The following is a 115,343-nucleotide window of genomic DNA, read 5'->3' as shown; positions in this document are numbered from 1 at the left end:
AGCAACCCAACACAATGTCATCAGCGAAGTGCAACGCGTTACCGGTAGCAGCGAAGTAAGAGAACAATTCACCAAAGCGCTTAATGGTTTTTCAATGACCATGACTCAAGAGCAAGCTAAACAAGTTGCTAGTATGGGTAATGTTGCTCATGTTCAACGTTCAAAGCTCTATAATTTATTATCAGATCAAGGGCCAAAACAAATTGGCGCTGATCAAGTTTGGACAGGTACTGCTACTGTTGATCAGATGGAATACAAGGGTGAAGGTCAAATCATTGCCGTAATTGATACCGGTGTAAACAGTGATCACCCTTCGTTTGCAGATATTGGTGATGATGGTTACGATCACGTCAACCCATGGGGCACAGGTAATTACGTCGGGAATTGTGCTGATGACAAACTGAAAGAGTTTATTAGCTGTAATGATAAATTAATCGGTATACGTACTTATAAATCTGTTACTGATGTTCATAAAGAATTTCGTGCCGACTGGCCAGCAATTGGTGAAGATTACCAAGGCCATGGCTCTCACACCGCATCAACGGCTGCTGGTAACGTATTACACGACGTCGATTTCGTTAAAACGCAAATTGCGGGTGCTGATGGTAAAGCTGACGGAGACTTAGTTAAAGCTGATCTATTTCCAGTTATCTCTGGTGTTGCGCCACATGCAAACATTATTGCGTACCAAGTATGTGTTGGTAACAACGATGAAAATAAACAAGGCTGTCCGGGTGAAGCGCTAGTTTCTAGTATTGAAGATGCTATTACTGATGGTGTAGATGTTATAAACTTTTCTATTGGTGGCCAAGATAAAAATGTTTGGGCTGATGATGTCCAGCTGGCCTTTTTATCTGCCCGTGAAGCAGGAATCAACGTAGCTGCTGCTGCCGGTAATGGTGGCCAAAATTGTGGCTATGACGAATGTATGGGCGCTGTTGACAATTCTTCACCTTGGTTAGCACAAGTTGCTGCAACCACACATGATAGAGAAATAGTCATTGAAACTTCGGTTGAATATAATGGCTTTATTGACCCTGCTTTAGGTAGCGAAATTCCACCGGGTATCGACCATCCAGTTTTAGGTGGTTCAATCAACACCACAGAATTAAGTGGTGTGGTAGTGTGGGCAAAAGACTATGTTGACTCTAGTGGTGCACAAGATTGGAGTGGTTACTGTGTCGATAGTTACCCTGCCGGTACTTTTGACTTCTTTAAAGATGGTACGGCAATTCCAGGAGCCGCTGACGGTTCAACTAATGTCATCGTTGTATGTCAACGCCATTATCCAACGGATGCCGCCGCTAACGCGAGAACGGCAAAAGCTGAAAATGTTCAAGCTGGTGGTGCAGACGGTTTTATCTTATACAATGCCGATCCAACGCAAGGCACAGTTGCCGATAGCTATGTTATCCCATCAGTGCATTTTACTAGTGAGCAATTTCACGGTAAAGATTTTGGTTGGCAAGATCCAAACAACACCGATGGTATTGCTGACTGGATCGATTCTTATGATGAAATGGGTCACCAAATCACCATTAAAGCGACGGTTGTAGAGCGTAGAATCGACGAAGAAAATGGCGACTGGTTAGCAGATTTCTCATCGCGTGGCCCGTCATATCGCAATATCGAAACACTGGCACCAACATTAGCAGCGCCAGGTGTTGATGTTTATGCCGCTTATTCTGATGAAAATCCATTCCTAACAACCCCTTTTGGTACCGACTATATTGCGATTAGTGGTACGTCAATGGCCTCTCCGCACGTTGCCGGTTCAATGGCATTAATACGTCAAGCAAATCCAACATGGACCGCTGCAGAAGTACAGTCAGCGTTAGCAATGACAGCTGACAATGTTGTGCAGTACCACCGCTTAAACGATGAGAATGATGTAATAGGCAAAGCTGAAATTTATCGCGCAGGCTCAGGTCGTATTAATGTTGCAAATGCCGTACAAGCCGGTTTAGTGATGAACGAAACCGCTGAAAACTTTAAGTTAGCAGACCCTTATAACGGTGGTACTCCGCATAAACTTAATATGCCAAACCTTGTTGATTTTAGCTGTTCACCAGAGTGTTCATGGATAAGAACGGTAAAAGCAACACGTGACGGTACGTGGACAGTTTCAAATGAAGCCGTTCGCAGTTGGGCGTTCGATATGAACATCCAAACTGATGAACAAGGTATCACTATTGAAGCGTCACCATCAACATTTACCTTAAAAGCGGGTGAAACTCAAACGATTGTGGTTAAAGCGTCTGTTGCAGCTGCACAAGGTATTTGGGGCAATGGTGAAGGTGAACTACATTCAGCGTTAGTATTAACAGCTGAAGATGACAGTATTCCTGATTCTCGTTGGCCAATGGCATTTAGTTACGATGCCGGTGAATTGCCATCTCGTGTTTCAGCTAGTGCCCATCGTGACGAAAGTTCTTATCGTATCAGCGGTATTCGCGTACCAAAATCAGATAACCCTGTTGGTCGCGTTTATACACCAGTAAAAGCAGAAGTTGAAAGTATTGTTCTACACAAAGACGATGACAATATCGAGCCGTGGATGATCAATAGACCAGATCCTGAAGATATAACAAAATTTGCTATTGATGAAGACGCAACCTTCACTAAGCTTATCGAAGTTCCAGCGAACACTAAGCGCTTAGTTATTGAAACGTTAGGCCTAACTGAGTCAGAAGCAAAAGGTACGTTCGAACAAGGTAATGTTAGGCTTTACATGGGTAAAGATTATGACGGCGATGGCAAAATTGAGCCAGCAACGGAAATCCTATGTTTATCAAACTCACCAAGTCATGATAATTTCTGTAACTTAAATGATCCTGAGCCAGGTACATATTGGGCGATACTTCACAACCCAAATAATATGTATGGTGAATTTCCGTTAATTCCAGAAACATTTACCTTAGCAACGGCAGTTGTTCCAAATGAAGTTGCGAGCAACATGACCGCGGAATTACCTGCAAGTGACGGTACAGATACCGTTGACTTAGATGTTAACTGGAACATGGCAATGGCCGAAGGTGACATGTACTACACAGCTGTTGATGTTGGTACTTCAGAAGCAAATGCTGGAAACTTAGGTACTATCGGCTTTATGCTAACACGTGGTGTTAATGACGTTAGCATGACAAGTACTCAAAGCGCTGGTAAAGCGGGTGATAACATAGCAGTTAGTTTCAATGTTCTAGCTAACAAGTCAGGTGCTGACCGTGATTTCACCATCACAACAACATTACCTGAAGGTGTAGTATTAACCGATAATGACTTAGCTAAATCAAATGCTGATGCTGCAACGCTTAGCGTTGAAGGCAACATCTTAACCATTTCAGGTACGCAACCTGATACCGGTACCGTTGTTCCTCATTACGACATTACCACTAATGACACTAACGCAATGTGTATGGTTCCTGATGTTGGCAACAGTAACCCAGGTGGTTATATCAACTTAGAGGATTTTGGTATTTATCCGGCTTTTGCTGGTTTAGACGAAAACGGTAACAACACCAATGTTGGCTTTAGATGGGCAAATACTAATGTACTTGAAACATCAGTCCTTTTCGGCGGCTACACAGACTCATTTCACCTTTACAATAACGATGAAAGCTACGCGGCTGACGTAGTTAAAATTGGTGGTAATGGCGCAATCATGTTTGACCAACGTCCTATGTTTTGGGATTTCTACTTCCCACTACCATTTGATGGTTTCCCAGACGAAATTATTGCACCACTATGGCGTGCAGGTAATCCAATCACTAACAGAGAATCATTTAATACTGAGTTAGATTGGAATTCAGGTGTGTCAATGGCCTTTACCGGTGACGGTTGGGCAATTATTGAGTGGGATAACGCAAGTGATTACGCCTATGCGGGCCAAGATTGGGCAGCAGGTAAAACACTTTGGGATCGTCGTGACAACAGCTTTGATTTTGAAGTGCTTATCAACGCTAACGTTCGCCATAATGACGGTCAATATGAATTAATCATGGCTTACGACAATATCGACTTTGGTAGCACTGACGGTCGTGGTTCAATCGGTATTAAAGGCTATTCTGGTAAATTTGATGCTTACGGCCCATTAACTGGCTACAAAGGTGAACAGTTTGCGTGGGATAACTTAGATGAAGTCATTAAAGATGATTTAATCGTTTGTTATGACTATGTTGGTCCAGAATCTTCACAATTTACCGTGACGTTAGACTTTGATATTACTGAAGACTTTTCAGGTCGTAACCTTGAATTTTCTGCAGTTTCTAGCATTGAAGGCATGGCAGACATTAACATGAGTAAAACCATTGCCATTAACAGCAACATTACCGTTGCAGCGTTAAATGATATGGAAATTGATGAAAATGCTAACTTTGATATTAATGTTGTATTTGTTGATGACCTAAACACGGCAAATACCGTATCGGTATCTGGCGATGCAATTGCTAGCTTTACTTCAGTAGACACCGCAGCAGGAGCAACCTTAACGGTTACACCTAAAGCAAATTACCACGGTGAATCAGAAGTAACAGTAACCGTAACTGATGTAGATGTGGCAACAGATAAAGCAACAACTAGCTTTATGCTGATGGTTAAGTCTGATGGCATTGAATTAGGTTGTACCGATAGTTCAGCAACAAACTTTGATTCAGCAGCGAACCAAGACAACGGAAGTTGTGTATTTGAAGAAGAGAAGAAGAAATCTTCAGGTTCATTCGGCTGGTTAACGCTAGGTTTAGTTGCATGCTTTGGCTTACGTAGAAAAAGCAAAACTATAGCGTAATCAGTAGTTAGATTATTTAATATTTATGAAAAGAAACAAGGCAAGCAGTCTCCCCACTGCTTGCCTTATTTATCTACAACGTTTAAAAACAACCCAATTTCAAAAACATCTTCATTGTCGTTAAGCCTAATATTTAACTTCTATAACTTTTCTCAACTTGTCCAAGCAAACAACGACATCGGCCTTATTTTCCATGGTTACTAAGGCATGTTCAGTTAGTCGCTGAAACAACAGACTAAACTGCTGTACCTGCTCTGCAGACATCATATCATCAGTAACAACACCGTTATTTTTCTCAATCAGGCTTTGTTCTTGCTGCCAACGCCATTGCTCAACACAGTCAAACGAAGGAGCTTGTAAAAAAAGCCAATAACTCATCATCTCGTACAAGGGCTGATAATTTATGGTTAATTGTTGATTTACGTATTCACGCCAAACCCGTTCTTTGTCATCATTTATCTCCATTGAGTTACAAGGTTTGATTAACTGGCTCGCACTCTGCCCTTCAACACCCCAGCACCAACCTTCCATCAGCACAATTTCAACTGGCAGCTCAGCGAATTCAGCCTTGCTCGGGTTATCCGTAATTTTAGAGAATCTCGGTAAGCTAATCTTTCCATGATTGCATTTCAACGAATGTAAAACTTGTGCTAATTGCTCAGTATTATGCGTTCCTGGCACGCCACGAGTTTTTAACAATGGGTGAATTGTTTGTGCTAATTGCTTACGTGATTGTTGATTTAAATAAAAATCATCCAGTGAAAGAGTAACGACTTTGACCTTATAGTGTAGCGTTAAATAGTGAGCGATAAATGCCGCTAAAGTGGACTTTCCTGAGCCTTGGCAGCCATTAATGCCAACAAATAAAGGTTGTGAGCACCTTGACGGTTGCTGCATTATCATTTTAGCAAGTGGTATAAAGTGCTTCTCAGCAACATATCTAAAATCATCGCTTAAGCGATGATTTTAGATAAATTTATCAATAAACGTCATATCTTTCCAAGTTTCCCTCTAAGAATCTCACGTTAATGACTTATTAACCTGAACTCGAGATGAAGAGAGTAACAAAGCAAGCAGTTAAATGCTTATAGTTTCACCTCATGGCTGATCAGCAAGAAAAGTTTAGTCGGCGATAAAAAATATATATTTTCACACTCGGTTAGATTATTAATTAACAGCCGAATATACGGACTGATGAAAGTAACAATATAGATGACTAAAACTTATTGTTTTAGGTAAGCAAACACTTATGGCGAACAATAACAATGGCCCGAAAAAGTATTTAAATAGGCAAAGAAATAATCACTTCAACACCGTTTTTTTCACTTCTATTTTGTATTTTAATATGACCATGGTGACTAAACATTATTTGTCGACATAAGGCCAAGCCAATGCCGCTCCCTTGTGTTTTCGTGGTATAAAATGGCACAAATAAATTATCAATATTGGCCACGCCACAGCCATAATCGCTAATAACAATTTGTTGCCATTGTTGTTGCGCTCGGCAATGTATTTCTATTAATTTTCGTTCATTTTCTACCATCGCATCAATGGCATTTTTAAATAAGTTTATTAGGACTTGCTCAAGCTGTTTATTATCGACCATCAGCTTGATATTGGTGCTATCGGCAATTTTAAAATCACAGCTAGGGAATAACTTTGCCAGCTTTTCAATCAATGTTCGTAAGCGAGTAAGTTTAAATATCGGTTTAGGTAAATGTGCTAATTGGCTATAGCTGGCGATAAAACCACTCAATGAATCCGCCCGCTCATTGATGATATTCATACCATCAACTAAACCTTGTCGACTAAAAGCAATATCGCTATCAATACTGCGCTGCAGCTTAGCTTGTACTGATTGACTAATCGTTGAGATTGGCGTTAAAGAATTATTAATTTCATGGCTAAGTACCCGTAAAACACTTTGCCAAGCATTACGTTCTTTTTCCATGAGTAAACGTTCTGCGTTGGTCAATAAATAAAGTTTATGCGGCTGTCCATCGCGTAAAAAGCTTTCTTTATGCAGAAAAAAATCACCTTCAAAAGCTAACGATGACTCTGCGTTATCATTGACCGCCGACGTAAACTCGATAATTCCTGATTCAGCATCTTGCAGCTTCTTTCCCAGCATTAAATCACCCAGTGATATTCCGGCAATATTCTCGATGTTATTTAGCAACAAAGCTTTAGCAGACGCATTTGCCATAACCAACTTACCATCAGGATCTGTCGCTAAAACCATGGCGTCCATTTGTTCAACAATCAGTTCAAGTAAAATTCGCGACTCGGTTGCCGACACCTTATGTTGCGCCAGTGTCTCTGATAAATTATTAATTAATAGCAACAATTCATGAAATGCTTGATTACCCTTAAGTCGACCACGCAGTGAGTAGTCTCCATCAATCATAGATTCAATTAAATTGGCTAACGTTCTTATTTGATAGTGGGCCAAGTTTCGAGTGGCAATGAAAACATAGCTAGATAACAAGCTCAGACAAACTAAAATAAAAGCAATTAAGTAGGGTGAGGCATTAGTCGACAATAACGAGAATATTGTGATCAACACACAAGGAAAAATGATTAACAAAATAAGTTTATCTTGTTGACCGATTTGATATTGCTTAAGGTTTATTTTGACAGCTTGCCAGTGCTTATTAATCCAACTCATATTTAGCCATTCTTCGGTAATAACCACTACGACTTAACCCTAGCGACTTAGCTGTTTCTGTCGCATTATTGTTATGTAATCGCAACCGCTCAACCATCGTATTTTTTTCAACCTGTTCAAGGGTTAATTGACCATTGTCTAACGCTGAGTTTTGGCTGTTACTTTGTTCAGGCATAGTTAAACTAATATTTTCAGCTTTAATAATTTCTTGTGTACAAGTAAATAACAGCCTTTCCATTGTATGGCTTAATTCACGAATATTCCCTGGCCAGTGATAGCTTTGCAGCTTCATCAATGCTTCTTTTGACAATAAGGGACAATTTTTATGGTATTTACCACTAAACACTTTAAGAAAATGCTGGGCTAGATCTGGAATATCGTCGATACGCTCAGCTAACGACGGTACTCTCAATTCAATGGTATTCAGGCGAAAGTAAAGATCTTGTCTGAATCGATTTTCAGTAATATCATTTTGCAAATCGCTATTTGTCGCGGATATCACCCTAACATTAGCATGTAATGACTTATTGCTGCCCACCGCTTCAAACTTCTGTTCTTCTAGTACTCTTAAGAGTTTGGCCTGCTGGGCCAGCGGAATATTTGCTAATTCATCAAGAAACAAGGTACCATTTTCCGCCATCTCGAAACGACCAATGCGATTTTCTTTCGCATCAGTAAACGCGCCTTTAACATGACCAAACATTTCACTTTCAAATAAACTAGCAGGAATAGCCCCCATATTCACTGGCACAAAAGAGTATTTAGCTCGCGCTGACACCTTATGAACATATGCTGCAAGCATACTTTTGCCAGTGCCATTATCGCCGGTGAGTAAAATACTCATATCACTCTGAGCCAAGCTTTCTAAACTATTAAGAAGTTCTTGCATAGCAGCTGAGTTAGCAATAATGCCAGCTCTATCATTCGGGTGAGCTTGCGATGTCAATATTTGGTTCTGTTGACTAAGACGCTGCACCGAACGTCCAGAGCTGGCCAGTGCAATTTGTGTTTCAATAGCACTGACAATGCGTTCATTTTGCCAAGGCTTTTGAACAAAATCTTTGGCGCCAGCTTGCATTGCCTCAACTGCAATATCTATGGTGGCCCAGCCTGTCATCACCACAATTGGAATACCTAAGCCTGTTGCCGATATTTTCTTTACTAACTCAATACCTTCTTGCCCAGAAGTGGTATCTTGCTGAAAATTCATATCCAATAAAATTAAGTCTATTGACTGTTTTTCAACACTTTCTAACGCCGCTTGTGGCGTGGTTACCGTTAAGGTCTCATAACCATAGTCAGCTAAAAGAAACTTCAGACCTGCGATTATATTTATATCGTCATCAGCTATTAAAATTCTTTTCATATTTACCGCATAACTCGCAAATTTATCCACTTTATCTAAATGAGTATTGATATACCCTAAAATATATAGGATATATCTTTTTTATAAAGCTTATTCGTAACGTAGCGCCATACTTGGCTCCATAGTCACAGATTTTTTGCTCGGCATATATATCGCAAACATCACCACTAAGCTTAAACCAACAACCACGGTCAGTGCCTGAGTAAAGTAAATGTAAATAGGGAATATGCCTTCAGTCAGCTTATGAAAGCCAAATGCAATAACCGTAAAAATACTCAAAGCTAGGCCTAAGCCAATAAACAGTTGCTTAGCGCCCTGTGTAAGAAACATGGTCAATATATTAGCATCGCTGGCACCTACAGCACGCCTAATACCAACCTCATGAGTGCGCTGCGCAACAGAATTTGCTGTTAAACCATAAATTCCCACCATAGCAAGTAACAGTGCAAAAAAACCAGTGCCAAAGGTAATGTTCGACATTAACCCCATTGATTCACGCATTTTATTACGATTTTCACTGGCTGGTTGCACGGCATAAAGAAGCTCGATATTTCTATCGGTGGCAAACATAGCCTGATAAAATATTTCTTCAGCTTGCTGAGTATTTGGCTGTGTTTTATAAAGCAACACTTGAAATGGATCGACAAACTGCAGCCCAGATAAATAAATTTCATCGGCACTATCTAGGCTGCCAAACATGGCACTTGCGTTCATGCGATTTGACACAACCCCAACAATAAAAACTTGTTCATCAACACCATCAACATTGACGATAAAACTTTTTTCAAGTACCGATTCTCCTGGCCAATAACGCTTTGCCATTGACTGGCTAATGATGGCCGTTTTACGATTTCCAACTTTGTCTAAATGAGTAAATTGTCGCCCTGCAACTAAGTCAATACCCACAGTGCCGCTATCGCCAATAATGGCAACAACATCAATATTTAGCTTGTCTTCTTCCGTTAAATATTCATGCCCCTCTAACATCACTTTTGAGGCACCAATCCAGTTGTGGCTAATAACGTCAACCAAATTAGGCTGCTGCTTTAATTCACTAATCAACGAATTCAACAACCCTAATTGCTGCTGTTGATCAGGATATTTATTTTCCGGAATGGTAAAACGAGCAGTCATTACATTGGTATAATCATCTCCCATGTCTAAGTTAATAAGCTTATGTGCAATAAAAGCAGTGATTGAACCAATTAACATCAGCAACGCGACTAAAAAGACTTGTGTTGTCACTAATATGCGAGAAACTTTACCAGCTTTTTTACTTTGTGCGCCGCGAGTACCGTCTCTTAAGGTGATATTAATATCTTGGTGTGCCGAACGCCAAGCCGGTAGAAAAGCAGACAGCATAATAGTTACCAAAGTAAACACCACAGCCATCAACAAAGTGGCACTGTCCATACCATAATGCCACCAAAACGAACCACCATCAGGCAACCAAGAGTGAATAGCGACCTCAGTGTAATCGAGTGCCGCGCCCACTAACAAAACAGACAACAAACCACCAACACTGGCAATGATCACACCTTCCCACAATAATTGACTCACTAACCGCGTTGTACTTGCCCCTAATGCCGCTCTTATTGCCGTTTCTTTTTGGCGCTCAATTGATCGCGCCAATAATAAATTGCCAACATTGATACAGGCTAGCAGCAGAATTAGCATTGAAATGGTCATTAAACCAGCAAAGGCGATGCCACCATCATTACCCGTTTGTGCCATTTGAAACGTTAATAACTTAACGTTTTTTTGTACTTTAGGTAGGTCAAATAAACTGACATTTTGTTGATACACTTGGTTGATAAGCTGCGTTAATTCTTGTTCGGCTTGTTTGATTTCAACATCATCTTTAAGTCGACCAAAACCATATAAATAAGCACTGTATTTAGGGCTTTCCATTAACACAGTATCTGGCATTGGCAGCCAAATTTTTGATGCATTAGGAAAACGATAATCCTTTGGCATTACCCCAACAATATCGGCTAATTCACCATCAATTCTTACACTTTCCTTTAAAATATCGACATTGCCGTTAAATTCATTCTGCCAAACATCATAACTAATAACAGCAACTGACGGTGCGCCAGCTCGGGTATCTTCAGCATTAATCACCCGACCTAATATCGGCTGAATCCGGCTAAATTCAAAAAAACCAGCACGTACATAACTGCCGTAATAGCTTTTGCCCGACTCTTTCACATTAATACGTATATCGGCATTATCATAAACACCAAATTCCGCAAAGCTGGAAATATTATCTTTAATAGCTTGATATTCAAAACTACGAATATAGCGATACTTGCCATCTTCAAACACGGCAACGGCTTTGGCTGTATCGCCTTCAGGGATCGGTAAAGGTTTATAAATGGTGCTATACAGAAATGAAAAGGTGAATAAGCTAATAGACAAGCCACCAACCAAAACGCAAAGCGTCATCGCGGTAAATTTAGGCGCACTAAACAACAAGCGCAACGCATATTTAATATCGAGCCAAACCGACATAATTATTACCCCGCTGCCATTTCGATACTAGATACTGAAACAGGGCTATCTGATTTATTCTGAGTATCTTTAATTAAGCGACCATCAAACATCTCTAAACATCTGCTGGCTCGTTTCGCGGAAGCTGGATCATGAGTCACCATACAAATAGTTGCTCCTTCACGGTGCAGCTGTTCAAACAACTGTAATACTGACTCAGCATTTTTCGAGTCTAAATTCCCAGTAGGCTCATCAGCTAAAATTATTTTCGGGTCATTTACTAAAGCTCTAGCAACCGCTACGCGCTGCTGTTGGCCACCTGAAAGTTGTGATGGAAAATGATTTTTACGATGTCCCATTTCAACTTTGTCTAACACTGCTTTGGCTTTGTTCTCAATAACCGTTTTAGACAAACCTGACTGATAGGTTAGCGGTAGCATCACATTTTCTAAAACCGTTAAATCAGAAATTAGATTAAATGATTGAAATACAAACCCAATTTCTTTACTCCTAATACCCGCTCTTTGATTCCGACTCAGCGACGAAACATCATTTTCTGCCAATAAATACTGACCCGATGTTGTCGAATCAAGCAAACCGAGTAAAGACAATAATGTCGATTTACCACAACCTGATTGTCCACTTAACGCGACATATTCACCTTGATGTATTTCTAGACTAATATCGTTTAGTGCTCTGGTTTCAATTTCTTCCGTTAAAAATGTTTTACTAACATGGTGCAAACTTATGAGTGCTTTCATAGAACGTCCTTAGTTGCCGTTATTTTTATCATAATTAATTTAGTAATACTTGTTGGTGTTCTTGCCAGCCGCTGGTATCTGAAATAATAATTTCATCGCCAGCCACAAGCCCTGATAACACCTGAATTTTGTTAATTGAACTTTGCCCTAAACTGACTTGTTTCTTAAAAGCAAATTGCTGATCTTCAGTTATTTTATACAAGCCTACTTGGCTATCTCTTGGTGCATAAACGGGTCGCTTAACATATAACGCATTTTCGATATTGCTGATTTCAATTAAGCCATCAACCGTTAGCTCTGGACGAGCTTCTGCAGGCAAGTTGCCGATAATATTAACATCGACTTGCACCATGCCATTTTTAACAGCGGGGTCAATTCGACTTACTTTTCCTAATATTTCACTCGTACGAGTATCAATACTCACCATTTGCCCTAGCACAATGTCCTTAACCCTAACTTCTTGAACTTGTAACTCAGCAAATAAAGAACGCTGATCAGCAATTAGCGCGACACTACTACCAACTTGAGTTCGCTCACCAAGCTCTAACGACACTTGCTGAACAATGCCAGTTGTAGAAGCAACAACGGATAAGGCTTCAACCTGCGCCAATACACGCTGATAATTGTTCTCCATTAACCCTAACCGAGCTTGCTGTGCTTCTTTAGTTGCCGCCATGGTTAATTTCATTTTTGCTACTTTTTGTTGTTGTGCCAACCAATATTGTTTTTGCTGCTTAACCGCTAACTGACTTTTTTGATAATCTAATGCAGACACTGTTGCATTACCCTGCTCCATTAGGGCCGTTTCAGCATCAAGCTTTAACTTGGCAGACAAATAGTTATATTCTGCCGCAACCACTGAGTTTTCAATATCAACCAACTGAGACTCTAACGAGACATAAGCCGCATTATTTTCAGCCTTATTAGCTTGTAATTCCCAACGCGCTTTTTCTAACTCTCTTTCAAGTTCCGGGTTACTCAGTGTAACGAGCACATCTCCTGCGCTTACTTTTGCGCCCGCTTTAACAAAAACTTGCTCAATACGGCCAGAAACTTGTGCAGATACCCAGCGAATATTTTCTGGTTTTAAAACCCCTGTTGCGCGAACATTTACTTGGAAAACACCCTGTTCAACTTTCGCAGTCACCAGTTTTTCGTGTTCAACCATATAGGATGCATCACCAAAAAATTGTGTGAATTTCCAACTTAAAACACAGAAAATAAATAGTGGCAATAAATACCAATATTTTCTCCAAAATGCTTGCTTGGGTTTTATCCTTTGTGTGTCCATTTTTACCTCAACAAGGTGCTAATTATTTCGCTTTACTATGGCTTACTATTACAAGTTAAATGCCAACTTCACAAAAAGCCTAAGCAATTGTTTTCAAAAGAATTAAAGCAAACACTTTAATAACTTCAATAACATGGTGTTTCGAAAATGAGACACTACGTTTATAGATATGTCTCATATGCGGTACAAGATGTAGCAAGTAAAAATGGGAAGGTGATTGCAGGGAAATATTAAATATCATAAGTAATAGATGCAATTAACAGCGTCTAGAACACGGCTAAAATCACTCTTTTACTGCTGAGATAACTAATTTTTCACTAGATAGAGTAAAGGACAGAAACATTAAACCACCGTGCTGACAGCGATCCACTAACGCTTATTGCCAACACTCTGAATAGTTTAGTTTTGTCTTGCAAGGAGGAACAAAGACGGAGCTTGATAAAAATAGTGAGTATTGCCAATAAAACGCTATTTCAAGCTAAGCAAAACGCAAGAAAGCAAGCCACTTACCTTAATGAAAGCGTCACTAACTAGAAGCCTCCTATCAATGATGGTGAAGGCTTAATTTCTTGCGGTTATGATGATAAAACTCCCCGTAAAAAGTCGATGGGCTACAACAATTAGCCAAGTTCCTTTAACTCTTTAAGAAAGGCTTGGTAAACGCCATTTGTCCAGCCGAACCCTTCCTGAACATCATATTCGCCACCACCAGCGGTACATGCTTGATCGCAAACATTGTATTTTTCCATTAACTTTCCTGTTTGCTCAAAGTATAGATTGACGGTATCAAGCCAACGCAGCATGATCTGCTTGGCAAGTGGCTGTTGCTGATAATTAAGAAGGCCTTTAACGGCAAACCATTGTAAAGGTGCCCAGCCGTTAGGTGCGTCCCACTGTTGAGAGCTTTCGATATTAGTTGTTACTAAACCACCAACTTTTAAAAACGTTTCTGAAATTTCTTTTGTAATAAGCGCCGACTGTTCTTCACTGGCGAGTTCCACAAACAATGGTATTACTCCCGCCAACGACTTTATCGGGCTTTGTGTGTTTTCATCGAGATCAAAGTCCATAAAATAATGATCATCTTCAGACCATAAATATTGCTTTATTGCACTTTTACGCTCCAGCGCATAATTAGCAAACTTATTGCTTTGCACTTTGTCATCAATAATTAGGGAAAACTCAGCGACTAAACACTCCATTTTATAAATTAGGCTGTTTAAATCAATTGGCACGATGCGAGTAGTTCTTATACTCGTCAGTGAATTTTGCTTCTGCATCCATCGCGAGCTAAAGTCCCAACCAGACTCACACGCCGCTCTAATGTTTCGGAAAAACTCACTGGCCTCTGTTGTTGATAAACCTGCAGCTAATTCAATATCTTCATTAAATGATTCAGGTCGTGGCGTCGCTTCATTGTCCCAATAACGATTTAATATACTGCCATTTGGCATTCGGACCACACGCTTACACTCAACATGCTGTGAATTTAATAGCTCATGGCCATCCATCCAAAAGTCATACTCCCTAATCACGGCCGTAATTGTTTTAAGGATAAATTTTTCGGGCTCAACCTGATATGGCAATAGCAGCTCAACTAACATGGCTAATATCGGCGGCTGCGATCGAGATAAATAGTAGCTACGATTACCATTAGGAATACAACCATACTGGCTTTGCAGCTCAATAAAGTTTTCTAGCATTGACTCAGCGACTGACACCTTGCCTGATTCAATCAGTCCTAATGCGGTAAAATAACTGTCCCAATAGTAAATTTCTCTAAACCTACCACCCGGCACTATATAATGTGAGCTCAGCGGTAACAATGAGCCGCTGCGATTTTTATCAGCTTGTCGCCCTAAGTGGCGCCATAAGCTTTTGATCTGCAATTCAATATTAATATGCAGGTTTGCTGAGTCCGACTCTTGCTGGCTTGGAAGCTCAAAATAACGTTCAATAAATCTTAGAAGTGACGCGTTATTTTCAGCCGGGTTGTTAAGCTCGAATTGAGTTAAAATATGCTCATAGTTATTTTTAGGCACAGCATCGGCGAAAATTTTACTATCAGAAAAAATTCCGCTGGTTTGCACCACTTTAAAAAGCTCACTGCTAAAAAAAGCTAAATTTTCATTAGCTCTGTGCTGTAGACTGTCAGATTGTGTCATTTAAATACCTGTTAAGTCCGCTATTTATGCGAATTTTTTTGCGTTGTTAGGTTAAAGAAATAAAGGCTAATGAGGATAAGTAACATAGGAATAAGCAACAAATAGAACGCATCTTGCCCGCCTAGTTTTTCAAAAGAAAAGCCAGTAATGATTGATCCTGTGGTGCCACCAAGTGCGGAAAAAACCACAATAAGACCAGTCATAGCAGCATGCTTAGACTGCGCTAAGCTACTCAGCATCACGGAATTTAGTACCGGATAAATTGGTGCCATCATTAAACCAATAAGCGGCAACAGGTAAGCAATCGCAGGCGCATCGAGCACACTCTCAACCGGCCCATTGATGACAACATCAGTTTGTGGCAACAGCACTAAAATAATAACGGCCATGGAAACAACACAAATATTTAAAAAATAATACCAACTCATATAACGTAAAATTTGCCCCGCCAACAACCTTCCTAGCGCCAGTGCGGCCGCAAATATACTGGTCATTTGAATGCTGACATCACTAGGTAAGCCAATAACTTCACTATTAAATGTTGGCAACCAAGTCCCTATTCCTTGCTCTATAAGCACATACAAGAAAACCGACAGCACAAATATCAATACCAATTTTTGATAACTCATTTTCAGCATATCGATAAAATCGCTAATGATACTGTGTTGCGGGCCTTGTGCTTGGCTGTTATCAATTTTCGAAAAAACCACCAAAACAGCAGCGAATACAACTAAACCGGCTAATGGGTAATACACATCAAGCCATGCGGTTAATTCTGTTGCATTGGGCTTGACATAGAAACTAAATAGCCAATAACCTGACAGGCTACCGAGCATGAAGATACCTTCAATGGTATTCAATAATGAAGAATGTGATTTTACCGTAGATGAGAGTTGACCAATAATCGAATAGACTGAAACTTTAACTAAGGCAAAAGAAACACCGATACAGGCAAACAACAATTTTATTATCAGAAAATTTGCGACAAGCGGCGTTGCGATACAAGCCAGCGTTACTAAAACTAAGGCTATAAGCAATACCAATTTATAGCCTATTCTCGGAATAATTGAAGCAACAAAAAACGACACTAACGCAATAGAAAGGTCTTTAAAACCTTCTAATGTGCTTGCTTGTGTTTTACTAACATCAAAACTATGAATAGATTGTAAGATGACGGTGCCAACACTGTTAAGTAAAATAGCAAAAACAAAATAGCAAACTGCAATTGCAGTTATGGTCATCGTTCTAGACATCAAATCACTCACTTTTCATTATCATTTCTCTTAGTCTATAGTCTACTCTGTAAAAATGCAAACGTTTGCATTTTTACAGAGTATTTAACAATGAAAAGTAAAGTATCGCTGATTAACGGGAAGATTTACGTTTTATTAATTCAATATCAACCACGGCTGAATCAGCATTTTCGCCATTAAATTGCTTTAAAAGTTGTGCAACCATTATTTTCGCGGCCGTTTTGGTGTCTTGTTTAACGGTCGTTAAAGCGGGATGAAAAAGTTCGGCCATGGCAATATCATCAAAACCGACAATACCAACATCATTAGGAATATTTATATATCGCTCTTTCAGTGCTTTCAATGCGCCTAATGCTACCATGTCACTGGTGGCAACTATGCCATCAAAAAATAAACCTTGCTCTAAAATTGCAACATCAATTGCCTCGTATGCCGCCTTACTAGTAATATCGCACGATAGCGTTAATTCGGTACTGTCAGCTAAATTCGCACCTTTTATCGCACGACTATAACCCTTATAACGCTCACTCATTTCGGCATGCTCAGGATCACCCAAAAATAAAATCCGTTTACAACCACCATCAATTAAGTGTTGTGTCGCCAAGTAACTGCCTAAGTCATTATTACTGCCAACAACGGCATAGCTTGCTTCAACTTTAGGATCTCCCCAAACCACCAAGGGCGCGCCAGATTTAGCTACTTTTTCTACGTTATCGGTATTTTTGCCTTGTCCAATAACGATAATGCCGTCAGCGCGACTACTGCTAATAAAGTAATTTGCCCAATCTTCATTGGCCATTAAAGAATTAGATAGCAGCAATTCATAGCCTTGTTGATTCAGTGCTTGGTTTAAATCACCAACCACTTTGAGTAGAAAGGGGTCGCTAATACTCTGATCGGTATCATCGACAAGATTCAAAATAACCGCAACCACATTAGTTTTTTGTGTGCGTAAACGACTTGCCGCATGATTTAAACTGAAGTTGTATTGCTTGGCCAATGACTGCAAATTTTCACGAGTTTCTTTTTTTATTAATGGGTTATCTTTTAACGCTCGAGAAACGGTAGATGTCGACACCCCCGCCAGTTTTGCCAATCCTGCTAATGTTAATTTATTTTCATTGCTCAATGCTAAATACACCTTAAAGTACATTTCAATTAAATCATCAGGAATTATTACATACTGGGGGGGTATTGCAATTTAAAACAGAAAAATGCAAACGTTTGCAAAAATAAATTGCAAACGTTTGCATTCAGATCTATATTGATTGTGGGGAAGAAAATATGAACAATCATAATTATTATCTGGTAAAGCAAACGCTTCTATCGGAATAGAGGACATATAACATGAGACAGACATTCAAGCTATCTTCTATAGCCATTGCGTTGGCACTAACCTGCCAAGCAAATGCTAGCTTGGCAGCAGAACAAGCCAACGATGAAAATATAGAAAAAATTATTGTTACCGGCACCTTTAGTGGCAAAGCAGTAGCCAAGGAAGAAGCAAGTTTTGCCATAAGTTCATTCTCAGAAGACGACATTAAAAAATTGGCACCTAAAAGCACCGCAGATTTATTTAAAGCAGTGCCTGGCGTTTGGTCTGAAAGTTCAGGCGGCGTATCTGGTGCTAACGTCTTTGTTCGAGGCTTCCCTGGTGGTGGAGATGCACCTTTCTTAACCGTTCAATTGCAAGGTGCGCCAATATTTCCACCACCAACCCTTTCTTTCTTAGAAAACTCAACCTTATTCCGCTTAGATGAAACGGTCGAGTTTATGGAGGCTTTGCGTGGCGGCCCAAACCCGGTGGTTTCCAATGGTCAGCCCGGCTTAACCACAAACTTTTTGCTAAAAGAAGGCTCTGACGATACCGAAGGCTTAGTAAAATATTCAACATCAAATTATGGCCTACAGCGTATTGATGGCGTATTAAGCGGCAGCTTAGCTGATGACTTATATTTTATGATTGGTGGTTACATTAAAAGCTCGCCGGGGGTTCGTGATGCTGGCTTTAATGCTGAAGAAGGTAATCAGTTCACTATTAACATCACCAAAAATTTAGATAATGGCAAAATAAATTTATATACCCGTCAAACTGATGACCATGGCGTTTGGTACTTACCATCACCGATAAATGTTGCTGGTGTTGATAATGAATACACCCAAATCGGCACAAATAATCGTCACGCAACCATTCAATATGGTCCGGACGATAATAAAACTACGGAAACCGTTGATTTTGGCAAAGGCCGAGGCTGGGATGGCTCAGTTTCAGGCGGTAGTATTGATCTTGATTTAGACAATGGTTGGGGTTTAGTTAACCGCTTTATTTATACCAAAGGTGATGCCGATACATATGGCTTGGTACCAAACGGCGACCCTACCGCTCTTTCGTTGGTGGCTGACAATGGTTCAAGTGCAACCGGCGCCGTAACAGGAAAAGAATATGATGGCTCAACCGTTGTTCAACAAATAGGCCGCTGGGTGGTTAAAAAACAAATTGAAGCATTCACCAATGACTTCACCCTGACTAAAACTTTGGAAAAAGGCTCAGTCACCGCTGGTTTCTATAATTCCACCTTTGAAGCTAAAGATTGGTGGGCACTAGGGAATCATGCCTACCACGTAGTTGAATCAGGTGGTGAGATGCTAACCGATATTGATTGTAATGATAATGCCGACAGTTGTGGCTGGAATTACGATATCAATAGTATTGGCGATGGCTCAACAAAGGCTTTTTATGCCGCGGCGTCATATGAAATTACCCCAACACTTACCATTGACGGTGGTGTTCGAAGAGAGAACCACCAAATTGAATATACTGTTTACGAAGGTTTAGACGGTGTCATAACCAAAGCGGTTTCGTACGATGAAGATAGTACCGCCTGGACTATCGGAGCTAATTGGATGTTTGCTGAAAAACAAGGGATATTCGCCCGCATAAGTGACGGTAGTAAAATGCCCTTTTTTGATGACTTTCGTGACAACTTTAGCGCTTACCAAAACGGTGAAGATCTCATTAAAGAAGTAAGCCAGTTTGAACTAGGTTATAAAATATCTCACGATTATTATGACTTATTTGCCACCGCATTCTTTAACGAAGTCAAAGGAGATACTTTTGTTGCTCAGCCCGGAGATCCTGCAGAAGTGCTAACCAACGAAGCCTACGGCGTCGAAATTGACTTCAATTACTATAATGATAACGGTTTTACATTGCGTTTAAATTCAACAATTCAAGAAACTGAAATTACCGAAAGCCCAACGAATGTTGGTAACGAAGCGCAAAGACAACCAAGTTGGCAAGTTCGAGTTACACCAAGTTATGATATTGAGTTTTCAAATGGCATGTTCGCCACCGTTTACGGCACGCTATCTGCCGTTGGAGATAGATTCGCCAATAACGAAAACACGGTGACTTTAGACGGTTATGAAAAAATTGATCTTGGTATGATTCTAAATCTTTCTGATGAAGTACAGATGCAATTATCGGTGAATAATTTAACTGATGAAGAAGCACTGACCGAAGGAGATCCTCGTGACTCCCTTTCTTCAAATGGTCGCTATATATTACCAAGAACAATTGATTTCAGTATTAGTTATCAATTTTAATTCTGATTGAAAGCAACTAGCTTCAGGTAAAAGCATTGGCCAATTATTCGTAATTGGCCATTTTTCTTAAAACAAACTAATCCACAGCTGAATTAATTAAAAGCCAACATTAAACATGGCAAGCACCATATCCCCATCATCATGCATATGATGATAAGTAAAGTCGAAAGTCATGCTGTTGCAAAAATGAGACAAAAGCTGTTATTCGCATAACAGAACTAAAAGTTCGTAATTTTTTGCGCTAGGCTCCGGTCTCATAGCTTTAACGAAGTAAAGTCCCTTCTTGAGATATCAAGACCCATACATTTGTGCTTTACTATTGATATGACTAAATTTTATTGCAGTATTTTTTAATCAGTAGCGAATGACATATTCTCAAACTAAAGTGATTGCAGTTTTTACATTGCTCTTTATGTTAATGGCAATAGTGTCGCTTATTGCCATTAAAAAACTACAGTATTCTGCGTCTACAGCACTAGCCGCGCGTACCGCAGCAGTTTTAGTTTCAACAATTAATCAAGCCAGAACTTCATATAGCCAAAATGCCGTGGCTAAATTGCGCGCACATCCTGATATATCAATACAATCACAATACCATCAAAAGCAATATGCTGTGCCTAACCCTGCGACATTTGCGATAGAATTAGGCGAAGCGATATCAGCACCAGAAAAAGGGCTTATTCTGCACACTTATAGTAATCACCCTTTTGTCAGTCGCAGCACAAATGGCGGCCCCCAAGATGATTTTCAAAAAGTCGCATTAGCAAAACTAACTCTGCAAAATCCAGTATTTGAACGCGTAGAAATGATAGGCGATAAAAATGTACTTCGTCATGCTGAAGCTATTTTTATGGAAGAAAGCTGTATTGACTGCCACAACAAGCATCCGGCAAGCCCTAAAAAAGATTGGAGAGTCGGTGATTTACGTGGCGCTGTTGATATCAGTATTCCATTAAGTGGTGATGATGAAGACATTACTAAAACAGTACAATATGCGTACGTGATATTTATCGCCTTCTCAATGCTAGGTTTTGTTAGCATGCTAGTGACTTTGCGACGAGCAGGCAACTTATCGAATGAGCTTGAATTAAAAGTTCAGCAAAGAACCAATACCCTAAACCAGCTAGCGCGCACTGACGCGTTAACGCTGATTGCCAACCGTCGACATTTTGAAGAATTTGGCATGCAAGTGTTTAATGCTAACACTAGCATCAATTGGCCAATGGCATTGTTAATCTATGACTTAGACCATTTTAAAAATATTAATGATACCTATGGGCATGATGCAGGAGATGAGTGTTTAAGAGCTGTAGCAAGTGCAGTCAATGATGCCCTGCGTGATAACAATGACTTTCATGCACGAATAGGCGGAGAGGAATTTGCGGTAATTTTACCGAATGTGACAAAAACAGAGCTTGAAAAAGTCATGGCTCGCATTTTAGCTAATGTCCGTCAGGTTTCTTTACCCTGTAATGCTAATTTACAAATAACCTGCAGCATAGGCGCAACTTTAATAGAATTTAGCAGCACTATCACCTTAAAAGAGGTCATGAGTACCGCCGACAAAGCACTATATCAAGCGAAACAAAATGGTCGAAATCAGGCTTGCTTTATTGAAGAATAAAACAAGCTTTGATTTAACTCTTCGCGCTTAAAAGCCAACATTAAACATGGCAAGCACCATATCCCCATCATCATGCATATGATGATAAGTAAAGTCGAACGCCATATCGTTGCCAAAGTCATAGCTGATCAGTAAATCAGTTTCATCTTCACCTTCATCAAAATCAACATGTGCTAGGCCAATAGTTACGTTATCAATGCCGGTATAATCAATGCCAACTCTAAGTGCTTTTTGATCAATAACACCATCAATCGTATGATCTTCTGCATTACTAAAAAATGGGCCGCCACCAAAGCCATTAATGATAGTGCCAGAAACATGATTGTATGCTGAACTAAAAGTAAAATCATTTAACGTATAGCTTGCTGTTATGCCGTAAACATCACCGTCAGGGCCTGTGTTATCATCACTATTATCTGATTGCTTAGCGTATTGTACGCCAATTGAAAATTGCTCAACTTCAACCATAGCTTCAAGATAAATTAAATCAGCTAAATCGTTAATATTGTAATACCAGCTTTGCAAAGCAACATTTTCAATGCCTTCGTAAACAGCGCCAAATACATTAACACCATCACTGTTATTCATATCAGTAAAGTCTTCTGGTTTATCCGAATCAACACCAGACCATTTATCTAAATGCGCCAAATATACAGTTGTGTCACTAAGGTCATTATTAGTGACTAAAATACCAGAAAAGGTATTAGGCACCATGCGAATATCATCCATATCGGCATGAGGCGAGTCAAAGCCAAAACGACCAACTTTCACCTCGGTTTCGCCCATATTGGCTTGTAAATAGGCTTGACCGAAAATGGCATAACTATCACCGTCTGATGCAAAAAAATCACCATTATCGTCATTAAACAATTTCTGGCTGGTATACAAAGTGCCCGTTGCACTAATCCCGTTCCAACTTGCACTGCTATAGCTTAACTCACCAGCAATTGCCGAACTTTCAACGCTATCGCCATTGCTATCTTCTGTTGAAATATAACCAAGTCGAAAATTACCTGAAAACTTACCTGCTGATATTGCACTACTTGCATCTTGCTGCTGGTTAGCATTTTCAAAAGCAAAGATAGAGCTTGAAAAAATACCGGCTATCGCAACAGCGACTATGGTGAGTTTTTTGTTAAAAAAGATCATGTTTAAAATTCGTTTTCAGGATAAAAGTGGCGCAAATATAAAGAGCAATTTCTCATCATTCAATAGCAAAAATGCCATTTTAAATGATAACTCAGCTAACCTTGATCTAGATTAATAAATACAAATAAGAATTACTCTCATTTCTTTTATTGATAAAATAAATGCGCTACCATGGCGGCATTATTTAGTATTAGTCTCGATTACCCAGTGTAAATTAAGGATAACTTGTGAAGAAATCTCTTGTAAGTCTCGCGATAATGGCATCATTACTTTCAGGGGCAGTAACGGCTGCTCAAACAAATATTGTTGATAAAACCCATTACCCTGCAAGTAACTTTTTAGCTTATACCGAGTTTGAATTATCTGGCGAGCCTTTAGCAGAAGCATTAGGTTTAGACTTAGATATCCTTGATGCAACAACAGCTAATACGCCAACCGCATTTGATTTTGCTGCAGGTATTGAAAGTTATGAATACTCAGAAGAAGCTATGTATGCGCTAAATTATCAATCAACCATGGGGCCACATTTAGCAAACGGGCCATTAAATAAAAAACGTGGTGGCAGTATTGAACAACTTAGCAAGCGTATCAACATCATGGCTGGCGCAGTAGGTTTAAGCCAAAGCGAAATCCCAAGTAATGTTTACCCATTATCCATGCCTTACACTTCAGGTAACCCTGAATTTGTTGCAAAGCCTGATACCACTGCTGGTGACGCCGAAACTTTCGATATCACCACAGCAAAAGGTGAAGACAAAACCATTATCTCGGTTACCCCTGCTTATGTTCACGATTACAAATCACTGGCATGGGATAGCAAAAGTTTTGATAAAAGTTTTAACCCTGCCGCGATTGGCGCTATTTTTCTAAAAGAAGTGATGTGGTCACAAGACTTTTTAGGCGGCATGCATGTCACCGAAACTGACGAAGAAGTTGAAGCAGAATCAGCGACCATGGACCAAGACGGTGTGCACAGTTTAGGTGTTTCTGCCGCTGATGGCTTTAACGGCATGATGCTGACCGAAATGTCGATTGATAAATTAATTATTATGCAGAACCAGCTTGGTTTTAATGGCAAGCAACTTGGCACTGCCTTTGGTCTTGATTATTCACCAAAAAATGGCGCTGTTTGGTTCCCACATAAAGTGCAAGTTAATGAAGGCGATATCAATGGCGTGAATAGTATTAAGTCATTAAAAGTTACTGATGCACGTTCAACCTTGCGTGACACCTGGCAAATGTTGTGGCCATTAGCAGAATTCTACGCATTTACTGATCAACGTATTGCCAATACAGGGCAAAACCCAGCAATGTTAGCGGTATTTGACGGCGCACCATTTGCAGCCGCGCCGAAAGTAAATACCGACAATAATCCGAATAATGACATTGTTAGTGATGATGCCTTTTCATTAGCCAACAACATTTCTAACTTAGTGTTTAAAAACTTGAGCGCTTTGCATTTTAATAAAACTCACGGCAGTTTTGTTAACGATTATCAAGTAAAGCAAGGTAGCTATGTAAATAGTTATGACGCCGCTTACACCATCGTTGCCTTATCAATTTATCAACGCGCTAAAGATGCCCTGCCAGTTGGTTATGCTGCCGCAGAAACTAGCGCTGTAAACCTAAAAACAACCGCAGGTAAACAAGCTCTTAGCATGGTAAAAGCACAGGCTGACTTTATTGTTAAACACTTGATCAATGATAAAGGTTTAGTTGTTGATGGTGCTAATATTGGCAAAGGTGTTAAAGCAGATAATTCAACATCATTAAAGAACCAGTTTGCTGCTATTCGTGGTTTAGTGGCGGCATTTTTAGCTACTAAAGATGATAGTTACAAAGCTGCTGCGCGCAGTATTTACCTTGCTGTTGAAAAGCACATGTTTGATAAAAACCTCAATACATGGGCCACAATTCCGGGTAAAGCGACAGTACATACGCCATACACAGAGGCTGCTATTTCTGGTGGCTTACGTGAAACCATTTTACATTTGCAAAATGAAGAAGGTGAACATAATCCAGCCTTTGAATTAGCAACATTAACCGCACGTTATGTTAGCTGGTTCAGTACGGTAATTAATGGTGCGATGCAGTTAGCAGAGCCAATTGGTGATACTGGTGAGTTGGTGATTAAAAATAGCAACAATGCTGATACCGACCAAGATGGCGTAAAACAAATTATTGCGGCAGGCGGAAAGTATGGCACAGCGCCAGTGATGGCGAATACAGTCAGCATTAAATAGTTGCTATAACTTAGTAAGGTTAAGCTCAGTGAAGCAATGAGTGAAGTTACTCAACTTAATCACTAAAAAAGAAAATAAAGCAGCAATAATGTCATTGCTGCTTTTGCCGTTATCCAGGATGCCAAAAAAAAGAAGATTAAAGATATGATGAACCTAGATAATTCAACAATGGTTAGCACCCCTACTGCGATGACTTCATCATGGTGGCAGCAACTTGCTTACCGTCACAAGTCAGCAGAGTTTTTGTTGTATCTTATGTTTATCAGTGGTGTATTGCTGTGGGATAAAATAGCGCTGAGTTGGCAAATATCACGCTGGTTATTACCTCTTCATATGATCATCGGTGTAACCTTATTCAGCATTATTGTTGGCACTTTTTGGAGTTCGCATCGTAAACTGATCACCAAAAGCAAAAAAACGTTTCTTCGCCAAACAGGTACGTTAATCGAATGGTTATTAGTCGTTTGCACCTTAAGTGGCTTTTATCTATTTTTTTACGGTAATACCGGAAATAACATCAGCCAACTCATACAAGACCTACATTTTTATTCTTCATGGTTATTAGCACCGGTTGTTTTTAGGCATGCGTTACGTTGGAGTATTTTAAATTTCCGCAAGTAACTCAATAGCTATTACTAAAGTCTCGTTATCGAGAATAATTTTTCAATTTTATAAGTTCGGAACAGCAATGCTTAAACGCCTAAAGTGGCCACTACTGCTAGTAGCAATCTCACTTCTTCAACTATTAAGTGCCAGCGCATCGGCGTCAGAAAAAAGTGCCTCAGTGCTTTTTAATAACGATAAAAGCAAAATATTTAGTGCCAACTTTGATGCCGGTAGCGTCAGCATTATTAATCGCGATAATGGCAAAATAATTAATGAACAAACGATAGGCCGAGACATACGCCGAATCGCTTATGCTGAAAAACAACAATTACTGCTGGCTAGCGACTTTCAAAACAACAAAGCAATTCTACTTGATGCAAAAACATTAGCGGTTAAAACAACGTTAGACGTGCCCGCTCGCCCTTTTGGCGTAATTTTCGATAATAAAAATCAACAGTTTTACCTCACTAGTTTCAAAGAAAATAAACTACTAACCGTTTCATTAACAGGTGAAATAACCCATACCATCAATACCGAGCAAACGCCTCGTGGTTTAGCGTTAACAGATGATGGTCGCTTATTGGTTAGTCACAGCTTATCAGGACAAGTATCGATTTATGATGTGAACGCCGAGCAGCCAGCACTGAAAAATATAATTCAGTTAATCGACACCCCAAGTAATAAAACTAAATCAGTGCCACAAGGTAAGCCGAGATTGCTCGACAATATCGCCATTAGCCCCGATGGTACAAAAGCTTGGCTACCGCATGTGTTATGGTCGTTTGGTCATGACTTTCAGTTTCAATCAAGTGTTTTCCCAACAGTTTCAATTATCGATTTAACGCCAGATAACGAGCACGAAATTACCGAGCAACGTAAGCAACTATTTAAGCAAATTAATATAATTGAAAGTGGCAATAAAGTTCGCATTGTTTCGAACCCACACGATGTACTTTTTAGTGAAAACGGCAAAAAGGTACTTATTTCATTGGCTGGCTCAGAAGACTTAATGGTCTTTGATTTATCACGAGAAGCGAGTGCAAATAAAAAAGCTAAAAAAAGAAAAGGCAAAAAACGCCATCGCCGGAAAAAGTTTCAAGGTGGCGCAAAAGTCACGCAAATTTACCGCAACGTACCGGGTGATAACCCAAAAGGCTTGCTGATAGATGGCCAAGAATTGTTTGTGCAAAATGCTATGTCATTAACCCTTGCTCACTTTGATACCGGCGCTGCTGGCCCTTTTGCAAAACTTAAATTAACGCAAGGTAACTTTGCTAATTTAGTTAACCACGACCCATTACCAGCACAAGTTCGTTTAGGGAAAACCTTATTCAATCAAGCCAACAGTGAAAAAAATAAAGACCACCCAATGGCGGGTGATTTTTGGATGAGTTGTAACTCTTGCCATTTCGACGGTTTTAATTTCACTAACAAACAATTAATGAAAGACGCGACAAAAGATAAATTCTCCAATGCTATTACAGGTCATGTTGATACCTATAAAATGATCGCTGGCGATCCTGTCGCCGCCTATATTGATATTATTCAAAAAACCCAGGGCGGTATGGGCGCAGATCCTGCTACTTCAGAAACCTTAACCGCCATTGATATGCTAAACCCACCTGTTGCTGTCGCTAAAATGATGGGCGCGTTAAATAGCTATGTACGCACACAAGAAAACCTACCTTACCTTTCTACTTGGTTAAAACTTGATGACGATAAAAAATACGCCCATCCAAAAGAATGGTTAAGCTCAGCGCAATGTAAAGACTGTCATAGCACCATTTACGACCAATGGGCTGATTCAAATCATGGCATGAACATGGATCATCCTTACTATCGTTATCAAGAAAATGTAGCAGCAGAGCTTGAAGGTGAAGAGTTTCGAGTACTGTGTAGAGGTTGTCATACACCACAAATGGTCATCAACAATGATAATTCAGCGTTAAGTGAGTTTGGCGATATGTGGGAAAAGAACGCCGAATCCTTAAATGCTGCTTATCAGCATGGCACGCCAGTTAATGAGCGTGGTACAGGTTGCGTATTCTGTCATCGTATTACTGAAGCGGAAGACGCAGGTGGTAATACCGATTTAACCGTCAATATTAAAGACCGTACTAGCTATATTTTTGAAGACAGCAATAATCAATTTTTACAGTGGTTAGCTAAAAAACAAATTAACGCTGCGCCGAAAGCACATAAAGCCTCTTATTCAAAGCCTGAGCTTTACCAAAGCTCGCTTTACTGTGCTACTTGCCATAACGAATTCACTACTGGTCCTGGCGCGAAAATAAATGACAACTTCGGCGAGTGGTTAGCATCACCATTTAATTCACCTGACGACCCTAGCCAACACAAAACCTGTATTGATTGTCATATGACCCAAGATGTGACTAATTTTGACAACAAAGTTGCTGGTCAATCAACTGACGACGGACCGATAAAAAGTAATATGCGCTCACATCATTTTGCTGGCGGTAATTATTACTTCACTGGTATGCGTAACCCTGAACATAAAAAGTTAAGCATCGACATTCTAAAAACAGCATTAACGCTATCGGTTGAGAAACAAGGTAATACCTTCACCGCGAATGTCACCAACGTCAACTCAGGACATGATATGCCCGGCGGCGCTAGACGCCAAGTTTGGCTGGAAGTTATCGCGACCGATGCTAGCGGTAAAGAAGTGTTTAGCTCAGGCGTAATGAACAATGGCTACATTCCAAAAGATGCTCGACGCTTTATTAAAATTGGTGTCGATAAAGACGATAAGCCAGTAGGTTTACGCTTTTGGCGTTATGTAAAACTCAGCCAAGACACTCGTATTAAGTCAGGTCAAACCCGGCAAGAAAGCTATGAATTGCCAAGTAATATTCAATATCCACTGACAGTAAAAACACGCGTGCTATATCAAGTGTTTGCCAAAGGCTTAACCGAAAAAGTTCGTGCTGCTTTTCCTAAGGAAAATATTCCTGAGCCAGAAGTTATTGAATTGATTAATGTTAAAAAAGAGTATTTTGAATAAATCACCTTTAACTAATGCCTGTGATGTTGGGTCACTACTCGAAATTAATTAGCGCTGCAAAACACCGTTCGCAGCGCTTTTAATCTGTCATAGTGCAAACTTAATCAGACATTTTAAAATTTAGAGGTTTTAATCAGACGTTACAGTAGCGATAGTTACCATAGCAGTCGTTCAGTGTTCATTTTGTAACGCTCATTTTTTGCGTATAAAAGGTGTTAGCTATTGGTTGTTCTTTAGGTCAACTATTCGCTAAATAGCGGGCAAAGATATATCTAAAGATGTGAATAGTAATACAGTGCTAATCTTGGTAAACAATTAAATATTTTTCTCGTGTCTAAGCATAAGAGATAAATACCATGTCGGATTAGTTTTTATAGAATTAGAGTCAGCACTTTGGATCACTAACATGAAATATATATATTGGTTTTAGAATTCTCACATATTCTTCGATAAACTATCCACTTAGCGAACTTGAGTTTTACTATTTCTTTGCCATCCTTCTTAATATTCACGCATTTAAGATATTCAATCTCAGCTGCTGAAATAGGTTCACCATCTACCACTCGATAGAGAGCATATTCAGGAGATTTTATTACCGAACCTAAAGAATACCCAATTCCAGCGTATAAACAAATTCCCTGTAAATCATAAGAATTTTTATCTTTTGCCAATGTAGGATTTTCTTTTTGTTCAATAGCTGAAACAGATGTAATGATAAATAAACAATTAAAAACTAATATTTGTATAAGTGCTCTTATGGACATATACCTTCCTTAGAGTGAAGAGGTTTTGTTAATTTATTAAATCATTTGTTGTAAACGAATTAATAAGTATTACTAAGTGCTCGTCATAAAAACATCTCGAAAATTATAATTTATAAAGTCTGAACATTCCAACTTCAGCTTATATCTATATCTTTTTATCCATTTTTAGTTGACTCGCTATAATTATTTTTATTCTCTGAAAAGCTAATAAATCCCTCTTGATTTTGTAAAAAGTTTCCCAAATAAATGCAGTTGTCGAAAAATAAACTATTCTTTAATGGTTTAATAAATTTGTATTCAGAACGGATATTGACCTATTTAACTTTTTAACGATGCGTGAATTCACAGAAAAACATTCTTAGCTGAATAAACTGTTTCATTGAAGTGAAAGGAATATTAATAAGTTGAGGATTTTAACATCTAAAGGAGAAATATATGAATACTATACCAAAGGCACATATTCAGCAGTATAACACCCTTTTAAGTGTCGAGATAGCAAACGAAAATTTAACTAGAGTAAAAAAAGAAGAAGTACTCAATGAGCTATGTGAACTTATTGTTAGACATGAACTCCACTTTATTGTGGGAATCCGATTATTGCACAATCATTGTTTAATCGATAAAAATGAGTTTATGCTGGAAAGTGTTGAAGAACATCCTCAAATAGGAGAATGTTTATCCACAGTTGCCACGTCCACAATCAGCAATACAAAGGAATACTCAGCAAATAGCTGGAAATATATAAGTGGCAGTTTTGTTCCTCTTGAGTTTTCTACAGATCGTCTTTCGTTTTTTGATTATGATTTCATAAAGAAATACGATAAGTTTTTTTGTGAGTTTGGTAGCATTTTGAAAAAATATAATGTAACCGAAATTTTGGGCCCTTGTATAATTAGGAGGGAATTTTTTAGCAAAAACAACAAGAATGACAACTCAATCCTCGTGGAGACCTGTGAAGAATATAGAAGAGCCAATATATTGAGGTTTGATTTCGCTAATGAATACGAAGCCGAGAAACTCATTCAAACCACATGGTTAGCTGCGCCAAAAGAAAATACAACTCAGTGTACGTCAAATTGTGCACCTGCATCATGTGTACCGCATACCGTTTGTGTTACTGATGAACGAGGAGGCCATAGTAGCCGAACTCACCACTCTAGTTCCCATACACGTCAACACGGATAACAATCCAATTCATCCTATATTCCTCATAACATACGCTTGGATGTCACGTATGTTATGAGGATGGATTTTAGGTGTACCAATACGTCCGATTTCGTATCTAAGTAATCGTTAGCAAAGTGTAAATTTTGCATTTTTCTATGTATCCTAAGTGGTAAAAGTTAGTGTTATGAGATGAAACACCACAAGCAGCTTAGAGCTTATTGCTGTCGCTCAGGTGTAGTTAAGCTCTGATATTAAAATGTAGGATCAAGTTTGAACCCTACATTTAATATCAGCAATTTACACTTTATAAATCTATTATTAGTGCGTTTGCTTTCGGGCGTGATACACACAAACACATTTTACCATTTGCTCTTTCTACTGGCGTTAAACATTCATCTAAGTGTTCAATCTCACTATTTTCAGCAACATTTACTACACAACTTTTACACTCGCCTGTCATACAACTATAAGGCGCATCAACACCTGCAGCCAATACCGCATCAAGCAAACTTTGTTCTGCTGCGACTTCGATGCTAATTTTCGATTTATTTAAGGTTAACTGACAAGCGTTTGCTGATTGAGTAATCTCCCTCGAGAACTGCTCAAAGTGAATGCGTTCTTTATTTATGCCAAGTGCTTTTGCATATTGTTGATATTCTCTTAGCATTGCTTCTGGGCCACAGAAATAAAAATGTGTTTCCGCTTCTTGCTCGCTCATCAATGATTTGAGCTTCAGTTTTTTACCTTCAATTGAAGGGTACAGAAATAATTTATCAGCCAATTGTCGAGTTAGCCTGTCAGCATATGCCATATGTTCACGGCTGCGCCCTGCATAGTGCAGTTCGAATGAGGCATGCTGCTGAAGCAACGCTAATGCCATCGATTTAATTGCCGTTATACCAATACCTGCTGCGATTAAGACACTATGTTGTCGATTCTTTGCTAAAGGAAAAAAGTTTTCTGGCATCCGACAATTTAACCTTAAGCCAATATCAAATTGTTGATGAAGACTTTGTGAACCACCTTGACCTTGTTGTTCTTTTTTTACCGCTATTTCATAACAATCAGTACGCTTAGGGTTACTGCTTATCGAATAGTTTCGCCAAACCAATTGTTCATTTAATAATTGCACTGGTACTTGAATATGAGCGCCAGCAGTTATTTCAGGTAAAGGGCTACCATCAGCACTACGTAATTCATATGCTCTGATTTCAGGGGTTAATTGCCGTATTCCTGCGATAACTAACGAAAGTTCACCGTCACCTAATTGTTCAAATTTATCGACTTTTTTATTTGCACTCATTTGTAATTTCAATTGCGATTTTAATGAATCAACCTGTGCTTGCAGTGGATCAAGCAATGCGGTTAATTCCACTTCGTTGTAACGTGGAGTGATGTGCTGAGGACAGTTCCAATCAAATGCTGATATTTTGATGACAAAACCACGCTCTACTCTTGCTCGGTAGTGGTTATCTTCCAGTGCAGCTAAAGTTGTCCAATCTTGTTCATCAACCTGTGAAATATGCCCTAAAATTTTTAAACGTCGTCGATTAGGGTAATCCATTAAAATAATCGAGACTTTGTCATTGGTTCTAAAATTTCCGGTGCTAACATATTGTCGATTACCTTTATAATCAGCAAAGCCAATAGTTTGCGCGTCAATAACTTTTAAAAAACCATTTGGCCCACCTCGATGTTGCACATACGGCCAGTCAGTTTCACTGACACTTGCCATGTAAAAGCTGTCTCGTTGAGCAATAAATTCCGCTTCCATCGCCGACAACAAGTAGTTGTGGTCTTCGCCAGTGTCCATACTGGCATAACCTTGACGACTGTTCTGCTCACGTTGTACTTGTCTAACAGTTTCAGTAAAAGCAATTTTTGCGTATTGATGAGCCATAATAGTTTCCTTATGAAATGGGCTATTGAAGAGCAAACTCCTCAATAGCTAAACAAGCGACTCAGACTAAGAAGCCTGTTTTAATTCAACTTTTGGAAAGTCGATTTCAACACGACTTGCCTTGGCTAAAATATTGGTTAAAACATTCATACCAACATGGGTGATAATTTCAACGATTTCAGCATCATTAAAGCCAACATTACGAATTTCTAGTAATTCTGCAGTTGATACTTCACCACTATTTTCAGCTAGTGAGCGAGCAAATTTTACTGCCACGCTGGCTTTAGCATCTTGGCTATCACCTGCTCGGTTCGCTAGCATTTCATCGCCTGTTAACCCTGCCTTTTTACCAATGGCGGTATGTGCCGAAACACAATATTGACAGGCATTTTGTTCGGCTAAACCTAAGGCAATACGCTCTTTAGTTTTGCCATCTAATGCACCTTCACTCGCAATAGTATGCAAACCAAGAAAAGCCTGTAACGCGCTTGGTGAATTAGCAAATACTTTGAGAAAATTAGGTACAACACCTAGCTTTTGTTCAATCGCTGAATAAAGCACTTGCTGTTGCTCATTCGCTTGCTCTGTTGACACTAAATTAATTCGACTCATGATTCATTCCTCTTTAATAAAATGGTGGTTTTGATCCCCTACTTCAGGATGAAGCTAGTGTGCAATAATTCACTTTATTTAAGAATATAGAAAATATACAATTAATTATTTCAATTTCTGGAACAATCAATGTTAGACCAAATACAACTTATGCGTATTTTTGTTGCTGTTGCAGAAGAGCAAGGTTTTGCTGCTGCTAGTCGTCAGTTAAATATGTCGCCACCAACGGTAACACGTGCTATTGCTATGCTTGAAGACAGGTTGGCGGTAAAGCTTTTTAATCGCACCACTCGTTATGTACGCGTTACTGATGCAGGTTTACGTTATTTAGAAGATGTAAAGCGCATACTAAATGACATCACCTTGGCAAATGAAGCGGCACAAGGTGTAAATGCCAAGCCACAAGGCAGTTTAAGTGTCACGGCGCCGGTACTGTTTGGGCAGAAGTTTGTTTTACCCGCGGCTATTGAATACCTAAATCATTATCCAAATACCGAGGTTAAGACTATATTTCTCGACCGCATTGTTAACTTACTTGAAGAGGGATACGACCTTGGCGTTCGTATAGGCGAATTAACCGACTCTTCCATGCGCGCTAAAAGGGTTGGTTCAGTAAGGTTGGCACTCGTTGCCTCTCCTGAGTATCTTGCCAAGAATAATATTCCTCAACATTATAGCGAGCTAAAAGATCATGCCTTAATAGCGGTACAAGCCGGTAGCCTTACGCCTGATTGGAAGTTTGTCGACAATGGTAAAACCATCACCCAACGTATTAAATCAAGACTTAGCGTGACGACAAATCAAGCCGCTATTAACGCTGCCGTTGCCGGCTTTGGTATTACACGTATCATTTCCTACCAAGTAGTTGATGAGCTTGCTAGTGGCAAACTCAAATTTATTTTAGAGCCTTTTGAGCTTGCCCCGTTACCACTGAATATTGTTCATCGAGAAGACCGACTATCATCAGCAAAAGTTAGAAATTTTATTGACTTACTTGCCGGTCATTTATCTGAGCACGGTGCTTTTAATTAAACTAAGAAAAAACGTTAATTTAATACCAAAGTTTATCGTAAAACGCCATCATCTAACTCAACAATTCGCCGACTTCGTTTGGCAAATCGAGCGTCATGGGTCACCATACAAATCGTACGCCCTTCCTCATGAAGTTCATCAAACAAATCCATAATCGCCTCGCCATTAGCAGAGTCTAAGTTTCCTGTTGGCTCATCAGCAAGTAATACCGACGGATCAACCACCAAACTTCTAGCGACAGCAACGCGTTGCTGCTGACCGCCTGATAACTGTGCCGGATAAAACTTCGCCCGTTCCGCCATATTTACTTTCTCAAGCGCATTCATGGCGATTTCTAAGCGCTGCTTTTTCTTCATTTTTCGATAAGATAACGGCAGTGCCACATTTTCCAATACCGTTAAATCACCAATTAAGTTAAATGACTGAAAAATAAAACCTATTTCTTGATTTCGAATTGTCGCTCTTTGATAAACATCTAACTCGTGTACGTGATGGCCGTTTAACAAATATTCGCCGTGAGTTGAGCTATCAAGTAAACCTAAAATGGATAACAATGTTGATTTTCCGCAGCCGGACGGACCGGCAATGCTGACATATTCGCCAGCATTAATTGTCAAGTTTATCTCCTTTACCGCACTAATAACGCCCGCATCGGTGATAAAGTTTTTGGTAAGATCTCTTAAGCAAATCAATGGTGTTTCTTCTATCATCATTTAATTCCTATTCCATTATATTTTACTGTTCACGTAATGCCTGATTAGGTTGTACTCTAGTGGCTTCTTTTGCTGAAATAAAAGTTGTTACTGTCGCCACTAACATCACCGAAACAGCAACTGCCGTATACATCAGAAAATTGACTGCTTCGGTTTTAAATAACAATTCATGGAGAAATGGCGAAATAAAAATCATAATACTGGCGCCAATGCTTAAACCAACCAAACACAGCGTCATTCCTTGCAAGACAAATAATCGACGTACTTGTCTAGGGTTTGCTCCCAATGCCAGTCGTATACCAATTTCCTTTCTACGTTGACTGATACTGTAAGTAACAATGCCAATAACACCGCTTAAGGTGATTAAAAATGCGAGTAAGGCAAACAGAGACATTAACACCCCAACTAATTTAGCAGATGCAATGGAGCGCTCTTTAATAAAGGTGAATTTATCTATACTTGCAATCGCCTGCTTTGGATTAATACTATCAATAACATTGCGAATGATTTTATATAACTGCGCTTCAGAGTTTTTTGTATTGACTAACAATTGCAAATCATAATGCCAATTGGCAATCCAAGGCACATAGAAGGTCGGCACGGGAGTTATATCGATACCGACTTCTCGAATATCACCCACTACCCCTTTAATTGTCAGCCAAGTAACCCCTTCATCTAACGATATTCGACGACCTACAGGCTCTTCGTTGTTAAAATACTTCTCTGCAAAGCTTTGACTAATTAAACAAACTTTCGGGCTGTTTTTATCATCGATATCTTGTAAATAACGGCCCTGCAATAATGGAATATTCAGCACTTGATGAAAATTTGCCGACACTTCATTTTTCAATGCTTCAGGACGTTCATCAACGTGAACAGGAGCTTGCCCTTCAATTTGGAAAAAACGGCGTTTATCTCGACCTTGCTGTAACGGCACTTCAGAAGAAAAAGCGACGTTATTTATTTCCGGCAGCGATGTTAATTTAGCTGCCACTTCCACCACCATTTGCTCACGGTTTGTCGCACTTGAGGATAAATCTACCGCCATAATATCAACGGTATCAAAACCTGTTTCCTGAACGTTTAAGCGGTATAAACTTAAGCTTACTAATGACGCGCTGGTTAAAATAATAAAAGACAGTGAAAATTGTGCGACCAGCAATACTTGCCGCAGCTTAATACTGCTGCCACTGGCGGTAATATTACCGCTACCTTCCTTTAAGGCATGATTGATATTACGCTTTTTAAATGCCGCCGTGGCACCGCTAAGAATACCGGTAAGCACAGACACTAAAATACAAAAGACTAATACATTGGCATTAATTTTTACTTCGCTCGCCAGTGGCGTGTAGAGATTGGCGAAGTTACTTAATAAACCAACCGATAAAAATGCCAATAATAAGCCGAGAATACCGCCGATGACCGACAATAAAATACTCTCAGTTAATACTTGCCGTGCAATTCGGCGAGGATCAGCACCTAAGGCTTCTCTAATTGCCAACTCCTGCTTACGTGCTGCGGTTCGTGCTAAATTCAAATTCGCGACATTCGCACACGCGATCAGTAACACCAAACTGGTAATGCCCATCAACAAATAAAAAGTAGGGCCAGATTCACCCGCCATATCAGTGCGCATAGGTGTTAATGTATTGCTTAAACCTGCGGCCTTCGGATAACTTTCAGGATATTGCGCAAGCAATTGACCGGCAATGGTATTTAAATCAAGACTCGCCTTTTGCAAACTCACTTGTTTTTTCAATTTGCCGTACATCATAGAAATAGGTCGATCTCGACGACTAATGAACATTTCATTACCACGGCCTGGGCATGAAGAAGAGCCAATCCAAATATCATTTTTAAACGGGTATGCCGGTAAAGGTGGTAATACGCCAATCACTTGGTGTATGGCGTTATTCATTTCTAAATTACGGCCAATTACATCAGGGTCACTGCCAAACTTTTCTCGCCAATAGTGATGAGATAACACAATTAATGGTAATGCTCCTGGCTCATCTTCTCCGGGTAGAAAGGTTCTCCCTAGCAGAGGTTGAATAGATAGCATTTCAAAAAAATCCCAACTAACCACACCCGCTTCAACATTAGATGCATCGCCGTGGCCAAGTAAGGTAAAGGGCATTTGATGATATTCAACCAAGTGTGAAAAACTTTGATTTTTGTCGATATAATCTAATGCCGTCGGCACTGAAACCGGTACGTCATAGCGGTCAATATTAGGCTGGTTGGTTTTCAACTTAACTAATTGCTCGCCTTCTTTAAAAGGCAAAGGCGCAAGTAATACATTGTGCACTAAGCTATAAATCGCCGCATTAGCGCCAATTCCGAGCGCTAGCGTTAATACAATTAGCGCACATATCGCTGGCGCCCGTGTAAAACTCTTGACGGCAAATAAAATATCTTCAATTAAGCTTTGCATTAATAGGTGTCCTTTTTACTTTATTAAACGGGCTCATTAGCGCAATGATATTTTGTTAATTTCGCTATACTTTTGTGTCGATGATACCACGACTTGTTGACCCACTTTCAGCGGCGAAACAATCTCAATATCGTCAACAGACGAACGACCAAATGTGATCAGCTTACGTTCAGCCTCTGTTGCGGTTGGGTTAACAACAAATAAACTACGAGCCGAATATTCTTGACTAAACACAGGGCGCTTTATTTTTAAAACATCGGTAATATGCTCTAATTCAATAATTCCTTCGATGCGCATATCTGCACGGGCATCTTTAAAAATATCGTCATCAAAGTGCACATCAACGTTGACAACCCCCAACTGCACAACAGGGTTTATTCGTTGCACATAACCTTGCGCTTGACGCCCATTCACTTTCACAATTACGGTTTGTCCTTTACGAACGTCCTTAACTTGGCTTTCTTGCACGTTAAGTTGGGCCTTTAAATTGTTTTTCCCTGCAACTCTTGCCAATATTGCACCGGTTCTAAAAGACTCGCCAGCCTGCACCGACACATCTTGAATAACCCCTTTGCTCGTTGCCTTGACATACAACTCATCGGCTAATTGTTCTTGCAGTGCTAAAAGCCCTTGTGCTTTATCGATTTTCGCTTGTGCCGCCAGTAATTCTGCTGCTTGCATCTTAGGTAAGCTTTGCAGTAATTCAAACTCTAACTGAGATTGAATTTTTAATTGCTGTGACATAACGATTGATTCTTCGTGGTCAATACTCGAAACAGCACCGGTATCAACCAAACTTTGGTTAGCTTTCTCTCGCAATTTCGCCATGGCATAGCGGGCATTAAAATCGGCAACAACAATTTTCTGTTTGAGTGTCATTTGTTGCCATTTTTGGACCAATGCATGATATTGCGCTTTTAACACCTCGATATCTAACTTTGCCTCTGCCACCATCTGAGATAATTGCGGGTTCTCTAATTCCATAATCGTGCTGCCAACGTCAACTTCATCACTGGCATGCAGCAATACACGCTTAACACGGCCACTTGATGTTGCGGCAATAAAATTGGCCTCAATCGGCACAAATTTTCCTGGTGCCCGAACCTCACGCAACAAATCGCCCTGCTCAACAGTAGCAATAATTAACTCGTCACGAGATACATTTACTTGCTGGCTATTTTTATTTAAATACTGCCAAATAAAAAAGAGCACTATCAATGAAGTTACTAATAGCACAAGCCATTTAATTAAACGCTTACTCGCGACTCTTTTTTCGGGAATGTGCATTTTATCTCCTTGCCATTCACGCCATTATCAACGCTGAAAATAATGATTAATATCAACACCGTTAAACAAATATAAAACTGCTCGTTAGATATTAGGTAGCCAAAATATATGGGCCGCTGAATAGATACCTATTGCCATGGCAATGGTCAATGCGAATATGACACTTGATAAGACAAGTTGCGCGGAATGTTGGCCTTTATCTCGAACGCGTAAATAGATTTCAAGTATAAGTAACGGCACAAGATAGCCAGCAAAGTTTAAAACTAAATCAAAAGGGCCGGTTAAATTGCCATTGGTACCTGGAGATCTGCCGTCATGTATAAACATCCAAAAGCCACGGATAACACGAAAAAACCACACGCCACTAACAACGATAAATAGGCGCAATGCCCAACGTCGGTGCAGATCAAAACGTCTTGCCATTGCTGTTTTTAGTGCCATGATCGCAAAGACAAAAATGAGGGCACCGTCTAACGATGTGCCAAGCTGGCCGAAGAAACCACCAATAATAGCCTCTCTGGTCCAAATCATATAAATGGATGCAACACTCATCACTAATGCAGTAGTGATATATAAACGGCCATTGAAACGATGGAACTGCGGGAAATTATTACGTAGCTGCGGAATTAGTTGCAATGGTCCACAAAATGATATGACAAATGCCAGAAGAATATGGAGAAAAACTGCGAGATTACCAAGCCAATCTCCTTCGATAATACCGTGTATCATTCTGCGCGACCAAGTCTGCCAATCACCTTCTAAGGCGCTACTGCCATAAAAAACCATGATGTAATAAGCAAAAAGCCATTGCCCGGCAATAGCGGTAATCAACCAAAACTTAGCGCTTAATGCTAAGAAGTTTTTTGTAAATTCACGACTCACGGATAGACCCGTTGCACTCACTGCTGTCATGCTAACTCTCCAATTTAGTTTCAAGATTAGCCCTGTTGCTATTGAACATGTTCAACCATTACAACAGTGCTTTGTGCTACTAAATTTAAGCGTTAATTCCAGCGCTCTAAAGGCCCAATGTGTGTCAAATCTCAAGTACAATTTGAAATAAAAAACATTAAAACCCAATAAAAAAGTAATAAAAAACACATAAAAGTGCCAACTATGTGTCAATTTCGTCTATTAATTCGGCTAATTTGGAGATTATCCGCCTTAACAGCGTGAATAAGAATTTAGGCTAGAAAATGTAAAATTAAGGTAGTTTGGCATCGAACTTAGTTAAATAAGCAGATATTTCATTGGTTAATTTAGCATCGGGATTTTTCAACATGGCTTGTAATTCTTTCGCCATTTGAAAGTGCTGATGGGCCTTTAGATGATTGCGTCGACTTAGCTCTTTTTTACCAAGTTCAATATTCAAATAAACTTTCTCTTGATTGCGACGCTCATCTAACTTTTCTGACAAAAACGTGATGTAAAATTCATTGGCCGACAAACCTTCACCATTTAACGACCCAGCACTATTTTCTTCATTACTCACTTTCAATAAATATAATGCGCGGTGAAACAATTTAGCATAGTGGCAAGGGTCGGCAGGATCTTTTTTAGCGAACTGCCCTAGCGCTGAAGAGTAACCTGTCCAGCAAACCTCACCACTATCAAAATACAAGCGTTCACTATTATCTGCCGCTAGATACTGGCCATTGAACGCGAAGAAACCAAAGGCAATAAACAACAAAGCTAAAGGTGTTGCTAGCAAATAGTGTTTTTTGTTAATGATGGAGTCCGAGCGACTAGGAATTGACAGCCTTCTTTGCGCAATATTCTCAAGCCGACGTAGGTTTTTCTGCTCAGACTCCGATTGTCCTTGCTCTTGTACCAAAGATTTTTGAAAGCAGTACTCTCTAAACTCTTCATCATCAAGTAATAAATGTTTTGCCTCAAGGTTGAAGAGTTGCAATATTTTAGTGACATGCCGATCAGGTACTACTGGGTATCTAGGATTGCCCAAGCGATCTCGGCTCGCAAACCAACGTGTTAATGAGGTAGGATCTAAGCCTAGAACGGCGGCAAGTTGTTTACGGGTTTTTATTTCGGGATTTAAACCACTACGTAACAGGTTGTTCAGCTTTGTTTTATCAATTTTCACGATATTCAGCCTAAACAAAAGCTAGGCATTTCACTTTTAGTTACTTGATAGTAAAAAGTATATAGCCAATACAAGTGGCATGAAAGGCAAACTTTCAATGTAAAACACTTTGCCAATATAGCCACAGTACAAAGTGAGTTTAGTTTTAGATAAAAACTGAATTAAACCGCCATACCTAAAGAATTATCCTTGGTATTAATTGCGCAAACAAGTGAACGACTGTTAATTATTTTGTGTGTGGTTGCTCCTTTAAAATGAACGACTTTACGATTTTCACTGCTGGCAATGGCTCTAATCGCTTGAATCGAGGTGAAATCATCAAGCTTGCTATAGAAAATTGACACTCGCCCTGGAAAGTTGTTAATTGAAACGGTGGCATCAAGGTCTTTTAAGTGCACTTTGTCTTGTGCAAGCACTTCATTCACTAAACGATTAAGTAAGGCTTCAGGGATGTTATTTTTACGCACAAAAGACTTTAAACTATTTAAATAATGCAATACTGGAGAGATCAAGGTTAAGTCATATTGGTAGTTAGATAGCCAACGACTATTTGCCAGCACACTCGCTCCTATACCTTGTGCAATAACATGCACAGGTTCATGAATATTTTTTGTTGCTAGGTCAAACGCCTTTATCCAATTTGGTAATGACATTGATATACGATGTACTTGATTTACGGGCGGCATTTCAATGGCAATGCAACTATACCCTTGGCTAGCTAGTTTTTTCATCAGCGGCCAATACTGAAAAGCGTTAGACCAGCCATGGAGTAACCATATGCATTTACCACTACCGTATTTGTAGGTATTTACATTACCAAACGGTGTTTTAAAGACAACTTTGATAACGTCATCAGGCCATTGTTCTGGCTGCTTTTTCGGAAACAGTAATTGCTTTTTCAACAAATCATAGGCAAGTTGTGGCGATATAATATTAACAATCTTAATTGCTGACTTTACCAGCTGAGCATTCATTTGCATCGTTTACGGTTCCTGCTGTTCTAAAATTTTTCGGGATAACTTGATTTGATGGTATTGAACTTTAGTTTACGCTCGGTCAAGCGCAGGTATGCTTTCATTGGCGGTGGATATTAGCTCAGTGGGAATAGCCACTTGCTGACAGATAAAATCAAGTAACTCAAATCGCGCCCTAATGTGTTCAGCTGTTGTAATATTGGTAACTTGGCTTGTTTTTGTGTGCTTACTACTCGCTTTTATTAACTTAAAAATTTCAATGGCGAACAAGTAGTTGTCCTTTCCGTAACGTAAAAATAAGGTTTTTAAGCTGTCGAAATGCTTGAATTGGATCGAACCATATAGATACTCAAGAACAACCAGCTTTTCGAGACTACAAGCCGTCTCATCTATTAAGGTAATTGCTAAAACTTTATCAACGACAGCTTCTGGCAATGGCGCATCATCATAGGCACGATAAATTTCTAGTTCAGTATTAAGCGCAGCAACTGTACGCATATTGCTTTGTAGAATTTTTTTTTGCATGGCTTGTTCAAGGCAAACATCGCTTGGTTGCTGTGCTTGATAGTTGGTATTAGCAAAAAATTGTTTGTTAGCATTTACAAACCTAGTTTTGCGTAACTTTCGTGCACTGCTAACACTACTCGGCCAGCAAACAGCAATTAATGCCACAAGAGCGCAAACCGCCAAAATAAAAAATAACATAAGCTATGTATCGTTTGATTAAGTTCCTGAAACAAACTTAACAAACAAATAAGGAAGAAATGTGGAAACAAAATTAAAAGAAGCAATAGCTTAAAGTAGTGGTAGTTTTATGATCACAGCCAAGCCACCAATATTGCTTTGCTTTGCAAATATTTCTCCATGGTGTGCTTCAATAATTCGTTGACTAATCGCCAGCCCTAAACCAGAGCCACCTGATTGCCGACTTCTCGATTTTTCAACACGATATAAACGCTCAAATATTTGTTCTAGCTCATCTTCATTAACACTTGGTGCTGTGTCTTTAACAATGAGAACAAGCGATTGCTTTCTAATATTTGCAGAGAGCTGGATTGTACCTGGTTTTTCGGTATAGCTAACGCTATTGCAAATAAGATTAGATAAAACTTGCTTAATCCTATCTTGGTCAATATTTACTTTTGCTGAAGGAACATGGCATTTAAGACGCCACTGGAACCCTTGCGGTTCAACATATTGCTGGAACTCAGTATGCCATTTATTAATCAGCTCAATCGCATCACAAGGCTCGACATTAAAAGATAGGCCATTAACATCTGAGGTAGCTAATTCATAAACATCCGTTATTAAGCGGTTAATATCCATCACTTTTTCGCTTAATTTTTGATAGCTTAAATCAACATTTTCAACCAAATTGTATTTCAAAGCGTCTACTTGCAGTTTCAACGCCGTTAAAGGTGTACGCAATTCATGAGAGACGTCCGCCAATAGTTGATTTTTCTGTGTTAGTGCATCTTCATAAAGGTTAGCTTTTAATAGCGCAATTTTTCGACGCTGATAAAGTAAGAAAAACAGCACAATAAATAACACAGTTATGGCAATAAAAATGGCTAAATTACGCTGGTTCATTGATTTTTGTGCAACAACTTCTTTCTCGGTTTGTTGCTGTTTTTCTTCTAATTTGTTTACCTTAATTTGCTCTTGCAACAAATTAATATCGTGTTTGTGGCGTTCAGTTTCTTTAATATGCTGCTCTGTTGTCAGTTGCGCTCTCAAATCAATAGACTTAAGTAAAAAGTAATTTGCACGTTCAAAGTTTTTGAGTTTTTGATAAATATCTGCCTGCAATAAGCTGCCACTTAATTGATAAGTTAGTAGCCCTAAATCATCCGCTAATACATAAGATTTATCAGCGTAAACTTTCGCCTTTAAATAGTCGCCATGATCTAAATAATACTGGCCAAAACTATGCCAAACAATCCTTAGCTGATGATCAGACGGCGCTTTTATTATTGCGGTTTCAGCCAACTCTAAGTTATTAAATTGCGCCGCACTATCGCCCATTGCTCGATGGATTTTAGCTTGTTGTATATATGAACGAGACAGTACTTGAAATGCCGACTCTTGAGAAAATATCTCAATGGCTTGTTGCGTAGATGCTAGCGCTTTATCAAAAAGTTTTTGTTGAAAATACAAAGTTCCGATACGGTGATAATCATAACCGACATCTTGCATATTATTAAGTTTCATGTCGATCGACAATGCTCGTTCATAGAAAGTTAAAGCATTTTGATAATCTTTCGAACGATAATAAAGTTCGCCAAGGTTAAAGTAATTCGTCGCCAATTCTTCAACATCATTGACCCGTTCAAAAAAGCGCATCGCTTTTTTTTGATACTCAGCTGCTAAGGCTAAATCACCTGACGATTCATGCAATACGCCTAAGTTACTATAAACTTTCGCTTCACCACTTTTGTCGTTCACTGCTCGGAATTGCTGCAATGCCAAAATATAGTATTCTTTAGCTTTTACTAACTTCATTTGTAGCCGAAAGTACACGCCGGTTAACTGATAAATTCTGCCCAGTTCTGGGGAATTTGAAGGAACTAGCGGCAATACTTTTAATAACATAACGTCCGCTGCTTGAGCATAATTATTGCAGCTACGTAGCAGTTCAGCTTGACTAATAAGCACTTCAATTTTCATCTTATTGTCATACTGAGATAAGTTTTCAAGCAAGCCTGACAACATAGATTCAGCCTTACTTGACTGACCACTTTTTCGATAAATGCTAATCAGCTTAAGTTTAACGGCTATAAGCTCTAATCCAGTCACCTCAGTCAACAAGTGCTCAACTTTCGCTTCATCGGCTTTAGATGCTCCTATAACGTCAGCTAATTTTGCTTGTAGTAATGACTCAGCTTTTGCTGCCTTAACAAAAATGCAGCTAAGTAACACCAGTAAAATTAACGCTGGCGACACTACTGAGCGAAGCGCTGCACCTACACCTTCTGACACTTTACTTAAGGCCATAACGATAACCAGCACCATAGATAGACTCTATAGGGTTTTCATCAATGTTTAGCTCTTTAAATTTATTTCTGATCTTTTTAACATGGCTATCAATTGTTCTGTCGGTGATATGGCGATATTGCGGATAGGCTAAATGCAAAATATCTTCACGAGAATAAATGCGCTCTGAGTGACTAAAAAGCAAATAAAACAGGTTAAATTCAATCGTCGATAAAACAACGTTTTTACCTTGATAACTAACTTGTGCTTTTGCTTGATTTACCGAAACCTTGCTATAACTAACTTGTCCATAGGTGCGAGATATAATAGCTTTTGTGCGTAACACTAACTCCATCACATCAAATGGCTTACAAACATAATCATCAGCGCCAGCAACTAAGCCCTCATGCTTATGCCCTTGCTCTACTTTTGCCGTTAGCATTATTATGGGGACATTACTAAATTGCCGAATATTCTTACAACAGGTTACCCCGTCTTGGTTTGGTAACATAATATCAAGAATGATCAGATCCGGCAGAAAGGCGCTAACCTCTTCTACAACAATAGCTCCATCGCTAATATGTTTAACAAGGTAATTATGATGCTGAAAAAAAAGGGTAAGGCTTTCAGCTATATCGAGGTCATCTTCAACAATTAAAATTTTCTGTTTTTCTGTCATTAGGCACTTATTTGCTGCCTAATCCATCATTCAGCAAACCTTATTTACGGTATTATTAATGTTAACGTTTAAATCACAAACTATAAACAGTCTATAATGTGCTTCCTTAATTGTTTCATATTTCCTTCAATTCAATATTTTGATCATTCAAATAGTATGGCAACAGCCAAGACACAAGAAGCTGCATCAAATAATTTTAAATAACCCGATAAAATATAGCTAAACAATAGAGTTCAGCCTTCCTAGAGACCAAATAACACTAGTTATTAGCTTTTATCTTCGGATAAATCTTGTTAAATGTTTTCACCGCACTTGCGCGTTCTTTATGATCGCAAACCTTACCTTGATAGCATTGATAAAAACTATCAAAACTTCCCCAGTAGGTATGCATTACTCCACGCAAGCGTTTTTTAATGGTGTCGTTGCTGTTTGCGCGCATCGCTATCATATTAGCTACCTGAAATTCAGCAACACTGGGCACTTGATATGATGCACTAATAACATTTAGGCCTTTTACCACAAAATAGCCAGGTGTTGGTGGTGCAGACTCATATTGCCAGTCACAAATAATAACGTTTTTAGAAATCAAATCGATTGCACTGTCAGTATCATTTTTTGAAGCGCCCCACTTACCAAGGCCTGTGGTGTGACCGTTTAGTAATCTGTCGCCCCATATATACATATCAATATCTCTTTCTGCTAAATGCGCTTGGAACAGGTTCACTTCATTAGCAAAGAGTTCGGCTTTGTTTTTTCCTTTACAGCGTTCACAGCCATCCTCACCCAATATAAACACTTCATCCATCCCCAGATGTATGCCTTTAGCACCAAACACTTCAACTAACTCATCAATCACCGCCAAAACCACATCATGAACATCAGGATGGTTAGGACAATATGCACGGGTATAAAAATCTTTATCGAGTAGTTTCAGACCGGCATTTTCTTCGAACTCAGGATAGACCCTGAGCAATGAATGAATAATGTCTTTTTTCCATGATTGATGTCCTAACATATTAATAATCGGAATAATTTCGATATTATATTGTGCCGCCGTTTTAACAATTGTTTTTACTTGCAACTCAGTCAGGGCATTTTTTTCTGCGAGCTCAGGGTGAGACTTAAACTGATAATTGTAGTTAATTCTCAGAAACAACTGATTAATAGCTGTTTTTGACAAATCGTTGTTAACAAAATCGATAAAATGATTAAAATTAGCAGGGGTTGGTGAAGCAACGGCAAAACCACGCACAGGCAGTTTTTCTGCTTCTGAAACAGCCCATACGGTTACAGGCAGTATGATTAAAATTTTAATCAACAGCTTGCTAAAAAATCTTCTATATCTTTTCATAAGAGTGCCTTTATTTTATCTCTGCTGGGTTAGAATGCTTTTAGTTATTTTTCTCTAGCTTATTTTTTAAGCTCAGTTATCCAAGCCAATAACCGGATGCCTCAGAGAGTTTTTAATACCTTCTGCCTATCTTTCAAGATAACTACGACCTGAAAACTCACTGACAAATGCCTCTATCGCACCACGTTTTTGCATGGTAACAAATACAGTTTTACCATCGCTGCCACCAAAAGCGACATTGGTTGGAAATTGGCCTTTAAGTTTTACTTCACGTAAAAGCACACCTTGCGGTGAAACAATAGCGATAACGCCTTTGCCATAACGCGCGATATATAAGTTGCCGTGCTTGTCTGCTCTCATGCCATCTAAACCGTGCGTATCAAAGTGAATCAAAAGGTTTTTATTACTAATGCTGCCGTCGGCAGATAGCTGATATTGCCAAACGTTACCTTGCACACTTTCGTTAACGTAAAGCGTTTTATTATCAGGGCTCACTTCTATGCCATTGGTGGTGCCCATGCTTTTTTCCAATAAAGCCAGTTCACCGTTTTGGTTGATGCGCCATAGCTGCCCCGTGTTTTTTGTCCAGTTAGGATCACTCGCCAACAAGATCCCATTTGACATAATGGCAATATCATTTGGCTGATTCATTAAGGGTGAATGAGCGTATACTTCTGCTATCGGTGCTTGCTTTTCACTATCTTTAAGACCTGCGGCACTGACTTTTAAAATATTATGATTAACGTAGTCCGCAATATACATATTGCCATTGCGGTCAAAACGAATGCCGTTGCCAACCGAATTGTTACTAAGCTTTAATAGTATTTCACTGTTATCCCTGCCAATAACTTTTCCGATAGTGCCTTGTTGTTGGTAATTTACCGCATATAACACACCATTTTCGTCAACTGCTGGGCCTTCAACACCATGAGTAAAAACACCATCAGTTATCCAGTCAGAGCTGGTATATAACTTATTTGATTTATTATCTACTTCATGACTTGCTACCTGAAAAACAGCCAACATGGAAATGGCAAACGCCAGCGATAAAGTTTTTAACATAAATTCTTCTCATTAAAATTGTGTGAATAAGCTTTATTCTCTCGTCATTTGGCAGTGTTTTAATAAGCTACGCGCCAAAGGTATTGCAGCTATTACTATCTCTTTTGGTGTTTGTTGTAAGGCAAGTAATTTGTTATCCAATTTCCTTAGCGACTTTTTGTTATACAAATCACCACTAATACAACGCTCAACTGCTGTTAACGCCAGTCGATTAAATTTTTGCAGATCAGAAACAACTGCTGACAACGAAGATAACTTGTTGTTTTGAGTTATTAACATGGATAATTTTTTAGCATTTTCTTGCCAAAGCAAGAATTTCTTCTCCAGTTTTAGTAACGCTGATTTATCCCCTAATTTATAATCTCTTAGGTAACCTTCCATCATGATCAGGCTATAGCTTTCAACGGGTAAGTAATCAACAAAGTTATTTAACGCTGCATTTTGATGGTACTGATTTTTTTGATATTTCAGATGATGGCGAGTGTAATAATGGGCAGGCTCTAATGCCTCAGCAAACGTAACTAGCGCAGCAAGCTCTTGCTGCTCTGTTGAGGGCTTAGCAATTAAATTGGTAAATCCTGCCAGTAGTTGTTCCTGATGCTGTAAAGCAATAATATCAGCAGCATAGTCATCAATAATCATTAACCTATGATACATATCATCACTGTCTTTTAGCGACTCGGGTGACCAAAAACGTTCGGCGATGGCAAACAAGCGCGGCCAAGTGCGTAAATCGATATTTTGTTCGTCAATCAGCTCTGACCATAATGTCGCTTCGCCGCCTAATATATTTTCAGCCTGCTCAATAGCAAGCAGTGGCTGCAAGGTAATTGGTACTTCCCCTAGAATAGCTTGGCCATTTGATTCTATCGGGTAATAGCTATTACCGAGTAAAGTAAAACCACTAAGCTCTGCTGCTGACAGTGATAATTCAAAACGCATTGGCCCCATCCAACTATCGTGCGAAAAAACAACCTGATTATCTTGTAACTCTTGGAGTGAAGAATGAATGACTATTTCTTTATGGTGATGTTCATTAAGTTTCAAATAGCCAATAAACTTATTGTTTTTTTCATGGGAGATTAATGTCAATGAGCCTTTCACCGCACTGCCCTTTAACCTAGGCATAGTAAACGACCAAGTGCGCCACTGCCCCGCGTTTTGCATCTGTAGCTGTTGTACTTGGTTGGCTTTTTGACTCGCTAATGCAATATTGGCTAACGGGTCATTACGGTAATGATAAGCTGTCGCTTGCGGTTGGTCGATATAAAAGCCTGCTGATAATAATGCTTGATAACCACTACCCGCTATGCGATTAAGTGAATCTAAGCCTCGCCATGATTGTACAACGATATCTTGAGGTAAGTCTTTGTGATGAATTTCATCCCAGCCCATCATTTTTCGTTTATGCTTGCTAAGAATTTTTTGCAGCTTTACGTTGAAAAAACTTTGCACATCATCAGCGTCTTTCAAATTGTGCTTTAGCATTAAGGCTCTGACATCTTTACTACCAAGCCATTGTTTTGGATTTACTTCATCGCCACCAATATGTAGATACTCATCAGGAAACAAATCCGTTAACTCGGTGATAACAGCCTCAATAAATTGATAAGTTTTAGGGTTGGTGATATCAAGTAATGGCTCAAATACTCCCCATTGACGCTCCATAACATAGTTGTTTTTTTCAGTGATAAGCTCAGGGTAAGCAACCGCAATCGCTGAAGCATGACCCGGCAAATCAAATTCAGGCACAACCCTGATGCCTAAATTACTGGCATAAGTCACTAGTTCTTTGATTTCTTGTTGGCTGTAATACAAGCCATCTGAGGCCAATAAGTGCAATTTAGGGTAAGCTTTAGACTCAATACGCCAGCCTTGATCATCGGTTAAATGCCAATGAAAAACATTGAGCTTAGCCGCCGCCATACCATCAAGTTGCCGTTTAATAGCATTAAGCGGTATGAAATGCCGAACACTGTCAATAAGTAAACCTCGCCATTGAAAACGTGGTTGATCATTAATTTGTATCGCTGGTAATGTTAAGAACTTTTTTTGCGTCACTGTCGCTGAAAGTTCAGGTATAGATATAATTTGTAGCAAGCTAGTTAATGCATGCAAGGCGCCAAAGTCACTGACCGTCTTAATATTAATAACTGCTTTGGTGATGGTCAGTTGATAGCTTTCGTTATCACCTAACTGAGGTAAATAATTACCCTGTTCTAAATTATTATCGCTCTCAATAATTAATTTAACATCAGCCAAATTGCTATCTTCAACCGGTATAAAGCCTTGAAAAGCAAAACCCGGTACCCTTTTAACTTGCTCAGTAAAACGTTTGAGCGCAGCCTGTTTTCTTTTTTCACTCAGACCTGAAACAAACAGCTTAGGTGCTTGCGTTAACATAAAACTGCCATCAGCTTTTATCAGCTGTTTAGGACATGGCATAAGTGTCAGGCAATTATCGTTAGGCTTATAAACATTGCCATGTCTTATCGAGTCACTCGCAAGACCACTAAAAGAGCAAAGTATTAAACTCAAAGAGATAGCTAATAGTTGCAGGCGCGATACAAGCTTTCTTACTTTAATAATTATTTTTGTTAACTTTTTCAAAGTTAGTTCAACCTCTAATTTTTTCAGGGGTGCTACACGGCATTAAGTCAATCATATCTTCAGGCGCAATAATGGCGCCGGAATACTGGATAACTCGACCTGCAAGTACATGAGCAAATTGCGCTGATACTGGTATTGATTCGCCACTTAAGCGCTTTGCTAAGTAGCCTACGGCAAAAGCATCGCCGGCGGCGCAAGTATCAATAATTTTTTCATTAGCTAGTTCTGGACTAGAGATCTGTAGCAGAGCTACATCCTTTTCTGCAGCCCTAATCAAACAAGGCTTAGCACCTTGTTTAATGACAAGTTCAACTCCTTCACCGAGCGAGGACAATGGATAACGACTCAGTATCGATGCAATAGTATCGCCACCATAAAGAGCATACTCATCCTCATCGGTAAGAAAGGCGATATCAGCCAAGTTCATCGCCTGATGATAAATCGGTAAAGGTTGACGGTTTTGCCATAATATCGGTCGGTAGTTGTTATCAAAAACAACTCGCCCACCTTGACGCTTAAACGTTGTTAGCAGCTGAAACAAATACTGACAATCTTGCTCCGATAAAATCGCAAGACTAATACCAGTAAAATAAAAATAATCTATCTTGTTGTTGAGTAAGGCGGCTTCAAAGGCCTTGTTGGAATGAGAAAAGTAATATTTAGCAGCACTATCATCACGCTCATAACAAAAGCTGCGCTCTCCTTGTTCATTATTGCTTATTGAATATCGCCCAAGCGGCTTTCCTTCTATCTTGTTGACAAAACTAATATCAATGCCTTCTTGCTGCCATTTTGCCAGCAGTTGTGAACTTTCGTTATCTTGACCTATTGCGGTCGCATAACTCACCATAATTTTTTCTTGAGATGTCACCCTAGCAAGATAAAGTGCGCTGTTTAAGCTATCTCCGCCAAACCGAAATATTCCTTTAGCATGACTTTCAATCATGCATTCGCCAAAAAACAGAATATTTATCATTTCGCTGCCCTTTGGCTGGTAACACTCGCTTGGCTATCGGCAACTTGATCACTTTTCAGCAAGCGGGACGTCAGTAGTGTTATCGTTATACCGGCTAGCGCCGAAAAAATAATAGCCGGCAATATCGGATTGCCAAAATATTCGTGTAAAGGCTTATTGATGCTAACGACAATAGCAGTCACCGTGCCGATAAATAAGGTAGCTATTGCTCCATACCAATTATATTGCGGCCATAAACGCCCCAGCAAACCACAAACGCACATGCCTGACATTAAAATAGCAATCATTTTGGTAATATAGCTAATAATGTCATTTGACATCATCGCCAGTAATAAGGCGGTTCCAATGGTAAAAGCCAGCCCAAGGCGAGAAAACAAAATCATTTTATTTGGCTCTGGTGGCTGACCCACTACTAATCGATATATATCAGTTAACAAGACGCTAACACCCGCAATGGCATCAGAGCTGGCACTCGATAAGGTGGCCGAAATACCAGCGATAATAATTAATACCCCTAGCGCCAACGGCATCACATTTAACGCGATATAGGGAAAAGCAAACGCGGCATTATCTAATTCATTGTTGATACTGTATGCGCTCATGCCGATAATAGCTGGAATGATTGAAAAGCCTAAATAAAGTACACCAGAGTAAATAAATGATTTGCGAATCGTATTAACGTTTTTGCCAGAATATATTCGTTGGCGAAATGAGGGAGTTGCGAGTACACCAACTAAAACAGCGAGTGCCAAAGAAAATGCCGGTAAGGTACCCATTTTTTCAAAAGCCAAGAAACTAGTATTTTCGGTAGGCTGTGCTGACATCATCACTTGCCAACCACCAACATATTCAACAGAGAAATAAGCCATCGCAATAAAGCCGATAAAGAGTATTAAAGCTTGAATAGAGTCAGTCCAGATCACGGCGGTGTAACCACCGATGATGACGTAAATGGCAAAGCTTAATGCGATGAGTAACTTAGCCCATTGAACGTCCATACCTGTCAACCAAGATAGATACATGCCGCCGCCAATAATGTGGGCGCCAAGCCAACCGATACTGGCCGCATAAATGATAAAAGCGACAATGTTTTTAACATAAGCATTATTATCCACATAATAGCTAAGTTCTTCACTCATGGTGGTAAATTGCAAACGTCGTACAGGTGCAAAAATCCACGCTAAGAGTAAAATGCCGCACGCGCCACCTAAACCATATAAAGCACCAGCCCAGCCATTATGATAGGCAAAACCAACCGCCCCCATGGAAGAGCCAGTGCCTACCATAGTCGCAACTGTGGTTCCTAACGACAGCAATAAAGGCACATTTCGTCCAGCAAGGAGAAAGTCATCGCCAGATTTCTGCTGTCGAGAAACCCACCAACCGACCGTTATCATTAGCAACATGTAGCTAATAAAGGCTAAAGTAAATACGATACTCACACTGACTCCTTTTAAAAAATGTTCACTCTTTCGCTGATAGTTATACCCAAGCCACTTGAAAATGCAGTTTCAAGCGGTTTGGGTATAGTTAAAGTGCTTTATAGCAAGTAACATCCACTTCGACTTTACAGTCCACCACTAAATCAGCCACTAAACATATACGTGCTGGTGGATGTTCGCCAAAAAACTCTTTAAAGACCCTATTAAAAGACTGAAAGTAACGGGCATCAGTTAACACCACTGACACATGGGTAACATGCTCAAGGCGATAATTTGCTTCAGCCATAATGTCAATGCAGTTTTCAATCGCGATACGTGACTGCTCAATAATACCGCCTTCAACAACTTCACCATTACGCATGGGAGTTTGACCTGAGACTCTAAGCCAGCCACCCGCTTCAACGGCTCGTGAAAAGGGTAAGTGTTGCCCGCCAGTACCTTGCCCACCTTCAATGCCATAGCGCTTAATTGTCATTTCTTTTTCCTTAACTAAGAGTGTTTTTGTTAATCGTTAGGTGAAACCGCTTCGTGTTTCAAAAAGCGTCCTGCACCTTTATTTTTTCCGAACATTTGTTTGTCGCTACGTCCCGCTTGATAGCTTAATTGCCCATTAACCCAAACATATTCTATGCCCTTAGATAGTGTTACTGGATGAGAAAAATCTGCTAGATCAGCAATAGTATCAGCATTAAAAAGCACAATATCGGCGTAATGTCCGACGCGAATAAAGCCTCTTTGCTTTAATTTAAATTCACGCGCAGACAATCCCGTCATTTTGTGAATAGCGTTAGATAAGCTTAATAATTTTTCATCTCGACAATAGCGACCCAATACGCGGGGGAATGTTCCCCATAACCTTGGGTGAGGATGCGGATCACAAGGCAGGCCATCAGAGCCAATCATACTATGAGGAAATGTAATAAATTTACGGACATCATCTTCATTCATACCATGGTAAACCGCGCCGGCTGGCTGCAAGCGCAGAGCCGCATCTTGCAAAGAAACTTGCCACTGTTGCGCGATTGCTGCCAAAGTTTGTTTAGCTTTTTCAGGATAAGGATCAGACCAAGTGATCAAAATATCAAAGTCTTCTGTCACTTGTTGTAAATCTAAGGTGCTAGAGCTGGCATGATAAGGGTAACAATCACAGCCAATTTTTTGTGCTTTTTGATGCTGCTCTATATGAGCGATAACTTCATCAGCTCGACCCCAATTATTTTTTCCTGCACATTTTAGGTGGGAAATTACCACAGGAACGTCTGCTTGTTTAGCGGTAAAAAAAGCTTCATCTAAGGCAGCAATAATTCCGTCAAATTCGGTTCTGATGTGGGTACTATAAATGCCATCAAAATCTTTAATTTGCTGTACTAGAGCTGAAATTTCAGCCCCCGACGCTGCTTGCGCATTTTCATAAGCAAGCCCGGTACTTAAACCTTTTGCTCCTTGTGCTAACGCCTGTTTAAATAACCCCACCATGGTCATTATTTCTTCTGCTGTTGCCGGCCGATTTAAATCAGCCATCACCTGTGCACGCAAGCTCGTATGACCGACCAAAGCGGCGGCATTAATACTCGGTTTGACCTGATGATAGTGCTCAACAAAATCTTGCAATGATGGAAAAATAAATTCACTTGCTTGACCTAGTAAGTTAACCGGATCAACGGGCGGGTTAGCGGATTGATAGGGGCTGGCGCTAATACCGCAGTTACCAATAATGACGCTTGTCACTCCTTGGCTGATTTTATTTAGCATACTTGGATTGCGTATCAGCTCTAAATCATCATGAGTATGAACATCAATAAAACCGGGCGCTAACGCTAAGCCTTTGCCATTAATTACTTTTTTAGCCGTTAATTCCTTTAAGTCCCCTATCGCAACAATTTTATCGCCGCTAATAGCAACATCTTGCTTAATCGGCGCCGCACCACTGCCATCAAAAATGTCGCTATTGATAATTAAATAATCACATTGCGTCAGCTTAGAACTAGAGGAATTAACATCATTAATCACGCAGTTAATCTCCTAATGGCAAGCGATTGGAATGGCTATCACTGCTATTGCTATCGCTGCTTTCTTCCCGATGGCTATCAAGTTGGATTTTTAAACGTCGTAGCTTTTCGCGCGATTTTCTTTGATTTTTCATTGCTAGCTCACTCGATAAAATATCAATTGCCGCTAACATCACATATCGAGAGGCACTAGGTTTGAAGATATAATCACTTTCTTGGGTTTTTATCGGTAAATGATAGTCGGCAAATGTCGCCAGCTTGCCGTCTGGACAAATAGCAACGACAGTCGCGCCGTATTCTTTCGCGATAACGGCCGAACTATAAACATCAGGACTGATACCACCTAAGGACAAACAAAGCACAACATCATTTTTATCAACCGTAGATGCGGTCATTCGCATCATCATAGGATCGGAATGCGAATTACTCGGAATACCTAAGCGAAAGAATCTATTTTGACACTCTTTTGCCATCATACTGCTACCGCCACCAACACCAAAAATTAAACAATGCTTAGCAGCACAAATACTTTGACTGACGGCATGAACAATTTCATCCTTAATTAAGCCAACATTGAGTGACAAAATGTCATTAATCGATTGATAAACATGTGAAATATCTTGTTTAGCAACCGATTTTTCATTGGTAAACCTTTCTCCAACGGCGGCTGATTGCGCTATTTTTAACTTAAATTCCCGTACATTCGCACATTTTAAAGTTTTGGCTAAACGCGTAATACTGGCATGACTTACCTGCGCTTTTTCAGCCAAGTCATTAATTGGCGCATTGGCAGCATAATTTAAATCAGCCAAAATAAAGCGTGCAACTTTTTCTTCGGCTGGACTAAAATGCCCTAAGCCTTCTTTAATACTATTAACAATATCCATTCATTTTACTCTTTGGCTATAAGCACAAGCTTTTATAGCATTTAAAAAATTCGGGTTAAAAAAAGGTTTCAATGGTTTTATAAACAACAAAATTATCATCAATAAGCCCGATATGACGCCATTTATCCATGGTTAAGCAAGGGTGAGAGCTGGAAAAACAAATAATATCCCCAGGACGCAGTAAGGTGTTGTCAGCAATTTTCATCATACAGTGTTGATCCATAATACTGACCACCTGCCATGATTTATCAACACTTATCGGCTTTTCTGTCCCTGGTCGATAAAAGTATTCCGGCGTAGGCAAACCGGCATCAAAGGCAACATCCCTCTTACCTAACCCTATCACTGCCAGTCCCGGCTCAGGTACTGAGTGCACATAGGCCCATAACTGCAAACTAGAGGTCAACTCACCAGATACATCGCAAGCCAATTGACTGCGTTGCACAATTTTATCCTGTGCACTCTGATAAATTCCGGTATCGTGTATTAAATAGCAGCCTGGTCGAATAATGGCAGTGTAATTAATATTTCGCATACTCTGGCTAGACATCAACGCTTGAGCAACAATGTCATACCAAGCAGAGCCTGCACCGGTAATAATCACCTGCTCTAAATCGAATAAATTTTCTTGGTATAACTTACTCACTAAGCGGCTAATGCTTGTAATAAAGCTTCTAATCTCTGTTTCTGCTTCATTACCATGAATAACTCCCTCATAGAAACTCACGCCGCATAACTTTAAATGAGGAAACTGCTTTATAACCTCTAATAATGGCTTAATATTATCAGGGTCACGCCAGCCACACCGTCCTTGTGTAACACCAACTTCAATCAAAATATTTAAAGCAATATTTCTTGTGGCAAAATATTCCCCTAAAGCCACGGCATTTTCTGTTGAATCAACAAAACAGTAAAACTCTAGATCTGATGTTGATAGCAAATCGGCAAGCAATTGCATGTGCAGCTTACCAACTAATTGGTTAGCTAAAATAATGCGTTGAATACCATGCTGAGCTGCATTTATTACTTGTGGTACGGTTGCTAGGCTTATTCCCCAGCAACCTTGGGCTAACTGCACCTTAAATAATTCTGGCGCCATCGATGTTTTGCCATGAGGGGCTAGTTTCACCTCAGCTTTATCGCTAAATTTTTGCATCCATTTGGCATTCTTTATTAGTCGATTTTCATTAATCACGGCAATGGGAAGGCTCACTTCTTCTGCTAAAATACTCCACCCTTTCTCTGTCAGCGAGCTCAAACAGCCACTACCTTTTTCAAAAACAGTTGACTGATGTTGACTATCTTTACATTTTAAATTTTTGTTCAACACCCTCTCCTACATCATAACCAGTTGTTTTATTATTGTTTTTTATAATCACATCAAAAAAAAGAACAAAAAACATTCAAATAACTGTTGATTTCTCATACATACTAATGTTAAAAAGTAACAAGTTCAAGATGTATTTGAGGTTACTTTATAACTTAACGGTTGTAATTAGCACAATATGTTTGGACTAGAAGTGGCGACTTGCTTAGTAAGTAAGTTCAAAAATAGCTATAACATTAACCAGATGACACTATTAATGTTACGCGGAATAAAATGATTGCTGTTTAATTGTTTAAGCTTCCCTTACACAAAGCTTAATATTCACACTATTTTTATTTTATTAGCAGGTCGCCTTCTTCATAAAACGCAATTATTTATAAACTAGTACCGAATACAAATTGTATATTTTATAAACAATCTGTAGCTTTTATTTTTTGAGAGTGTATTGTATAACCAACAAATGACAGCGCTGTCCTAGCATAAAAATAAAAATAAAAATAAGCCATGAATAATTGAATATTAAAATACAAAAATGGAGAGGGGATAAAATGTCTAAAACATTTGAAAAAAAACGTCTTGTAATAGCAATATCCGCAGCTATTACTTGCTCACTTTCGTCATTAGTAATTGCCGAAGAAGTCGACACTGAAAAAAAACAGGCAGAAGAAGAAAATATTGAAGTCATTGAAGTTCTCGGCATGCGTAATAGCATTGAGAGTGCTCAGAGTTTAAAGCGCCATGCCGATACCGTGATGGATGCCATTACCGCTTCAGATATTGGTGCATTACCTGATGCATCGGTTACCGAAGCCGTGCAACGTTTACCTGGTGTAACCATTGAGCGCTTCGCGTCATCGAGTGACCCAAAACATTTTGCCGATGAAGGCACCGGTGTACTCGTGCGCGGTTTAGACCGTGTGCGCAGCGAAATTAATGGTCGAGATTCCTTTAGTGCCAATCCGCATGGCGGGCTGAGTTATGAAGATTTCCCGTCCGAATTATTAGGTGCCGTAGAAGTTTATAAAAACCAAACCGCAGATCGAATTTCTGGTGGTATCGCGGGCACAGTAAATTTAGTTACGCGAAAGGCTTTTGATTCTGACAAGCAAATGTTCGCGATTAGTGCAAAAGCAAGTCATGGCGATTATAGAGAAGAAACAACCCCTTCATTTAGTGCACTTTTTTCTGATAATTGGGATACAGATGCCGGAAAATTCGGTGTACTTGTGGCTGCATCTCATTCTGAATTTAAGACCCGTGGCGATGGCTTCGGCTTAGGTAATTTTCACAGCCGTGGCCCTGCTGATACTTTCTCATATGATCAATGGGGCACACCAAGTCCTGGTGTTATTGCAGGCCAATACTCCAACCCTTGTATTCCTGGCGCAACAGATTGGCGTGCTTGTGGCGATAGCCAAAGTGATACTGTGCAATATTCAGCAGACGATGCAGCAAATTATACCGCTCCTTTTGAAGCTGAAGAACTTGATGGTCAGCCTGAGGGAGTCACATGGTATGCCCCCGCGAGTTATACCATGACAAGTGCAGAAAATGATCGTAAGCGCCAAGGCCTAACGGCAAGTTTACAATGGCAAAGTAAAGATGAAAGAATTACTGCAACGTTAGAACATATCAATTCTAAAGCTTCTTTAGAGTGGCGAGAACATGTTATTGCTTCAGGTGACCGTGGCTTTTTACCATATGCACCTAATGGCATTCAGTGGTTTAATGGCTTCGATGGTAATGAGCAAGACTATCCTTTAACTGTCGATGGTAATGGCTACCTCACTTCCGGTGTCGGTATTTCAAATCACCCAGAGCTACCGTTGCAATTTCGTTCACGTTATAACTTCAATGAAAGTACTGTTGACGATACCTCGTTAAATATTGTCTTTAAGCCGACCGACTTGCTAACCATTGCTGTCGATTATCAGCATATTAATTCTGAACAAATTGTTCATAACAATTCGCTAACTTCACGCATTAATGGCAATCAAACTGCAGAGCATGCGCCATTTTTCTTAGATTTAAGAGGTGATACCCCGACGATCGAATACTTAAATGCCAATACCTCTAACCCACCAAATGTAGACCCTGACACTAATCCAATTTTACGATTAGCCAGTGGCATGCAGCAAGAAGAGCACAATGAAGCGGACTCTGACAGCTTTAAAATTGACGTAGAATACAAATTAGATGGTACTTTTACGGCAATAAAAGCTGGTGTTTATTATTCTGAAAAAGAATTAACAGTTCGTGATACCGATTATGAAGGATGGCAAGCTTTAGGTACGCCTTGGAACGCACAAGCCTCTTACAACGCTTCGCCGCAAGTAGTACCTGAATTATACGATCGCATTAGCTTTGCAGACCATTACAATGGCAATACGTTAATTGGCGCTAATAACAGCTTTTTATTCCCTCGTATGGATTTAGCAGAAAATTACGCACAAACACTACGTGATGGATGTGGCACTTGGAGTGCTGTAGGCAATGCTATGGATGGTAGCGGCGGCTGTGCAGTGCCATATGAAGACTTAAGCGACCGTGTTCATAGCCATTTTGCCCCTCGCCATATTAGCTCAAGTAAAACAGAGCGCACTGAATTTTATCTTCGTGGTGATTTCGACTTTGATATTGATAATTCAGATATGATACTCAGAGGTAATATTGGTTTACGTTATGTTAATTATCAGCTGCAATCAACGGGTGGTATCAATACCCCTGCAACCGCTAGGCGCGGTACCGATCCATCATCTTCACTATACCAAGTAATGCAAAATGACTATCCAAGTATTTTTGCCTTAGCTTCAGGTGAAAGCTTTAGCAGCACAATAGATGGCGCAGATTATACTACCGTACTACCGAGCTTAAACCTTAATTTAGCGGTAACTGATGATGTTATTGTTAGGTTCGGCGCATCTAAAGGCCTTTATTACCCAAGCCTTATTGATTCAGCTAATAAAATGAACATTAGTCTGGATTACGAAGAGGTTCTGCTAAATCCTTCTGAAGGTAAAGATGAAGCAACTAACCCTGTTGTTGACCTGCGAAATATTGAAATTAGCGCTAACGCACGTAACGCTTTCTTAGAGCCTGAAGAGTCGATTAATTTAGATTTAACAACCGAATGGTATTTTGCCGATGCTGGTGCGGTAACGGTTGGCTTATTCCACAAAAAACTGTCCAACATCATTCGAAATGAAACCCGTTCGACTGAGGTTGAAGTCGATGGTAACGTTTACCCCGTATCAGCTTATGGTCCGGCTAATACGGGCTCAGGCACTATTCGTGGTGTTGAATTCGCATACTCGCAGTTTTACGATATGTTACCTGGGATATGGAGTGGTTTAGGCTTGCAACTGAACTATACCTATATTGATCAAAACGATTTGGAAGACCCAAATACCAACCCAACCCGCACGCTTTCAACCACAGGTGCCGGTGTACCTATTACCGACAACCGTAATTCGTTTCGCCAATTTACCGGCTTACCCTTGCAAGGTTATTCAGATCAGAATTTCAATATTGTTGGCATGTATGAGAAAGACGATATCTCTTTCCGTTTAGCTTATACGTGGCGTTCAGCATACCTGCTAACTTTACGTGAGTCTGAAGAATTTGTTCCGGCTTATTCAAAAGATCAAGGCATAATGGATGCAAGCTTCAACTATAAGATTAACGATAACCTTAAAGTCACTTTGCAAGTCAATAACGTCTTAGGAACGGAGACAGAAACTCAATATCAACAAGATCAACAAGGAACATTAACTGATGCATTTTCTTTCACATCAGACCGTCGTTATTCGTTAACGCTTAGTGCAGTTTTCTAATAGCAAATACGAAAAAATTTAATATAAACTACGCACAGGCAGCTGGGCGTAGTTTATATTATTTTAATGAGGATAAAGCACATTTAGCCTCGCAATAGAGAATGATTACTGGGGAATATAATTTTATTATGAATAACGCCTTGAAATCTATCTGCATTACAGGTGGTGGCACGGCTGGCTGGATGGCGGCAACATTGCTTTCAAGCGCCTTAAGAGGCAGTAATATTAAAATTACTGTGGTTGAATCAGCCGATATTGGCACCATTGGTGTTGGAGAGTCTACTGTACCGTCAATAATGGACTTCATCCAAGCGTGTCAGATCAACCTCAAAGAGTTTATACAAGCGACGTCTGCCAGTTTTAAATTAGGTATTCGCTTCGATGATTGGCTAAGCCCAGGGGAAAATTTCTTTCATCCCTTTGGCAAGATTGGCAAAGATATTAATGGCTTTGATTTCTATCAGGCCTGGCTAAAGTCTCTTGCAGATGGGCAAAAAACACGTTGGCTTGATTATTCACCAAGTGCCATTATGGCAGAAAATGAACGCTTTATGCTGCGACCTATTCAGTCTGAAAACTGGGTATTATCAAACTATGCTCATGCACTGCATTTTGATGCCGTACAAGTTGCCCGATATTTACGCGATCTTTGTCAACAGCGTGGAGTCAACAGAATAGAAGCAACAGTAAAAAAGGTTAACCTTGATAACAAAGGGTTTATACACAACCTAGCGTTAGACAACGACACGACTGTCAGTAGTGACTTTTTTATCGACTGTACTGGCTTCAACGGGCTTTTAATCAATAAATCACTCAAGGTTGGTTTCGAAGATTGGTCGCATTATTTACCTTGTAATCGAGCAGTGGCAGTACAAACCGAGCAAGTAAATAAACCCGTGCCCTATACCATAGCAACCGCTCAAGCAGCTGGCTGGTCATGGCAAATTCCTTTGCAACACAGAACCGGCAATGGCTATGTTTTTTCACGTCAGTTTTGCAGCGACGAAAAAGCGATCGAGACTTTGCTGAGTAGTATTAATGGCAAAGTGCTTAATGAACCAAGAATTCTCCCATTTGTTACTGGTAAGCGTAAAAAGCTTTGGCACAACAACTGTTTAGCACTTGGGCTTGCCAGCGGTTTTTTAGAACCTTTAGAGTCTACCGCCATTCACTTGGTCTATAAAACCTTAGTGCATTTTATAAAGCATTTTCCTGATGGCGATTTTGATGCTGACAACGAACAAGCATTTAATCAGAAAATTGATGCTGATTACCAAGAAATTCGCGATTTTATTATTTTACATTATTGCACTTCAGGCCGAGATGATACGGAGTTTTGGCAGTGGTGCCAAACGATGCCAGTGCCAACATCATTGCAAGAAAAAATACGCATATTTCGCACCAGAGGGCAATTAGAACATCACCAAGGGCAATTTTTTACTCTTGACAGCTGGTGCTCTATTTTAGAAGGAATGAAAATACGCCCACAAAAGCACCACCCTTTGGTGAATGGCTTTCACAGCCAAAACTTAGCCAATACATTAAATGAAAATATTAAAAACATTCAAGATACGGTTCTAAAAATTCCTCATCACTATGACTATATTCAAGCAAATTGCCCAGCGTATATTAAGAAAAACAGCTAGCAAGACCATGAATTCGTTGATTCACATAAGTGTGGTGTTATAAATGAGTGCAAAAAACCATGACAGCATATAAAGCTATTCCGGAATATTCGACGCTAAGTGCGGAGCAATTTTTTAGCGACGTTGTGCCTAGCCAAAAACCAATAGTGCTACGGGGATTTGCTAAAAGTTGGCCATTCATTGCCTCAGCCAAACAGTCAGCAAATGAATTCGTCGCCTATCTCAATCAATTTTATAACGGTAAAAAAACCACTATGGTGGTTGCTCCTCCATCTGCCAATAAACGTTTCTATTACAATGAAGCTATCACCGACATAAATTATTTAAGTGGTGAAGAACGCTTAGATCTATTTTTAGGGCGTCTTATCGAGCTGATTGATAGAGATGTTTACCCTGCTATTTCGATGCAAGGCACACCTATTAACGAAATTTTACCGGGTTTAGTTGCTGAAAATAGTTCCGATTTTTTTCCCGAAATAGAGCCGCGCTTATGGATTGGTAATGAGGGAATTGTGAATACCCATTATGATAGCTCAGATAATCTTGCTTGTGTTGTCGCTGGTCGTCGACGTTTTACACTTTTTCCACCTGAGCAAACATGCCACTTATACCCAGGCTCACTCAACTTTACGCCAGCAGGCGCTCCAACGAGTTTAGTCGATATCAATAAGCCTGACTTTGAACGTTATCCACTATTCAAACTTGCCCTGAACGAGGCCTATAGTGCTGAACTTGAACCTGGAGATGCCATTTTTATTCCTATGCTTTGGTGGCATAACGTTGAATCGTTAGCAAAAGTGAACGCATTAATGAATTATTGGTGGAGTGGCTCTTCCGGGCCTAATTCAGTGTCACCCAGCGCAATTGATAGTTTGAATATCGCAATGTTAGCGATGCGAAATTTAACGAAAAAACAACGTGAGGCCTGGCGCTGTATGTTCGATCATTACCTATTTCATCAAGAAATAGACCCAAGGTCTTATATTCCAGATCACCCACAACACATACTTGGCGACTTGTCGCTTGAAGACATCAGAATTATCAAAGATTTTTTTGCTGAGAAATTACGAAAATAAGCAAAATTAGAAAAGTAATAGCCTTTAATATTATCAACTATGAGCAGGTAGCAATGTTAAATAACGACGGAACACCGAAAAAAGTATTGATTGTTGGTGGTGGCACAGCAGGATGGATGGCGGCAAATTTATTGGCGCGTAAATGGCAAGACACCGAAATTTGCCTGGTTGAATCTAAAGAAATTGGCATTATTGGTGTTGGCGAGGGCAGTACGCCGCACTTAAAGTTATTTTTTGATGCTATTGGTGTCGCCGACTCAGAGTGGATGCCCCGTTGCAATGCCACCTATAAAAATGGCATTACCTTTGATAAATGGTCAACTAAACCGGGTTTTGAATCCTACTTTCATCCTTTCGCCGCACAAACAGACGATATATTCACCGTACCTCTTTTTTATAAGAACATTCAAGCTCGAATGCAAGGCTATAGTGTTAACGCACATCCTGACCGATATTTTTTAGAGACTTATTTATCCAGCAACAATTTGGGTCCATTACCTGCTGAATCTTTCCCTTTTGGCATTGCATACGGTTATCACTTTGATTCAGCACTTTTAGGGCAGTTTTTAGCAGAAAAAGCACAAAATCTTGGAGTAAAAAGAATCTATGGAAATGTCGCTGACGTTTTAGTGACAAATGATGGCAACCTAAGCGCGGTAAAACTCAGCGATGACAGCCAGCTAGAGGCAGACTTTTTCGTTGATTGCTCGGGGTTTAACGCCTTACTGATGCAAAAAACCTTGAAAGTTAACTATATGAGTTTTAAAGACAACTTAGTCAACGATGCCGCTGTGGTCATGGCCAGTGAAATATCAAAACAGCTGCCGCCAGAAACTAAAGCAACGGCACTATCTAACGGCTGGGCTTGGCAAATTCCCCTCAGAAACCGTTTTGGTAATGGTTATGTTTATAGCAGTGATTACATCGATTCACATCAAGCGGGAACTGAACTTAGACAACATTTAGGTTTATTGGACAGTGAGGTTGAAGCTAGACATTTAAAAATGAAAGTTGGACGGGTTGAAAAGCACTGGCACAAAAACTGTCTTGCCGTAGGACTATCTCAAGGTTTTATAGAACCTTTAGAGGCAACGGCACTGGCACTTTCATTCAATACTATTACGCAATTTATGCAGTGTTTTCAAGAAGGTAAAGGGACAAATCTATATGAAGATGCCTTTAACAAAGATATTAACTCAAGATTTGACGGCGTCCGAGATTATATTGTTTGTCATTACAAAATGAATCAACGCACCGACAGCGCCTATTGGCGAGATAATGCCGCCAATAACAATATTTCAGAAACCTTAAAGAAAATTTTAACGCTTTGGCATAACAGCCAGGATTTCGCCGGCGATATGCATAAACACAAATTAACCGCGAGTTATCAAGCGAAATCATGGGCGTGTTTACTGGCTGGCTATGGTACTTTTCCAAAACTAAATCAGGACTCGTCAATTGATTATTCTGCCCATCAGCTGGAAATTGACGGTTTAAACGATTTTATTAGGCGCTGTGGTTTAAATTTTAAAAACCACAACGAACTGCTCACCCTGTGATTAAACAAAGTTGGAGCAGAATTTGTTATTGCTCAAGACCCCATTGAATGAGCAAAAACCAACCCAAGCTGAGCTTAATGAGCAATCTTCCTTTATATTTCACATAGAGAAAAAATAATGACATGCGTTTTCGCAGGATAAATTTCTCAGGTGTTAATGAAGAAAGTAAAAATTTGTTTGGCATAAAGCCTCGATATTACTATCAAGGCTTTACAAAAACTGAATTGATGGAAGGATTGAACCTGTTATGTTTCAGACCCTAATAATCTATAGTGCCAATTTTCAACTTGATTAGTAGCCAAGCGCTGCGCTACTTTTGTCATCCAACTATCACTCAGTTTTGTTTGCTCTTTTAACCGTAATAATCCAACTTGATTTAGCGGATCGCCAAAAAACAATTCACATACTTGGTAAACAGTCATCGCATTTGATGGTCGTTGTAAAAACGTTAGCGGTTCAGCAACACTGACGATGCCAGGCTTAATTACCCGATATAGCCAGCCACATAAGCTAAGTTTCTGCATTTGCAAGGAAAGCTTGTCAATTCCCCAATGTTTATTAAGCTTAAAACAAGGGGAGCGAGGTTGACTAACTTCAATTATCGCCTGCCCCCACTGGTACCTATCGCCAATACAAACATTATGCTCTGTCATTCCTAACGAGCTAAGGTTTTCTCCCATACCTGGAGCTTGCCAAGGTAATTTGGACGAATAGTTTTGTCGCCAATATTGATAATGCTCAACAGGATATTGATGCAATGCTCGCTCTAGACCACCATGATGACGTTTATCTGCACACTGATCTCCAACAATGCCAAGCGCTGACACGTATACTGAAGCCGATATCAAAGATTTATTAATCGCTGTCGTTATGCCACCACATTTATTCACCTTACCAGCATATAAACCACAAAGTTGAAAGTGATTACTCACATCATTCTCCTTAATCCCCCGCGGTTAATCACAAATATTGTCTGTATTGGAAAAGTATAATTACAGGCGAATGATACTATGGCCATGACTGATAATATTTTCTATCACTTCAGGGTTAGCAATTTCACTATGACAAAAATTACATCGGCCTTGTTTTATATGTTCTGACTTTATGCCCAAACTAATAAGGTAGTCACTAGCATATGTTTTCACATGATTAACGTTTTCATCATTCACCAATACGTCAAAGTGAATATACTCCCCTGCTTCAGTATGTACATGGGTATCATAAACATGAATTTTCATTACCTTCTCCGAAAATTATTGACTTTTGCCAGGTAAACTTAAGTCGCCTGAAGCAACATCGAATACATCAGCGACACATAATAACGGTGCATGTACTTGCTGGTTTACCTTTAAGCCAGCAGTAACACCATCAAAAGAAAATGTATTACTAAAGCCAACTGCCGACAAAGGTACTTTTACCAAAACTTCTGATCCGGCTAATGAAAAATCAAAGCCGGGACTACCAATAAAAATCGGCAATTCTGGCCAGGTTTTAGGCAACTTAGGGTTTGTTCCTTCAGCAATATCTTTCACCTTAAGTGCGCCATTTCCACAAGCATCATCAGGAACTAGAACAACCCAATGACTATGCCACTTGTCACCATCGTTAGTTTTGTTCCCATCATTATCTTCATCATAAAGCGGAGTATCGTCAAAATCTGGATGAATAGTTAAAGCCAGAGCAAGAATGCCTTGATCAGCCTCAAAGCCTACCGTTGAGCTATTTAAAGATGTCGGCCAAACATAGCTATACACTTCAGCGCCAGCAAGGCTACCTTTGGTGTCTGGCACTTTTTTTCCGACTTTACCTTTCACTGCTTGCTGAAAAACAAGATGTGAACCTTGTGTGATCACTTTAGCGTGCACTATGTCAAATTCAGCTGTCACCGTCGGTGATTCAGGCGACTTAATATGCCCGCTATGCTTATCATGAGCATAAGCACCACTTGCCATAAGAGCAGTGCCTAAAGATGCAACCAATAACCATGATGATTTTTTCATTATAACTCTCCAGCAATTTAGTTTCGACTCGAAACATTATTATTTAATCATAATAAAAATCTACTTGTCAAATATGTTTTGAGTCGATACCATTAACCAATGAATGATAAACTGTTTAACATAATAGAGCGTTTAGCTAATTTACTTAGGCAAGAAGTGCGTGCAGAGGGGCAGCGATTAGGGCTACAACCTATTCAGCAGGAGGCCTTGTATTATCTGTCTATCTGCAATCGATATTCAGATACAACACTTGCGGTTACCGAGTATTTAGGGTTAACCAAGGGAACGGTATCGCAATCATTAAAAGTGCTAGAAAATAAAGCACTTATTCGTAAAGAAAAAGATAAAAATGATTTACGAATCACTCATTTGAAAGTCACTGAAGCGGGTAAGCAGTTTTTAGTAGACACCTGCCCCCCAGAGAAATTTACCCAAGCTGTTCAACAGTTATCTAATGATAAACAAGCGGAAACAGCTTCCTTAATGCAAGATATATTAAAGAATTATCAGCAGGTTACGGGGCGTAATGCTTTTGGACTTTGTCAGAACTGTAAATTTAATCAAAAAAATAATGACGGTATTATGTGTAAGTTAACGAATGAACCATTAACTGTTAGCGATATTGCACTTATATGTCGAGAGTACGATACATAATTCTTATTCGCTTCTTAATGATTATTAAAATATAAAACTTATTCCATATTCACCAAAAACAGCTAGCTAAAGCTAACGGTTTGTAACAACAATATTTACTCAGAAGCTGAAAAACTATTAAGTTTTAACTGTAAAATTGACAAACAGATGCCGTCAAAAGATAAGTCAGTGGGCGAACATTCAACTACTAGCTAAAATGGTATTTTAATTATGGTGACTTAACAGGAAAGGGTTTAGAAAACCGCCTGCTTTCTTAAAGAAAGCAGGCGATGTCTAAAATGGTTGAGTTGACGCATAAGCCGGGTTTTGTATCTCTCATTTTCGAAAAAAGAAAGTGACAATCATTCGTCTAGGCTATAAATCGCTCTATAGCTCAAGCAACCTACCCGGTTTCAACGCGAGCCACGCCATATGAAACCCTATTTGGTCTTGCTCCGGGTGGAGTTTACCCTGCAATTACTGTTACCAGCAATCCGGTGCGCTCTTACCGCACCCTTTCAGCCTTACCTGTTCCGCAAGCGGTCATCGGCGGTCTTCTCTCTGCTGCACTTGTCGTCGGCTCACGCCGCCCAGGTGTTACCTGGCACCCTGCTCATTGGAGCCCGGACTTTCCTCCCCTTCATCTGTCTACCCGAAAGTACAACGATGAAGCAGCGATTGTCTCGTCAACTCGGGGCGCATTCTACGCCACTTATTCAATAATTTAAAGTAACAAGAAAAATGTTTGTAAGTATTTATTTCTTATAGTGAATAATAAGAGACAAGTATGTAAAGAATATGTAAAGTTTCATTCCTTAATTTTAAATGAATGTCTATAAGGAAAAAAATGACAAAACTATCAATAACTTTAATAGCCGTATTTGCACTATCAGCATGCCAATCAACAAATGTGGCAAAGGTAGAACAGGACGACAAGGTAGAACAAAACGAAAAAGTGAAAAAAAAAGTTTGTAGTTCAGCTCCTTCTACGGGATCACGTGTTAAAAAAAGAGCATGCTAGCAATATTAAAGACTAGTAAGGGTAATTGCCTCTAGCTATTACCCTTCATTACAAGCGCATATTCATATAAAGCGTTTTTCTTCACACCATAAATTTCAGCGGCAATCGCACAGGCTTTTTTCGGTTTCATTTCAGACAAGAGTAATTTTAACGTGGCAATGACATGAGCTGGAATATCATTGGGATCAGCTTTGTGGCCTTCAATAATCAACACCATTTCACCTTTTAGTTGATTAGGATCTTCCTGCAACCAAGCTAATAAGTTCTCGGCAGTATCTGAATAAATGGTCTCAAAAGTTTTCGTTAGTTCGCGTGCGATAACGACATAACGTTCACCACCTAATACTTTGACAATATCTTCTACCGTATCAATGGCGCGACGTGGCGCATCGTAAAACACCATAGTCCGTGTTTCATTAGCAAGATCATTTAAAGTTGCTTGCCTTGCACCGGATTTTGACGGTAAAAAACCTTCAAAGGTAAACCGGTCGGTTGGTAGCCCTGCAACCGATAACGCAGAAATTGCCGCACAGGCACCAGGAATAGGTGAAACCGCTAAGCCAAGTTGGCGACAGTGTCGAACAAGGTGAAATCCTGGATCACTAATTAATGGCGTTCCAGCATCAGAAACAAGTGCCACACTTTTACCTTCTTGTAATAACGACGATATTTGCTCTTGCCGTTGCCGCTCGTTGTGATCATGCATCGACATTGTTCGGTTTTTAATACTAAATGCAGATAACAAACGTTGGGTGTGTCGAGTGTCTTCACAGGCAATTACATCAACATTTTCCAATATGTTTAGTGCTCGATGACTAATATCCGCTAAGTTACCAATAGGTGTTGCGACAATATAAAGCGTACTTGGCTGAATAATTTGTTCTGACATATTAAAATACTTGTGTTGAGACTGAAGAGGATGAAGTTTATTATAAAGCTCTCTTAAAAAGTACGGATTTCTTACCTTTGATGCTGACAAAATGGTTTTCACCTCGTAAAAGTACCTTAATCACTATTTTTAGTGTGGCGTTACTGGTCAGTTGCTCGACAACTAAGCCAACAACGCCTACTAAATCATTACCAAAGAAAGCCGAGGTTGTTGCACCGGTAGACGACACACTTACCGCTGAACAATTAATGGCACAAGCGCGTACTCAAGATAGTAGCCTAGCGGTAAAATCCTTCATCCAAGCTAGTGAGTTATACTTACTTGAAGCTAAGCCCCACAAAGCATTATGGCTCACAGCTCAAACACAGCCATTAACCCAGTTACCGTTAAATAAATATCAACTTTTTGTGATCACGGCAAAAAGCTTATTAGCATTAGAAAAAGTTAATAAAGCTTATCAAGCACTTGAGGATGCGAAAAATATCGCAACCGAAGCCAAGCTTAATCATAACCTTAGCTACTACCAAACATTAGCTCGCACGCAAGCATTACGAAACTTACCGATTGCGGCGTTGGATGCTAACTTAAGAGCCTTCGCTAAAAACTCAGCAGCGACGGCTAGTGATATTGAAGCCATTTGGCAGCAGCTTTGCCAATTATCGCAATGGCAACATCAACAACTGATTAAAATGGCGGCACCAAAAATAAAAGGTTGGAGTAAATTACTCACCTTCGCCAATAAGTTTGGTGATGACGACGCACGTATGCAGCGCTATTTAAGCCAATGGCAACGAGAATTTACCACACACCCAGCTCAGCACATTGTCAGTCAACTACAGCAATATCAGCCTGTATTAGTGAATGATAGTAAAAACATTGCAGTTATCATTCCATTATCGGGTAAGCAAGAAAGAGCTGGGAAAGTAGCTCAACAAGGCATCTTAGCGGCCTATGAAAATAACAGCGGCGCAACACTGCACTTTATTGATTCAACAAGTATTGATATGACAACGCTTGCGGCACAGTTAGGTGACCTAAATATTGATTACGTGATCGGCCCTCTACTTAAAGATAATGTTAAAAATTATTTGGCCCAAGAAGATATTACCGTACCAACTTTATTACTAAATATTCCGGCAGGTGTGGCATTAAAATCACATCAGGTTGCGTTGTCAATGCGACCAGAGGATGAAGCCATTCAAGCAGCCACAACCTTAAGCCGCCAGCATTATCAACAGCCAATTATTTTGAGTCACCAAGATAAAGCCAGTCGACGCATTGCCCAAACCTTCAGCCAACAATGGCAGCACATTACTGGCGACTTGCCTGAAACAGTATTCTTTAATAGCGATGCAAAAATGCAAAATCAGCTAAAAGCGAGTTTGGGGGTTGATTTAAGTCAGCAACGCACAAAAGAATTAAATACTAGAATTAAGTATTCAATTAAAAGTGAGCTACGTAATCGTCGCGATATCGATATGATTTATATTGTTGGCTTGCCGCTAGAAACTAAACTACTCAAGCCTTATATTGATGTTAACATCAGTCCGTTTGCCGATATTATTCCAGTTTATGCCAGCTCACGAAGCCATAGTGCGAAAAGTGATAAAAGTGATAACCGAGATTTATCAGGTCTTATTTTTACTGAAATGCCCTGGCAACTAGCAAGTAAACAGCAAAATAAAGCGTTAGTGGCGCAGGCTAAAAAGCTTTGGCCAAATCGCAGTGACAGTTTGCAAACCATTTTTGCCATGGGATTTGATAGCTTAGCCTTAGTGGATAAAATTTCTGCCATGCAAGATAAAACTTATGTCCGACATTATGGTCAAACCGGCATACTGCAACTAAGTAACGACAATATTTTGAAACGCAGTTTAATTTGGGGTAAATATAGTCGTAACAAGGTACAAGAAATTGCCATCGACTAATAATAACTCGGTATCAACGGGCAAAGTTACTGAGCAATTAGCAGCAGACTATTTGACTGAGCAAGGCTTAGTATTACAAACGCGTAACTTTCATAATCGCCGTGGCGAGCTTGACTTAGTCATGACCAATGCTGACACTTGGGTATTTATCGAAGTAAAATATCGTCGAGATACTCGTTTTGGTGGTGCGATATCGGCAATTTCGGCCAAAAAACAGCAAAAAATTAAACAATGTGCAGCATATTATCTGCAACAAGCAGGATTAAATGAATATAATACCTCCTGCCGATTCGATGTTATCACCTTGCAAGGTGACATCACTAACCCAGAAATTACTTGGCTGAAAAATGCCTTTTGATGAATAAAACAACGGAGCTACATCCAATATGTTAGAGCGGATAAAAAGCAATTTTACCGAAAGTATCCAAACCAAAATCGCTGCAAGCGAGCTTTTAGCAGCTCCAATTGAACAAGCAGGCATGATCATGGTGCAAAGCCTGCTCGCAGGTAATAAAATTTTAGCATGTGGCAATGGTGGCTCAGCTGGCGATGCTCAACACTTTTCCGCAGAGCTATTAAACCGTTATGAAACTGAGCGCCCACCTTTACCAGCAATAGCCTTAACAACCGACAGCTCAACGATTACCTCAATTGGCAACGATTATCACTTTGATGAAATATTCTCAAAGCAAGTGCGCGCCTTAGGTAACAATGGCGATGTTTTACTAGCAATATCCACCAGCGGTAATTCACGTAATGTAATTAAAGCCATTGAAACAGCAGTTTCTCGTGATATGCCAATTATTGCCCTAACCGGTGGCGATGGTGGCGATATCGCCGGGTTGTTAGGTGAAAATGATGTAGAAATTCGCGTACCTTCAGGGCGCACCGCACGAATTCAAGAAGTGCATTTAGTGGTCATTCATTGTTTATGCGACATTATTGATACCACGTTATTCCCACAGGCAGAGGATTAACATGTCAATTAAATCTATTCTTGCTGTTATTACCACGGCAGCAATATTACAAGGCTGTGTTGCTGCCGCTGTGGTTGGTGTTGTTGGCGGCGCGAGTGTTGCAACAGACAACCGCTCGCTGGGCAATCAAATTGATGATCAAAAAATTGAAATAGATGCCCATGCTAAACTTGCGGCTAGTGATGCATTGAGCGAAAACACCAACCTGCAAGTGGTAAGTGTCAATGGTAGCGTTTTAGTTGTCGGGCAAGCACCTAATAGCTACTTGCGCGATCAAGCGATAAAATTACTTAATGAAGTGAACGGCATCAATCAACTTCATAACCAAATTCGCATTAGCAACACCACGGCATTTACCACAAAAACTAACGATGTTTGGCTAACATCAAAAGTAAAAACAGCGTTATTTGGTAGTGATGAATTAGATGCGACTAATATTAAAGTGGTAACCGAAAACGGTGAAGTATTCTTAATGGGTTTAGTGAGTAAAGCCGAAGCGAATACCGCCGTTGATATTGCTCGTAATGTTGGCGGAGTTAATCGTGTTTTTAAAATATTTGAGTATGTTAAGTAGCACTTAACTAACAGCTTTACCACTCATCGACATGCATGTTCTTACATGGATGTAAGTTAATAGGGTAATACGGAGCAATTACCGAGAAGCATTAATGTCCTGCAGCCTTGGAGGGCTAAGAACGTTCATGTAATCATGGCTTTGGCTAGATGCACGTAAGTAGTTAGCCTTAGTCGGGAACAAAAAACTGACCGTTCATTCTGAACATAAAAAAGCAAACCCTAAGGTTTGCTTTTTTCATTCAGTTAACACTAAACATGATTGCCTGTCTCTCAGGCTACCCCTCAATAAGGTTACTTACTACTTGCTGCTGATCAGATAATAATTCTTCTTTCAACCACCCCAATGCTTGCTGCCAACCTAATTCTAAACCAGAAAATATTTGGCTATTCCAATTGTCACTCGCGCGCGTTAGATTAAGTTTTTCAACAAGGCTTTTACACTCCTCGGTATAATAAACAAATGCAATCGCTTTTAGCCCTTGATAAGAGCCAACAGATAGCTGAGCTTCATAACTATAAGAATATTCATTGATACGGTTTATCAGCATGCCGAAATCCCCAAAGATATGTGCTTTAAAAAATTGATCACACTCTTCAATCATTTCAAGTGACAATTCAATACCGTCATCAATACACACTTCGACAATATTTTCAGCAAGTAAAGTAAAATAACCAAAACTCAACCTATGCTTCATTATGCTCCTCTAACTAGGTAATAGATTTGATATCTTTTGCTGTTGTAGAGATGCTTCCTTTGCTATTTGAGTTTACTGCCATGTAAATTAAGCTACCTATTAACCATAGTTTTCTAATCAAGGTTATTCAAACCGCAATACACTAAAAATCAGCTAGAAAAAGCTTAACGACTGAATTTACTATAAAACTATTCACCAAATATTTTTTCAAACCACGACTTTTTCTTCTTGCTTTGCGTGGCATCATATTCACACTGGCTTTCATAAATTAAACCATTGGTTACCGCCGGCAGTAGCTGGGAATTTTCACATGCCTGGCTTACCGCATGACCACTTTTATTATCAAAACGCACCATTGCAATACTTTGCGGTACCTTGGCGATGCGACTTTTCGCCCCCGCTTTTTTCATAAAGTCGGCAAACAACACTAAAGCGCCGCTACTACCAGTTAGTTTCGTCGGCTTATTGTCGTCGCGACCAAGCCAAGCTGTGACCAGTAATTCATTATCATAGCCGACAAACCAGCTATCACGTTGCTCATTTGTGGTGCCTGTTTTTCCTGCCAAGTTTTTATCTTTTAACCGCCAAGTTAATGAACGTGCGGTTCCCGATGTCGCGACTTTTGTTAAGGCATAATCAAGCAAATAAGCCGCCTGTGTTGATATCACCTGTTGTTGCTGTGCTTCAAATTGCCACAAGGTTTCACCACTAGCGCTCACCACTTTCTCTATTGCATGGGATTGCTCAGCAGAGCCCCTATTCGCCAAAGGTAAATACAGCTGATTAACTTCCATTGGCGACATATTCAATGCCCCTAACAACATCGATGGTCGAGTGACAATATCACCAGAATAACCTAATAAGTGAATAGCTTGCGCAATGTTATCTAAGCCTAACTTCATCCCTAGATTCACGGTTGGAATATTTAAACTTGAGGCTAGCGCATCCACTAAGTGCACTTGCCCGCGATATTTACCATCATAATTTTTTGGCTTCCACGCTTGACCATCTGCACTTGATAGAGTGATGGCTTTGTCTTCAATTAAACTTGCCAAATTAAATCGTTGATAGCGCTCTAATGCCGCGAGATATACTGCTGGCTTAATTAACGAACCGATTGGACGCTTAGCATGTAACGCTCGGTTGAAACCGGCATAACCGGCTTCTTTGCCGCCAATGAGGGCTCGAACCGCACCACTTTGAAAGTCAGACACTACCATAGCAACTTGTAAATCAGCACCGGTTTGTTTTTCTAGCGCAGGTAATTGCTGATCAACACTTGCCTGCAATGCCGATTGTTGTGTAATAGAGAAGCCAGTAAACACCCTTACGCCCGATTGTTGCTCATATTCAGACAAATGCCTTGCTAACTCTGCTTTAACCAGTTGTAAATAGGCCGGAAATTTTTGCTGAGCAAGTCGTCGACTCTTACGAATAGACAACGGTGCTTCTACCGCTCGTTCAAACTCATGCTGGGCAATAATTTCTTCTTGATACATTAACCGTAAAACTAAATCACGACGCTTTAACGTCCGTTCAGGAAACCGCCACGGATCGTAATAACTTGGCCCTTTAATTTGCGCAATCAGCATCGCCATCTGCTCAGCATTTAATGACTGAATGGATTTACCAAAATAGAATTCTGCCGCTAAACCAAAACCATAAATACCATTAGCATAATGCTGACCTAAATAAACTTCGTTGATATAAGCTTCTAGCAATTGGTCTTTGCTATAGCGATATTCCAAAATTAGCGCCATCAGCGCTTCATTAACTTTTCGCCAAAGGGTTTTATCGCGGGTTAAAAACATATTTTTAACCAATTGCTGGGTTAACGTACTGCCCCCTTGCACCGTTCTTCCCGCTTTAAGGTTTTGGTATAACGCCCTTAAAATGCCTAAAGGAGAAACACCATGATGAAAATAAAAGTCTCGGTCTTCAACAAGTAACAGGGTATCAAGCAGCTCTTCAGGTACTGCTTGTAAGGAAACTAATACTCGGTCTTCTTTACTTTCTGGTAAAATTCTATCGAGTAATAATGGCTCTAAAGTCACCTGTTCAACCGCAACGGCGTCAAGATATAGCGCGCTAATATGGTTACCTGTCACATCAAAGGTGAGTTTTTGGCTAGCCTCAATGCCCTCGCCAAAATCAAAGGCACGACGAAAAACAATGGCACGGTTTTTTGACAGTGCAAACTCACCGGGTCGTTGCACAAAGCTCACTTTTTTATAGCGATTGGCTAGTAGCGCTTGTTTAAGCTCACCAAGGTTTAACTCGCTACCAACAGCAAAGCTTTCTAGTTTACCGTAAACTTGCACGGGCACTTGCCAGCGTTGTCCTTCAAACTTATTTCGTACCTTGCTATCAAGGTAAATACTATATAAAAAAATAACAAAAACGGTTAATACCGTCATTTTGATAGTAAAGAACAATGACCAACGCAGTGCTCGACGAATACGACTGCGCTCTGTAACTTCAGGCGTTTTTCGGCTGTTTTTTTTAATGGAAGTAGTTTTAGTTTGAGAAGGTTTTCTTGGCGACATACGCTATTTAGCTAGACCTGTAGTGTATAAGTATATGCTTATACTAATCTAGCAAACCGCATATCCCTAATGATAATTTTAACACTTCACCAGACATCAGAAATTAATTAGCGATATAATAGCACTCACTCTATTTCAGTAATCAATTTAGGCTAGTTTATGTCAGCGTTTAATATGCTTGTTGTGCTTGGTTCAACAGCGTCAGGAAAAACCAAACTTGCGGTTGAATTAGCAAAAATGCTCAACGGTGAAATTATCTCGGCTGACTCTCGACAAGTATATCGTGGCTTAGATATAGGCAGTGGCAAAGATCTCGATGAATATCAAGACATCAGCCATCACCTCATTGATATTGTTGACCCCGGCTACGAATACAGTATTTTCGACTTTCAAAAAGACGTTATTAATGCTTACCAAAAAATTAACGATAATAACAAATTAGCCATTATGGCTGGCGGTTCAGCCCTGTATGTTGATTCCATTTTAAAAGGCTATCGACTAATTGAAGTCCCCGAGAACATCGAGCTTAGAGCGTCATTATCAACACTTTCTCATCAAACCTTGGTTGACAAACTCATTGCACTAAAACCTAACTTGCATAACACCACAGATATTATTGAGCGTGAAAGATTGGTACGTGCCATTGAAATTGCTCAAGGCGAGCTTAACGCAAAAGATACCATTAACGACTTTCCAACCCTCAAGCCGCTGATATTCGCGATAAAATGGCCAAGAGAAATCATTCGTCAACGTATTACCGAACGCTTAAAAGTTCGAATGGAACAAGGCCTTATCGAAGAAGTTGCACAACTCCACAGCCAAGGAGTGAGTTGGGAAACACTTTATTTTTATGGTTTAGAATACCGCTTTATTGCCCAACATTTACAAGGGCAATTAAGCAAAAATGACTGCTTTCAAAAGCTCAATTCAGCCATACATCAATTCTCAAAAAAGCAAGACACTTGGCTACGACGCTTAGAGCGCAACGGCACTAAAATTCATTGGTTAGATGGTGGCGAAGAGCTTTTACCACAAGCCATGGCGATAATCGCACAAGCAAACAAATAGCTAAAATATCACCATTAATGTGCATCCATGTGATAATGGTATTGCCGACATGGATATAGGTACTTAGTTTTGTCCGGAACAAAAAACTGCCCCTTCATCCTGAAGATAAAAACAAGAACGATCATGGCTGATCGTTCTTACTGTTAGCAATATTATTATCGAATACGGAAAAGACCGAGTAAAAGCTTAATTAAAAGAACCCAAGCGGATTAACATCATAGCTGACCAATAAGTTTTTGGTTTGCTGATAATGCTCTAACGCCATTTTATGTGTTTCACGGCCAACACCTGATTTTTTATAACCACCAAATGCGGCATGTGCCGGGTACATATGATAGCAATTAGTCCAAACTCGGCCTGCTTGTATTTTTCGTCCCATGCGATAAGCCAAGTTCATGTCTCGTGTCCACACGCCTGCACCTAAGCCAAACTCAGAACTATTGGCTAACTCCAACACTTCCGCTTCATCTTTAAAGGTCGACAACGAAATGACTGGGCCAAAAATTTCTTCTTGGAACACTCGCATATCATTGGTGCCTTTTAGCAAGGTAGGTTGAATATAAAAGCCGTTTTTGTGCTCATTTTCAAGTTGCTCAACATCACCGCCTAACAATACCTCGGCACCTTCTTCACGACCAATATCAATATAGCTCATAATTTTATCGAACTGCTCTTTTGAGGCTTGTGCACCAACCATAGTGTCAGTGTCTAATGGGTTCCCGCGCTTAATGGCTTTTGAGCGCTCAATGACTTTTTCGATAAATTGTGGATAAATATCTTCATGAACAAATACGCGTGACGGACAAGTACACACCTCACCTTGGTTAAAGTAGGCTAATACCATGCCTTCAATACATTTGCTTAAATATTCATCTTCTTGGTCCATAACATCTTTAAAGAAGATGTTCGGTGATTTACCACCAAGTTCAACAGTAGAAGGAATAATATTTTCCGCTGCGCATTTTAAAATATGTGAGCCAACGGGCGTTGAACCGGTAAAAGCAATTTTTGCAATGCGAGTGCTCGTTGCTAATGCTTGCCCTGCCTCGTTACCAAAGCCATTAACAATATTTAACGCGCCAGCTGGCAATAAGTCACCAATCAATTCGGCCAAAACTAAAATAGAGGCAGGTGTTTGCTCAGCTGGTTTTAAAACTACACAGTTACCTGCTGCTAATGCTGGAGCGAGTTTCCAGGCCGCCATCAATATTGGAAAATTCCATGGAATGATTTGCCCAACCACACCTAATGGTTCATGAAAGTGATAAGAAACGGTATTTTCATCAAGGTCGCCAATCGAGCCCTCTTGTGCGCGTAAACAGCCAGCAAAATACCTAAAATGGTCAACCGCTAGTGGAATATCGGCAGCTAAGGTTTCGCGCACGGCTTTGCCGTTATCCCAAGTTTCTGCTACCGCTAAATATTCAATATTTTGCTCAATACGGTCGGCTATTTTCAGCAAGATATTAGAACGTTCGGTAACCGATGCAGCGCCCCATGCATCTTTTACTTTGTGGGCAGCATCTAAAGCAAGTTCAATATCTTTTTCGTTAGAGCGAGGGATTTGACAGAAAACTTCACCATTAACTGGGCTTATATTATCAAAATATTGCCCGTCACATGGCTCAAGCCATTGACCGCCAATAAAATTTTGATAGCGCGCTTTGAAGTTTATTAAGGCACCATCGGTGCCGGGTGCTGAATAGATCATAAGACTTTCCTATAGTTGTATTTTTAGTCAATTGTTATTACTTTAGTAGATTAAAAAAATTTAACTATGCAATAAGTTCAAAAAGGTTGACTGCCAGTACATATATAAAAGGGCGTAAAAATGATTAAGGAAGTATTAGCAAAGCAACGGAAAAATCCTAAGGTGTTAGTCGAAAACAAAATAAGCTTTGCTGGGCCTGATACAGAGTTAAGTATTTACGATACGTTCGAGCGAGCCAATCGTGTGCAGCTAAAATCTGATCAGCTATTGTTTTGTGGCATGGTCTCAGGTAAAAAAGTGATGCATGACGACAATGCCTGTTATGAAAGTGAATTCTTGCCGCACGAGTCATTTGTTATGGCGCCTGATCATCAAGTCGAGATTGACTTTCCTGATGCGAAAATAGATCAACCCACCACGTGTTTAGCCATCGAAATATCATTGGATCGGATCAACAGCATAGTTAATCATATTGAACAGCACGCACCTTTAGCATCTGAATACGGTCAGTGGCAATATCACCAGCATTTAGTCCACACCCATCATAATGCGCAAACTCAGGCCTTACTCAATAGAATAGTGCAAATTTATACTGAAAATCATCAAGATAGAAACTACATGATTGATTTAGCTATTTCTGAACTAACGGTGCGATTATTACGTCATCAAACTCGTGATTTCATTATTTCTCACTGTGAGCAAGCTCCTGACAGTAATGGCTTAAATGCTGCTATTCATTTTATTAATCACCACTTAGCCAGCAATATTGATATTGAGCAGTTATGTAAAATAGCCTGCATGAGCCGCACTAAGTTCTTTCAACAATTTCGAATTCACTTAGGTTGCACGCCTGCTGTTTATCAGCAGCAACTACGCTTGAAAAAAGCCGCCAGTATGATCAAGCAAGGACAACAAATCACCCAAGTGTGCTTTAAACTCGGCTATAGCAATGCCAGCCACTTCAGTCGCAGCTTTAAACAATTTTTCAACCTTAGCCCTAGTGCATACAAAAGCCGCCATTTAAGTAGTTAACCTGAACTCTGGATAATGAGAATGAAAAAAATAACTATTTCAAAGTATTATCAACATCAATCTACAGTCGTGGTATTTATGTCTAGTTAAAGGCGTTCAAGTAGGCTTTAATAGTGCTGCTGTAGCATTTGCTTATTCAGAGCTCAGGTTAGTTAGTAAATTTATAACGACAACATTCCGTTACCATGACTTAGGTTTTAATATGACGCTTGGTTTTACGTGTTGCTTGGGCATTAGCCGGGTCATCCGGCCAGAAGTGCTTAGGATATTGCGCTTTCATGTCTTTTTGTACAGCTTGATAACTGCCTTGCCAAAACGCGACTAAGTCTTGTGTCACTTGAATGGGCCGTTTCGCAGGCGAGAGTATCTCAATAATCAAAGCCACTTGGCTGTTGTTGCTTTTATCCCCCACCGTAGGCGTTACCGTAACCCCGTATAGCTCTTGCATGGGTAGTGAGACAATCGGTGCTTGCTCTAGACTATAACGAATCGCACATTTACGCCCCGTCGGTCCAACAAAAAATACCGGCGCCAATTGCTTAAATGTTTGCTGCTGCTGATAACTAAGCTGGTTAAACAATAATTCAGAAAAATTTAATTTATCGAGCTGTGTTTTGCTAGTAATGTCAGTTAAGTAGGGCCCTAACCATTGCTCTAAATTTTCCAACAAAAACTTGTCGTCAACCTCAGGAAACGCCAAATGCGTTTGTGTGCTGTTTAGCCAACGCCAACGCAATAATAGCTGTTCTGCATCTGTAGCAAACTTTAACCAACTCAGGCCTTTCTTTCTAATATGTTGGCACCAGCAGGCAATTAATAATTCAGCTGATATCTTTTGTCTGGTGTTTTCATCTTTGATCACCAATGCCCCAAGTACTTGCTGTTGTGCTGAAACAATACGATTCGCTTGCTGGTCAAACTGCAAATGCGTTTTACTTTCGGTGCTAACTATGCCCCAAGCCAATGCTTGTGCTAAGTCAAATTCAGCTGCCAGTGCGACCATTAAACCTTGCTGGCGTTGAAATAATTGCGCGGCAACAATATAGTGTTCAGCCGCTAAGGCATCAGCCTGATTCACCACCACGCCTTTACCGTAAGCCGTTAAATAATGACCTTGGTTATTTCTTTGTTTTGCAATACGTTCTGGGTAGGCATGCACCAGTATTAAGCCACAGTGCTGAATAGGTAAGTCACTGCTCGAAAGGCAAAAATGATTTTGAGTTTTAGCTTGCAGTATATGTTGATTTGCTAAACGGAAAAGTCGCTGTGCTTGTTGAATAATGCGCTGATGATTACCCTTTTTTGGTTGCTGACAAAGCTGCAGCACGCGATGAGCAATATCACAGTCGTTGCTGCGTTGCTGGGCATTAAAAATATCACGTTCTTCTAATAACGCCGCCAATAAACAAGCTAAGGACAATAAATGCCTAATGTCGTGTTGCTGCTCAAGATGTTGAGCTCGTAATAGCATTTTGGCAAACCTTGGATGACAAGGAAAATTAGCCACCTGTTTACCGTCTGTTGTTAATTGCTGCTGAGAAGACAACAAACCTAAATCAATTAATTCCTGCCAAGCAAGTTGTTCTCGCTTACTCTCCGGCATTTCAATCATCGGCAGTTGTGAGCAATCACTTGCTCCCCATCGCGCTAATTCCATTAACATTGGCAGCAAATCCGCTTGCTGTATTTCACTGGCACTTTGTTCACTTCGGCGCGAAAAATCATCTATACTATACAAGCGAATACAATGGCCGGCCTGTAAACGCCCGGCACGCCCTGCGCGCTGAATTGCCGAAGCTTTGGCAATCGCGCGCTGCGTTAACTTGTTCGTTAAAGTTTGGTTATCATAAATGGCAACATTTTCTAGGCCTGAATCTATCACCAAATTAACGCCTTCAATGGTTAAACTGGTTTCGGCAATATTAGTCGCAAGTACCAGTTTATGCTGCCCGTTTGGTGCCGGCGCTATCGCTTGTTGTTGTAGAGTAAGCGATAAATCACCATACAAGGGACAAAGCAACATGGTTTCTGGCATAAATGCCGCTAACTGCTCAGCCAAATAGCGAATATCACCCGTGCCCGGTAGAAACACCAATATTGAGCCCTGATGCGTAGCAATGGTTGACTTTAAAACGGATAAGGCGTGCTCGCGCCACAACCTTGTATTGCTCGGCGCTTGATAACTAATCTCTACAGGAAAGCTTCGGCCCTGACTTTCGAGGCAAACCGCTTCAGGGAGTTGTTGTTTTATCATCTCTGTGGCCAGCGTTGCCGACATCAATAAAACTTTTAAGTCTTCACGCAAGCCTAATTGCACGTCACGAGTTAAGGCAAAGGCTAAGTCAGCATTAAGAGAACGTTCATGAAACTCGTCAAATACCACTAAGCCGCAATTTTCCAATTCAGCATCATGCTGAATAATTTGCGTTAATATGCCTTCGGTAATTACTTCTAAACGCGTATTTTTCGACACTTTACTTTCATTACGTAAACGGTAACCGACAGTTTCACCAACGTTTTCCCCCAATTGCTCAGCCAAGTAACAGGCAATATTCTTCGCGGCAATCCGTCGCGGTTGTAATAAATATATTTTTTCACCTGATAAACAATCTAATGCTAAGAGCCACAGCGGTAATTGTGTTGACTTACCAGCACCTGGGGGAGCGGTTAACAGTATGGTGTGGTGATTATTTAACGCTGAAATCACATCGTTTTTGATATCATCAATGGGTAGTTTTCTAGCCAATAGTGTCATAGTTTACTGAGCATCACTTTGGGTTTATTCTGTAATTATTTGCCATATTAACATAAGCCAATAGGCTGATAGTTGATTATTACCATTTCAAATTGGCGCTTTCTCTGATGAAAAAAAGAATGTTCGTTGCCTTAGATATTACACCTGTCGATAAAAATGCTGTTGCTCGTTGGCGCGAGCAATGTCTGCCATTACCATTTAAAAAAATTCCCCAAGACAACTTTCATATTACCTTGGCATTTCTTGGCATATTGAATGAAACTCAACAGCAAGATATTGAGCAATTGATAAGCGAGCAGCATGATTTAATTCTGCAACAGTTAGGTAAGTTTTTATCTCACCAGCACTATTTTTCCTTATCATTGGCGCAGCTAGGACATTTTAACAAAGCACAGGTATTACACCTTATGCCCTCATACTGTCCTGAGTGGCTAGCGCACTTACAAAAGTTAATTGTTAAGGTATGTGATGAGGGTGAAATTACGGTCGACAATAGAGCTTATCAGCCGCACTTAAGCCTATACCGCAAAGCAAAAAAGCCGATAGTGCTGCCGAGCTCATTAGCCATTGATACCCCCTTACCTGTAGGCGAACATCAATGGCTAACAATCAACAGTTTTAGTTTATACCATTCAAAATCAACATCGTCTGGCGTTACTTATATACCAATACATGCTTGGAAATTAAATTTTTAGCTATTGATTTCTATATGAATTTAAACTGGATTTTTTTGAAAAATCTGCTTACTTGGCAAGCGATTAAAATCCTGCTATTTATTGTCACCCCGTTTGAAAAGGAGTTGCATAATGGAAACGAAAGTCACAGGAGAATACTCGATAGCATCGCAATCGAACATTTTGCAGGTAGATGCATTTGGTCCGTTTGATAATAGTGTTACAGAGCAGTACATTGACGATATGTATCAAGCTTGTGAACAATTTTCTAGTGAGCCTTGGGGTCTACTGATTTCTTTTCATGGCAATAGTGTTTTTTCACCGGAAGCAGAAGAAGCTTTAATTAAGGTCAATAAATTTCGCGTAAAACATGGCTTAATCGCCAGCGCCAGTGTGCTAATTGATAGCACTACCGCCGATATTCAGCAGTTACAGCTGCGCAGAATTTATCAGGCTTGTAACATTACTTTTTATGTTTTTAGCGACGTAGACAGTGCAAAGTCTTGGTTAGAACAATTTTTACAGCAAACACAAACCGGTTGATTCATCTGAATGCATTAAAAACAAAAAAGCTGAGAAACTCTCAGCTTTTTTGTCAATTAAATTGAGCTAAATGCGACAAACTATTTCTTCGCGATCAAATCAGCAATAGTTGCAATGCCAAGACCCGTTGCGCCTGCAGCCCATAAGCTTGACTCACCGGCATTATAGGCAGCAGCTAAATCAAAATGTAACCAACCCGCTCCGTCATTTGGCACAAAGCGCGATAAAAATCCTGCCGCATTACTTGCGCCACCAGCACCACCACCTTTTTGAGTGCGACTATTGGCAGTATCGGCAAATACCGATGAACATTTATCTTGATGCCAAGGCTCTAAAGGGAATTGCCATAAAGGCTCTGCCGTTGCTTGTGCAGCTTGTTGCGCTTTAGCTACAGCATTATTATCTAAGGAAAATAATGCTGAATAATCACCACCAGTTGCCATCACAGCAGCGCCGGTTAACGTCGCAGCATCAATAATTAATGGCGCGCCCGTTTCCCCAGCAGCCATTAAACCATCCGCTAAAACAATGCGCCCTTCCGCATCGGTATTAGCAACTTCACAGGTAACACCGTTTTTGTAAGTAATAATATCGCCCAATTTATAGGCATTATTACTGATCATGTTTTCAGCACAACATAAGTATAATTTCACGCGCTGCGTTAAACCTTGCTTTATCGCCAATGCTAAAGCGCCGGCGACAACCGCTGCGCCGCCCATGTCACACTTCATATCAAACATACCAGCACTGGTTTTGATACTGTAGCCACCACTATCGAAGGTAATGCCTTTACCGACTAAACAAGCCGCCACTTGGGCACTGTCATCACCAGTTGGATTAAAGTCTAACTCCAGCAAGCACGGCGGGTTAACGCTACCTTTACCAACATTGTAAATTCCCATCCATTGCTCAGCTTGAAGTTCTTCACCTTGAATAAGGCGAGTACTCACCTGAGTGGGTGCTAAATTTTTAATATAATTGCTGGTGAGCTCAGCCAATTTTAATGGATATAACTCCGCCGGGGTTTGGTTAGTTAAATCTCGACTCCAAGCATAAATCGCTAACTTATTGGTTAACCTTTCAACTAAGGCATTATCTCCACAGAAATCAATACTTTCTAATTTACCGACACAACTAAAACCTAAAGCAAAAGCCCACTGGCTAGCTTCGTCCCAGTTATCTCCGGTTAATGTCGCGTGAGCGATGCCCAATTTTTCAATTTTACGCGCAGCAGCCTGAATGGTTCTTAACGGTTGGTTAGTATCCTTTGGTAAATATACGGCAATACTATCTTCGCCTATTTGCACGGTTTTACCTTGTTGCCAGCCTTGAGCTTGGCTATTTTCAACTAAAGTTATTGATACTGAAGCAGATTGGGTTGTTGTCATGTTCACGCCTTTAGGTTTAATTTAATAACAACAGTTTACACCATGACCGCAAATAATTAACCTGTAGTCATAATTAATCTAACTTTGGCTACCATGAATTTTATTTTACAACCTAGCACCCTAATTAAACGTTATAAACGCTTTTTAGCCGATGTAACCTTAGTAGATGAAATATCAGGTAACAGTAAAGAAATAACCATGCACTGTGCCAATACTGGCGCTATGACAGGCTGCGCAACTCCCGGTGATACGGTTTGGTATAGTACTTCTGACAATCTAAAGCGCAAATATCCTCATAGCTGGGAGATCACTTATACTCAAGCTAAACATTGGATATGCGTTAACACCATTAGAGCGAACCAATTAACCGAAGAAGCACTGACTAACGGCTTGATTAAAGAGTTTCTGTTGCACACTAAACTAAAACGTGAAGTAAAGTATGGTGAAGAAAATAGTAAAATTGACTTTCAACTATATGACCAATCAGGACGAGAAAGCTATATCGAAGTCAAAAGTGTTACTTTATTAGAGGACGGACAAGGCTATTTCCCTGATGCCGTCACCGAAAGAGGACAAAAGCACTTGCGAGAATTAATCGCCATGGCGGCTTTAGGCCATAGAGCAGTATTATTATTTGCGGTATTACATACCGGCATCAATAGCGTAAAACCCGCAGGGCATATTGATCCGAAATACAGCCAATTATTACGAGAAGCCAAACAACAGGGTGTCGAAATACTAGCCTACAAAGCCAGTTTCAACCGCGATAAAGAGCAATTTTCTATCACCTTAGATAGCCAAGTTTCAGTAGATTTATAATGTTAAATCGGTAATTTTAGGACAATTAGCTGCGATAATGATTGACGTCCTACCTAAAAACTTGCTAAAAAAGCTTGCTTATATTTTATTGTCACCGCGAATTAAAGTTAGCTGAACGAGGTTTTTTTTAACTTTTAAGCGTTTTTTATAAAATAAGCCTTGAATTTCATATCGACCAACACAATATTAAGTGAGATATTTTAGGTCTATTTAGATTGGCAGTTGCAACCAAACGATGAAGTTACACGAAGTAACTATTTTTCATCGATTTAGGTCGAGTAGCATTAGGAGAATTAGCATGCCAAAAAACAAAGCATTAGGTATTTTAGCATTAGCAGGTGTTGAACCGTACGTTGAAAAGCCTAACGAAGAATACATGAACGATGAGCAACTAGAACATTTTAAAAAAATTCTAGAAGCTTGGCGTGATCAACTTCGTGAAGAAGTTGACCGTACCGTGACTCATATGCAAGACGAAGCGGCAAACTTTCCAGATCCGGTTGACCGTGCGGCACAAGAAGAAGAATTCAGTCTTGAGCTACGCACCCGAGATCGTGAGCGTAAACTGATCAAGAAGATTGAAAAAACCCTTCAATTGATTGAAGAAGACGAATTTGGCTTTTGTAAATCATGTGGTATTGAAATTGGCATTCGTCGCTTAGAAGCACGCCCTACGGCCGATCTTTGTATTGAATGTAAAACTCTACAAGAAATCAAAGAACGTCAATTAGCAGGTTAATTTACCTTAGCTAATGCAAGCAAGTTCAACGTTGCGACCACCAGCTCAACATGAGTATCGTGGTCGCTTTGCTCCTTCCCCTTCTGGTTTATTACATTTCGGCTCTTTAATTGCTGCACTCGCAAGTTATTTAGATGCGAAGCATAATCATGGCAAATGGTTAGTGCGAATTGAAGATATTGACCCACCAAGGGAAAAACTCGGTGCCAGTAAAGACATACTAACCACTTTAGAGAATTATGGTTTGCATTGGGATGAAGAGGTGCTTTATCAAAGCCAGCAAACAAAGCACTACCAAGCCGTTTTATCCAACCTTGCTCAGCAAAAATTAAGCTATCATTGCGCATGCACGCGTGCACAAATTAAAGCAAATGGAGGCATCTACCAAGGCCATTGTCGCGACTTACATTTACTCGCTAATAACCATGCGATAAGAGTCATAAATTCAGCGGCTATTTTTCATTATCAAGACTTAATCCAAGGTGATGTTAATTGTGATGAAAAACTTGCTCATGAAGATTTTATTGTCCGCCGAAAAGATGGTCTATTTGCCTATCAACTGGCGGTCGTCGTTGATGACATTTACCAAGGCATTAGCCATGTTATACGAGGTTGTGATTTACTAGAGCCAACAGCACGGCAACTAAGTTTTTATCAAATACTCCATCAGCCCGCTCCTAAATTTGGTCACTTTCCTCTTGCGGTCACCAACCAAGGCTATAAATTAAGTAAACAAAATAACGCTCCTGCTATTGATACTAAAAACCCCATGCCGTCATTAATTGCCGCGTTAACATTTCTCGGCCAACAACCACCCGATGAGCTAAATTACGCTAGTCTTAACGAGCTTTTAGCCTGGGCCATAAGTCACTGGTCAATCAAGCAAGTGCCAAAATCTCAAGAAATCGTTTTATAAATCCTGGTATATTAATAAACGTCGAATATTCGCACTATTTTCATTCTCTTTTACCTTGCGCTGTTATATCATTGCGCGAGAAATTTCATGACAAATTTAAGGTCCAACATTATCAAAAGCGTGATCAACTTGTGTAAAAAAGTACTCGGAAAAACACGAAAGAGCCAGTCTAAACAGCCTTCATTTGAACAACCAAAGATCCTTTCTCGTGATCAACACCCGGTATCTAGAAAACACATAAGTCACAATGCCCTGAAAGTATTGTATCGCTTAAATTCTGGCGGTTATGATGCCTACTTAGTTGGCGGTGGCGTTCGTGATATTTTGCTTGGTTTAGAGCCAAAAGATTTTGATATTGCCACCAACGCGACACCAGAGCAAATTAAAGCGCTATTTCGTAATTGTCGTTTAATTGGCCGCCGCTTTCGTTTGGCTCACATCGTATTTGGTCGCGAAATTATCGAAGTGGCCACTTTTCGCGGTCACCATGAAAATAACGAAGAAAAAAGTTGTCAAAAAACATCCAAGCAAAGTGAGCATGGCATGTTATTGCGTGACAACATTTATGGCAACATTGAAGAAGATGCTGAACGTCGCGATTTTACTATAAATGCTCTGTATTATTCTGCTAAGGACTTTAAAGTTTACGACTTTGCCAATGGCGTTGCTGATGTTCATGCCAAGCAAATTCGCTTAATTGGCGATCCAGAAACCCGTTACCGTGAAGACCCAGTAAGAATGTTGCGTGCCATTCGTTTTGCGACAAAGTTAGATATGGTTATCCATAAGGACACCAAGGCACCAATAACAGAACTTGCACCGTTAATGGCAAATATTCCACCGGCACGCCTGTTTGAAGAGTTCTTAAAGTTGTTTATGTCAGGTAAAGCCTTAGAAAACTTCCAACAACTGCGTGATTACCGTCTTTTTCAATATTTTTTTCCAGCCGTTAATCAGCAATTAGAGCAACAGTCACAAATTTATCTTGCTGACTTTATTTGTTTGGCAATGAAAAACACCGATCATCGTGTTAATACCGACCAACGCGTTACACCGGCATTTTTATTTGCCGCTATGCTGTGGTACCCCATGCAAGAGCAGATACAACGGCTAAATAGTGAAACACAGTTAACACCACAAGACGCTTTCTTTGCCGCGCTAAGCGAAATAATGTCCGAACAACAACGCAGTATTGCCATTCCCAAGCGCTTTCAAGCGGTTATGAAAGACATTTGGATTTTACAAGATAAGTTGTCTCGTCGTGAAGGTAAGCGCGCATTTAAGACCCTTGAACACCCGAAATTCAGAGCCGGATATGACTTTTTATTATTGCGTGCTGAAATTGAAAATTCGTCATCAGCAAGTAACGAGCAAAGTTCAGCATTGCAAGACTTAGCTAAATGGTGGGGAGACTTCCAGCATAGCAATGTCGAAACTCAACAAGTGATGATCAAGAGTGTTGCACAAAGTCGAAGTGGCGCAAGGAGAACCACACGTAAACGCAGAAAGCCACGTCAGCAAACCACAGGTAATGAAGCTTAATGCCGTTGGTCTATATCGGATTAGGAAGTAATTTATCTGATCCGCAAGCACAAATTATTTCCGCATTAGCTAAACTAGAGCAGTTAGCAAACTGCTCAGTTACACAAGTTTCATCGTTATACTTCAGTCGCCCTATGGGGCCACAAGATCAACCTGACTACATGAACGCTGTGGTTGCACTCGAAACATCTTTGAGTCCTATTGAACTACTTGATCAACTGCAAAATATTGAAAATGATGCCGGCCGTGTTCGTAAAGACAATCGCTGGGGGGCAAGAGTATTAGATTTAGATATTTTGTTGTTTGATAAAATGGTCATTAATACTGAGCGTCTAATTGTGCCTCATTACGGTCTCAAGCTCAGAGAGTTTGTGTTATTGCCTTTAGCGGAGATAGCAACAAACTTGTTATTGCCTGATGGTGAAAACGTTTCTCAACTGGCTGACCAGATTGAAAAAAATGGACTAAAAATTCATAGCAAATTGCGTTAGTATAACCACTCTAAAATTACTGATGCCCTGTTTGGCGTCATAAACAATGGATAATACTATGGCTAAAATCACCACTGCCACCTTGAAAAAAATGAAACAACAAGGTGAAAAAATTACCACCATTACGGCTTACGACGCCAGTTTTGCGAAGATTTTCGATCAGGCAGGTATTCACGCGATATTAATCGGTGACTCTTTAGGCATGGTTTTGCAAGGCCAGGACGACACCTTACCCGTTGACATTGAACATATGGCCTATCACACCCAATGCGTAAAGCGTGGTGTTGAAAATACCCTTATTATTGCCGACATGCCATTTATGAGTTACGCAACCACAGAACAAGCGTATATTAATGCTGCCAAATTGATGCAAGCAGGAGCCAGCATCGTTAAGCTTGAAGGCGGACAATGGTTAGAAGAAACCATTAGCGGTCTAGTTGAACGAGGCATTCCGGTTTGTGCCCATTTAGGCTTAACACCGCAATCTGTTAATGTTTTCGGTGGCTTTAAAGTACAAGGCCGCGACAGTGATAAAGCGCAAGAAATGATCGAAAATGCTAAAGCACTAGAAGCTGCAGGAGCGCAATTATTAGTGCTTGAATGTATTCCTAGTGGTTTAGGTAAAGCGATCAGCGAGGCGGTTTCTATTCCAACCATAGGTATTGGCGCCGGTAAAGATACCGATGGTCAAATATTAGTTATGCATGATGCCTTAGGCATTTCATGTAGCTATATGCCAAAGTTTTCACGTAACTTTTTAATTGATACCGGTGATATTCAAAAAGCCATTGAACTATATATTCAAGAAGTCAGTAATGGTAATTTCCCAGGCCCTGAGCATATCTTCAAATAACAAGCGATTATAATAAAGCTAAGCAGACAAACAGTATGACAATGCAAACAACACAAGATATTACCGAGTTACGTAGCAAAATAAAAAAATGGCGTCAGCAGGGTCTTAAAATAGCCTTTGTGCCAACTATGGGTAATTTACATCAAGGCCATATCGCTCTGGTAGAAAAAGCGGTTTCACTCGCCGATAAAGTCGTATCCAGTATCTTTGTCAATCCCATGCAATTTGGTGCCAATGAAGATATCGACAATTACCCAAGAACTATGGCCGCTGATCAAAATAAGTTAATTGCGGCAGGCTGTGATTTATTATTTACTCCGACGGCTGATATTATTTACCCAAAAGGTCTAGATAAGCAGAGTTATGTCGAAGTACCTAATGTTTCTGATGGTTATTGTGGCGAGAGTCGTCCAGGACATTTTCGCGGCGTATCAACGGTTGTTTGTAAACTCTTCAATTTAGTACAACCCGATATAGCTTGCTTTGGCTTGAAAGACTACCAACAAGTGCAAGTGATCCAAACTATGGTTGAAGATTTATCAATGCCTATAGAAATCGTGCCGGTAGCAACGGTGCGAGAAGCAAACGGCTTAGCGCTTAGTTCTCGCAATAATTACTTAACTGACGAAGAAAAGAAAATCGCACCGGCCTTGGCGCAAAACATTCAATGGTTAGCGAAAGAAATAGCAAATAACAGCGACTTTATTGGCCTAGCAAAAAAAGCCGCAAGCTACATAGACAACGCTGGTATGAAAACAGACTATATTCATATTTGCCATGCTCGTACTTTACAACCTGCCAGTGAAGACGACAAAGAGTTAGTTATTCTTGCCGCCGCACATTGCGGAAAAGCCCGATTAATAGATAATTTACAAGTATTTCTGTAAAGCGATAACGTCTAAACAGTAATAAAAAAAGCGAATAACTTAGTTATTCGCTTTTTTGTTTAACATCTTAACCACAGCACTTTATACGGCGTCAACCATAGATAATAAGGTTGGTAAAAAGGTTTCGCTTTCCTGAGCTAACTGCGTTTGCTCTGCTAGCACATCTTGTAAAATAGTTTTCGAGGTTAAAGGGTTAGCTAACACCACTCTAAATACCAAGGTTTTGCGGCCATTATATTTTTGCACTTCAATTCGGGTACGAGAAACAAATGACTTACCATTCTCACGTTGCCGTTTTTGCACAAACTTAGTGAGCTTATCTAGTAGAACGTTAATATGTTCTTGTTGACTCTCATTAGCTGTCGCCAACAATTTTTGCACGCCGGTGGGATTATAGCGATAAGTTAATAAGCAAAGCTCAGGTTGTGTCACTAACTCAAAATCTGCATGTTGCTCAATCAACTCAGCAAAGTAATGCGCTTTCTCAATACTAGTATTAATCAACATTTCATAGCCTGGACGACTAATAACATGCAGTGCCGCATATACCAGCATTGCCATACCAGGGCGCGAGCCTTCTAAAGTATGACTACCTAAATCTTTTGAGCCTTTACGTAAAATATATTCCGCATGATGCTCTATCGCGGCAACAGAGGCCGGATTTTTAAATACCACTAAGCCAGCCCCCATCGGGACATACATTTGCTTATGGGCGTCAATAGTCACGGAGTCCGCTAACTCAATACCATTTAATAATGGCCGATACTTATTCGATAATAAAGTTGCCCCGCCCCAAGCAGCATCAACATGAAAATGCGCCTGATATTGTTGCGCTATTTCAGCCATTTCAGCAAGCGGGTCGATATTACCGGTTTCTGTGGTGCCGGCAACACCAACAATACTGAGTACCCGGATATTCTCTTTGGCTAATTGCTGACATTTAGCTTTTAGTAGTCGGCAGTCAATTTTATTATTTTCATCTGTTGGAATAGCAATAACACTATCTTGGCCAATACCTAAAACATCGGCAGATTTTTTCAACGAATAATGCCCACGTGCAGACACTAAGATGGCTAAGCCATCATATTGATAATGCTTAAGGGCCTTATATAAGCCTTCGCGAGCAACACCACGAAATTCACCATCAGGTTTTAATAAGTTATTTCGAGCCACCCATAGCGCGGTTAAATTTGCCACCGTACCACCAGAGCAAAATGCACCTAAGGAATGATTTGCACTGTGCATCCACTCTTGATAAAACGATTCATCACCTTGATAAACCAAACGATGCATCATCCCTAGTACTTGTCGTTCCATCGGCGTAAACGCCTTAGAAGTTTCTATTTTCACTAGGTTTTGATTTAGCCCGATCATCAATTTTGATAATGGCAAAATAAAGTAAGGTAAGGCCGAGGTCATATGGCCGATAAAGTTTGGGCTGGAGGTATGAACAGATTGCGATACTAGCTTATCAAGTAAGTGATGCATATGATCAGAAACAAAAGCAGGATCTTCAGGTATTTGCGAGTTAGCAAAGTCTTTTTCAATTTCAGTCAACGCTTGCTCGGTTGCCGCAATGTGCTCACCAAGAAAACCCGCTAAATTTTGCGATATCTCATTCTCTATTCGACCCAACGTGGAGTTAGGCGCTACAGGAATGGTAAAAATGCGATGTAAAGACTCTTCAGTTGCTTTTGCCGCGCGTTTACTAACCGTCATACTTATTCACTATTTACTACTCGCCCTAAGCAAGTTGTTTTACACAAGTGCGGCACTGTAATAAAATTTTCGGCAAAAGTCTCGTTTTTTCAACCCAATTGCTGTTTAAAACAATTATGTTGAAGATAATGAGGTGTTATTAAGCAAGCAATGTTGCCGCGTAAACCAGTCCTAATTCAACAATTGCTAGGCTACTTAAGGCCATCATTAAAACTGTTTTTTTAATATTGTTAGTCATGTCATTCGTCCTAAATTTCAATTTGATATAGCAAGGTAATATCAACATTCAAGCCAATCTTGCAACACATTGAAATACAAACAAAAACAATAAAAAACAGGTAAAACAAGAGATGGAGAAGTTATGCAAATTGGCTAAATAAATGTAAATTTAGCCAATTATTTAATAATTTTAACAACAAAGAAAAATTAATCTTTCACTATGCTAAATTGCCAACATACTTGACCACTGGCCTGATACTTAGCTTCAAATGGCGTTAACGGTTGTTCATCGTTCACTTGTGAAATGCGACCAAAACAGCCCGCAATGCCAGCTGCAACTTGAAACTCTTGTAAATATAATTGCCAATTGCTACGTAAAATAATTTCATTACCAACAGCAATAATTTGTGGGAAAACCGCACTACCATGCCAACGTCTTTGCACGTGCTTGGCTTTCGGCCAAGGATTGGGATATAAAATATAGTGTTTATCAACTGGCCACTTAGCGGCAACCACTAAGCGATAAAAATCATTTAAATCAGCGCGAATAAGATGGTAGTTATCAACAGTGCCCTGACCATCATCTCGCGTTACTTCGTCAACATTTCTATTAATGCGGTGAGCCGACTTATCAACCCCTATCACTAACGCTGTAGGGTTCTTCTTTGCTAAGAGACGAGTACTTTGCCCAACACCGCAGCAAGAGTCTAAAATTATCTGTCCTGAAAAAGATTGAACAATAGCATCTATTTCATCAAACGCTTGCTGTGTATGTGCTTGTATTGGCTTTTGTGACGGATGCTCAATATGCTTAGCAACAATCTCCGCTAGTTTTTCATGTATACCCGGCTGATTAGTCACTATTGCCTTTGAGTCACCGGTTATTTCTGTTGAGCTCATTACTGGTTTACCTATAAATATTCAAAGTTCGTACCCGCTATTTCGTGAGGTTTACTCACTAACTTCTTAAACCAATACCTTTAGTTATCAGTATCATTGCTATGCTATATAAACTAACAATAAAGACACCAAGCACAGAAAAAGACAACACTAAACTGACATCAGAAATACCTAAAAACCCATAGCGAAATGCATTTACCATATAAACGATCGGATTAATCTGCGACACACCTTGCCAAAATTCAGGCAATAAACTAATCGAATAAAACACTCCGCCTAAATAGGTTAACGGCGTTAAGATGAAGGTTGGAATAATTGAGATATCATCAAAACTGCCGGCAAAAATCGCATTAATTAAGCCGCCCAAAGCAAAAGTTGCCGAGGTAAGTGCAACGGTGGCAATAATCACCCAAATATTGTGTATTTGAATGTCGACAAAAAACATCGCCACTATCGTGACAATACTGCCAACTAATATTCCTCGTGCCATACCGCCGCCAACATAGCCGGCGACAATTACCCAATTAGGAACAGGTGCGACAAGCATTTCTTCAACATTACGTTGCCACTTGGCACTAAAAAAAGACGAAGCAACATTAGAATAAGAGTTAGTAATAACACTCATCATGATCAGCCCAGGAACGATAAATGACATATAATCAAAGCCGCCCATTTCACCAATACGCTTACCAATTAACGAACCGAATATAACAAAATATAAGCTAATGGTAATAGCAGGCGGTACTAAGGTTTGTACCCAAATACGCATAAAGCGATGAATTTCTTTATGAAGAATACTTTTTAGTGCGATAATATTTCTTGCGTTAATCATTACTGGTTACCCCTGCGTCGCACTTGAAACTGACTCTTGACCGCTGCCGACTAAACTAACAAAAAGCTCTTCTAATCGGTTACTTTTATTACGCATACTTAACACCTCAATGCCCTGTTGTGTTAACTCAATAAACACTTGATTGATGGTTTGACTCTTTTTCACATCAACTTCTAAGGTATGGTCGTCAATAACTCGATAGCAAAAATCAGTTAACTGCGCCGCCTTACTCTCAGGCTTTAAATCAAAAACAAAGGTTTCAACGTCTAACTTGGCCAATAAAGATTTCATATCGGTATTTTCAACAATAATACCAGAATCAATGATGGCGATATTCCGACATAAAGTTTCTGCTTCTTCAAGGTAATGGGTAGTTAAAATAATGGTAATACCTTGTTGGTTTAATTCACGCAAAAAATCCCACATCGAGCGCCTTAGCTCAATATCAACTCCGGCGGTTGGCTCGTCCAGTATCAACATTTTGGGCTCATGCATTAATGCTCTGGCAATCATTAAGCGACGCTTCATGCCACCGGAAAGCATTCGAGCCGCATCATTACGTTTATCCCATAAATCTAGTTGCTTTAAATACTTTTCTGCACGCTCCAGCGCGATTGTTCGCTCAACGCCATAATAGCCAGCTTGATTAACCAAAATTTTCATTAAAGGTTCAAACTGGTTAAAGTTAAATTCTTGTGGCACTAAACCAATAAAGCTTTTAGCGGCTTCTAACTCTTGGTCAATATCATGGCCAAATACGGCAACTTTTCCGGCGGTTTTATTCACCAATGAGGTGATCACACCAATAGTTGTCGATTTTCCTGCGCCATTAGGGCCTAACAAAGCAAAAAAATCGCCTTGCTTAACCGTAAGATCAATGCCCTTTAGGGCCTGAAAACCACCTTTGTAAGTTTTTTCTAACTTCGATATTGATAATGCCGATTGCATAGCAGATCCCAAAATATTTTCGTCTCTTTAAGGTGGGGGCAAGTTGAATGTTTTCAATACAAAATAATAATTGTTAACAAGTAAAATAGTTCTGAAGGTAATAGTTTAAAAGAAATGACTGATTTAATGATGAATAGACAAAAATTTACGCTGAACTCATTTGCCTTAATATTGTATACAATTTAAAGTTAGCACAATGTCAAAGAAGGAATCACTATGTTTACAGCCAAACTTACTCGCTGGTGTGCGCTGGCCGCCATGTCAGTCTCACTTATTGCTTGTCAAAATACCGCTAACAATTCCACAACCGAAAATAACCTCATCAACAAGCCATTAAGCGTTGAGCGCATCTATAAAGAAGGTGAATTTACCTCGCAGTGGCTAGGGCGTATTCGTTGGCTTGCAGATGGCAGTGGTTATACCGCTGTTGAAAAGTCCGCTACCACCAAAGCAGATAAAGATGGCAAAGAGCAAAGTATTGGCAAAGAAATCGTTTTCTATGATCCCAATACCTTAGTGCGAACCGTGCTTATATCTGCACAGCAGTTAACCCCAGAAGGTAAGAAAAAGCCGCTGGCTATTGATAATTACCTATGGTCAGATGATCGTTCTCAAGTGCTGATTTACACCAACAGTAAAAAGGTTTGGCGCTCGAACAGTCGTGGTGACTATTGGGTATTGAACCTCAACACAAATCAATTACAGCGACTGGGTGGTAAAAACGTAAAAGCGAGCAGCTTAATGTTTGCTAAGTTTTCCCCTGATGGCAGCAAGGTCGCATATGTGTTTGAAGATAATATCTATGTTGAAGCACTAGCCGACAATGAAATTGTACAACTTACCTTAGATGCCGGTAATGGCATTATTAACGGCTTATTTGATTGGGTATATGAAGAAGAGTTTTCCATACGTGATGGTTTTCGCTGGAGCCCTGACGGAAAAAGTATCGCTTTTTGGCAGTTAGATACGCAAGGCAGTAAAGATTTCATCATGATTAACAATACTGATGAGCTTTACCCAACATTGACTAAATTTCCTTATCCAAAAGTTGGCGAGCAAAATGCGTTAGCAAAAATTGGTATTGTTAATTTAGCGAGCAAAAAAACAACTTGGGCGAAACTGCCGAATAACTCACGCGAAATGTACATTCCGCGTATGAATTGGTCAGGTAATTCAGAGCAACTGTTAATTCAGCATGTTAATCGTAAACAAGACACCAACAAACTTTATCTAACGAATAGTCAAAATGGTGACGTTGATCTCATCATGACTGAGCAAGAAGAGACCTTTCTAGACTTTTATGATGATGCTCGTTGGTTAGAAAATGGTACTGATTTTATTTGGAAAAGTGAGCGTAGTGGTTGGCGCCATATCTACAAAATATCACGTGACGGTAAATCAACTATTAACTTAACTGCTGGTGCTTTTGATATCACGGATATTCAAGCCGTAGATGAAAAAAATGGCTGGGTATATTTTATCGCTTCACCAGAAAATGTTGCCCAGCGTTATTTATTCCGCAGTAAATTAGATGGTAGCTTATCAAACCAACGGCTAACACCAGCAGAGTTTTCAGGCTCTAATCGCTATCAAATGTCACCAGATGGCCAGTGGGCAATTCATTCTCATTCCAGCTTTTCAACGCCGACACAAAAACGTTTAATCAAAGTTAGCGATCATCAAAGTAAACATTTGTTAATGGATAACCAAAAATTAACAGCAAAAATGGCCAAACTTGCTCAACCTGAGCATGAATTTTTTCAGGTGACCGCGCAAGATGGCGTTGTACTTGACGGCTATATCATGCGACCTGCTAATTTTGACGCTAGCAAAAAATACCCAATTATATTTTATGTTTATGGTGAGCCCGCAGGACAAACTGCGCAAGATAGATGGCGTGGTAATTCATACTTTTGGGATCAAATGTTAACCGAACAAGGCTATATTGTTGCTTCAATTGATAACCGTGGTACACCTGCTCCAAAAGGCAGAGACTGGCGCAAGTCAATTTATGGCGCGGTCGGCATATTATCTTCACGTGATCAAGCCGATGCGTTAAAAGCCATGGCAGAACGTTGGTCGTATATTGACTTAGACCGAGTTGGTATTTGGGGGCACTCCGGTGGTGGCTCAATGACATTAAACATGTTATTTCGCTATCCAGAGCTTTATAAAGTAGGCATTTCATTAGCGCCTGTCGCAGACCAACGTCTATACGACAGTATTTACCAAGAACGTTACTCAGGCTTGTTAACGGACTATGCCGAAGGTTACAAGCAAGGCTCACCAATTACCCACGCTAAAAATTTACAAGGCAAACTGTTATTGGTACACGGCACAGGTGACGACAATGTTCATTACCAAGGTACTGAGCGACTGATTAATGAATTAATTAAACATAATCGCCAATTTGACTTTATGTCATACCCAAATAGAAGCCATGGCATTCGGGAAGGCGAAGGAACCACCTTACATCTGAAAACTATGATGACGAATTATTTTAATGAACATTTAATGTAAATTTCACAAGCTAATAACCGCTATGCTTTCACATTCGCTGAACATGGCGCCTGCTCGTTCTAAATACAAAAAGCCTGCAATTGCAGGCTTTTTATTTAAAAATCATTTATTTTGCTATGCGCAGTAAATGTAAAACATCTAACTAAATAGTTAATTAACTATTTGCTGGCACGTGAAACATATTCACCAGAGCGAGTATCCACTTTAACCACTTCACCAATTTGCACAAATAAAGGAACGCGAATAACGGCACCAGTTGCTAATGTTGCTGGTTTACCACCAGTACCTGCGGTATCACCTTTTAAACCAGGGTCAGTTTCAGTAATTTCCAACTCAACAAAGTTAGGTGGCGCAACAGAGATAGGGTTACCGTTCCAGAATGTTATAGTACAAAGATCACCTTCCGCTAACCACTTAGCATTATCACCAACGGCTTTTTCATCAGCAGCAACTTGCTCAAAGGTTTCGTTATTCATAAAGTGCCAAAACTCACCATCGGCATACAAATAGCCTAATTCTGAGTCCATAACATCGGCACCTTCAACACTCTCACCTGATTTATAAGTTTTTTCCAATACCTTACCAGATATCAACTTACGAATTTTAATGCGGTTAAACGCTTGCCCTTTACCTGGCTTTACGATTTCATTGTCGATAATGTTACAAGGTTCACCATCAATCATTAATTTAAGTCCAGCTTTGAACTGGTTAGTGCTAAAATTAGCCATAATTATTATGCTCGCTCATTCACGTAGTACACGTAAAGGTTAAAAATTGAATATAGAAATGCCGCAAATAATAACTCAAATCAGCGATAAATTGCACACTTCTTGGCAAAAAGAATTAGCAAATGTTATTACAGATCCAAAAATCTTATTACAATTGCTCGATATTTCACCAGAACAATACCAACATCACTTTAGTGCCCGTAAGCTATTTCCAGTTCGAGTGCCTAGACCTTTACTATCTCGAATGAAAAAAGGCGATATCAATGATCCAATATTAAAACAGGTGATGCCATTAAGTGCAGAGTTTATGATAACTGATGGCTATTTGGATGATCCCTTAGAAGAGCATGACACTGTCGCTCCAGGTTTACTGCATAAATACAAACATCGGGTGCTGATGGTGGTAAAAAGTGGTTGTGCGATTAATTGCCGCTACTGTTTCCGTCGTCATTTTCCCTATGCTGACAATAGCCCGAACAAAACGCGATGGCAGCAAGCCCTTGATTATATCGATGAGCACCCAGAAATTAATGAAGTCATTTTTAGCGGCGGTGATCCGTTAATGGCTAGTGATGAACATTTAGTCTGGCTGATTGAACAACTGGAGCAAATCCGTCATATTAAGCGCTTGCGCATTCATACCCGTTTACCGATTGTTATTCCACAACGTATTACCACAAGCTTAGTTCAAGCACTTGCCAATACTCGGCTAAAACCCGCTATCGTTTTTCATATTAATCATGCCAATGAAATTGACGCAAATGTTATACAAGCCCTTGAGCCATTAATATCGGCAAGAATTCCATTGTTTAACCAAAGTGTATTATTAAAAGGTATTAATGACGACGCTAGTATTCTGGCCGAATTAAGCGAACAATTATTTGATAATGGCATTCAACCATACTACTTGCATCTATTTGATAAAGTTCAAGGGGTTGCGCACTTTGATGTTGATGATCTTGAGGCAAAAAAAATTGCCTTAGAGCTTATGGCCATTTTGCCAGGCTATTTAATGCCAAAACTTGTTAGAGAAATTGCTGGAGAAGCTAACAAAACCCCAATCAATTTGGCATAATAGTACTATTGATAATAAACGAATTTAAATAACTATGAGCGAAGCGGTACACAAACAACTTGTCGACAATATTTCGATAATTTTAAAAAAGTCATTGGCAGCAGATGACGCATTGGCCTCAATGCGAGAAGCGAAACAAGCAGGCTTTTCAGCAATATTTACTGAAGATGCTGGTTTTAAATGTTCCGCTAATACCTTTCAGCCCTACGTTGAAGAAGTCGCAAATGATTTAGTTTTTTGGCAGAAAACTTCTGATCAACAAACGCTTATCGATTTAGTCAAAAAAATTGAACAGCTATTCACCGTATTGAGCAAATTCGAACAAAGCAAATAAACCATTATTTAAAAAATAAAAAACGCAGCTTAGCTGCGTTTTTTTTCTGAGGCGCTTTAAAAGCTACTCGCTGAAGGTATCTTTAAACCAATCATCAAGCATTTCTTTTTCATAGCTCAGTGATTGACTGCGATATCGCAAACCATTGTTCATTAAGAAACCCATATCTTTTAGCGAGACATCGTCACTTTTCAGCACAGTATTATCTGCATTTAACAACTGATAACTAAAATCCATTCTTGGGAAAAAAATACTTTTTACCACACGAATACGTTTTATACCGCCATGGTGTACATCGCCGGCTAAATCGACATTAGTAATATCAAAAACCAACTTCTGGTTTTCAGGTAATGACTTAGCCAACTTAGCAAAATGTTTTTCAAAAGACTTAAAGGTTCTTTCTTTAAAGTGTTTTCTATGTTCTTCACCAGCATCAATATCTGAATACTTTTCTGAATTTGACCACTTCACTTCAACCTCAGCGGCTTGTGCAACAGAAAATTGCAAAAAAGGCGCTGCTAGACAAACTAAATACGCTATTGATTTATTCATTACATTATCCTCTTTCTCTCTCAGTATAGTAGACCTTATTAAAGGAGAAAAGTGTGTATAAAATTGTTAAAAACATTTAGGCCAAATGTTAATGAGACTTATGAAATTGTGCTAACAGCATATTAATGACATAGTTTCGATGCCTCTCAAGCTCTTCTTGCGTTGCGCCTTGTTGCACAAAACCTTGAATTGCTCCATGCCATATGCGCTGACCCGTATTCGCGTCAGTAATGGCAACTAATACACTACCTTTATCAAGGCCCTGACTTTCCTGCAGCCCGGGAGTAATACCAAATTTTTCGCTAATCGTTTGATCGTCTAAGTCTTCAGATAACGCTAAAATAAAACTGACATGAAATACCGCGGCATTAGCATCTTGTACTTCTTGGTAGCTATGACTATTCAAGTTTTTTTTAATACCGTCAGCATAACGATGATAAGCACTTTTAATTTCACCATGTTTATTTGAGACTTTCTCAAGGTGATGAGGAGAAATACTATACTTTGTTCCCGACGCAAATTTCGTTGGAATATCCCAAACACTAGTCACAGCTAAATTAGAAACACGAGACTCGTTCTTGACCGGCACTTGCACACAAGCACTAAGAATAAATACGATAAATAAAAGTAATAATTTAACTGAGTGCATTATGACAAACTCCTACAGACCGCCAGAAATGATTAATATTGACATGTTGACTGAACATCCAGTAAATGTATATAAGATCAGCAGGTTAATTTGCAACAATATGTAGCCTTAAATCACCTTGTTAACACTCATATACTCTAATGCATTGGGTACTTTTAGCGTAGAGTAAATTGTTTTATTCACCGTTCACGATTCCCGACATAATCTAAATACCGACCTCCATTTAGGCAACTCGCTTCGCTGTTACTTGTTATCTAAGCAATTTCATCCGTGCGAATAAAATAATTAATGGCATGACCTTCAGCTCTACCAATACTTGCTCGTTGAAATTTTTCTTCTGGCAATTCAGTGATATATTGTAGCAATAAGTTGGCTAAACTTTTCGGTAAAGCATCAGAATAAATACTGTAGCCCTTAGTAACAATGTCATTTGAGATTGATTCAAACAGTGGCGAACTGTCACCAGGATGAGTCATATCAGGTAAAACCCACCGCCCCCTGCGTTACATCGACATTTTCCACTTCAACAAAGTGCAATAACTGCTCTTTTGTTAATTCACCTAGCCCTAAAGCAGTGAGTGTTCTTCCTTCTTTAAAAAAATCTCTTTTTAAAATTCCACCGCAGATCTCTATTAAACGATTACATTCCGGCATATTAATGCCAAATTTTTCACCTAATGAAGATAATAAAACCAACCCCATAGGCACATCTTCCGTTACGTATCTATTATCAAAACTATAAGGACCTGGAGGCGATGAAATTTTATAGCTTTCAAAAACTTCTCTAGAATCTTGAGTGAGATCTTCTTCATTCCTAAATAAACATGCTTCTAGGTATGGCGTTGGCTCACAGCCAAGAGCACTTAACACTGCCATTTTTTCTGCATCGAGCTTTTCTATCATCAGCCACGCCATATCAGTTGAAAGCGCGTCTCTGTACATATATGGCACTTCATCAGGATGATGTTTTGCGCAATATTCAAGCATTGGATACATAACATACAGCCCGATGGTATGAACAATAATATTAGGATTATGTAGTGCCGATTCGAATATATGCTTTCGAACACTTGCCTTCTTGATGTTATAGGCAGGAAACAAATTAGCGGCAATTGCCATTCCACGAGCAGTAGTTACAGCAGGAAAAAAAGAAAGTGAGTTTCTGGCATTTTTAAATAAAACTTTCACCGTACCAGGTTCAACTACTCTGGCATCATTAGGCGTTGATTCTCCTTCTGCAAATATTGGTTTATTATCGCAAAACTTACGATAAAAAATGCTACCGGCGTATCCGGGAACTAATATGACCAATTGACCATCTTGAAAGTACTTTGCAATCCTTGCCGCTAAATAGGCGTGATAGGTGGTTTGAATAAAGATCATAACAACATCAGCTCCCTCAATTGCTTGTATAGGATCTCGCGTTATTAATTCCAACGGTTGAAAAGTTCTTTCGGCATCGTCGCCACTATCGGTAAAGTTGCCGTTTTTTGTGTTATCGATGCAATATATGCCCTTATTGCTAACCATGGCATCAAAGTGCTCATCATGGGTAATATGATTTGAAGTTTTTAATAACCTTACTTTATGTCCTGCCTCAGCAGCCATAAACGCACATGCAGAGCCAGCATTACCAGCTCCTATTATCGTGACTCTCATTTGCTTTCCTTTGGTATATTGGATATTAATTCAAAGGTATAAAAAACCTATCCCTTGAAAGCGTCAAAATGTGGAAATGTAGAAACTTAGAAATGTGAAAATTTAAAAATGTTGAGATGTGGAAATGTGAAAATGTGAAAATGTGGAAATGTGGAAACTTAAAATGTAGCGATGTAGCGATGTAGCGATGTAGCGATGTAGCGATGTAAGATAAAAGTTTTATTTCATCAGTAAACGACTAATTAACTACGCTGGACGAATGCCAGGTGAGTATCAATTAAAAAAGTTAGTGATTGATGAATATCTTGCGACGTATTGTAACAGATTTCCACGATGAATATGGCAACTTAGCTAAATTAAGCAAGATGTACTGCTGTGAGAGAAGTAAAAGCTAGAGCATTGCTATTTAGGCTTGCCAAGTTTTGCGTTATAAAACAACGATGACGTTGGCAATTTCATCAAGCGTAAAAATGACGATGGAGCAGTGATAACAGTCCTCTTACCCTAACAGCCTTACCTGCGCATCTCTCCGCATACGGTTCAAGCCTTTATAAGCCAGAGCATTAACAAAATTCATTTACCTTACGTTCAACCGGCGCAAAATTACTATTAGCACTTTTCGAAATCCTCAGCAAAGGCTAATTCATAAAAATTAGTTTTTATTTGATATATATCAGTATGATGAATTGAATTGATGTTATAAAGCTCTTTTAATTATTTAGCCTAATTTGGTTTTTTGTATGATTTCAAATAGTGAAAAAAACATAACGGCAAAAGATTTAGTACAAAAAAATTTATTGTCGTGCTCAAAAATGACCACTATTTATCAAGCGGCAATGAAAATAAGAGAAAAGAGAACAAGTTCTATTCTTATTAAAGATAATGAAAAAGTAGTCGGTATTTGGACCGAAGCTGATAGTACCAAGCTAAATTTTAGCTCTACACAATATTATAATTCACCTATTCATAACTTTATGAGTAGCCCTGTAATAACAATCAATGAAAAAAAGCCGTTGCAAGAAATTATCATGGCATTTCATCGCCATCGAGTACGTCATTTATTAGTAGTAAATTCAGAAGGGCAAACTCTGGGTATTGTCAGTCAAAGTGACGTCATTAAAAAGCAAGGCGTTGAACATTATCTTCGCCTGCGAAAAATTAAAGATAACTATAATCCCAAAGTTCCTATTGTATTAGGAAACCTGCCGATAAGTACTGTTGCCAATGCGATGTCTGAATATAATTGTACTTCAGCACTTATTCGTCATCATCAAACCAATGAGTTTGGCATTATCACCGAACGCGATTTATTAAAACTCATCGCCGATAAAAACAATAATAGTGATGCATGGTCTTGTTCGGCACACCCGCTAATTACTATTGACGAAGAAGACACGCTCTATCAGGCCTATCTATGCCTTCAAGAACATAAAATTCGACATTTAATTGTCCAAAACTCGCAAAAAAAAGTCGCAGGAGTACTCTCGTTACAACACATATTGTCTGATATTGAAATTGCCTACTTTCAAAAATTGGAAAGTGTTTTAGTTGAACGAGATAATGCTCTGGAACAGTCTAAAAGAAACTTAATATTTGCAGAAAAAATTATTGAGTCATCTCTTGATAGCATCATGGTGACTAATGCAAAGAGTATTATCTTGTCAGTAAATGCCGCTTTTACTCGCCTGACCGGTTATACCGAAGCAGAAGTTATTGGTAAATCATCCAATATTTTAAGCTCAGGTAAACACGACAAGGCGTTTTATCAGAAAATGTGGCAAAACCTTCTAGCCGATAAAACCTGGCAAGGGGAAATTTGGAACAAGAAGAAATGTGGTGATCTTTACCCTGAATGGCTAACCATAGTGCAAATTAATGAAAGTGATAGCACAGAGCCACTTTATGCGGCAATATTTAGTGATATTACCCAAAGGAAATTGGCTGAAAAAAGAATTCATGCCCTTGCGTTTTACGACGAACTAACCGGCCTACCCAATCGACGACTGTTTAATGATAGATTTGAAGTCGCATTATCAACTGCTCATAGAAATCAGCAATTGGTGGCAGTGTTATTTTTAGACCTCGACCGATTTAAACAGATTAATGATAATTTAGGGCATAACATTGGCGATGAAATATTAATATCAACAGCAAAAAGAATTCAAAGTAATATTAAAGAAGGTGACACCGTCTCTCGCTTTGGTGGCGATGAGTTTGTTATTTTATTAACAGAAATGACCTCTTTAAAGGATATTGTTAGTGTTATCGAGCGGATAGTAAATGTTTTAAATGAACCCCATCAACTCGAAACACTTGAGCTTCAGATCACTTGCTCTATCGGCGCTTCTGTTTATCCCGATGACGGTGTTGGTGTTGATACTTTGCTTAAACAAGCTGATACAGCGATGTACAAAGCCAAAGACGAAGGAAGAAATTCATACCAGTTGTACTCTCCAGAAATGAATATTATTTCAATGGAACGGCTAATTACTCAAAATTTTCTACGCGGTGCACTGAAAAAAAATGAGTTTGAACTTTATTACCAGCTGCAAGTAAATAGCGTTACGCAAAAAGTTGTCGGAATAGAAGCTTTATTACGTTGGAATCATCCAGATCTTGGCCGCGTCTCCCCGGCTCACTTTATCCCCATGGCAGAAGAATTAGGACTAATCGTTGAAATTGATCGATGGGTTTTAACACAAGCCTGTCAGCAAAGAAAAGTATGGCAACAACAGGGTTTTGATTGTGGACGTATTGCCATCAATATTTCGCCTCAACACTTTAAGCACAACTTAATTGACTCTATTGAATTCGCCTTACAAAAAAGCGGCTTATCTCCTTCTTTACTTGAAATCGAAGTCACCGAAAATTGTTTTATTGAAAATATCAAACATGCCAGCTCAACATTGCAACAAATTCGGCAATTAGGTATTAAAAACTCAATTGATGATTTTGGCACGGGCTTTTCATCTTTAAGTTATTTAACTCAATTACCCTTTGATACTTTAAAAATTGACGCCAGCTTCATTTCTAAGCTACCTGCAGATCTCAAGCAATGCCAAATCGTTAAATCTGTTATTGCCATGGCGAAAGGCTTAGATTTAACGTTAGTCGGTGAAGGAGTCGAAACCGCTGAACAAGCTATTTTTTTAGCGGATAACGGTTGTGATGTTATACAAGGATATTTGTATTCAATACCCGAAAATGCTTTAGGCGTTGCTAAACATCTTGCAGAGCATCAACTGATTCCGTCAGGTTAGAGACAGCTCGTCTACTTAAATAGAACAACTTAACCGGATATATTATTACTGGAGACAATTAAAGTGCAACAACAGCAAATGACTTAGTTCATTGCTGTTGCCTGAGCTAAAATATCATCTACACTTGTTTCCTTTGCATTGAAACCTATACAACAAGGCGTTTCGCGCAACGCATCAAACCGTCCAAATAAAAATTACCTTTGGTTTTTATTTGATTAATTGCTCGAGAGCAATTTCTCTCCGCCACTTTATCCCTGTATATAACCAACAATCAAACTAACCTGTAAAATAGTAATTAAATATTGCTGTTACATTAACCAATACATTGCCGAACATTGCAAAAAGAAAACTATCATCTATGTTTAGACACACTAACAAGTATTTAAAAGATGTAATTAACTGCAACTTTAATAAAGGTGAATTTAAAGCTTATTAAGCTGCCAATAGCAATAAGGACATATTATGGCATTATTAATATTTAACTTCGATGGTACAGGTAACGAGCCGCAAGATGCACAACAAACCATAAAAAAAGGCAAGAAAGAAGATGACAATATCACCAACATACTGAAGTTTCACTTCTTATCTGGTGGTAATATACACAACGACAACCGAAGTGGCACATCAACCCACCCCTCTGTTAAACATAGTTTTTATTATCAAGGCGTTGGTACTTATGGTAATTGGTGGCAACGTCTAGTTAATCAAGGCATATCCCCCGAGTCTAAGGATATTGCATCAATTTTATCTAGAGCATTTAAAGACTTTGATAGAAGCTACCAAACAGGCGATCAAGTTATTGTTACTGGCTTTTCAAGAGGTGCAGCACTGGCAAGGCGATTCTGTGGAAAGCTGGTAGAAAACTCATCTAGATTAGACAACAACACTCTGGCATTTATTTACTTAGCCGTATTTGACACCGTAGCTAGTATTGGTCTGCCAAATGTAAGTCAGTCTGACCGTCCTGATTACGACGTGGTGTTTGAAAAAGGCTGTACGGTCTCTCATATTGTAAAACAAGCAGTGCATATGGTTAGCTTAGACGATAAGCGCAAAGCATTTCAGCCAACTTTAATGAATTATGAACAAAATAGAATCGTAGAGCTATGGTTCGCTGGCGCTCATAGCGACGTTGGAGGTGGTTATTACCGTGATGGTTTATCTGATATTACTCTAACTTACCTAATCAATTGGGTAGCACATCAAGTGAAACATAATGATCTAATAGACCCTGTATTAAAGTTACCAGATCAAACGGAATTAAATGCTGCACTACCTAAAAAACTGGTCAATAAAGTTGGCATCGATGACTTAAGTCGAGTGGAGAACCCTCTTGGCAAAAACCATCAACAAGATAGATGGCCTATCATTGATTGGTTGACCTTAGATGATCGCGTTTGCTGTGTGATTGAAAATGACAAAATATCAAAGGCACATGATCCTATACTACACAATTCAATTCCAACAAGAATCGCCTTTGATAAAGATTACCGTCCAAAATCATTGATGAATGTACCACATAAAGTGTGGCATAGTTTTATCCAAAAAAGTGACGCAGGATCTGGCATTAGAAACTACTTTAATAATCCAAGAGCCAAATGGCATGCCCTTGAGGTAAATGAATCAATTACAGTCACGGTAGAGTCCGCACAACTATTTAATCACACTGGGATATTGGTCGAACAGTCTGAAAGTTACCGAATATCTACTTCAACAGACGACACATGGACGGATGGCTCTATAACCTGTAACGCTGACGGTTGGACTACCGACGATGTATCGCTAGGCTGGAAAGAGCTACCAATCAAAATTGCCAGAAAAATGCGACGCGTTAAAACCGCAGATTGGTTTACTTTATGTGCCAGTGTTGGACGGAGAGACGAACTAGCTAAAGCCATTGGTAGTTCTGGACAATATGAGGTGACAGCAGATGGCGAACTGACATTTTTTGCCAATGATCTTAAATCTAAGATGGGTAATAACATTGGTAGTATTGAAGTAAACGTTACCAGAACGGCATAACAAAAGGTTAGAAGCCAAATAAAGTATTAGCAACTAATCACTTGGCATACCGGCTAATTTATTGTTTAAATATCTAGCTTACAAAAGTAATAGATTAGTCGGCTTATTTCCCAATATTTACGAGCTAACCGAATAGTTATTGTTTACTGCATATTCAATAATTAAAAGCTTTTACTTAGCTAAATTCATTTTAAATAAAGTTATTTATTGGATTTCCTAGCAAAAAGTCGCCCAATTAAAATACCGCTTTCAATTTTATATTCATTAGTTCTATCACTAAACGTTGGAGCCACAAACACTTTAACGTAATACTTAGATAACCTGAATTTTCTTGCGATTTCTGCCCTATAATATGAACTACGGTAATTGCCAGACTTTTCTTCTATGCCGATATTAAAACGTGCCGTAAATTTATATCGGCTAAACTCATCAAGAAAATACGACATATCCATATGATGACTACTGTTTCGGTCAATATCTTTTCGATATTTATAGTCAAACTCAAAGTTTACTTTATTAAAATTCAATGCAGGTACATATCCTCTTACACCTAATTCATATAACTCCTTATTATTCTCAAACCCTTCAACCCTCGTATACCATTGAGTACGATGAAGCTGATCTGTCTGATTAGCTTTTGACTTTGTCATTGAATATTTGCCATAGGCGTATTCAATTCGGTAGTCCGCAATAATGTCGTTGTCACCACTATAAAACACACTGCCTGACACTGTGTGTTGGGAGCTACCATTGTGATGATTGTAAACTAGAGTACCAAAATTTGTATCCTCATCAGACAGGTAAGAGTTGTATTGCAAGTTATTAGCATAACCCGCAATAACGCGTAGCGAGTCCAGTTTATATCGGGAACTGGGATCATAATCTAAACAAATTTGATAAGACTCATCACCAAGGTTATTCTCAAAAATGCGGTTAACAGAACGTGAAACTTTCCCCATGCCTTCCAAATTATCTTTAGGACTTCCTTCATTGCAAACAAAGTCTCCACCAAGGATTCGAGGATCAAGTATGTCCATTGTTCGAAATAATTCATTTGCCGGTAATATCGGAGATATAAATAAACTCAATAGCAATATATAAAGCTTCATTCTCTATAAATCCTAATAACAACATTAGGCTTAGACGGCAATGCTAAATATTTCTGTAAAAAAGCTTTAGGCGACTTATAGCTGCCGCGTGGTGGCAATAGTTCAGTATTTTTGAATGGGTTGTCATTTTCATCTAAGCTGCTGTTTTGATCACCGGCAACTAAATCAGCATAATCATGACTACCTAACCTACTATCTCTAAGTAATGGAAAATTATCAGCTAGCCCAATTAAATAGCGCTCCAAATCTACCTCATACCCCTTTTCCTTAATTGTCTGTAGCGGAATTTTTAATGAGTACTGATCGCTATAATCTTTTATCTTTAAAGTTAAACTAACAACGTCTATTCCTTTTATGGTCTCCAGTTTTCCGTACATCATGCCATTATTCGCTTGATACACATGCCCCTGATATTTTGAATAACAGGCTGTCGCTTTTTTCTCATTTTCAAAGTGCTTTAGAATTTGTAATCCAGAATACAGTTCAACAGCAAAATTATTATCAAAGACTTTGTCTTGTTCAATATTTACCGCGATTGCTTCTTGAATAGTCATATCCAATTCAATAAACCAATTTTCATCATTTACATCGATAAATTGGTTAGGTACTGCCCGACAAGTGCAGTCGTACGGAAAAGAAGCAATATGTCGCTCCCCTTGTACGGCTATTTCTAGCTCTTTAAGTTTTTCAAAGGTGATTGGATTGTCAGTATCTTTATTTAAAAGCAGTAAAATTCCTGTATCGACAACACCTTTATCTAATATGTCAGTTGCCTCATTAACGTTAAAGTTAATATCAAAAAATCTTTCTATGGCCGTATAAGAAATTTTTAACTCATTAATATTTTTAGTTTTATAGCCATAATAAATAAAATCTGTTTCATCGATAGCATTATTATTTAATTTTAGATTAAACCTAACATTGCCAGTATTCTTACTTCCTTTAGGCTGAAAATTAAAAACAAAACCGCTGATTTTGCTAGGGTCATCACATGCTAGAAATGACTTAACGGGAAATGATACCAACATACTCAAAAAAGCCACACTATAGAGCAAGGCTAAATATTTTTCTTGTTTATCATTAGTTAAAGCAAACAACTGATGCTTTCTCCACTGTTAGTATTAATCACTTTAGTGAATTGATTCTCCAACAATGCATCAACATCACTATTATACGGGTATTGATATAAGGTAAGTTTACATGTGTCTTTTGATACTAGTTCGGCGACTTCAGCCAAAATGCTTTTTCTTCTAAAGCTCACTGTATTTAGCCCGGGTTTTATCTCTATCATTCCATACGTATTTTGTTGCTTGAACTTGAGTACCCAACCTTGTGGCGTTTCGTCACTTTTATGCCAAAGATATTTAGCACCATCTTCAATTAAATAAGCTGATTTTTTTCCAGAATTTAAGATATTAACTTTTAATTCCTTGGCATTTTTATTGAGTATAATTCGCTTTACTACGGGTTCCGACTTATCAAAAATTAACGGGTACAACGACAAGCTCATGGCAATAAGGGAGGTAGCAAAAGCAAGAAAGGGCATAAGCGTATTAACCTGCTTACCCCAACTAGCTATGTAACTGACTTTATTGTGTGTTTGGCTATAAGAACAATGTGGGCAGATGTCTTGTTTAGGCGTTAAGTCGTTGCCACAATTCACGCATGAGGTTTGATATTTATTACATGAACTACAATAAGACGCACCACTTGTTAAGCAAGCTTTACAATATAAACAAGTAGAACCATTGGGGGCAGCAGCACACATAGAATAATCCTTTACTTAGCGAGAGTGTTTATTAAACTCCTTGTTATTCAATATGAGCTATGTTCAAAAAAACATCAACTTTCACATCTATGTTTATCTTTACATTCAAATGAAGTTAGTTTTTCTTGACCAAATAAAAAACCTGCCGAAGCAGGTTTTTTTGTTTAAAGCGTTAGATAGCACAAGCTATTTATGCGCAGAGTAAATCGTTTAGAACAAGGCGCTGTCAGCGAAGCATACGTTTATTTGTATGTGAGCGTAACAGCAACGATGTTATCGACGATTTAATCAAGCATAAATTGTCGGGTAAGGAGCAGCTATTACTAGCTACCCCTCCCCTAAGAACCGTACGTGCGAGTTTCCCCGCATACGGCTCAAGCCTTTATAAGTCAGTACCTAAGTACAGACCAGAGACTTTAACTAAGAACCTTTATAACCGTTTCGTTGCGCATTACTGACACAATCAACTCGATTTTTATATCCTTGGCTTGATGCTCCAACAATTTTTCCGTTAGAAGCAGTGCGATTCCATCGCCATTCATTAGCTCTATCTTTATAAAATTCCCATTTATCCAAAATGCGATCCTCTTAATGTTATTGAAATATTAAACCACTTGCGCAAGTAGCTTATTTTAAATCAGTCCACAAAGTACCACTTATTAAATCATAGACTTAATAACAGATATATGGTTATTTATACAGCATTCAACCCTAACTAATAAAATTAATTTTGATTGTGCAATTGCCTATGGCAATTAGGGTGCAACAACACTAAGTTACTAAGCTCATCGCTACCACCTTTTACCTTTTCAACAATATGGTGAATATTCCATTCTGTTGCCTTGGTAATTGGATGGCGGCACATAGCACAACATTGCTGCTGCCTGAGCCAAAGCATTAACAAAATTCGTTTACCTTGCATTGAGTCTCTCCAAACTCGCTCTTGGCGCTTTTCAAAGTATTCCTCAAATGCTAAATCATACGGGTTTGCCTCTGCTTTCATCTTAATGTGTCGCTTAATTGGTATATCATTGGTGTACAGCAGCCTGACAATTTTATCGTCAGGAATAACACCTGAAAACGTCCAGTTTCGTGGCCCCACTGATTTAAAGTATTTAGCTTTAATCCAGCGTTTATGACGATTGTTATGTCGTCGTCGGCACCACTGCCACAATAGTTTCCATACCCGATAGTCCACATAATTAAAGGTTTCCTTCGCCACTATATGACGATGGTAGTTAGCCCAACCCCGAAGAATTGGGTTTAACTGACTAATCAGCAATCCTGCTGTTGTCGTCTTTTGACCTTTAACAATATCGCGAACTTTCCCAAGCACGCTTTTTACGCTCTTACGACTCGGCTTGATTAACATCTTACCATTGCTGTATTTACGTAAATTTTGCCCAAGAAAATCAAACCCATCATTGATATGCGTTATCACCGTTTTCTCTGGTGACAACGTAAGCCCACGTTCCGCCATAAAGGCTTCAACAAGTGGTTTTACTTCATTTTCAAGCAACTCTTTCGAGATACCTGTGATAATAAAGTCATCGGCGTACCTCACATAATTGACCTTGGTCTTGTAGGCGGCTTTGGTATTCTTCTTCCCAAAGTGGGAATACAACACCTCTTCCAAACCATCAAGCGCCAAGTTAGCCAATACAGGAGAAATAATCCCCCCTTGTGGTGTACCCGCTTTCGTTGGGTTTAACTTACCGAATTCAATGAATCCCGATTTCAACCATTTTCCAAGTACTTGTTTATCCAACACTACATTGGCAAGTAACCAGTCATGGCTGATGTTATCAAAGCAGCCCTTGATATCTCCCTCTAACACCCACTCTGCCGAGCTTTTACGACTTAAATTAACAAAACATTGTTCTATCGCATCAGCCGTAGAGCGCATAGGTCGAAAGCCATAGCTATTACGATCTGCGGTTGTTTCCGACACGGGTTCAAGTGCTAACAGGTATAATGCCTGCATAGCCCTATCTAACATGGTCGGTATTCCTAAAGGACGACGTTTACCGTTACTCTTTGGAATGTAAATCCTCCGCAACGGTTTAGGTTTATACCCTTGCCGCTTTAACCGAAAAATAGCCTGCCATTTACCATCAGGTGTACTCCATAACTCCCTATCAACACCAGCAGTCCTTTTGCCTCGATTCTCAGTTACCCGTTTAACCGCTAAACATTTAGCCGCAAACGAGCGCACCAACATGCGTTGTAAAGTTTTCACCCTACGCCACTGTTGTTGCTTAGTCGCCTTCGCGATCCGTACTTGTAGCCCTCTCACCTGTAGCTCAACTGAATACCAATTAATGGTATGCCAGCTTTGCGCCTGATGGGAGAACGCAGGTACAACAAATGCCGTACTCATCTTGCTTTTCTCCTGTTAGTTATGACCTAACAAGAACAAGACACAACTATCCCCTAACGGGAAAAATTGTTTCTCATCCCGTTAGGATCAAATTAAAGACGGCTTTACACGTCTATCTCACGATTAAAGACCAGTTGGAAGTCAGCACCGTTTCCAGTTAGCGCATTTCGCACCTATCTAAATCATTACAATCTAGCATTCGCTTTTTCCAACCTCCTTTACCCACATATTCAACAGTTCGCCTTGCGACTCCCCTGCTTTAAATATTCAAACTACGAATGAATAAAGCGAATAGTTGGGCTTACCGAGTTCCATTAAAGTTACATAAACAACTTAGGCTCTGCCTATCCACCGACGACTGTATGACGACGTATTTCCAGATGTAAAAGAAATAACCAGCCGCGCACCTTTTGGTTTAAGCGTATCAATAACATTTCGCTTATTGCGGTTGACGGTGTTTATTAGCAGTTCACATACGTTAACCCTATTGTTTAGCCTAGCTCTCAGCCCGCTGATTATTAACAGACTATATTCACTCT

General features: G+C 39.6%; 87 protein-coding genes and 1 other RNA gene (1 of these 88 only partly in view). 33 read left to right on the top strand and 55 right to left on the bottom strand.

The features are described from left to right. On the top strand, positions 1-4,783 hold the 3' portion of the coding sequence (locus AC27JP_RS17105; RefSeq protein ID WP_487117139.1) for a S8 family serine peptidase. Its footprint begins 407 nt before the window's first position; the window shows 4,783 of its 5,190 coding nt (coding positions 408-5,190); its start codon lies beyond the left edge, outside the window; its stop codon occupies positions 4,781-4,783. Positions 4,784-4,909: 126 nt separating this feature from the next. On the opposite strand, the gene AC27JP_RS17100 is transcribed toward AC27JP_RS17105, so the two are convergent. The 9 genes from AC27JP_RS17100 to AC27JP_RS17060 all read right to left on the bottom strand — a co-directional run bounded on the left by AC27JP_RS17100 (position 4,910) and on the right by AC27JP_RS17060 (position 17,909). Next, on the bottom strand, positions 4,910-5,686 hold the full coding sequence (locus AC27JP_RS17100) for a P-loop NTPase fold protein (protein ID WP_487117138.1): 777 nt from the start codon (positions 5,684-5,686) through the stop codon (positions 4,910-4,912). 379 nt (positions 5,687-6,065) lie between these two features. Continuing rightward, positions 6,066-7,451, bottom strand: coding sequence for a sensor histidine kinase (locus AC27JP_RS17095; protein WP_487117137.1), 1,386 nt, complete (start codon positions 7,449-7,451; stop codon positions 6,066-6,068). After that, complete coding sequence (locus AC27JP_RS17090; RefSeq protein ID WP_487117136.1) at positions 7,438-8,817, bottom strand: sigma-54-dependent transcriptional regulator; 1,380 nt, start codon at positions 8,815-8,817, stop codon at positions 7,438-7,440. The genes AC27JP_RS17095 and AC27JP_RS17090 overlap by 14 nt, the downstream gene beginning before the upstream one ends. Before the next feature lie 90 nt (positions 8,818-8,907). Further along, entirely contained in the window at positions 8,908-11,331 is a 2,424-nt protein-coding gene (locus AC27JP_RS17085; RefSeq protein WP_487117135.1) for an FtsX-like permease family protein, read from the bottom strand. A gap of 5 nt (positions 11,332-11,336) precedes the next feature. Then, positions 11,337-12,071, bottom strand: a complete 735-nt coding sequence (locus AC27JP_RS17080) for an ABC transporter ATP-binding protein (RefSeq protein WP_487117134.1) — start codon at positions 12,069-12,071, stop codon at positions 11,337-11,339. A gap of 34 nt (positions 12,072-12,105) precedes the next feature. After that, entirely contained in the window at positions 12,106-13,362 is a 1,257-nt protein-coding gene (locus AC27JP_RS17075) for an efflux RND transporter periplasmic adaptor subunit (protein WP_487117133.1), read from the bottom strand. 620 nt (positions 13,363-13,982) lie between these two features. Next, positions 13,983-15,527, bottom strand: a complete 1,545-nt coding sequence (gene treF / locus AC27JP_RS17070) for an alpha,alpha-trehalase TreF (protein WP_487117132.1) — start codon at positions 15,525-15,527, stop codon at positions 13,983-13,985. Between the two features lie 20 nt (positions 15,528-15,547). Further along, positions 15,548-16,780 carry an MFS transporter gene (locus AC27JP_RS17065; RefSeq protein ID WP_487117131.1) on the bottom strand — a complete coding sequence of 411 codons (1,233 nt, stop codon included), beginning with the start codon at positions 16,778-16,780 and terminating at the stop codon, positions 15,548-15,550. A 112-nt stretch (positions 16,781-16,892) separates the two neighbouring features. Beyond that, complete coding sequence (locus AC27JP_RS17060) at positions 16,893-17,909, bottom strand: LacI family DNA-binding transcriptional regulator (RefSeq protein ID WP_487117130.1); 1,017 nt, start codon at positions 17,907-17,909, stop codon at positions 16,893-16,895. Positions 17,910-18,127: 218 nt separating this feature from the next. Between AC27JP_RS17060 and AC27JP_RS17055 the strand changes: the two genes are divergently transcribed. Both AC27JP_RS17055 and AC27JP_RS17050 read left to right on the top strand, forming a co-directional pair. Continuing rightward, a complete protein-coding gene (locus AC27JP_RS17055) occupies positions 18,128-20,386 on the top strand; it encodes a TonB-dependent receptor (protein WP_487117129.1) in 2,259 nt (752 codons plus the stop codon). A 364-nt stretch (positions 20,387-20,750) separates the two neighbouring features. Continuing rightward, on the top strand, positions 20,751-22,010 hold the full coding sequence (locus AC27JP_RS17050) for a diguanylate cyclase domain-containing protein (RefSeq protein ID WP_487117128.1): 1,260 nt from the start codon (positions 20,751-20,753) through the stop codon (positions 22,008-22,010). A 27-nt stretch (positions 22,011-22,037) separates the two neighbouring features. Here the strand turns inward: AC27JP_RS17050 and AC27JP_RS17045 are convergent, their stop codons facing one another. After that, a complete protein-coding gene (locus AC27JP_RS17045) occupies positions 22,038-23,159 on the bottom strand; it encodes an OprD family outer membrane porin (RefSeq protein ID WP_487117127.1) in 1,122 nt (373 codons plus the stop codon). A 227-nt stretch (positions 23,160-23,386) separates the two neighbouring features. Between AC27JP_RS17045 and AC27JP_RS17040 the strand changes: the two genes are divergently transcribed. From AC27JP_RS17040 to AC27JP_RS17030, 3 genes are all read left to right on the top strand, one after another. After that, positions 23,387-25,402: a hypothetical protein gene (locus tag AC27JP_RS17040; RefSeq protein WP_487117126.1), complete on the top strand. Its 2,016-nt coding sequence runs from the start codon at positions 23,387-23,389 to the stop codon at positions 25,400-25,402. 144 nt (positions 25,403-25,546) lie between these two features. After that, positions 25,547-26,023 carry a hypothetical protein gene (locus AC27JP_RS17035; RefSeq protein ID WP_487117125.1) on the top strand — a complete coding sequence of 159 codons (477 nt, stop codon included), beginning with the start codon at positions 25,547-25,549 and terminating at the stop codon, positions 26,021-26,023. A 67-nt stretch (positions 26,024-26,090) separates the two neighbouring features. Next, positions 26,091-29,033, top strand: coding sequence for a hypothetical protein (locus AC27JP_RS17030; protein ID WP_487117124.1), 2,943 nt, complete (start codon positions 26,091-26,093; stop codon positions 29,031-29,033). A 401-nt stretch (positions 29,034-29,434) separates the two neighbouring features. Here the strand turns inward: AC27JP_RS17030 and AC27JP_RS17025 are convergent, their stop codons facing one another. After that, positions 29,435-29,797, bottom strand: a complete 363-nt coding sequence (locus AC27JP_RS17025) for a hypothetical protein (protein ID WP_487117123.1) — start codon at positions 29,795-29,797, stop codon at positions 29,435-29,437. Between the two features lie 435 nt (positions 29,798-30,232). On the opposite strand from AC27JP_RS17025, the gene AC27JP_RS17020 reads away from it, so the two are divergent. Then, positions 30,233-30,982: a hypothetical protein gene (locus tag AC27JP_RS17020; RefSeq protein WP_487117122.1), complete on the top strand. Its 750-nt coding sequence runs from the start codon at positions 30,233-30,235 to the stop codon at positions 30,980-30,982. 286 nt (positions 30,983-31,268) lie between these two features. Here the strand turns inward: AC27JP_RS17020 and AC27JP_RS17015 are convergent, their stop codons facing one another. Next, positions 31,269-32,864, bottom strand: coding sequence for a 2Fe-2S iron-sulfur cluster-binding protein (locus AC27JP_RS17015; protein ID WP_487117121.1), 1,596 nt, complete (start codon positions 32,862-32,864; stop codon positions 31,269-31,271). Between the two features lie 66 nt (positions 32,865-32,930). Next, a complete protein-coding gene (locus AC27JP_RS17010; RefSeq protein ID WP_487117120.1) occupies positions 32,931-33,476 on the bottom strand; it encodes a carboxymuconolactone decarboxylase family protein in 546 nt (181 codons plus the stop codon). A gap of 129 nt (positions 33,477-33,605) precedes the next feature. On the opposite strand from AC27JP_RS17010, the gene AC27JP_RS17005 reads away from it, so the two are divergent. Then, positions 33,606-34,508, top strand: coding sequence for a LysR family transcriptional regulator (locus tag AC27JP_RS17005; protein ID WP_487117119.1), 903 nt, complete (start codon positions 33,606-33,608; stop codon positions 34,506-34,508). A 32-nt stretch (positions 34,509-34,540) separates the two neighbouring features. Here the strand turns inward: AC27JP_RS17005 and AC27JP_RS17000 are convergent, their stop codons facing one another. The 18 genes from AC27JP_RS17000 to AC27JP_RS16915 form a co-directional block, all read right to left on the bottom strand. Next, positions 34,541-35,221, bottom strand: a complete 681-nt coding sequence (locus AC27JP_RS17000; protein ID WP_487080119.1) for an ABC transporter ATP-binding protein — start codon at positions 35,219-35,221, stop codon at positions 34,541-34,543. Positions 35,222-35,243: 22 nt separating this feature from the next. After that, the gene (locus tag AC27JP_RS16995) at positions 35,244-37,655 is read right to left on the bottom strand and encodes an ABC transporter permease (protein ID WP_487117118.1); all 2,412 of its coding nucleotides are present in this window, start codon (positions 37,653-37,655) and stop codon (positions 35,244-35,246) included. 36 nt (positions 37,656-37,691) lie between these two features. Continuing rightward, on the bottom strand, positions 37,692-38,942 hold the full coding sequence (locus AC27JP_RS16990; protein WP_487117117.1) for an efflux RND transporter periplasmic adaptor subunit: 1,251 nt from the start codon (positions 38,940-38,942) through the stop codon (positions 37,692-37,694). A gap of 84 nt (positions 38,943-39,026) precedes the next feature. Continuing rightward, entirely contained in the window at positions 39,027-39,854 is an 828-nt protein-coding gene (locus tag AC27JP_RS16985) for a DUF2306 domain-containing protein (protein WP_487117116.1), read from the bottom strand. A gap of 292 nt (positions 39,855-40,146) precedes the next feature. Then, on the bottom strand, positions 40,147-41,043 hold the full coding sequence (locus AC27JP_RS16980; RefSeq protein ID WP_487117115.1) for a hypothetical protein: 897 nt from the start codon (positions 41,041-41,043) through the stop codon (positions 40,147-40,149). Positions 41,044-41,204: 161 nt separating this feature from the next. Then, positions 41,205-42,023: a hypothetical protein gene (locus AC27JP_RS16975; protein WP_487117114.1), complete on the bottom strand. Its 819-nt coding sequence runs from the start codon at positions 42,021-42,023 to the stop codon at positions 41,205-41,207. Positions 42,024-42,089: 66 nt separating this feature from the next. Beyond that, positions 42,090-42,722: a hypothetical protein gene (locus tag AC27JP_RS16970; protein WP_487117113.1), complete on the bottom strand. Its 633-nt coding sequence runs from the start codon at positions 42,720-42,722 to the stop codon at positions 42,090-42,092. 90 nt (positions 42,723-42,812) lie between these two features. After that, positions 42,813-45,011, bottom strand: a complete 2,199-nt coding sequence (locus AC27JP_RS16965) for a tetratricopeptide repeat protein (RefSeq protein WP_487117112.1) — start codon at positions 45,009-45,011, stop codon at positions 42,813-42,815. After that, positions 44,998-45,669 carry a response regulator gene (locus AC27JP_RS16960; protein ID WP_487117111.1) on the bottom strand — a complete coding sequence of 224 codons (672 nt, stop codon included), beginning with the start codon at positions 45,667-45,669 and terminating at the stop codon, positions 44,998-45,000. Before AC27JP_RS16960 ends, AC27JP_RS16965 begins: the two co-directional genes overlap by 14 nt. Before the next feature lie 259 nt (positions 45,670-45,928). Beyond that, on the bottom strand, positions 45,929-47,020 hold the full coding sequence (locus AC27JP_RS16955; protein ID WP_487117110.1) for a family 20 glycosylhydrolase: 1,092 nt from the start codon (positions 47,018-47,020) through the stop codon (positions 45,929-45,931). Between the two features lie 126 nt (positions 47,021-47,146). Further along, entirely contained in the window at positions 47,147-48,046 is a 900-nt protein-coding gene (locus AC27JP_RS16950) for an SMP-30/gluconolactonase/LRE family protein (protein WP_487117213.1), read from the bottom strand. Between the two features lie 69 nt (positions 48,047-48,115). Next, positions 48,116-50,620, bottom strand: a complete 2,505-nt coding sequence (locus AC27JP_RS16945; RefSeq protein WP_487117109.1) for a family 20 glycosylhydrolase — start codon at positions 50,618-50,620, stop codon at positions 48,116-48,118. Positions 50,621-50,699: 79 nt separating this feature from the next. Beyond that, positions 50,700-51,668 carry a sugar kinase gene (locus AC27JP_RS16940; RefSeq protein WP_487117108.1) on the bottom strand — a complete coding sequence of 323 codons (969 nt, stop codon included), beginning with the start codon at positions 51,666-51,668 and terminating at the stop codon, positions 50,700-50,702. After that, on the bottom strand, positions 51,665-53,110 hold the full coding sequence (locus tag AC27JP_RS16935) for a sodium:solute symporter family protein (protein ID WP_487117107.1): 1,446 nt from the start codon (positions 53,108-53,110) through the stop codon (positions 51,665-51,667). Before AC27JP_RS16935 ends, AC27JP_RS16940 begins: the two co-directional genes overlap by 4 nt. A gap of 88 nt (positions 53,111-53,198) precedes the next feature. Beyond that, positions 53,199-53,585, bottom strand: a complete 387-nt coding sequence (locus AC27JP_RS16930) for a RidA family protein (RefSeq protein ID WP_487117106.1) — start codon at positions 53,583-53,585, stop codon at positions 53,199-53,201. A gap of 29 nt (positions 53,586-53,614) precedes the next feature. Continuing rightward, on the bottom strand, positions 53,615-55,120 hold the full coding sequence (locus AC27JP_RS16925) for an N-acyl-D-amino-acid deacylase family protein (RefSeq protein ID WP_487117105.1): 1,506 nt from the start codon (positions 55,118-55,120) through the stop codon (positions 53,615-53,617). Between the two features lie 4 nt (positions 55,121-55,124). Beyond that, complete coding sequence (locus AC27JP_RS16920; RefSeq protein WP_487117104.1) at positions 55,125-56,006, bottom strand: MurR/RpiR family transcriptional regulator; 882 nt, start codon at positions 56,004-56,006, stop codon at positions 55,125-55,127. Positions 56,007-56,061: 55 nt separating this feature from the next. Further along, entirely contained in the window at positions 56,062-57,336 is a 1,275-nt protein-coding gene (locus AC27JP_RS16915) for an amino acid deaminase (protein ID WP_487117103.1), read from the bottom strand. 545 nt (positions 57,337-57,881) lie between these two features. Between AC27JP_RS16915 and AC27JP_RS16910 the strand changes: the two genes are divergently transcribed. The 4 genes from AC27JP_RS16910 to AC27JP_RS16895 all read left to right on the top strand — a co-directional run bounded on the left by AC27JP_RS16910 (position 57,882) and on the right by AC27JP_RS16895 (position 65,447). Continuing rightward, positions 57,882-61,166 carry a TonB-dependent receptor gene (locus AC27JP_RS16910; protein ID WP_487117102.1) on the top strand — a complete coding sequence of 1,095 codons (3,285 nt, stop codon included), beginning with the start codon at positions 57,882-57,884 and terminating at the stop codon, positions 61,164-61,166. Between the two features lie 128 nt (positions 61,167-61,294). Next, entirely contained in the window at positions 61,295-62,812 is a 1,518-nt protein-coding gene (locus AC27JP_RS16905; protein ID WP_487117101.1) for a tryptophan halogenase family protein, read from the top strand. A gap of 59 nt (positions 62,813-62,871) precedes the next feature. Beyond that, on the top strand, positions 62,872-63,888 hold the full coding sequence (locus AC27JP_RS16900) for a cupin-like domain-containing protein (RefSeq protein ID WP_487117100.1): 1,017 nt from the start codon (positions 62,872-62,874) through the stop codon (positions 63,886-63,888). Positions 63,889-63,941: 53 nt separating this feature from the next. Beyond that, on the top strand, positions 63,942-65,447 hold the full coding sequence (locus AC27JP_RS16895; RefSeq protein ID WP_487117099.1) for a tryptophan halogenase family protein: 1,506 nt from the start codon (positions 63,942-63,944) through the stop codon (positions 65,445-65,447). A gap of 245 nt (positions 65,448-65,692) precedes the next feature. Here AC27JP_RS16895 and AC27JP_RS16890 read toward each other — a convergent pair whose 3' ends face one another. From AC27JP_RS16890 to AC27JP_RS16880, 3 genes are read right to left on the bottom strand one after another with little or no spacing between them, the layout of a single operon-like run. Continuing rightward, entirely contained in the window at positions 65,693-66,379 is a 687-nt protein-coding gene (locus AC27JP_RS16890) for an MOSC domain-containing protein (RefSeq protein WP_487117098.1), read from the bottom strand. Positions 66,380-66,439: 60 nt separating this feature from the next. Further along, positions 66,440-66,685: a DUF2024 family protein gene (locus AC27JP_RS16885; RefSeq protein ID WP_487117097.1), complete on the bottom strand. Its 246-nt coding sequence runs from the start codon at positions 66,683-66,685 to the stop codon at positions 66,440-66,442. 15 nt (positions 66,686-66,700) lie between these two features. Continuing rightward, a complete protein-coding gene (locus AC27JP_RS16880; protein ID WP_487117096.1) occupies positions 66,701-67,447 on the bottom strand; it encodes a hypothetical protein in 747 nt (248 codons plus the stop codon). Between the two features lie 99 nt (positions 67,448-67,546). Here AC27JP_RS16880 and AC27JP_RS16875 point away from each other — a divergent pair, with 99 nt between their 5' ends. Beyond that, positions 67,547-68,101 carry a MarR family winged helix-turn-helix transcriptional regulator gene (locus AC27JP_RS16875; protein WP_487080058.1) on the top strand — a complete coding sequence of 185 codons (555 nt, stop codon included), beginning with the start codon at positions 67,547-67,549 and terminating at the stop codon, positions 68,099-68,101. A 279-nt stretch (positions 68,102-68,380) separates the two neighbouring features. Here AC27JP_RS16875 and rnpB read toward each other — a convergent pair. Beyond that, an RNA gene (gene rnpB / locus AC27JP_RS16870) (RNase P RNA component class A) lies at positions 68,381-68,774 on the bottom strand. Between the two features lie 358 nt (positions 68,775-69,132). Further along, positions 69,133-69,990 carry a 16S rRNA (cytidine(1402)-2'-O)-methyltransferase gene (gene rsmI / locus AC27JP_RS16865; RefSeq protein WP_487117095.1) on the bottom strand — a complete coding sequence of 286 codons (858 nt, stop codon included), beginning with the start codon at positions 69,988-69,990 and terminating at the stop codon, positions 69,133-69,135. 80 nt (positions 69,991-70,070) lie between these two features. On the opposite strand from rsmI, the gene AC27JP_RS16860 reads away from it, so the two are divergent. From AC27JP_RS16860 to dolP, 4 genes are read left to right on the top strand one after another with little or no spacing between them, the layout of a single operon-like run. Next, positions 70,071-71,918 carry a penicillin-binding protein activator gene (locus tag AC27JP_RS16860; RefSeq protein ID WP_487117094.1) on the top strand — a complete coding sequence of 616 codons (1,848 nt, stop codon included), beginning with the start codon at positions 70,071-70,073 and terminating at the stop codon, positions 71,916-71,918. Then, entirely contained in the window at positions 71,905-72,276 is a 372-nt protein-coding gene (locus AC27JP_RS16855; protein ID WP_487117093.1) for a YraN family protein, read from the top strand. Before AC27JP_RS16860 ends, AC27JP_RS16855 begins: the two co-directional genes overlap by 14 nt. A gap of 28 nt (positions 72,277-72,304) precedes the next feature. Beyond that, positions 72,305-72,895, top strand: a complete 591-nt coding sequence (locus AC27JP_RS16850; protein ID WP_487117092.1) for a phosphoheptose isomerase — start codon at positions 72,305-72,307, stop codon at positions 72,893-72,895. Position 72,896: 1 nt separating this feature from the next. Continuing rightward, positions 72,897-73,469, top strand: a complete 573-nt coding sequence (gene dolP, locus AC27JP_RS16845; RefSeq protein WP_487117091.1) for a division/outer membrane stress-associated lipid-binding lipoprotein — start codon at positions 72,897-72,899, stop codon at positions 73,467-73,469. Positions 73,470-73,746: 277 nt separating this feature from the next. Here dolP and AC27JP_RS16840 read toward each other — a convergent pair whose 3' ends face one another. Both AC27JP_RS16840 and mrcB read right to left on the bottom strand, forming a co-directional pair. Continuing rightward, the gene (locus AC27JP_RS16840; RefSeq protein ID WP_487117090.1) at positions 73,747-74,166 is read right to left on the bottom strand and encodes a hypothetical protein; all 420 of its coding nucleotides are present in this window, start codon (positions 74,164-74,166) and stop codon (positions 73,747-73,749) included. Positions 74,167-74,354: 188 nt separating this feature from the next. Then, on the bottom strand, positions 74,355-76,712 hold the full coding sequence (mrcB, locus tag AC27JP_RS16835; RefSeq protein WP_487117089.1) for a penicillin-binding protein 1B: 2,358 nt from the start codon (positions 76,710-76,712) through the stop codon (positions 74,355-74,357). A 159-nt stretch (positions 76,713-76,871) separates the two neighbouring features. Between mrcB and miaA the strand changes: the two genes are divergently transcribed. Further along, positions 76,872-77,780, top strand: coding sequence for a tRNA (adenosine(37)-N6)-dimethylallyltransferase MiaA (miaA, locus tag AC27JP_RS16830; RefSeq protein WP_487117088.1), 909 nt, complete (start codon positions 76,872-76,874; stop codon positions 77,778-77,780). A 190-nt stretch (positions 77,781-77,970) separates the two neighbouring features. Here the strand turns inward: miaA and exaC are convergent, their stop codons facing one another. After that, on the bottom strand, positions 77,971-79,491 hold the full coding sequence (gene exaC / locus AC27JP_RS16825; RefSeq protein ID WP_487117087.1) for an acetaldehyde dehydrogenase ExaC: 1,521 nt from the start codon (positions 79,489-79,491) through the stop codon (positions 77,971-77,973). A 120-nt stretch (positions 79,492-79,611) separates the two neighbouring features. Between exaC and AC27JP_RS16820 the strand changes: the two genes are divergently transcribed. Further along, the gene (locus tag AC27JP_RS16820; protein WP_487117086.1) at positions 79,612-80,523 is read left to right on the top strand and encodes an AraC family transcriptional regulator; all 912 of its coding nucleotides are present in this window, start codon (positions 79,612-79,614) and stop codon (positions 80,521-80,523) included. A 190-nt stretch (positions 80,524-80,713) separates the two neighbouring features. Here the strand turns inward: AC27JP_RS16820 and hrpB are convergent, their stop codons facing one another. Continuing rightward, on the bottom strand, positions 80,714-83,278 hold the full coding sequence (gene hrpB / locus AC27JP_RS16815) for an ATP-dependent helicase HrpB (RefSeq protein ID WP_487117085.1): 2,565 nt from the start codon (positions 83,276-83,278) through the stop codon (positions 80,714-80,716). 107 nt (positions 83,279-83,385) lie between these two features. Here hrpB and thpR point away from each other — a divergent pair, with 107 nt between their 5' ends. Together thpR and AC27JP_RS16805 are read left to right on the top strand one after the other, a co-directional pair. Further along, complete coding sequence (gene thpR, locus AC27JP_RS16810; protein WP_487117084.1) at positions 83,386-83,973, top strand: RNA 2',3'-cyclic phosphodiesterase; 588 nt, start codon at positions 83,386-83,388, stop codon at positions 83,971-83,973. Between the two features lie 111 nt (positions 83,974-84,084). After that, complete coding sequence (locus AC27JP_RS16805) at positions 84,085-84,495, top strand: hypothetical protein (protein ID WP_487117083.1); 411 nt, start codon at positions 84,085-84,087, stop codon at positions 84,493-84,495. An 80-nt stretch (positions 84,496-84,575) separates the two neighbouring features. Here AC27JP_RS16805 and pepB read toward each other — a convergent pair whose 3' ends face one another. After that, positions 84,576-85,883, bottom strand: coding sequence for an aminopeptidase PepB (gene pepB, locus AC27JP_RS16800; protein ID WP_487117082.1), 1,308 nt, complete (start codon positions 85,881-85,883; stop codon positions 84,576-84,578). 93 nt (positions 85,884-85,976) lie between these two features. Here pepB and sfsA point away from each other — a divergent pair, with 93 nt between their 5' ends. The 7 genes from sfsA (at position 85,977) to panC (ending at position 92,130) form a co-directional block, all read left to right on the top strand. After that, entirely contained in the window at positions 85,977-86,702 is a 726-nt protein-coding gene (gene sfsA / locus AC27JP_RS16795) for a DNA/RNA nuclease SfsA (RefSeq protein ID WP_487117081.1), read from the top strand. Between the two features lie 298 nt (positions 86,703-87,000). Further along, entirely contained in the window at positions 87,001-87,441 is a 441-nt protein-coding gene (gene dksA, locus AC27JP_RS16790) for an RNA polymerase-binding protein DksA (RefSeq protein ID WP_085298823.1), read from the top strand. A gap of 13 nt (positions 87,442-87,454) precedes the next feature. Next, a complete protein-coding gene (gene gluQRS / locus AC27JP_RS16785; RefSeq protein ID WP_487117080.1) occupies positions 87,455-88,357 on the top strand; it encodes a tRNA glutamyl-Q(34) synthetase GluQRS in 903 nt (300 codons plus the stop codon). 87 nt (positions 88,358-88,444) lie between these two features. After that, the gene (gene pcnB, locus AC27JP_RS16780) at positions 88,445-89,899 is read left to right on the top strand and encodes a polynucleotide adenylyltransferase PcnB (RefSeq protein WP_487117079.1); all 1,455 of its coding nucleotides are present in this window, start codon (positions 88,445-88,447) and stop codon (positions 89,897-89,899) included. Next, positions 89,899-90,390: a 2-amino-4-hydroxy-6-hydroxymethyldihydropteridine diphosphokinase gene (folK, locus tag AC27JP_RS16775; RefSeq protein WP_487117078.1), complete on the top strand. Its 492-nt coding sequence runs from the start codon at positions 89,899-89,901 to the stop codon at positions 90,388-90,390. The genes pcnB and folK overlap by 1 nt, the downstream gene beginning before the upstream one ends. A gap of 58 nt (positions 90,391-90,448) precedes the next feature. Further along, entirely contained in the window at positions 90,449-91,243 is a 795-nt protein-coding gene (gene panB / locus AC27JP_RS16770; protein ID WP_487117077.1) for a 3-methyl-2-oxobutanoate hydroxymethyltransferase, read from the top strand. A 41-nt stretch (positions 91,244-91,284) separates the two neighbouring features. Continuing rightward, a complete protein-coding gene (gene panC, locus AC27JP_RS16765) occupies positions 91,285-92,130 on the top strand; it encodes a pantoate--beta-alanine ligase (protein WP_487117212.1) in 846 nt (281 codons plus the stop codon). A gap of 81 nt (positions 92,131-92,211) precedes the next feature. Here panC and panP read toward each other — a convergent pair whose 3' ends face one another. From panP to AC27JP_RS16745, 4 genes are all read right to left on the bottom strand, one after another. Beyond that, positions 92,212-93,849 carry a pyridoxal-dependent aspartate 1-decarboxylase PanP gene (gene panP, locus AC27JP_RS16760; RefSeq protein ID WP_487117076.1) on the bottom strand — a complete coding sequence of 546 codons (1,638 nt, stop codon included), beginning with the start codon at positions 93,847-93,849 and terminating at the stop codon, positions 92,212-92,214. Positions 93,850-94,275: 426 nt separating this feature from the next. Continuing rightward, entirely contained in the window at positions 94,276-94,968 is a 693-nt protein-coding gene (gene trmB, locus AC27JP_RS16755) for a tRNA (guanine(46)-N(7))-methyltransferase TrmB (protein ID WP_487117075.1), read from the bottom strand. A gap of 58 nt (positions 94,969-95,026) precedes the next feature. Further along, positions 95,027-95,800, bottom strand: coding sequence for an ABC transporter permease (locus AC27JP_RS16750; protein WP_487117074.1), 774 nt, complete (start codon positions 95,798-95,800; stop codon positions 95,027-95,029). A gap of 6 nt (positions 95,801-95,806) precedes the next feature. Continuing rightward, a complete protein-coding gene (locus AC27JP_RS16745) occupies positions 95,807-96,748 on the bottom strand; it encodes an ABC transporter ATP-binding protein (protein ID WP_487117073.1) in 942 nt (313 codons plus the stop codon). 216 nt (positions 96,749-96,964) lie between these two features. Between AC27JP_RS16745 and AC27JP_RS16740 the strand changes: the two genes are divergently transcribed. Continuing rightward, entirely contained in the window at positions 96,965-99,268 is a 2,304-nt protein-coding gene (locus AC27JP_RS16740) for a S9 family peptidase (protein ID WP_487117072.1), read from the top strand. A gap of 158 nt (positions 99,269-99,426) precedes the next feature. Here AC27JP_RS16740 and efp read toward each other — a convergent pair whose 3' ends face one another. Further along, a complete protein-coding gene (gene efp / locus AC27JP_RS16735) occupies positions 99,427-99,996 on the bottom strand; it encodes an elongation factor P (protein WP_487117071.1) in 570 nt (189 codons plus the stop codon). Between the two features lie 58 nt (positions 99,997-100,054). On the opposite strand from efp, the gene epmB reads away from it, so the two are divergent. Next, positions 100,055-101,071, top strand: coding sequence for an EF-P beta-lysylation protein EpmB (gene epmB, locus AC27JP_RS16730; protein WP_487117211.1), 1,017 nt, complete (start codon positions 100,055-100,057; stop codon positions 101,069-101,071). A 34-nt stretch (positions 101,072-101,105) separates the two neighbouring features. Beyond that, positions 101,106-101,405 (top strand): hypothetical protein, encoded by a 300-nt coding sequence (locus tag AC27JP_RS16725; RefSeq protein WP_487117070.1) that lies wholly within the window; start codon positions 101,106-101,108, stop codon positions 101,403-101,405. Positions 101,406-101,468: 63 nt separating this feature from the next. Here AC27JP_RS16725 and AC27JP_RS16720 read toward each other — a convergent pair whose 3' ends face one another. From AC27JP_RS16720 to AC27JP_RS16705, 4 genes are all read right to left on the bottom strand, one after another. Further along, entirely contained in the window at positions 101,469-101,957 is a 489-nt protein-coding gene (locus AC27JP_RS16720) for a DUF3016 domain-containing protein (RefSeq protein WP_487117069.1), read from the bottom strand. Positions 101,958-102,045: 88 nt separating this feature from the next. Then, positions 102,046-102,606, bottom strand: a complete 561-nt coding sequence (locus tag AC27JP_RS16715; protein WP_487117068.1) for a DUF4136 domain-containing protein — start codon at positions 102,604-102,606, stop codon at positions 102,046-102,048. Positions 102,607-102,860: 254 nt separating this feature from the next. Further along, positions 102,861-103,082: a hypothetical protein gene (locus AC27JP_RS16710; RefSeq protein WP_487117067.1), complete on the bottom strand. Its 222-nt coding sequence runs from the start codon at positions 103,080-103,082 to the stop codon at positions 102,861-102,863. A gap of 1 nt (position 103,083) precedes the next feature. Then, positions 103,084-104,265 (bottom strand): NAD/NADP octopine/nopaline dehydrogenase family protein, encoded by a 1,182-nt coding sequence (locus AC27JP_RS16705; RefSeq protein WP_487117066.1) that lies wholly within the window; start codon positions 104,263-104,265, stop codon positions 103,084-103,086. Between the two features lie 740 nt (positions 104,266-105,005). Between AC27JP_RS16705 and AC27JP_RS16700 the strand changes: the two genes are divergently transcribed. Both AC27JP_RS16700 and AC27JP_RS16695 read left to right on the top strand, forming a co-directional pair. Next, positions 105,006-107,525, top strand: a complete 2,520-nt coding sequence (locus AC27JP_RS16700) for an EAL domain-containing protein (RefSeq protein ID WP_487117065.1) — start codon at positions 105,006-105,008, stop codon at positions 107,523-107,525. A gap of 462 nt (positions 107,526-107,987) precedes the next feature. Beyond that, a complete protein-coding gene (locus tag AC27JP_RS16695; protein WP_487117064.1) occupies positions 107,988-109,547 on the top strand; it encodes a phospholipase effector Tle1 domain-containing protein in 1,560 nt (519 codons plus the stop codon). Positions 109,548-109,747: 200 nt separating this feature from the next. Here the strand turns inward: AC27JP_RS16695 and AC27JP_RS16690 are convergent, their stop codons facing one another. The 5 genes from AC27JP_RS16690 to ltrA all read right to left on the bottom strand — a co-directional run bounded on the left by AC27JP_RS16690 (position 109,748) and on the right by ltrA (position 114,804). Beyond that, positions 109,748-110,656, bottom strand: coding sequence for a hypothetical protein (locus tag AC27JP_RS16690; protein WP_487117063.1), 909 nt, complete (start codon positions 110,654-110,656; stop codon positions 109,748-109,750). After that, a complete protein-coding gene (locus AC27JP_RS16685; RefSeq protein WP_487117062.1) occupies positions 110,653-111,753 on the bottom strand; it encodes a hypothetical protein in 1,101 nt (366 codons plus the stop codon). Before AC27JP_RS16685 ends, AC27JP_RS16690 begins: the two co-directional genes overlap by 4 nt. After that, entirely contained in the window at positions 111,741-112,424 is a 684-nt protein-coding gene (locus AC27JP_RS16680; protein WP_487117061.1) for a hypothetical protein, read from the bottom strand. Before AC27JP_RS16680 ends, AC27JP_RS16685 begins: the two co-directional genes overlap by 13 nt. A gap of 420 nt (positions 112,425-112,844) precedes the next feature. Then, the gene (locus tag AC27JP_RS16675; RefSeq protein WP_487117060.1) at positions 112,845-113,000 is read right to left on the bottom strand and encodes a YegP family protein; all 156 of its coding nucleotides are present in this window, start codon (positions 112,998-113,000) and stop codon (positions 112,845-112,847) included. A 148-nt stretch (positions 113,001-113,148) separates the two neighbouring features. Beyond that, entirely contained in the window at positions 113,149-114,804 is a 1,656-nt protein-coding gene (gene ltrA / locus AC27JP_RS16670) for a group II intron reverse transcriptase/maturase (protein WP_487117059.1), read from the bottom strand. Positions 114,805-115,343: the final 539 nt, after the last annotated feature.

Source organism: Colwellia sp. SU-HH01172, from assembly GCF_057553355.1.
The sequence above is the reverse complement of the archived record's forward strand: the minus strand, read 5'-3'. Positions and strand labels throughout refer to the sequence as shown.

What these genes read in the sequence shown, in the direction of transcription:
- AC27JP_RS17000 (WP_487080119.1), bottom strand. Translation starts at nt 35,221, where the DNA reads ATGATGATAGAAGAAACACCATTGATTTGCTTAAGAGATCTTACCAAA.
- AC27JP_RS16740 (WP_487117072.1), top strand. Translation starts at nt 96,965, where the DNA reads ATGTTTACAGCCAAACTTACTCGCTGGTGTGCGCTGGCCGCCATGTCA.
- AC27JP_RS16955 (WP_487117110.1), bottom strand. Translation starts at nt 47,020, where the DNA reads ATGAAAAGATATAGAAGATTTTTTAGCAAGCTGTTGATTAAAATTTTA.
- AC27JP_RS17090 (WP_487117136.1), bottom strand. Translation starts at nt 8,817, where the DNA reads ATGAAAAGAATTTTAATAGCTGATGACGATATAAATATAATCGCAGGT.
- folK (WP_487117078.1), top strand. Translation starts at nt 89,899, where the DNA reads ATGCCGTTGGTCTATATCGGATTAGGAAGTAATTTATCTGATCCGCAA.
- treF (WP_487117132.1), bottom strand. Translation starts at nt 15,527, where the DNA reads ATGACACAATCTGACAGTCTACAGCACAGAGCTAATGAAAATTTAGCT.
- AC27JP_RS17045 (WP_487117127.1), bottom strand. Translation starts at nt 23,159, where the DNA reads ATGATCTTTTTTAACAAAAAACTCACCATAGTCGCTGTTGCGATAGCC.
- AC27JP_RS16970 (WP_487117113.1), bottom strand. Translation starts at nt 42,722, where the DNA reads ATGTTATTTTTTATTTTGGCGGTTTGCGCTCTTGTGGCATTAATTGCT.
- epmB (WP_487117211.1), top strand. Translation starts at nt 100,055, where the DNA reads ATGCCGCAAATAATAACTCAAATCAGCGATAAATTGCACACTTCTTGG.
- AC27JP_RS17095 (WP_487117137.1), bottom strand. Translation starts at nt 7,451, where the DNA reads ATGAGTTGGATTAATAAGCACTGGCAAGCTGTCAAAATAAACCTTAAG.
- mrcB (WP_487117089.1), bottom strand. Translation starts at nt 76,712, where the DNA reads ATGTCGCCAAGAAAACCTTCTCAAACTAAAACTACTTCCATTAAAAAA.
- AC27JP_RS16930 (WP_487117106.1), bottom strand. Translation starts at nt 53,585, where the DNA reads ATGACAATTAAGCGCTATGGCATTGAAGGTGGGCAAGGTACTGGCGGG.
- AC27JP_RS16750 (WP_487117074.1), bottom strand. Translation starts at nt 95,800, where the DNA reads ATGATTAACGCAAGAAATATTATCGCACTAAAAAGTATTCTTCATAAA.
- AC27JP_RS16840 (WP_487117090.1), bottom strand. Translation starts at nt 74,166, where the DNA reads ATGAAGCATAGGTTGAGTTTTGGTTATTTTACTTTACTTGCTGAAAAT.
- AC27JP_RS17005 (WP_487117119.1), top strand. Translation starts at nt 33,606, where the DNA reads ATGTTAGACCAAATACAACTTATGCGTATTTTTGTTGCTGTTGCAGAA.
- AC27JP_RS17100 (WP_487117138.1), bottom strand. Translation starts at nt 5,686, where the DNA reads ATGATAATGCAGCAACCGTCAAGGTGCTCACAACCTTTATTTGTTGGC.
- AC27JP_RS16860 (WP_487117094.1), top strand. Translation starts at nt 70,071, where the DNA reads ATGCTGACAAAATGGTTTTCACCTCGTAAAAGTACCTTAATCACTATT.
- panB (WP_487117077.1), top strand. Translation starts at nt 90,449, where the DNA reads ATGGCTAAAATCACCACTGCCACCTTGAAAAAAATGAAACAACAAGGT.
- AC27JP_RS16995 (WP_487117118.1), bottom strand. Translation starts at nt 37,655, where the DNA reads ATGCAAAGCTTAATTGAAGATATTTTATTTGCCGTCAAGAGTTTTACA.
- AC27JP_RS16850 (WP_487117092.1), top strand. Translation starts at nt 72,305, where the DNA reads ATGTTAGAGCGGATAAAAAGCAATTTTACCGAAAGTATCCAAACCAAA.
- AC27JP_RS17015 (WP_487117121.1), bottom strand. Translation starts at nt 32,864, where the DNA reads ATGGCTCATCAATACGCAAAAATTGCTTTTACTGAAACTGTTAGACAA.
- AC27JP_RS16805 (WP_487117083.1), top strand. Translation starts at nt 84,085, where the DNA reads ATGGAAACGAAAGTCACAGGAGAATACTCGATAGCATCGCAATCGAAC.
- AC27JP_RS16725 (WP_487117070.1), top strand. Translation starts at nt 101,106, where the DNA reads ATGAGCGAAGCGGTACACAAACAACTTGTCGACAATATTTCGATAATT.
- hrpB (WP_487117085.1), bottom strand. Translation starts at nt 83,278, where the DNA reads ATGACACTATTGGCTAGAAAACTACCCATTGATGATATCAAAAACGAT.
- panC (WP_487117212.1), top strand. Translation starts at nt 91,285, where the DNA reads ATGCAAACAACACAAGATATTACCGAGTTACGTAGCAAAATAAAAAAA.
- AC27JP_RS16695 (WP_487117064.1), top strand. Translation starts at nt 107,988, where the DNA reads ATGGCATTATTAATATTTAACTTCGATGGTACAGGTAACGAGCCGCAA.
- AC27JP_RS16875 (WP_487080058.1), top strand. Translation starts at nt 67,547, where the DNA reads ATGAATGATAAACTGTTTAACATAATAGAGCGTTTAGCTAATTTACTT.
- AC27JP_RS16900 (WP_487117100.1), top strand. Translation starts at nt 62,872, where the DNA reads ATGACAGCATATAAAGCTATTCCGGAATATTCGACGCTAAGTGCGGAG.
- pepB (WP_487117082.1), bottom strand. Translation starts at nt 85,883, where the DNA reads ATGACAACAACCCAATCTGCTTCAGTATCAATAACTTTAGTTGAAAAT.
- pcnB (WP_487117079.1), top strand. Translation starts at nt 88,445, where the DNA reads ATGACAAATTTAAGGTCCAACATTATCAAAAGCGTGATCAACTTGTGT.
- efp (WP_487117071.1), bottom strand. Translation starts at nt 99,996, where the DNA reads ATGGCTAATTTTAGCACTAACCAGTTCAAAGCTGGACTTAAATTAATG.
- AC27JP_RS16690 (WP_487117063.1), bottom strand. Translation starts at nt 110,656, where the DNA reads ATGAAGCTTTATATATTGCTATTGAGTTTATTTATATCTCCGATATTA.
- AC27JP_RS16720 (WP_487117069.1), bottom strand. Translation starts at nt 101,957, where the DNA reads ATGAATAAATCAATAGCGTATTTAGTTTGTCTAGCAGCGCCTTTTTTG.
- sfsA (WP_487117081.1), top strand. Translation starts at nt 85,977, where the DNA reads ATGAATTTTATTTTACAACCTAGCACCCTAATTAAACGTTATAAACGC.
- AC27JP_RS16920 (WP_487117104.1), bottom strand. Translation starts at nt 56,006, where the DNA reads ATGGATATTGTTAATAGTATTAAAGAAGGCTTAGGGCATTTTAGTCCA.
- AC27JP_RS16705 (WP_487117066.1), bottom strand. Translation starts at nt 104,265, where the DNA reads ATGAGAGTCACGATAATAGGAGCTGGTAATGCTGGCTCTGCATGTGCG.
- trmB (WP_487117075.1), bottom strand. Translation starts at nt 94,968, where the DNA reads ATGAGCTCAACAGAAATAACCGGTGACTCAAAGGCAATAGTGACTAAT.
- AC27JP_RS16885 (WP_487117097.1), bottom strand. Translation starts at nt 66,685, where the DNA reads ATGAAAATTCATGTTTATGATACCCATGTACATACTGAAGCAGGGGAG.
- gluQRS (WP_487117080.1), top strand. Translation starts at nt 87,455, where the DNA reads ATGCAAGCAAGTTCAACGTTGCGACCACCAGCTCAACATGAGTATCGT.
- AC27JP_RS17025 (WP_487117123.1), bottom strand. Translation starts at nt 29,797, where the DNA reads ATGTCCATAAGAGCACTTATACAAATATTAGTTTTTAATTGTTTATTT.
- AC27JP_RS17050 (WP_487117128.1), top strand. Translation starts at nt 20,751, where the DNA reads ATGACATATTCTCAAACTAAAGTGATTGCAGTTTTTACATTGCTCTTT.
- AC27JP_RS16700 (WP_487117065.1), top strand. Translation starts at nt 105,006, where the DNA reads ATGATTTCAAATAGTGAAAAAAACATAACGGCAAAAGATTTAGTACAA.
- panP (WP_487117076.1), bottom strand. Translation starts at nt 93,849, where the DNA reads ATGACGGTTAGTAAACGCGCGGCAAAAGCAACTGAAGAGTCTTTACAT.
- AC27JP_RS16950 (WP_487117213.1), bottom strand. Translation starts at nt 48,046, where the DNA reads ATGTTGGCTGTTTTTCAGGTAGCAAGTCATGAAGTAGATAATAAATCA.
- AC27JP_RS16895 (WP_487117099.1), top strand. Translation starts at nt 63,942, where the DNA reads ATGTTAAATAACGACGGAACACCGAAAAAAGTATTGATTGTTGGTGGT.
- exaC (WP_487117087.1), bottom strand. Translation starts at nt 79,491, where the DNA reads ATGATCTATTCAGCACCCGGCACCGATGGTGCCTTAATAAACTTCAAA.
- AC27JP_RS16745 (WP_487117073.1), bottom strand. Translation starts at nt 96,748, where the DNA reads ATGCAATCGGCATTATCAATATCGAAGTTAGAAAAAACTTACAAAGGT.
- AC27JP_RS16940 (WP_487117108.1), bottom strand. Translation starts at nt 51,668, where the DNA reads ATGATAAATATTCTGTTTTTTGGCGAATGCATGATTGAAAGTCATGCT.
- AC27JP_RS17065 (WP_487117131.1), bottom strand. Translation starts at nt 16,780, where the DNA reads ATGTCTAGAACGATGACCATAACTGCAATTGCAGTTTGCTATTTTGTT.
- AC27JP_RS16975 (WP_487117114.1), bottom strand. Translation starts at nt 42,023, where the DNA reads ATGCAAATGAATGCTCAGCTGGTAAAGTCAGCAATTAAGATTGTTAAT.
- miaA (WP_487117088.1), top strand. Translation starts at nt 76,872, where the DNA reads ATGTCAGCGTTTAATATGCTTGTTGTGCTTGGTTCAACAGCGTCAGGA.
- AC27JP_RS16680 (WP_487117061.1), bottom strand. Translation starts at nt 112,424, where the DNA reads ATGTGTGCTGCTGCCCCCAATGGTTCTACTTGTTTATATTGTAAAGCT.
- AC27JP_RS16990 (WP_487117117.1), bottom strand. Translation starts at nt 38,942, where the DNA reads ATGCACATTCCCGAAAAAAGAGTCGCGAGTAAGCGTTTAATTAAATGG.
- AC27JP_RS16905 (WP_487117101.1), top strand. Translation starts at nt 61,295, where the DNA reads ATGAATAACGCCTTGAAATCTATCTGCATTACAGGTGGTGGCACGGCT.
- rsmI (WP_487117095.1), bottom strand. Translation starts at nt 69,990, where the DNA reads ATGTCAGAACAAATTATTCAGCCAAGTACGCTTTATATTGTCGCAACA.
- AC27JP_RS17020 (WP_487117122.1), top strand. Translation starts at nt 30,233, where the DNA reads ATGAATACTATACCAAAGGCACATATTCAGCAGTATAACACCCTTTTA.
- AC27JP_RS16965 (WP_487117112.1), bottom strand. Translation starts at nt 45,011, where the DNA reads ATGGCCTTAAGTAAAGTGTCAGAAGGTGTAGGTGCAGCGCTTCGCTCA.
- AC27JP_RS17075 (WP_487117133.1), bottom strand. Translation starts at nt 13,362, where the DNA reads ATGGACACACAAAGGATAAAACCCAAGCAAGCATTTTGGAGAAAATAT.
- dksA (WP_085298823.1), top strand. Translation starts at nt 87,001, where the DNA reads ATGCCAAAAAACAAAGCATTAGGTATTTTAGCATTAGCAGGTGTTGAA.
- AC27JP_RS16960 (WP_487117111.1), bottom strand. Translation starts at nt 45,669, where the DNA reads ATGACAGAAAAACAGAAAATTTTAATTGTTGAAGATGACCTCGATATA.
- AC27JP_RS17030 (WP_487117124.1), top strand. Translation starts at nt 26,091, where the DNA reads ATGCTTAAACGCCTAAAGTGGCCACTACTGCTAGTAGCAATCTCACTT.
- AC27JP_RS16820 (WP_487117086.1), top strand. Translation starts at nt 79,612, where the DNA reads ATGATTAAGGAAGTATTAGCAAAGCAACGGAAAAATCCTAAGGTGTTA.
- AC27JP_RS17035 (WP_487117125.1), top strand. Translation starts at nt 25,547, where the DNA reads ATGATGAACCTAGATAATTCAACAATGGTTAGCACCCCTACTGCGATG.
- AC27JP_RS16710 (WP_487117067.1), bottom strand. Translation starts at nt 103,082, where the DNA reads ATGACTCATCCTGGTGACAGTTCGCCACTGTTTGAATCAATCTCAAAT.
- AC27JP_RS17055 (WP_487117129.1), top strand. Translation starts at nt 18,128, where the DNA reads ATGAGACAGACATTCAAGCTATCTTCTATAGCCATTGCGTTGGCACTA.
- AC27JP_RS16910 (WP_487117102.1), top strand. Translation starts at nt 57,882, where the DNA reads ATGTCTAAAACATTTGAAAAAAAACGTCTTGTAATAGCAATATCCGCA.
- ltrA (WP_487117059.1), bottom strand. Translation starts at nt 114,804, where the DNA reads ATGAGTACGGCATTTGTTGTACCTGCGTTCTCCCATCAGGCGCAAAGC.
- AC27JP_RS16985 (WP_487117116.1), bottom strand. Translation starts at nt 39,854, where the DNA reads ATGACAGCAGTGAGTGCAACGGGTCTATCCGTGAGTCGTGAATTTACA.
- AC27JP_RS17080 (WP_487117134.1), bottom strand. Translation starts at nt 12,071, where the DNA reads ATGAAAGCACTCATAAGTTTGCACCATGTTAGTAAAACATTTTTAACG.
- AC27JP_RS17085 (WP_487117135.1), bottom strand. Translation starts at nt 11,331, where the DNA reads ATGTCGGTTTGGCTCGATATTAAATATGCGTTGCGCTTGTTGTTTAGT.
- AC27JP_RS17010 (WP_487117120.1), bottom strand. Translation starts at nt 33,476, where the DNA reads ATGAGTCGAATTAATTTAGTGTCAACAGAGCAAGCGAATGAGCAACAG.
- AC27JP_RS16880 (WP_487117096.1), bottom strand. Translation starts at nt 67,447, where the DNA reads ATGAAAAAATCATCATGGTTATTGGTTGCATCTTTAGGCACTGCTCTT.
- thpR (WP_487117084.1), top strand. Translation starts at nt 83,386, where the DNA reads ATGAAAAAAAGAATGTTCGTTGCCTTAGATATTACACCTGTCGATAAA.
- AC27JP_RS16715 (WP_487117068.1), bottom strand. Translation starts at nt 102,606, where the DNA reads ATGCACTCAGTTAAATTATTACTTTTATTTATCGTATTTATTCTTAGT.
- dolP (WP_487117091.1), top strand. Translation starts at nt 72,897, where the DNA reads ATGTCAATTAAATCTATTCTTGCTGTTATTACCACGGCAGCAATATTA.